The organism is Paenisporosarcina indica (genome assembly GCF_001939075.1).
Taxonomy (GTDB): domain Bacteria; phylum Bacillota; class Bacilli; order Bacillales_A; family Planococcaceae; genus Paenisporosarcina; species Paenisporosarcina indica.
Genome location: NZ_MPTA01000001.1, coordinates 922,742 through 1,038,084 on the forward strand (window position 1 = coordinate 922,742; position 115,343 = coordinate 1,038,084).

Here is a 115,343-nt window from a genome sequence, read left to right on the forward strand (position 1 = left end):
ACCTTCCTCGATGGATCTTGATCGACTAAAGCCACCACCAAAGGCATTTTTGCTATAGCCGATGCTCAGATTGATCGTGCGACCTGCTTTGCCAGCCTCACGTGCTCGCCGGGCAATATCTTCACACATTTCCAGAACCACTGCCATTACTTCTTCTTTTGTTTTGTAATCACGAAATAAAATCTGACCTTTCCCATAGCTTACCTGACCTTCGATAAGTGGGGCTCCCATTTCAGACAAGTCGATTCCCCAGGCGTGGTGATAAAGCTGATTACCCAAGACGCCGAACTTAGTTTCAAGTGTTTTCAAATCCGTGTTCGCTAAATCTCCCACAGAAAAAATGCCCATGGAATTCAAGGTTCTTTCAGTTCTCGATCCGATTCCCCACATCTCGCTGAGAGGGCTAATTGGCCATAGTTTAGTCGGAACGTCTTCGAATCCCCATTTTGCAAACCCTGTTTTTTTTGCTTCTAAATCCAATGCTAATTTACTCATTAACATATTAGGACCTGCACCTACGGCTGAAGGAAGTTGAAACATTTCCAAAAGGTCATCTTGAATACGTTGGATTGTCTTTTCTAAAGGTCCCCAAAGATGCTCCGTTCCCTTTAAATCAAAGAAAACTTCATCGATGGAGTAGACGTGTATGGCTTCTTTTGGGACATATTCACCCAATAAGCGCGCAATTTCCATCGAAATACGAACGAAAAATTCCATTTTCGGCTCAATCAGAACAATGGATGGATGATCAGGTATTTCAAATAATCGCGTACCGGTTTTCACACCGAAATCCTTTTTCATTTTAGGTGACGCTGCCAGAACAATACTCCCTTTACGTTCAAGGTTTCCAATGACAGCAATCGGTGTATTCATAACATCCAATCCATTGTCCACCGCGGCACAACTTGCATAGAAACTTCTCATATCAATACAAGCAATTTGTCTTCTAGGCATGTTCTTATACATTCGAACCTCTCCAATTAGAACGTTTGTTCTTATTATAGGGCTGATTCATGAAAATATACACTGTTAAATTTTAGGTCTATCGTGATTTCTACTATTTTATTAGATCAAATTCGATGATGGATGTCTCAAAATAAATACAGACCCTGTAATCCTTCTATGGAATTATCTACATGTGCTATGCTGAATTTATTATAATGAATTATTCGGGAAGAAAATCTAGTTGAAGGAGGGTCAATCATGTCGTTTCAACCAAAAGAGGTACTACAAAAATTACGAGCAGAGTTTGAAGTTGAAGGAAAAGAAATTGATGATAGGTTGTTTGATTTGCTTGAGGAATTTATCATCAGCGCTAACCCAAAATCCCTTAAAGAATCACAGGATAGAGTAGGGCAGTTCTTAAAGTCCATTTAATTTAAAGAGAGTGCTGAAAGTAGCCCAACTATACTGCTGAAGATAAAAATGCCCTTCACCTTGCCTTGTAAATTGTTGGCTATATTGTTCATATTTAAAGGATAAAGAAAAAGGATCTGTTCACTAATTTAGTATTTTGTGAACAAATATTAAGATTTGTTAAAGCCCATTTTGCATTAGGAGTTTGACGAATGACAAAAAAGAACTACCTCTTGTTAAAAGATCAGAGTAAACACTTACGGTCCTACAAGTGTACTGAACCCCAGAAGTTAGACTGAAGCATTTAAGCAGCTAGTTGACTGGTATGGATACGGTATTCAACCGGGCTCATGCCAGTCAATTTTGCTTTTATCAGTTCATTGTTATAATAAAAAATATACTTAATCACTGCTTGCTTCAGCTCTTCAAAAGAACGATAAACTATCCCATAATACATTTCCTTTTTCATTATGCCGAAGAAGTTTTCCATTGGCGAGTTATCCATACAGTTTCCTTTTCGAGACATACTTTGGAATATCCCATTATCTTTTAGCTTCTTTACATATGATGTAATTTGATACCCCCAGCCCTGGCAGGTTAGGTTTTGTTTCCTTTATCGTACACGTCCTTGAAATATTCCAAAACATATTTGGTATAAACTTCATCTAATTTCACCGAAAATATTTCGCCATATTTTAGAGAATACCACTCATAGCTTGGTTTCTCTTCTAATGCCAATAACATTGATGATAATATTTCTTCTTCAAATGGCGCTATTTTTTGATTTGACAAAAGCTCTTTAATAAACTGATATACTCTGTCATTATTTCTTCTAGATTCATCAAGCATATCATTTACCTCACAACATAAAGCTACAAAGGAACCTTTTTTCACTAACTGAACTTCTCTAGCATATCCATTCATCGATTCATTATCTATCTCTGTTAAGAAAAACTTCTCGTAATTGACTCGTTCAAAGTCAATATTATGACCAAACCCCTTATAACTATGTATCATATCATGATACATCCAAAAAATACTTTTAATCTCTTCTTTAAGTTCATCAAAGTTTTCATTATCTAATATGAAAAAAACGTGTGTCATTTTTCGGTTCCCCCAAACTACCAATAATGCCTATCAACATATTCATCAAGAATATGTTGATAGGTCCCCTTTTATATATATTCTTACAGTGGTTCTCACTGAAACATTTCTCAAATCATATCTCCACTAAAATACAGGATACCCGTGGATGTTACCAGCCGAATCCATATGAACTTTAATTTTAGTCTCTCCACACGGGCCAATTCGTTTACCAAAATCAAAAGTTCTAACACTACCATCTGGTTTTACTGTTGTACCATTAACCCAAGCTTTTTGAGTCAACTCTACACCATTTTCACCAGAATTCCATACAGATTTATTTTTATTAGTATTATTGGGATGCCCTATCACATGCTTTCCTTGCTTTCCTGCATCTACTTTTGGAGCTCCTTTTACATTTCCTACTAAACCTTGAGAGGGTATACCAGCATATGTCTTAGGAGGAGCTTTTGGTGGATTCTTAATAACTTTAGCATTACCAATCCCACCTATTGTAGGATCTCCCACATTTTTTTTCTCTTCCCCTGTTGGGTCTTTGTAAATTAGCGGATTTTGTTCAACATAAGTGTATTTGTTCAATGACAAAGGGGTATCAAAAGTCCCCTCAAAACTATCTTCATTTAAGAAGCGACCTAGACTTGGATCATACCATCTTGATCGAAGATACTGTAACCCTGTACTTTCCTCCCAGACCTCTCCAGAATAATGAAGTGAATTATACACCTCTTCTTCGGTGATAATTGGATTCCCCCACATGTCATATCGGTACTTGTTAACGGATTTTCCAGTTTCATCACGCAGTTCAATGATATTCTCAAGACCATCTGTCGTATAAAAGTACAATTGTTGATGGGCATCAATGAGAAGTTCTTTGTCATTTCCAGTGACATAATGATTTTTCAGTACCGATTGTCCATTATGTACAGCAGCTTCAGCTATTAGGACATCTCCGTCATAGTAGTACCTGGTAATCTGGTTGCCACTTTCTTTTTCATATAACAATCCGTCCCCATTGTAACGGTATTCAATTTGACTTTCATCGGTAGTCACCTTTATCAATCGGTTGTTCGAATCATATTCGTATGTTCGATTTTCAATGGTTGGCAGTTTCTCCGAATCGAGAAGGCTTCGGTTTCCTTTTTTATCGTATTCATACGTTTCGGTTCCTTGGGAATTACTCTCTACGCGATTCAATTGATCATAGGTGAAACTACTGACTTCTTCAGGTGCGGTTATTTCCTCAATATTTTTGTTTAGGTCATATTGATATATTCCGTTATTTAGGACTTCCCCCAGTGAGGAGAGTTGTTTCACTTCCGTCAAATTTGAATGATTAAATGTATAGAAACTGGTCAACCCATTTGCCTGATTCTTATTTTGTAACTGGCCGTTTGCCAAATAATCGTAGGTAACTAAATCAGGATCTTCCTCAACTCCAAGCTTCTTAATTAAATTCTGTTCATTGTATTCATAAACAATCTTTTTATTAAATGGTGAAACAATTTCCTTTTTATTTCCTTTCTTATCATATTGATAGGAAATAGACTTTCCATCCGGGTATACCATATCCAGCATGTTACCTTCCAGATTATAGGCATATTTTGTAAGCCCAGTGGCATCATCCATTGATTTTCGTGCACCATTTAAGTAGTACTCATACTCAACAGTATCAACAATGATATTTTCTTTTAAGGTATCAACCTTCGTTAGCCAATTCCGGTTATTGTATACATACTTATGTTGATTTCCATTTCGGTCTGTCGATTGGATTAGTTGATCATTGTTATCATATTGGTAGGTAGAGCTTTTTTGATTGATATCCGTCTTAGACAGCATTCTTCCACTCTCATCAAACTTCTTTGAAGAAAAGGTATGATCTGGGTAAGTCACTTTCATAACATTTCCTAAGTAATCGTATTCATAACGCGTGATTTCACCGTTTGGCATAGTAACTGACACGAGATTCCCTAACACATCATATTCAAAATACGTGAGACGCCCTTTAGCATCTTTCTCGGTCAACACATTACTCATATTGTCATACGTAAATTCTTTAGTTCGGTTGGAATCAGTGAAAAATTCGGTATCCTTTATAGTTCTTCCTGCAGCATCAAAGTTTTGGGTAACTCGATTCCCTTCTTCATCCGTCAAGGTTTGCAGGTTTAAAATATCGTCGTATTGGGTTGTTCTTGCATTTCCTAAAGGGTTTGTTTCCTTGGTAATTCGATTCATAAAGTCGTACTCGTATTGTGTTTCTTGTCCAAGCGCATTGGATGAACTAATTAAATCTCCTGTTTCGTTATAATGCATAACGGATCTAGCATCGTATATGTCTCCAAGCTTAATGCCTTCTTTGACTTTCCAGCCAATCGGATTCCATTCTTCAAAAGTGATGTTACCTAGTTCATCCTTTGTTTCAATTCGGTTATTCTCGTCATTGTACATATAGACTAAAGTTGAACTATCTGGATGGGTAATCGTGGTTAATCTATCCAATTTATCATATTGATACCCAGTAATATTTCCTTTTCCATCTATAATAGACTTCAAATTCCCTGTTTCGGGATAATAGGACGCTTGCACAGTAAGCTGTTTTTCTTCACTATTTAAGTCTTTAACATATCTTATTTCTTTCGTTAGAAATGCATTGGAGTAGGTTGGTCCGTAATCAAACGTCCTTGTATAGGTTTTACCCGCAGAAGTCGTTACTTCACTTCGGCTATTCCCATACGCATCGTAGTCTCCATAAATGGTGTTGGATAAAACTTTTCCTAGACTGTTGTTTTCATATATGGTCTCTTTCGTGATACTTCCCTTAGCATTTCTTTCGTATTTTGTGTACTTTGCTTTTGTACTTGTTAAAGGTTCTGTAATCCCCGTAAGTAATTGTGTGTTAGGGTCGTATTCATACCTCGATTGGAATCCAAGTTCATTTCTTTCGGATATGATTTGACCGTAATCATTGTATTGTGTCTCAGTTACAAAAAGAATAGATTTCTGCGAATTTGATTTCTTTTCAAAAGTTTTTGTTGTTTTGATAGGATTTGGATTGTGTTTATTTGATTCATAGACAAAATCTAAAACCAACTTTGAATCAGTACTGTCTTCTGAAATTTCATTCAATTTATAGTAATTTGCACTGCCTTGGATGGAGTCATATTTCCGGTTAATTACATAGGAAGTTATTTTATCCTTCTCAGTAATTTTTGTCGTATAAGTGTAGGAATTAGAGTAGTAGCCATTCATGTTTGGATCATAATTAAATGATTTTAAGTTACTCTCTAACTTTTCACCATTATTGTAAGTGATTCCATCATTTCGATTGAGAACTCTATATGTTTCATTAACTGCACTATTTCCTATGTTTTTCTTAAAAGGAATTCCTTCATAGCTATAGTCAGTTTTTAAGCCGGTTGGATGTGTAATTCCCACTAATAATACATATGGATTTACAGCAAAAGGAGTAGTTCCTAGTAAATTAAATTTTGCTTCCTTTATATTGTAATCATAAGTAGTCTTTCTACCCATTTGATCATCTACATGTTTTAATATTTCGACTTTTCCATCTGGGCTCTTTTGTTTTGAATAGATTACTACTTTATCCCCTTGAGTGAGTCTTACTTCCGTTTCCGAATATGCGATAGAGATTTTATTGTTTATACTGTTTTCAATTTCTGAAAGAACCTCTTTATACAAGGGATGAGTACTATATTTAAATTGTATATAATTATCATACGAATCTTTAATTTTTAGTAAATTACCACTTTGACTAAAATAATAAGTTGTTCCTTCTAGTGTCTTTACAGCATATTTAGATGACACCTGATTGACAGTTTGGGTTGCATCTAACGTGAAAGTTAAATCTTTCCAAGGGTAGCCCTTCAATTGATTATTTACTATTTCATAGGATCCTCTATCTCCAAAATGCAATATTGTGGAATTATTTTCATTTTGAATATAAGGAATATCCCAAGTCCAGCCTTTTCCAAGTGGGAATTTGTTATCTATAAAACTCTTACTAGTTTTGTTAGTGTATTCAGGCTCTGTGCCAGCAGCGTAAGATTTAACTGTAGGTGAAGGATTATTTCCAACAACATACAGGTAACGATAACTAGAATCAGTACCGTACCAAATACTGCTGTGAAAATAATTGTCAAAATACTTTCCATTTTTCAAATCATTTTTGACGATCTCAGCTTCAGCTGGATTATCAAAGCCGTCTAATTTGTCTGGGAATATTCGAGATGCAGGACTTTCTAAATTTTGTGATGAATCTTCATATACAGTGTTTGTACCTTTTGCAAATGTTGTATAACGATCATATGTTTTATTACCAGTTTTGGCACATGTAGCATCATCTTTCGCACCACTTCCTAGTTTTGTACCTTGTACCCAATGTTTCACTGCTGCGCTTTTGGTGTAATATGCTCCAGAAAATCTAGGTGTTCCATCTACGTTAAAACTATTTTTTAACGAATTGTCTTTACAACTATGAGTAGTTATTTGATTATAAACTTCACCTTTAGATACATATGCTTGTGTTTCTTTATATACTTCTGTATCAAACTCAACTGAGTATTTATAGGCAGTATAATATTGTTCGTCTATGGTCATATCGTAATATTGAGCTTGATTGGTACTGTATGTTCTTTTCAAATCGAAAGACAAGCCATTCCTACCAACCAAGGTTAAATCTTCTTCCATTATGGACAGTGAACCGTCCAAAGTTGAAATGTTCTCATAGTCATCTCCAATGGAAAATGGAGCCTGGTTTTCACCAGTTTTAATATACCTTAATTTTTTCAGTCCATCTTCACTTGAAGTCCCATTTGACGTGAATTGGGTCAATTCAACATTTGGCATAGATTTAGAAACTTTAATGTCACTGACTGCTTCTTTTGAAATATTTACCGCTGTATGCGGATAAATATTTATTGCTGTTTCTAAAACCAGGCCAGTTAAATTTTTTCTCTTTAACACTTCGGATATTTCTTCCTCTGTAAACCCTTTGTTAATTAATGTTGTTCTTTCTGTGTCATTTAGCGTTCCCTCAATTTCTTCTGCTTTAGACTGTTCTAATGGTATAAGAAACCCTGAAAGCATAATTAAAAGACACATAATCAATTTTAATAGTTTATTTAAATACAAATTTCTTCCCCCTACAATCCTCATGTTTGTATATCGAGCTAATTATAGGTGATAAATTTTGACAATTCTATCAAATTCGACCGACAAATAACGACAAAATAAACGTTTTTTGTCGTTATTTGTCTAAACATTGATACTATTCAAATCTTTCCGAACAATATATAGTTAGTGAGAAAAACTATCTAAGGAGTAAATAAATTGAAAAAGACTTTAGGAACTATCTTTACAGTATTCTTATCTTTAATTTTCTTAACAGCAACAACATCCTATGCAGCGAATTTAGAATATGTTTATGATGCCAGCAACAAATTAATCGAGATAAAGGAAAATGATGAGATTGCCGTTCGATTTGAATATGATCTTAATGGCAATCTTTTAAGTCAGAACGTTCAATCTCTAAAGGCACCCCAAAATCTAAAAGCCATATTTGTTAATGATAAAACCTCAAAAATAAGTTGGGACAAAGTAACTGGTGCCACTACCTACGATGTCCACGTTAATAATGATGCCTCATTTAGTACAAATGAGAATTCAGCAATTATATCTCTTTCACCAACAACTACTACATACGATGTGAAAATAAAGGCTAAGAATAGCTTTACACAAAGTGAGTTCGGCGAAATTCTTTCATTTAAAGCCGCGCCAGCACCTCCAACGGATTTAGCGGTTAGTAATATCCAGGAAACAGCAATAACATTATCTTGGAGCGCTTCTGCTGGTGCTCAGGAGTACCAAGTTTACTACGCTCATCCAAACGGCATCGTTCCGCTGAACGCCGGAAAAACTGCGGAGACAAAATTTACAATAAATGACCTTAACCATGGAACAGGTTATAAATTCCTTGTAGTAGCAATTAGTGGTAACCTCAAGAGTTCTTTTAGTGAGCCAATTATGAGTTACACAGCTATGACCGCTCCTTTTTTGGATAACAGTGAACCGAATGACAGTTTAGAACAAGCATCCTTAATAAAACCTAATATAAGATACGATTCTTATATTAGTTCTGAAACTGATATAGATTACTATAAAATCGAACCTATCGGACTTAATAACTCGTTGTTTGTTCAGATTAATGCTACAAATAGAAACTATGTGTTAGAAGTTATACAAAGTGGCGTGAGTAGATGGACAACAAAGTCAAATCAGAATGGAATAACATTGCCTGTTACTTCTTCCGTGTCATTTAAAGTAAAAGGGGATTTTTCTTATTCCACTAAAGAAAGCTATAACCTAACATACACTCTTCAAAATACAACAACAGTTTGTCCGCCAAGAATGATCTGTAAACCTCCTATAGATCCACCTGTTGCGGCTTCAATTATGATGAAATCACTAGATTTACATGAGGAATTATATGATATTAATATTGTGACTGATATTTATTCTTCGGATTATGATAAACGACTACTCGCTTATCATTTTATTAGTGGCACAGGTACGCCAGAAGATATTGATGCTTTAGAGCAGATTAAAGAGAATAGTACTTTAACCGAAGATAGAGACATTATCGATTGGACAATCGCTAAAATTGCTTATACCCATTATAACGAACAGCCAAATACTGTTTTACGATATCTAGATTCTTTAGTTCTTGTCGAGAACAGTGAAATACAAGCATGGTTAATGCCGGTCCTTCAAGAATTGTTTGGTGATGAGTCTGCCGTTCAAGCATATTTGGATAGTTTTTTAACGCCAGCAACTGAAAATGCCGAAGAAATAGTAGTACCGGGTAATAACTAATCCGATAAAATCCTATACCATAGTTGACAATAAAAAAGGCATTCCAAAGAATACTTTGGTGCCTTTTTTATTTTGCCTGTAAACCTCTTTTATCTTTCAAAAATGGTTTTCAACTGTTAAATGTTTATAGCTTTGTGGTAATTATATGTTTTTACTATGTCATAAGTTTTCTTGAACCATAAAGCAATCATTTTACTTTGGCTTCAACTTGTTCATTCTTCAAGCTTGTGTAACAATACATTCATTTCTAAAGAAAACACTTGTGGTTTGTTCTCAAATAAATCTGTAAATTCAAAAGAAAACCGATATCAACTTATAGTTTTATATTACATATAAATTGAGGAAACCCAGCAACCTTGTATTAACAGGATTGCTGGGTTTCTTTATTGTTGTATAGATTTGGACTGTGGCTGCTACCGATAATCGGTCATATGTAAACCAATTTATTATTATTTCTTCTAAAGCAAGATATATTCTTCTATCCTACCCCTGATAAATCTCTACAGGGTTCCACTTTAAGCTGAGAACCCTCGTCATATGTGCCGGAGATTCTTAAATTTTTAATTATAAAGTATTTAAAATCAATTTTTTCATTTCATTATTATACCTTCTCTTTAGGCGATATCCTTCCGCAGTTCACGCTTCCAGATCTATCCAGCCGAAAATGCAGCAAGTACTGCATTTTCGGCCGGAACCAGTGCTTGCGGAAGCCAAATATTCATGTTCATATGTGCTCTTTTATTAATCTTGCAATCTCTTTCCTTTTCTATAGTAAAGGAAAATAACGAATACAAACATTACAATCAATAGGAATAATACTATATCGGAATAAGTATTTATATATAGAACAATCTTACTCCAGGAAGAACCTACCTTTGCTCCAACAATTACTAATACACTATTCCAGATTAAAGAACCAATTGTCGTAAAAAGTAAAAATACGATAAAGTTCATATGTGCCAAACCCGCGGGAATTTAGATTAAACTTCTAACCAACGGAACAAGTCTCCCGAAAAATACCGCCCAAACTCCAAATTTGTTAAACCAGGCATTTGCTTTATAAATGTCTTTTGAGGTTAATCTCAAAAGACTCCCCCATTTATTAACGACTTTTTCTAGTCTTTTTACATCAACCAGTAAACCTATACCATAAAGCACAATCGCCCCAACCACTGAACCAATTGTTGAAAAAAAAATCACGCCGATAATACTCATATTTGATGTGGTAGTCATAAAGCCACCAAACGTTAAAATCACTTCGGAAGGAATAGGAGGAAAAATGTTTTCTAATGCTATCAAGAATAGAATCCCTATATACCCATACGCATTCATTACTTCAGTTATCCAGTTTTCCATTTTAATACTCCTTGTACCGATAAATTTAACAATCGTAAACATCGAATTGCTATAATAAGTTAATATTTGCCTCCGAATTAATTTTCCCTTGCATTCCGCTTTTCTTTATACCTTCTGAAAAAATAGATAGAAATAGTAAGCCAAAATCCACTAGCAAAATAACCTCCGATAATATCGCTCGGATAGTGCACACCCAGATAAATCCGACTGGTACCAATCATGAAAACGATTATAGTACTAATTATTATCAAAGTAGTGCGACATAAACGTGAAGGAATATGACGCCATAACAGAAATGAAAGAATTCCATAAACTGCAAGAGCATTCATCGCATGTCCACTAGGAAAGCTATATCCTCCTATTTCAATCAAACGATGTAAATCTGGTCTCACACGATGAAAGAATTGTTTTAAGACCTGATTTATGATGGGCGTTCCAATAACAACAGTACCAAACAATAAGAGTTCTGAACGATGCTTTAATACAAAATAAAGAATAAAAGCTACTATAATAAAAATACCAAACACAATAGGAAACGATCCGACGTACGTAAAAAATTTCATTATTGAGGTTAGAGTTGGAGATTCAAAACCTTGAATAAAGGAAATCACATATTGATCTAACTGTACTATTTTTTGTCCACTAATTAAAATAGCCATACAACTAAAACCGATAAGTGAAACTAAACCAATAATAAAAGCAGTCAATAAATACCCAGTTAATCTCATGCTGAAAACTCCTGCCTTCATCTGTTCTTAGAAGATTTTTTCTATTTTTGTCCAATGAGACCCTGCAAATATGGATAAAACAAAGCAAGGTGTGGTTTTTAAATTTCGCTAGTTCACTTCATTGTTTGTGTTTTTTTTTTTGGAATACAAGTTTTACAGAAGTACCTTTACCTAACTGACTTTCAATCCCCAAACTTCCCTTGTATGTTTCCATCAACTTAAATGCAATAGATAATCCGATTCCATACCCGCCCTTTTTCCGATTGCGCGATTTTTCCACTCGATAAAATCGATTTGTAACATGTGGAATATCTTCTTCCAGAATTCCAATCCCAAAATCTTGAACAGTCAATTCTTGGTTCTTATAATATATTTTTATTCTTTTATCATCATTTGAATATTTTATAGCATTATCGATTAATATCGTAAGCAGTTGTTCCAAATGTCCCTCTGTCACTGGAAGTAGAGTCCCTTGAAATAATTGAAGAGAAAACTCAAATTCCGGATGCGTCACTTGAAAATCATTTACGACTTTTTCAATAATTTGTTTTGGATCAATCAATGGAATAATGACATCTAACGTTTTTTCGGAATCGAGTCTGGATAATTCTAATAAATCCTTCACCAATTTGTCCATGCGATTCACTTCTTTCAAAGAAGAAGCCAATGATTTATTTAACACTTCCGGGTCATCTTTCCCCCATCTGTTCAACATCATTAAGTTTCCATTTAATACGGATAAAGGGGTTCTCAATTCATGAGAAGCATCTTCTACAAATTGTTTTTGTTGATTGAAAGAAGTTTCTAATTGATCCATTAGTTCATTAAAATGAATTGCTAATTCAGAGATTTCATCTTTTGCAGGTGGAACTTTCACTCTTTCTTCTAAACCAAATTTTTTGATTCTAGTAAGCGAATGAGAAATAACTTGTATTGGTCTAACTATTTGTTTAGAAAGAAAAAGTGCTCCCACTAAACTCAAAAATACTGCACCAATTCCTGTTAAAAACATAACAAGGCTAAATTGTTCTAATAGTCCATCGAAAATCTCCATATTTCTTACGATTTCAATTGTTCCTACATAATTCGTATCCACTAATGGTTCACGATATACAAGCAATCGGTCATCGCCTGATTTGACTAGCTCAAATTGTTCACTTTGAACTAATTGGGAAGGTACATACAATAATTCTTCTTCACTTACTGCCACGACACTTTTTCCCTCTTTATCTAAGACGCGAATCGTCTCCGATTTCTCGTTAATCGAATTGATAAACGATTCATTTTCCTTAATGAAATGTACAGATAGTTTTTGATTGGAATAATAGTTTTGTATAGTAGTCATTTTCTTTTCAATGGATTGCTCTTCATAATGAATCATCCAGCTGTTCACCACAAAGTATTGCAATATATTATAAGAAACAAATAAACCAATCATAAGCACAGTCGCCCATAATACAATTTTCGATTTTAACTTTAACTTTTGCATCATTTCATCACATAACCAATTCCACGGACGGAGTGGATGTAGTTGTCGTTTTCTTTATTTATCTTGTTTCGCAAATATCGTACATATACATCGACCACATTCGTCTCTACTTCTGTCTCATATCCCCAAATTTTCTCGAGAATCAATTCCCTAGAGAGAACTCGGTTCACATTTTGCAAAAACATTAAGAGTAGTTCATACTCTCTTTTGGTTAAAGGAATCTCTTCTTCCCCTTTCTTAACGGTTCGTGAAATAGTGTCTACTTCAATTTCTTTGAATATTAAATGTTTCACGATGTTTTCTTCATGTCGTTCAATTCTTCGAAAAATTACACGCATCCTTGCCAAAAGTTCTTCTATTGAAAAAGGCTTTGACATATAATCGTCTGCCCCAACATCTAAGCCCATTACACGATCCATCACACTATCTCTAGCGGTAAGCATAATAATTGGTGTTTCTTTAACTACTCGAGTTCTTCTGCAAATTTCTATGCCGTTTAAATGTGGTAGCATTAAATCTAAAAGTATAAGATCAAAATGGTTATTTAGCGCTGCTTCTAATCCATCTCTACCATCATGGTAAACCGTCACATCGAAGCCCTCGTGTTTAAGTTCTAACTCTAGAAATTCTGTAATGCTTTCCTCGTCTTCAATAATTAATATTTTTTTCAACGCGAACCCTCCCACGAATTAAGTTATCACTCATTAATGGACAGTAAGATTCCCACTTCAAGGCTTTTGGAAAATTGGGAAGCGTAAGTGGTAGATCAACTGCCCGTAAAAGCGCCCGAATGGTTCGGGCCAACATGTTATCGCACAATGGTAGAACAGACAAATTTCTTTATTGTTTTTTCCTTCTTTTTACGAAAAATAGTAGTAGGAGTAAAATTATCGGCATCGCAATCGATACAATTTGCACAAAAATCGGATTAATTTTTGTATTTCCTAAAATATGCACAGGTATTGACTCACTTGAATGTATTTGTTGATCGTCGTCACTACTTACTGTTACATATAACTTATACTTACTTGTATACACAAATCGAATTGGTAATTCAACTTTTACAGATTGCCCAGGCTGTAAAGTATCGAGTAAAATAGGCACATCTGCACCATAGTCCTCTAAATTTACGGTCATATGTTTTCCGATATCTGCCATTGTAATATACGCCATTGCATTTTTCAGTTCTATATTTGATAAATTTGTAATTTCAGCTTGCACAGTCGCTTCAAGTCCTGGGTAATTTTCCACTACATCAGGAGAGAGGATCTTAATATCAATCGTATCTTGTGCAAATGTAACCCCACCTGTTTGCGTCATCATCTGAAAGGAGAAGAGAAAAGCAAAAGTAATCCAGACCTTTTTCATCTTATTCTCCTCCTTTAAGTGTAATTTTATTATTTGCAAATAACAATAACGCGATACTTAATATTAAGAAGATAATTACTGGTAGTAAATCTACCATCAGTACTGCGAAGCCAAGCCGATTCACAAAATAATCTTTTAACGTCAGCATGGATCGTGATAATGGGCTAACTGTGTCCACAATATGCGCAAATCCACTTTTTTTCATCGCCGTTGATAAGAACATTGGTATTGCCGTTACTAAAAATAAAATAAAAGATAAAAGTGTAGAACTCTTCGTAGATGAGAGTATTGTGGAAAACCCTAGCGATAACGCTGCAAATCCAATGACTAAAGGAAAACAAATTAGATAAAGAAACACTAGTGCTTTCACAAATATATCCGTACCCATGGAAAGTGCAAAAAAGTAAGGTAGAGATAATAAAGAAATGATGAACCAAAATAAGAGCAAACCTACTAATTTTCCAAATGTAATTTGTGCTTTAGACAAAGGGGATAATAACAGACTTTCGAGTGTTTCTCTTTCCCTTTCCCCCGCATACATATTCGATCCAATAATGATCGTTACTAGAATACTAATCCCTAAAACTACTTTCATGAAGGTCATATTTACTTCTACCTGAGCAAGTAAACTAAGTTCTTTAACGGAGACAAAACTTAACGCAAGACCGCTAAACAATAGAGTCACTGCAAAATATATCCACAAGCTCTTTTTAGAAAAAACGTTTTCTTTTATTTCCTTTCCGATGAGTGCCGCTATCATAGATTCATCTCCTTATCTTCTTGATTTGTAAGATAAAAGAAAACCTCTTCCAACGTAATTGGGACCGTAGTATCTACTTTCAGTGAACCATACTTGTTCAATAGAGATTCTAAATAATCTTCTTCTATTAAGTTTCCTTCTTTTACAATTGCCACTCGATTACATATTTCAGAGATTTCTTTTAGCAAATGAGAAGTGATAAATATCGTAACCCCATGTTTTTTATTTAAATCATGTAAAATCATTTGGATATCTCTTTGTCCTTGAGGATCTAGACCGAGTGTAGGTTCGTCCAAAAAGATAAGTAAGGGTTCATGAATAATCGTCTTTGCAATACCTATTCGTTGTCTCATCCCTCGAGAATATTGTCCAATTGGGATATTTGCTTTACTAGTCATTCCAACTAAACGTAGTACTTCTTCTACTCGTTCTTTTTGTTTGCTTTTACTCACTCCATAAAGTTGTGCAAAGAATAGTAAATACTCAGCTCCTGTCATCCAGTTATAGTAGCCATGTGATTCCGGTAAAACACCGATCATTTTTCTAATTTCTCGTTCGTTTCGTATAACACTTTTACCTTGAATAAGAACTTCCCCAGCTGTTGGTTTTAAAAGACCATCTAACATTCGAATAGTAGTTGTTTTACCCGCACCATTCGGACCTAAAAAACCATAAATATCGCCTTCGTTTACTTGTAAACTTAATTGATTAACAGCAGTGAATCCATTTGGATACTCCATTGTTAAATCCTTCGTTTGGATCATGGTGTACCTCCTCCTAATAATTGATGAAATAATAAAAGGAAAAGATGGGATAACCACCTTTTCCCTTTAGAAACGTCGATTATTCGTTTCCTTCTTGTCCCTCAGCTTCATTGTCCGCTTCAACTTTCACTACTTTTCCAGTGGCAGCATCAATTTTCACGTCTTGTACTCCGTTAGTTGACTGGATTTCAAAGCCGTAAACAACTACACCATCTTCATCTTCTAATTCAGATTCATTTACTGTTCCTGGTACTTCTTTTAATGCAATTGCTTGTGCTTCATCTGAAGTCAATTTTGCTTTTGCTTGAAGTTCCGCAATGTTATCGTCATTTTCTTCACTTTCTTCACTTTCTTCAGTTTCATTTTCATCGTCATCTGCATCATTTTCGACCTTAACAATATCTCCATTTATTGCATTGACTTTCACGTCATTTACATCACCAGAAGCTGTTTGAATTTCAAAGCCGTAAACAACAACGCCATCTTCGTCTTCTAATTCAGATTCATTTACTGTTCCTGGTACTTCGTTTATTGCAATTGCTTGTGCTTCATCTACAGTCAATTTTGCTTTTGCTTGAAGATCGGTAATATTGTCATCGTCTTTTTGATCTTCAGCTTGGTTAGTAGCTGGTGCGCTGTTACTCGCAGAAGCGGTAGAGATTACACTATTCCCTACTACTGCCCCCCCAATTAGTGTTGCAGCTAAAACTGGGATTATTATTTTCTTTTTCATCTGTATTCCTCCTAAAAATTATTGTGAATCTTTCTTACAGTCCCTATTCTGACAGATGGTTATGAAAAGTTAACGAAGCTTTTTTAAGAAGTTGATAAAACTTTAATGAGGATTTTCTCATTTTCTAGCGTGTTCACTAGTGTGCTGTGTTCCTCCCCCCTCACAGAACCATGCTTGCGCTATTTACGCACACGGCTCCTCCAAATCACCATTCACAAAATGTAGCTAATCAACTGCAGGTAAGGCATCAGCCCTCTCGATTTACTAACATTATGGAGCTCAATCCCTTCAACCATTTGGCTTTCGGCCCGCCACCTAACTGTCTACGCTTAAAGGCTAATGTTACCATTCGCCCTCCAAGACTCGAGACGAGTAAATGGCTAGTTCTTTCTCGAAGGGAATCCCAACCGCTATATGATACGACCTAGGCTCGGCCGCACACCTGCTTCGTTATTTTAATAAAATAGAGATCTATAGCTACATTACTCGAGGATTTTCTGATGAATAAGCAGAAAATCATTTTTTTAATACCTTAAATTACTTTTTGTAAACAAATGACTCGGCTGATTTCCAGATCAAGGCCTTTTTTCCGAAAATTGTTTCCCTTATACAAGTTACTTTATTAGTGGGTTTGGACGGGTTACCATCCGACCTTATCCATTATAAATTTCTTTGCACGAATTTATATTATTGAACATTTTGAGTCTTATAATACTTCGTCATAATTAATTCAATGCTAGTTCTTTATGAATTATAATTTTAAAACTGCTTCATTTATAAAGCCTACAATGGACAAAAAATATACCCTGCAGAGTAGACACTTTAAAAAAGTCTTCCCTACAGGGCTCTAGATTAGAATAGTTTATATAAAACCGAACTTATCTTTTATTAGATTTATTTTGAAAACGAAAATCTCTTACCCATAATGGAAATCTTATTGATAAACTCAAAAAGAGTGTAATCAATACTAATAACGCAGCAGTTTTTTCAGCAATTTCGGATGCATCTTCTACAAGTGCTTCTGACTGAACGTACCATAAATGTACAGGTAAAGTACCACCTGGCGATAATAAACTCCAATCCCACATTTCACCGGATGTTCCTGTTCCCCCTACTAGTAGTATTAAGGCCGACTCACCAAATGCCCTACTTGCGGCTAGGCTGACTCCACTAATAATGCCATTTAAAGCTGCAGGGATTACTATTTTCAAAATGGTTTGTGCTTTAGTCGCTCCCATTGCATAAGAAGCTTCTCTTAAGTCCATATGTATCGCTTGAATTGCTTCCTCAGTAACTCGTGTAATAACAGGCAAGTTTAAAAGCGAAAGGGTAATACCTGCACCAATAATCGTTAGACCAACATTAAATATATCCACGAATAGCACATAACCAAATAATCCAATTACAATAGAAGGAACCGATGCTAGACTTTCTACACAAGATCGAATAAACTCTGTCAATTTATTGTTTGGTGCATATTCAGATAAATACACTCCTGATCCAATTCCAATTGGGACTGAAATCAATAGCGAAATGAGTAACACATAAATAGAGTTAAGTAAAAATGGCCCTACTCCTCCACCCACATCAATTTCACTAGGTATTCCTACTAAAAAACTAAAAGAAATTTTGGTTAATCCCTTAGATAAAATATATATGAGTAATAAAAAAATGAGCACTAAGATAAGTGACGTGATTATCCATAAACCTATAGTGAACATTTGATCACTAATTTTTTTTATTTGTTTATATAACTTGTTAGTAGAATTACCATTCATGCTCATGCTCCTTTTACGCGAAGCTTCCTAATAATTATTATCAGTAAGTTTGAAATGAGTAGTAATAAGAACGCCATCATGTATAGCGCATAATTCCAAGTTGAATCGAACTCTACATCAATAATTTGATTTACAATATTACTTGTTAAAACTGAAGTTGGAGTTAATAAATCCGATGGCAGCTGGGGAGTGTTACCTATAACCATGACAACCGCCATTGTCTCACCTATTGAACGTGCCATTCCTAAAATAACTGCCGTGAAAATTCCAGGTGACGCTGCAGGTAAAATCACTTTTATAATTGTCTGCATCCTCGTACTCCCAAGTGCATAGCTTGCTTCTCTTAGCTCTGAAGGTACAGAAGAAATGGCATCATCGCTTATTCTAGAAATAGTAGGTAACACCATGATGTTTAATACTATAGCTGCCGCAAGTAATCCATCACCCATAGTGGCTCCTGTTATATTTCTCAAAAAAGGAATAAGCACTGTTAATCCTAGGTATCCATAAACAATAGATGGAATACCAACTAATAAATCTAGTACTGGACGTAATATACGCTTTAGCCAATTAGGAGCTATTTCAGAAGTAAAGATGGCAATTCCTATAGAAATAGGTGCTGCTAATAATAAAGTTAACCCTGTTAAAGAAAGAGTGCCTAAAATAAAGGTTGCTGCTCCAAACTTGTCATCATACGGTTCCCACGTCGTTGAAAAAAAGAACTCTTGAAAAGAAACATCTTTAAATACTAATAATCCTGTACGACCTACAAAAATAATAATAGATAATAATGAGAGACCTAATATTAATACACTAAAAAAACAAAACAACCTAAACATTCTATTTTGAAAATAGGTGCTCTTTGTAATTCTTTTTTCATATCTATTAGTAAACTGAGATCCCCTTAGCTCTTGCAACATTTTCGCCATAATTTCCTCCAAATACTAACATAATGCCAGCCTATAGAAAGGCTGGCATTTTAACTTATTTAGTAAAGAACTTATTTCATTTTACTAATTGGGATAAACTTTAATTTAGTTAATGAACCATTTTGGAATTTACTGCTTTGGATATACTTAATGAACTCCGCATCAGCACCTTTTGGAACACCTTTCGTTACTAGATAACCGTAACTCCAAATTTTATACTTTCCTTTAATAACATTATCAGTAGTAGCTTCTACCCCATTGAAACTAATTGCTTTAATATTCCCTTTTACATAAGCAAAGTCTACATAACCAATAGCATTCGGATTTGAATTAACAGCTGTTACCATTTCTCCACTTTTTCCAACTTCTTTATAATTTTCACCTTTTGTCATAAAATCTTCTCCAGCTAGAGCTTTCATTTGATAGTTTACTCGTGTACCAGAACCATGTTTTCGGTTTACAACAACAATTTCAGCATCTTTTCCTCCAACTTCTTTCCAGTTGGTAATTTTTCCAGCATAAATATTTTGTAATTGCTTTGTTGATAAGTCTTTAACAGGATTCTCTTTATGAACAATTGTTGCAAATGGAATAACCGCGATTTTGTGCGCTTTTAAATCTGTAAATGCTTTAAATCCAGGAACTTCTTTTGTAGCATCCCAATCCACTGCCCCTATTGTTGCAGCACCTTTTGAAACCGATTGTGGTCCTGCAATTGAGGAAGAACCTGAAACAGATACAGAAACTTTTGGATTAAGCTTTTTGAATTCTTTAGCCGCTTGTTGCGTTAGTGGAAGTAATGCCGTTGATCCAGCTACAACAATCTTTCCTGATGTTGCTGCAGACGCTATACTACTGATTGAGAAACCTAAAGCCAAAACTAATGACAAAGTTAAAATCGTTATACGTTTAAAAATACTCATGATTATAATCCCCTTTTCCTATTTTGTTAATGTTTCTATTTTTCCATTTTTAAGTAAAACCAATATTTCTCCATCTTTTCCAGATGTTGTTGCAACGATGGTTTTTCCATCATTGGAAACTGAGAAAGATGTTAACTCTAATTTTGTTTGGGCAATTTTGTTTAACTTTTTAGTAACAGTGTCCCACTTATAAATAACGGAATACCCATTACTTTCTCTCGTTAAAATCATTAATTTCCCTTCAGAAGTTATTAAGAGATTTTTAATGTCTATATTTGGAATAAGAGTTGAAACAACATTTTCTGTGTTTATCACTTTCACGTCTGGAAGTTTGTCAGTTTCCGTGTCTGCACTAATATATACAATATCCCCATTCTCTAAAAAGCCAGGGAAAACTTTATTATCTTTTGTAGTAGTTACAGAAACCGCCTTTGATTCAGCATCTTTTAAGTTAATAACATAAATTTGTTGCTCCGTGTCTGTTAAGTCAATACTATCTACCTCTGGAATTTCACCCTTAGTAAGTGATGTTGTTCCTTCTTTACCTACCACATAAAGAAGTTTGTTACCGTCAATTGATAAACGTAGATCGGTTTTGTAAATTAATTTATCTTCAAATATTTTTGTAATAGAACCATCTATCACATTAATTGAAGAAACTATTTCACTTTTATCGCCTTGAAGAAAATAGACTTTTTGGCTATCTTTTGACCAAATAAATTCTAATTTAACAGAATCGTCATTTAGGTTTATTCCATTTACTTTTTTAGCTACTAAATCTACTAAATAAACATAGCCATTTTCATCTGAATAGATAGCTTGTTTACCATTAGGAGACACTTTTAACTCAGTTGCATTTACTGTGAATTGTGCCTTTTTAGAAGACGTATTTAAAAGTAAAGATCGACTTTCTGTTTCCGTTTCATTCATTACAAGAACTGAATCATTGCCAACCCATTGCGGATTAAAAGTATCCCCATCTACTAATCCTGTAGTTGAAATAAAGTAACCATTTGTGAGTGGAAGTATATCTCCATCAAATGCTTTAACTAAATCGGAAAGATCAGCAAAGACGACATTTTTAACGATAATAGGATTTTCTTTTAGCATTACAGATTTATTATTCACTACCATATTTTTGTTTGATAATTTCAATTTAATCGTTTTACCTTTTTTCGTAACTAATACTTCATTATTTTTATTAACTGTCGTAGAAGCTGAATATAATTTCGCAATGTCTTGTACAGAATATAATTGCTTTCCGTTAATGCTTAGAGTTTTTACCTTTTTATCATTTCCATCTACAATCAATAATTTTTCCGACAGATTAATAGTCCCATTAACTGTAATTAAAAGATTTTTATCTACTAGTAGATCTCCACCTAATGTTTTTACGAGAGAATCAATTTCTACAAATAATGTTTTCCCTATCATTTTAGTGGGGGTGCTTAACTTGACTTTTTTACCATTAACCACTCCGCTTGCAGAGTTTACTTTATAAACAATTTTTTTAACTTGATTACCACTTTTTTTTGATACTTCATAAGATTTCGTTTTACTATTGTATTTCACAGTAGCAGCCATTATTTGAGATAATTGATCAACTGAATACAGTTTCTTCTTGTTTAAAAGTGTAATTGTGATTACTTTTTCTTGGCCATTTACAATAACAATATCTTTTTGAGAAATTTGCTGTTGTTGAGTAGTTGCTGCACTTACATTATTTATTGCTATTGGAGTAAATGCACTCCCTAAAAACACTGCAGTGGCCAAAGCTAGACTTGTAATTTTTCGCTTCATTTCTCTTCCCCCATTTAGTTTATTTGTTCTAATAGTGAACCTTCTTCGTTCAAGAGCTCTCCCCATGTTTGACATAACATCCCCAAAAAGTACTATACTTTTTAATTGTTAAAATAGTTATATTATTTTGTTAATTATTATTTTCTTATTGTAAAGAATTGTTTTATCCTATAATGAGGTTATGAAATACCAATACGTTGCAGAAACTCTTTTAGAAAGTTATCCACAAGTAAATGTTATTATAGTTCATAAACAAAAAAGCGTGGCGAGTCATATTGAACTCACCACGCTTTTGTATGTAAAGCAATTAAAGATCTTGATAATCTCGTTGATATCTGCCACCATCTTTTACTTCTGTATGGGGTAGCGTCATTTCCTTATTGACCTCACTGTTGCGTTAGCTCAAGTAGAAAACTTAACATTCTAATAATAATTTTAACATAAATATCCATATAAAATTTTGAATATTACATATTTATATTGTTAAGGGATAAAAGGATCTGTAACAAAACTCGTCCTTTTCTGAACACGACCATACTGGTTATAAAAGTTATTATTTTAAATCTATTATATGTAATAAAACTCTGTTCATTATTCTATGTTCAATAACCATTTCTTTGTAGTCTTACGTTACAATTAATATAGGATTAATATGGGAATGAGGAATGAATGTGTTAATTGGATATGCTCGAGTCTCAACAGGTTTACAAAACTTGGATTTGCAAACAGATGCACTAACACAATACGGATGTGTGAAAATTTTTCACGATAAGATGAGTGGGTCAAAAAAACAAAGACCTGGTTTAGAAGAAGCGCTTCAATATACTCGTCAAGGAGACACTATAGTTGTATGGCGATTAGATCGTTTGGGTCGAAACATGCAAGACTTGATTGACCTAGTAAATAACTTAAATGATCAAGGCATTGGATTTCACAGTCTTCAAGAAAACATAACTATGGATAGGAGCAATGCAACGGGTCAACTGATGTTTCATCTCTTTGCGGCATTTGCTGAATTTGAACGAAATCTAATTCAAGAACGATCCGTTGCAGGACGAGTTGCGGCAAGAGCACGAGGTCGTCTTGGTGGTCGTCCAGAGAAATACGGTGAAAAAGATATTGAAATGATGAAAGCACTTATTGATGGCGGGACACCAATCAAAGATGTGGCTGAAAGATGGGGGGTTTCTCGAACAACTATTTATCGATACTTGGAACGTAAATGAATCTGATATATAAGAACCAAGATTCTGCATCCGTGGAACGGACAGACCTTGCATATCTCACTTAATACTTTATAGTTGAAACTCATTTATCATTTACAACTGCTCCATCACAAGATAATTATGAATTAACCATCGGCACGTATATGATGGAGAGAATTACGGATTATTAAAGGTGACCTATGCATAAGTAAAGACGGTTTTTGTAAAAATAAATAAGCCGATTCGAGATTTGTTCTCGAATCGGCTTTTCTTTAGGTTTTTATTAGCTAAAAAAGCCCATCTATATCTATATCATAGCTTAATTGAAAACTCCTCAGTTAGCTTTTCGAACTCTTCAAAGTATTTTTCACTTAGCATTTTACTTGCAATATGGTTTGAATAATCAATATGATTTATTGTTATCATATCACCGTATTTACCTACTTCTTCTGTTTTTAGTGTAGTAGTAAATATGACTTGTATATCTAATTTGGAAAAAAGATCTAAAACGAGTAATTCTTTTTCTGTTGATAAATCTTCTGCACGGAAAGAATCTACAATAACTGGTAAATTATAATTTAATACTTTAGCTAATGAATACAGTTTGACTAAATGATAAACTGTAGCTTCACTACCTGAAAATATTTGATTACTTTTTGTGAAAATAGATTCAAATTTAAGATTACCCGCTGAATCAATGATAAAGTAAGTATTATTCATAAGATCTGTTATATCTTTTAATAAATCTTGTTGTTTTTGTATTATTTCTTCTGAATCATTTTGATTACTAAGTATATCATCTTCTAATTTCATTATTTCAGCGTCTAAATCGTTTATACGTTTTTCAGCATCGGTAGCAATATACATTTCATCTTTATAAGCAACTAACACTTCTAAACTAATCTCTTCTGGCGCAAGTATATTTTTCATTTCTTCTTGACGCTTATTTATTTCAAATGTATAATCCTCAATTTCTTCACTATACGCATTAATTTTTTCAGTAATTGATTCTAGAATTTGATTACGAATTTCAGGTGTTGAAACTTCAAAACTGTAAGAATGTTTACCCTCACTATAAAAACTAATATGTGTTGAGTTGCAATCCATACATCTTAATTCACCAGAATCAATGTTTCTGTTTAATGATTTTAGCTCTTTAATTGTTATTTCACATTTACTTTTTCTAGATAAAGCAGAATTCCTGGATTTACTAAGTTCTAAAATTTGATCTTTTACTTTCTCAATTTTTTCTATAATTGACTTAAAATTCAACTTATCATTAACGCTACTTAAGTAACTGGCTGCCGCATTTGTTGACTTTAATATTTTATATTGTTTTAGTAGGGTTTTTCTTTCATCCTTTAAATTACTAATCTTTCTCTTAACAAGGTCGACATTTTCAAGGGGTTTAGCATTAGTTTTAATATTAGCAGATGAGAACAACATATTATAAAAGTCGGTTTTATTATAAAAACCTTTGTTTGCGATATTGGATGTATCCTTTTTATCTTGTCCTACAAAATTTAATTGATAATATAGCTCTGGATCTACAATTCTTTCAATGCCGTTTTTTGTAATTGTCGGAAGCTTAAATATGCTTTTTGTCCAATATCTTTTTAATTCAGATATACTATGGAATACCATTAAACTATGATTGTTTTTTAATATAAATGAATTGGCTTTTCTACAAAGTGTATATTGTTTATCTTCTACTGAAAAAACAATTATATGATAATAATCCATATAATTAAAAGTAGATGGAAAAGCCGGAACATTACCTAAACAAAACATAAGACTTTGAATTAATATAGTTTTGCCACGATTATTATCATCGCTTGAAATAATATTTATAGTTTTTGAAAACGATGATTCAATATATGCTTCTTTAGAATTACCTATCGCTACCTTTTGAATAATCATTCTTGCACGCCATCCTTTACTATAGAAATAAAATACTTTAATGAAATAACATCAAAATCAAAACTTTGTTCAACCAATAAAGGATTTAGTTTTTGAAAAACTATATTAATATCATCATTAGGATTTGAAGAAATTGTTGAGTAAACATTTTCAAACAAGGCCCAAAATTTCTCTGCACGGTTTTTATTAAAGAGTGCCCTAGATAAAACGAACTGACAATCTTCTAAAACAATTTTTCTTTTTTCAACTGGGGCTCTATTTAAAGTTGAAATAAATGAAAATGGCACGCCCTTATCAAATGGATTTCTATTAATTATTCTCCCTAAAACTAATAATTTTATTTCACTACTAGTCATATGATGATAGTAATCAAGGGCTTCAAAACTCATTTCAATAGTTATATTTTCAACTACGCCTATATTTTTTTTGCTGGACTGTTGATCCCTTATTTCATTAAAAATTGCATTAAGAATTTCTTCATTCGGGATTATGCCTGGATGAATTTTAACGATTGATTTAACGTATTCACTTGGTTTTTTATCATCAACAATGAATTGTACTTTATCTAAAAATGCATCAATTTCTTCATCAGTTATAGAATCATAATCAATATATGTTTTTTCTTTAGACTCCTCAAGAAGGCCTTCTTTAATCTTATTAAGTGACTCAGGTTTTATATTGCTAATATCAAATATATTTAGAGAACTATCAATACGGACTGTGTTTGATACACCCCCAAGAAAAAGAAGATAATAACTAAATTCTATCTCACTGCGGAAATTTTTAAATAAAGTAACTAACTCTTTACCTATGGCTTTTGGAGATGAAGTTTTAGCACCTTTGGATTGTATATCCCAAAGTTTTTTCCCCATTTTATCCATACCTGTTAAATCATTAAAAAAATCAACTACAAAGAAATATATATTATTACTGTCACTTCTAAAATTCATTAAATACAATAAAGCTTTGGTTTCATATTCAGCACCTGAAGGTCTTAGTCTTTCTGAAGATGTCACTTTATAACTCATATTTATTTATACTCCTTTTTACCTATAATCAGCTTTATAATTTTACCCATAAATTTCTTTTTATTAAATATCGCGAACCAAAAATAAATATCCTTGCAAAAAGAGCTTGCTTAAAGAAGCTTCGTTTCTTTTTTCTTAATTCAGTTATAGCAGTATTCATTAAGGAACAATGCATGCGACAAGTATTCTATAAGTAAAGAAGAAGCCGAAGAAACCCTGCGTGGTAATTAATATTACTAGGCAGGGTTTCAATTATTTTGTTACAGATAAATTTTCAAAAGAATTTTTAAAAAGTGAATCGTAATCTTCTTCAGAATCAATTATTTTGAAGTTACCTAGAAATACTGCATTTGAATTATTAATATTTTCAAATAAATTTTCTAAGTATAGTTTAGCATGTCTATGTTCAGGCTCTTGTTCAGTTACTATATTGTATATATTTTTAGTTTTTTGACCATTAGAGATATTATCCAATCCTAAAGCATTCTCAAAATTTGATAGAGAAGCTATTATAGTTATATTTTTTGAATCTAGGCTTGTACACTTTTGTTTATAAATATTTTTACATTTTGTGAGTTGAGTTTTTAATTTTTGAACCGTGTCTTTGTCGTTATCTATATCGTGTATGACCGAATAGTCACTTTTAAACTGGTTAAGTATTTTCATTAAAGTTACAATGGTATCTTTTCCTCTAGCTCTTATAATATGATAGTTTGAAATATTATTGTTTTTCATAAGAGTTTTAAGTGCAATATATTCTGTGTCACCTTCAACAATAATTATATTGTCTGCAAAGAAAAATTCGTTTACGAAGGAATCAACATAATTGAGAATTTTCATGTTTTTAAAATCATCGGAATCAAACTTCTCTTTATCTGAGGTATATAGTTCAATAGCTTCATTAGAGTGAATTCTAAATATTTGTAGGCTAGTATGAGTTTCCGACAAATTTATTAAGATAGGTGAATGTGTAGAAATTATTAAGGGCATTTCTTCACCAATTTTATATAACGCATCACTTAATCCTCTAATTGCTTCTGGATGTAGAAAGGCTTCGGGCTCATCGATTAATAATAATTTATTTTCTATATTTCCAAGTAAATTTGCTTGAATCATATTTTGGATTAAAAAAATAAGACTCATTCTTTGTAGCCCTGTTCCTTGATCTTGCAAATGCATTGAACGTTCCTTATAATGAACAAAAACATTTGAATCTGTGTATTTTAGCATATCCTTGTAGGTGAAGTTTGTACTTTCTGCTCCTACAACTTCAATTGATAAATCTGGATTAGAAAACAATTTTTTTAAATTATTGCTAGCTTTTTCATTGATTAATGACAGTGATTTATCAGTATCCTCTTTTAATCTTTTTATAAATTCTGGTAAAGAATTAATTAATTCTCGATATTGATTAGTGAGTGCATCTCCATCCTCTAGAGAACCCTTGACTATTTTCAATAAATCATTTTCCATTGCATTTTGGTAAATATTCTGAACTTGTTTATTTACATCCTCAATTGTCATATATGGAGTTATATAATATGGAGGATTAGAATGAATCCAGCTAATTATTTCGTGATTTAGGGACTTATTTGTCATTACTTTATCTTTAAAATAGTATTTAGGAGCAGTCTCTATTGAATAAACTTTTTTAATTGATATTTCTTCAATTTGTTTGGAACCTTCTTCTCCTTCAATTTCTCTTTCAAACGTTGCTATTAGTTCAATTTCTCGTTCCTGATTATAGAAACAATTCCTTGGAATTGTTTTTGCTTTATTTTCATTCATAAAAAAACTATTAATTGCTTCTAAGAAGGTTGACTTACCTGTATTATTCCTTCCTGTTAATATAGCGATAGAATCAGTCCGAAAATTAATAGAGAAATTGTTTTTGAAAATTTTATAATTCTGTACAGAGAATTTTATTAATTTCATATTCGCACCTCAAATCTAATTTATTTTAAAAATGGAAGGTAGAGTAGAAATAACATAGTCTCATTCAAGGTCATTTGCCAGGACTTGAATGGACCTCCTCTACTTCTTTTCTAAAATGCATATGTTGGTAGTTCTATTTCTAACTAGATGGAAATTCAGTTAAAACAACGATAACTCTTGTTGTATTTTAGGACTTTGGTTAATTTCATGTTTTTCCTGATATGGATTCACATAAAAAATACAATCCTCGTGATTCGACGATTCATCAATAATTAGATTCCCATTATCAACTTGCTGCCTCAAAGCAACGAGCACATCAAAATAAATATACGGTCTTCCTAAAGTACTTATGGAAATACGTTTATCAACGTCAAAATTATTCACCATAATCCAACTAATCTCTACCGCACTATGTACACCATTCAACACAAATGCATAAGCAATATCCTCTAATTTTGCCCCATAACCAACCATTTCTTTGGAAGATTTAATAAGATTTGCCTCTTGATTTTTCTTTTTTTGCAGAAGTTTTTCCTTGTACTCATTTTCTAGCTGTATCCTTTTGATTTCCGCTTCACGATGAGCCTTTCTTTCAGCTTCCAACAAATCCTCGATCTGTTTCTTTTCTCGTAGTAGATTTTCAATTCGATCGTTTTCCTGTCGTCGTTTTTCGAGTTCAATTTCAACTTGAATTTTTCGTTTTTCCTCCATAATAGCTTCCATTTGTTTTTCAAAATACTTATTTAACCGATTGATTTGGCGGTCTAGTAAAGGGACATTAACCTCGATATGCTTTACTATTATTTTAGGAACTACTGTATTATCAGGTATTTTTTTATAATATTCATGACCATAATAGTCATGCTCTATTTTCCAAAGTAGTTCATCAAGTTCATGGTCCACCTTGTCTAACTCATTGATGACACCATCAATATCTTTCACATCAATATTCAGGAAGGTACTCAAGTGATCTCTCCCATATTGAATCGTTCTTCCTGTTTTCTGATGCTCTACAGTAAACTGGTAGCGTAACCCTCGACCACATGCACATTGACCACCGAGATTACCTAATCCAAAATCAAAAAAATCAATTATCATCCAATCCACGACATTCTTTTCATCTTCTTCAAGTGCAGTGTCTACAGACTTGATTGCTGAGATTTTTTCGTCCCTCATTGCATTTTCAAAGATAGTACGCCTACCACGCTTTACCTCGTTCTCTAAAAAATCACGTTGCTCAATAGTAACTAATGACAGCAGTTGTTCCCTTTCTTTTATAGAAAGCCTATTATACATGAGCATTCCCCTCTCAAAACATCTCTACTATGTACAGAAAATTATAATTAAATTCTACTATGGATAATCATACCATTTATTACTAAATTACTATATCCTAATTTAAGTAATACACCCATTAGTTCATGAAAGATATGTTTTGCCCTACCTCGATTTGCAGAAAAGAATCCAGAACCACAAATACCTCTAATTCTGTTTTGTTTTTTGGTCATTAGTTACAGATAAAAATTCGTTATAATACTTTTTTACATGACTCCCCTATAAACAAAAATTCTTTATCTACACCCATAGATAATGCTTTAGATTAATAAAAAAATGCAGCAAAAAAGAAGGAGATTCTCATCTCCTTCTTCGCTATCTCTAATACCATCGTTTTTGATAGCACATTTTATAAAAGTTTTTTATGGAAATCTTCACGAAATTCTTGTTTGAGTGTACTATCGTCAGTATAAAATTTCAGACCGATTAATCGGACTTGATCATTTTCGCTCAAAACTTCAATATCTTCTCTGGTAGTTAATGACAACAAGAATTTTTGTTTCCACTCGTCATGTACCAGTAGGTTACCTCCTTTCGGCTCAATGAACACCTGATACGTATAATCCATATCCTTTAGATACAATAAGAAGTCCGGCATAAACCCTCTCACACCGTCAATCTCGACAATCTTCACTTTCCGTTCATTTCGAATCAGATACACTTCCTCATATCGATCTCTTAAAGCTTCGACATAGTCATTCACAAAATCAATCAAGTTGCTTTCTAAACCGTTCACAATGGCTTGATCGTAAATATACCAATCATGGTCACGCATATTTCGAGTACGAATTACTTGAGTTACGTTAATCCGACGATTCACTTTATTCAGCTCAACCACATAATCATCAATTAACTGAGAAATAGCCACCCCTTCAAAGACAGGCGTTCCTCGTTCCTTCATGTAATTGGCACGAATATTTTTTTCTGCATATGCAAGGAATCGTTCGACAATTGACAAGCGCTCTTTTGGTGACAGTTCTTCGACTGTCATTCCTTGAGGAAGCGATAAGTTGATTTTTAATTCGCCTAAGAATAATGAATCTTCGATGAATTGCTTTATGCTGTAATGCTTGGCATGTAGGCTTTCAAGTTATGAAACCTAAAAAATATATTTTCAGAAAAATTAAAGTATTTAGTTACTTCATTTTTCATTTTTTATTCCATTGACTAATCCCTTCGTATGCGAATGTAACGTTTTCCTACAAGTGTTACTTTCGATAAATGCAAAACTTTTAATCCGGTTCTAGCGTAAATGTAGCTTTTGTTGACATACCCCTTGAATCTAAACTTCACTTTATTCTAAAAAAAGAAAAAGCTGCCCTGTAAAGGCAGTCGGATCTTCGACTAAAGCATTCCTTAGTTAAAGATTACCAAATTAATTTATTTCACTTTAAGTCGCACATTAAAAAGGAAAGACGGAAAAAGCACTTAAACTTTCTTCCGTCTTCTTATAGCAAATGATTAAATATCTTTAGTCAATCTAAATTCATTCTATGTTTAACCATTTCTCTTCAAAATCACTTTTGTCTTCTTCAAAGTATTCATTTAAGAAGTCAGCAAATGTCTTACTGTCAACGTACTTAAACTTATATGCTTTGAAATACTCAGATAAGAATTGAAGTGCTTCCTCTTGCCCTCCATGGTCTTTAAAGAAATCCCTTAACAAAATCGGAGTTTTCCCATAGACAGTAGGCACATATTCAGCCTTTTCAAATTCGTCTAAAGCAAGATTTACAATTCCATTGATTGAACTAATCTGCGACAAATTATTTGCAAACTCATAACCAACTACTTCATTATATTTTTCTGTTAAGTACATAGACGTTACAAATTCAGTTAAGCCTTCATCTAACCACGCATCTTTATGTGGATCATTTGATACCATGTAATAAAACCATTGATGTGCAATTTCATGAACAAGTGTATGTTCAAAATTTTGTTGATCATTCGAAACTTCAATCACATTTGGATATTCCATTTGACCATTGTTTCCGATAATGTCTAATTCATGAAAAGGATTTTCTCCCAGGTTCGATTCTAAATAAGCATAAGCTTCTATCGCTGATTTAGACATTTCTTCTGAGAAGTCAGGTTTATCTGATGGTAAAAATACTCTTAAATTTGTATCATTCACTATTGCAGATTTACTCGTCCATTCTTTTGGATTTAACAGACCTAAGTAGAAATCCTTAATATTAGTTCCTTCTATCTTTCCTGAAGAAGCTGGAACAATGAGACCATCCTGTCCTGAACTTACAACTAAATAATCTTTTGGAAGTTCATAATTCACTACATAATCCCCATAACTCGTATGATAGGATTCTCCTTTTATATCAAAGTCTTTAATGTTCCAGCCTTTTTGGTAATGTCCCAGCATTGGATACCACTGTGCCAAGTGAAAATTATCATTTACTTTAGATAAGCGAGTACCGTTTTCAGGTAATTCCAAAGTATAATTTATTTTCACATTTTTCGTTTCACCTGGTAATAATTCGTTTGTAAGCTTTAGTAAAAGTTTATTGTTCGTTAAATCGTAAGGAATTTCTTCATCGCCCAAAGTAATCTGATTGATAGAAAAGTCTGCAGTATCATTGATGGATTCTGGTTTATTTTCCGCTGTAAACGCATTCGGAATAAAATAAAATCCGATGTCTTTCCAGGCATCTTGAGATTCATTCCTCACGGCAATTTCAGCACTGATATGGAATCTATTTTCCTCATCTAATTTAACATCTAGAAGATATGCCCCACTTGCCCCTGGGTTAATTGTTTCTTTTTTTGTGAGTTTTTTGGAATATGGATTTCAGCAACGTAATCTCCTGCCAGTGCTGCCACTCGAGCTAACAAGACAAAGTGAGATTCTGCTTTTGGTACTTCATATGTTAAAATCACGCTGGTTTTACCCGGCGATCTAAAATTGAAATTATTCTTCCAATTACCTTTTTCGGTTACTTTCATATTGATAATAGAGTATTCTTTTCCAGTTTTATCAATTACCTTAAAGCCTTGAGGTTTATAGGTAAAGCCACCCACATCTTTCGACTCCATGGTAATCGGAATTGAAATTAATTGATTATTTTCGTTTGGTAAGACAATGTTGGTTGGGGTTTCAACCAATTCACCAAACTTAAACTCTCTATCTATATCTTCTCCTAACACAAAAGAGCGATGGGCATTTTCTTTTAGCTCTTCAAACACTGCATTGCTAGGTTCATCTTTTTCCTTCACTTCCTCGATTACATCATTACTCTTAGATGAAACAGGTAACAAAGTTCCTTTTGTTCCTTCTGATACTGATGTTCCAACTACTTTTCCAGAGGATGTACTATCGTTATCAGGTATGGCATAAATGAACAAGGATAGTATTCCCACAATTAATCCTACCCCCGCTGTACCGATAGCCCACTTAAATTGTTTCTCAACTTTTTTTGAATTTTGGAGTACCCCACTTATAGCTTGGTATGGTAAAATGCGTGCTGCTTTTCCAGCAGGCAATACAGCACCTATTACCCCAGTTGTGATCGGAATAAGGATGGTTGAGAATAAGAAGACAAATTCTTCGGTAGGCATTTCACCATACATGCGATAAATAATAATCAACGCAATTCCTAGACCAAATATCCCCGCTAAAAGACCACTCATAGCACCTTCCAACAACACAAGAAGGCGAATTCCTTTATTATGCCAACCCGTAGCTTTCAAAACAGCTATCTGCGGTTGCCGTTCAGCAACATTTTGCCACATGATTTCGGTTGTGGTTAATACAGCTATGAGAAGTGCAACCCCCATCGCCACGTAATGCATCATACCAACTTCAAGTGCGACAAATTCACCTAGCCAAGTAGCATATAGAACACCCTTCAATCTAAATGTCACGAAGAGAAAGAAGATAAAAAGGCTCGTAGGGACAGCGATAGCGATAATGGACAGCAAACTCCGTTGCCATTGTGTAAACAAGTTATTCATACTCATTCCAAGTACCGATTCGGCTCTGACAATTCGGTTGGTCCGTTTTGATACTTCCCCAGACCTCATTGACTCGTAAGGTTTGATTCGTTTAATTAACCATATTGGAATGAGCGAACCTAGCCAGTAAATCGCTAAACCACTCACACCAATTAAGAAAACCCTCACTAGTGTGGTGTCTATGCTTCCTGAAACAAGAAACGCTCCAAGAATTAACCAACTGATTAGCGCAACAAGCCCCCCTAATATGGTTGACTCTAAAAAGAGTAGTTTAGAAAGTTGTGAAGGTCTCCATCCTAAAGATAGCAAAACTGCGAATTCTTTCTTCCTAGCAAATAACATGATAATGTTCGATGCAAACACATAAACAATTGCCACTAAAATCACACTAGCAATGACTCCTGACATGCCGATTTTTGCTTCTTGGAAAATTGAGATGGATGATCCAAGTTTAATCCAAGGTTGCTGAACCCATCCAAGTGCTTTTTCACCGGCTAGACCAGGTAAGTGAGTCAAAGCATACTGAGGTGAAGATCCCAGTGTAATGTCTGTTATTAGACCCGTTTTCTCCTCGATTTCATTGGCAACCTTTTGTAAAAGAACTTCACTATCCTCATTCATCGTTTCTACACCTTTAACATTTACGCGAATTGCCGAAATCGGGGTATCCCCTAAGACACGCGCCGCTGCATCTAAGGTTGTTAAAACGAGAGGTGGTTTCGTTAAAAATCCATATGCATCATTTGTTGGTTTCATATCTTTAGGCGGATTGACTGGATTATTAGATGAATCCATTACCCACTGAGCTTTTGCGGGAAAGTACGTCTCCATTGGCAATTCCGTTAGTGGATCTTTTGATACCTGCAAGTTCTGAGGATCAAAGACTCCAATAAAATTCATGCGTAACTTTGGCCATTTGGAACTATCCTCGCTATAAGGATTAAATTGTCTATACATATTTTTTGTGTAAAAAAGTGAATCTTCAGGGAGCTTAAATGGCTCTACTTCATACGTATATGGCCATCTTTCTCCGTAAGGGCTCGTCACGGGATTATATTTGACCGTTGAGGGCTTTAGAGCGACCCAGACGGAATCGGGGAGTCTCAGAATGCCAGCATCGGAAGGATTTAAAATCTTTTCTATTAGCATGCCATGAACGTCAGTTGTATTATAGGAATATTGTTTTACTTGTGTTCCTTTGATTGTATCTAAGTAGCTTTCTTTTCCTTTTTTTTGAATATCTACAATTGTTTCATGTTGATTAGTATCAAAAGGAATATCCATCTTTTCGATTGTATAAGTAATGTCAGAATCAACAAAATCTTGATTACTTATAATTACTGGAATCTGAATTTCCTCAAGCCCTTCAACAATTTCAAAATTAGTAAAGGAATCATCCTCACTAAAATATCGACTGTTATCGCTTGTAACGATTGCCTGATCAATGCCAACTAAAGCTGCTTCAGCTTCTGGATCTATACCTGCAATCATTACTTCTGTGCCGTAGGACAACGTGTACATTCCTGGAGTAACACCATAATCACTAGCATCCGGTGGGAACCAAGGACCAACAGTTACATAATTGTTGTATTCCTCTGTTTCTATTTTTGCACCTGTATTCGTTTTCTCTACGATTTTTACCCGATAAATTCCGGGTTCTTTAATATCTGGATCTTCCATTTCTACATGGTTAGTGCTAGAACCAATCATTGCGATTGGGGCTGCAATGTCCACACCCGAAATTTGTTTTATCTTCTCATATTGCTCAAGGCTTATTCCACCTTCCATTCCACTTAAGTAGTTAGGCTCTAAAAGGTTCAAATCCTCAGTAACGCTTCTACTCCCTTGTGGACGAACGACTAGGTGATAGGATGCCTTCCACCTCTTTTGAAGTTCATCAACTACAGTCCCGTTATTTGCTTGAGTAATGCCAATTAGATAACTAAGCCCTGTACTTAATATCAAGACCCCCACCAGTAACAATATAAATCGTTCTTTATTTCGCCACCATGAATTCCAGATGAATTTAAGCATATTGATTTACCATAGTATCAGAAACAATGACTCCGTCTCGCATTTCTATTTTTCGATTAGCACGATTGGCAAGTTCAGGATCATGTGTAACAAATAGAACGCCACACCCCTTGTCTCGATTCAAAGAAAACAATAATTGAAAGATAATTTCTCCTGTTTCCGTATCTAAGTTACCTGTTGGTTCATCTGCAAGTAACCAATTTGGCTCGTGCACTAAGGCACGTGCGATTGCTACACGTTGTTGTTGGCCCCCAGATAATTGAGAAGGTAAGGAATTGGATTTGTCTTTTAGTCCAACCATTTCAAGGAGCTCTAGTGCACGTTGTTTTTTATCGTAAGGGACTTTACGTCCAAATAATGGAGCCATAATATTTTCAATAGCAGTAAGTGTTGGAATAAGATGAAATTGTTGAAAGATAAAGCCAATGTTTTCAAAACGAAAATCTGCCATGTGTTTATTGCTCAATTTATTAGTAGGTTTGTTTTCATATAACATTTCTCCACTTGAAGGGATATCGAGTGTTCCCAGAATGCTTAATAACGTGGATTTTCCTGACCCAGATGGCCCAATAATGGATACAAACTCCCCTTCTTGCAACATCAAGTCGATGTCTTTTAATGCGTAGGTTTCAATCCCATCACCTTTAAAAATCTTCTCTATCTTTTTACACTCCATAGTGTTTTTCAAATTAATCCCCCTTAAAGAATTATTTGTAAATTCTGTATGTTACAAATATAACAGAGAGGGAACTGAGTGTAACTATAGTAAATTCAGAAATATGTATCTCTAATAGAAATAAGAGAAACATTCTTTAATATCACGATGAGTGTCTTTTCTATTAATTGAACCCTGATTTTGTTTATTAAACTAATCTGTCCTTTACCTTTAATATTTATTTTGAAACGCTAAAGTATCGACTATTAATGTTCTAGTGTGAGATAGTCATGACGCGAATGTAACGTTTTCCTATAAGTGTTACATTCGCATCTTTTACAAAGTAATCAATCTAAACGCCTTCTATCAGGATTCCAGCGAGTAACTCGTCGAATTTTCTTTATCAATTCCAGTTTATAGGCTATCGTTATACCATAATGAAACAGGAGTTCTATTCGTATCGAGGTGGAGATGCATGGATGAATGCTCATTAACTGTAGGTGACGTGAAATACGATTTGATTGGCAATGGCAATTACCATGATTTATTAAGAAAAGGGAACATGCGTAGACAAATTCCATTGAAGGAAAAGGCCTATAATACATTCGTATTTTTCGATATGTAAGAGGGTTAGCGAGTTTAGAAGATTCGTTGCAGGATGCTCCCTTGTTTACGACCAATACAGGCAAGGCTTACACCCCTTCTTATTTATCACAATACTTAACCGAACAAATTGAGAAGAGTGACTTACCATTCATAAAGAATTGTGACAATAAAATCGGACCATACATTTCGTCATGCACCTTTGCGATTATTTCAAAAATCAACAAAGCTGATCTATACGATATTACGAGGTCGCTTGGGCATGAGAAGATTGTAACGACGATGATCTACTTGGAGAAAATCTTTGAGATGGAACGTCATGCGATTCATTCTTGGAGTTCCGAGATGTTAGGAGAATATATATAAATAAAAGGGAGCATATATTTTAGTAACGGGTTATCTTGAGAGGTGCAAAATTTCAAATATCCCTGTAAATAGCTATTAAAAACTAAATGGGATTAGCATCGCAATAAAGCTGTAGCTGTACACTTTTGTCATTTTTTGATAAAAAAAGATATAAAAAACACTGAGATTATATACTCAGTGTTTTTTTCGTTATAATTTTTAGTCAGCTGAATTTTCTATTCCCTTCTTAAACTAAATCACCCGTTAGTGCAATAAGAGATATTAGTTTTGGTAACAAGTCTCATATTCGTCTTTCATTAACAAACTTTTACAAGTCACTTTAGTATAATGTTTTTTCTTTATCGTCACTTATATTTTTATATGAGTTAATCATTTCCAGTGTTAGTACCGCTATTATAAATCCAGTAATTCCTCCAACAATATTGATCAACAAGTTGATTATTGTCAGAGCGTTGAAGCCTCCTAAAACTAAACCAAACTCATCAAATAGCAAGCGGAATATTTCAATTCCTACACAACTTAGTACAACAATAGAGATTGCTTTCTTGTTACTTTTTAACTTGAATAGAATAAATAGATAAATACCTAATGGTACTAATAATATTACGTTGTAAAGTACTGCTGAATAACTCCAAATAGAAATATTGAAGTTCAATTCATCAAATATTCCAAACCAGTCATTAGTTGATATAAAAGTTCTACTATTGTCTGTTGGATTTTGAGGATGTGTAAATCCACCGATTTTCATTTGAATTAAGCACATTAAATAAAAGATAAAGCTGTATAATATAACTCGTTTTAAATTACTCTTTTTTACTTTTCTAAAGAAATCAAGAAGTACATCTATAAAAATATATACCAGCAAAATTAAGAAACCTAAAGGAACAATATTAAAAAGAATGTAAGTTGAGTGCAAATTTACACCTCCCATTTTTTAGTCAAGGTTTATTTTACTTGATTTAACAAAATTAAGGAAATACCATTATTGAACTAAACTGTTGCTTTAGTTTAAGAAGGAAATTAACCTTCAAAATGAAATACTAATACAACTACGTCTTCAGAAAGGCACAATTTGGCTACAAGATATTTTATATGTGTCCTCGTCACTCTTATTAGCATCGCATGAGTGATCCGCAACATCATCCCAATCATTCCACAAGACATAATATTCATCTTTTTTATTACTAGCCCCATTTATTTCTATCACCGCGAAAAAGCTTTGATAAGGATGCCCAGCATTTTGTATATAATTTCTTATTGCACTTCTTGGAGAATCGTCATTGTGCAATATTGGAGCTAAAATTGGAGGCGAAATAATAAAGAATATTAAGACAATAAAAAGAATGAAAATAGTGTTCCACTTAGAGATAACCAAACCAACCACAATTCCCATAATACACGCTATTACAACTTTAATTAGAAAATTATCAAGAGGTACGTCAATTATATGTACTTTAAACTTTTGAAATAAAGTTGCATCTGGAACATAATCTTGCGAATAACCTATACCTAAAGCTATAGCTAAACTAATCAATGTATAAACAAAAACAAAAGTAATCAAAAATGATTTTAGATTCATTAAATGCCCTCTCAACTCTTAGATTTCATCCATCACTACATAATTGTTGTTAAACTAATCTGTCGCTTTAGTACAATAAGTTCAACAAAAAAAGGCTTTAATCCTTCCTTGATCAAATCCTCTTTCAATTTATTTCAGCTCTACAATCTATTTTATCTTAATGTTTCGGATAATCGTATTTCATTAAAAATGGAAGAATCATCGTAATAAGCAGACTATATATAAGCGCCACTGTAATAAAAAACGGAATAGTAAATGATTGGTTTTTTGCATGTGGAGTTAAAAGAACTAATATTGGTAGAAATATTAATAAAGCTGGTAAATACCTGGAAGAATAAGTTATCTTATACTTCGTGCCACAATGATTGCAACTAATAGGTCTATAACTTAAAATGAGCGATTTTAAAATTTGACTCCATTTAAATCTTTTTTTACATTCACAACATTTTTGTATTCCCATAATCTCCATTTCCCCTTTCTCTAATTAACTTTAATACGTTTAAAACAAAATCAAGTTCCAAATATGATTATATTTTCCATTTATCATAAAATATTTCGATATCTATTTAATTAAACTAACCTGCTTCTTTAGTTAAAGTATTCAAAAAAAAGTGACGTTAATCCTTTAATGGATCAACGCCCCCGTAGGTTTAATAACTTATTTAATTCGAACTTAAATAATTGAGGACTATATTCATTCTTTTTACCGTATAATCTCCTTCTATCCTTAATATTGGGCAAACTAAGTCCGACATCCAATGTTCGTGTAACGCTTTACTTCTAACTTCCATTCTTCCTTCAAGATGGCACAAATCCTTCAAACAGGAATGCTGCCCCTTTAGTTTAATAAGAAAAAAGCTTTACCCCTTCTTGAAGTAAAGCACCCGTTAGTGAAACAAGAATAACTAATTTTCACTATTATTTTTATGCAATTCTTCTCTTAGTTTTTTTAGTTCTTCTGCTTGTTTTAGTACATTATTATTTACTCGTCTAATCGAATCATATATTGCAATCAATACTGCTAATAGCAATATTACAAATAACAAATCCATTCAAAATCCCCCTATACATAACCTTGAAAATTATTACCATGTTGTTGCACTAACCTGCTGCGTTAGTTCAATAAGGATAAAGATTGAAAAAGAGATATCCCTATGTTTATTGTAGAATAAGCTAATTTTTTTTCGAAAAATATTTCCATAATACGAATTCTATTACCGCAATATGACCTAGAAATACTACTCCCATAGGGAAGAATAAAAAAGTATAATACAACCAAAAAGAGTCATCGACTACATCAATTATTAGATAGAAAAAATATAATATAACTATTATTGAAATGCAGTAACTTACAAATAAGTTACTTTTCCAGAGAACTAAAGAAACTACAGTTAGTGTAAGAAATATTAATAAAAAATGGATTAAGTAGTAAATCTCAATATCTTTATTAATAGTAGTCCAGATAAATAAGCTAACCCCTATTAGAGCTAGGATAACTTTAAACATAATTATAAATTTATTCATTATTCCACCCCTAATTGGCTTTAGCAGATCACTGATCTTCAACTAAAGCACCCGTTAGTTGAATAAGAAAAAGGCTATACTCCTTCTTGAAATAAAAGCAACCGTTAATCATATACAAGTGCTTTATTTAAGTTTTACTTTTACCTGTAAATATAATAACCGCACCAACAACAATGACAAATATAAACGCCATTAAAGCAAGACCGAAAACAGACTGTTTTAAGAAGATGCTAAAAATAACGATAGGTGTCCCAATCATAGCGACAATTGATGCAAATTTCATATAACGGACAACATTTGGAGAAACCTCGGGTTCCTCTTGGTACATCCAACGTTTTCCAAATAAAAAGCTATCTTCAGGAAAACTATAAGTCCAAATAAAGAATGCATAAAGTGGAATCATAAAAATTACTGCTATAAAAATTTCGCCAATCATATTTCTCCCCCCCGAAAATTTGATAACATAACACTCCTAAAGTAAAATGCGGCTTTACTTTAATACGAATAAAACGAATAGATGTTTCAAACTTAATTGAATTTTCCATTTATATTTATCTAACCCTGCTTTTCTTATTGAAGTAAAGCACCAAGGACATTCATATTGAATGACAATGAAAACAAATACTTTATTCTACTCAAGAGAAAGTTGGTGGAATCCTTCTTCAACTATCCTGCCTCGTTAGTTCAATAAGAAAAAAGATTTTCCTAAACAACCTATGATCTTTAACTAAAGCACCCGTTAGCATAATAAGATACCTATTCTTTCTCCGTTAGAAAGGACTCCTAATGAAAAAATGACTATAATAATTACTAAGAAATAAGACTTTTTTAATTGAGTTTTCTTCCATAAAAATATGTTGTATTTATACGCGATTTTTTTATTGAATGGAGTGATGATTCCTTGATCATAGGCATATTGAGTAAGCCCGTAGCATAGTCATTGATTTTCTGCGCCAAAGAGAGGCTGTCCTTAAAAGTCATTTAATTGACTTTTGGGCCAGCCTCTCATAGATTAAAAAAAATTTTTTCTATTTCATTGTCATAATTAGTTACAAAGAGCTTGTTGGAAGACTTCAACTAAGTATTTACTTTACTGTACTTTGTTCAATCGGCCAATGATTTCCAATTTTCATCTCTTTTTTCATATTTTAATGGTTTTCTTACCTTAGATATAAACCTCTCTTCCATTGCTCCAAAACTAAAATAGTTTTTCTGTGCATCTCTTAAAGATGGTTCATTAGGTCCTCCCCAATAATCAGGGTCTTCAAACTGAATATCACAATCGTGCCAAAAACAAATTTCACAAATTTCTTCTGAGTCTTTTTCATTTAATGTTTTATACCCACAACAATCACATGTATACTTCTCCAAAGAAAAAATCATTCCTTTCTATTAAATTTTATAATAATTCTCCATTTCAATATAAAAAATATTTTATGGACCATCTACCGCTTTCTTCATCTCCTACTTTTCACAGACTTTTTCCGCTTTTCAATAACCTTTTTCGGTTAATCCTCTTGTTCTTTCATTTCCTTCTTTTGGCGACTCACCGTGTCTCACCATATAAACAAATGTACTCATAATATTTTTTCCCCCAAAGTGTATCTCTTATTTACCCACAGCCCAGTTCTACTAAAGCACCCTTTAGTTGAAGAAGGATTTTCTAATTAAAAAGCTTCTTTTACTGACCATCCTATTAAGTAAATTCTGAATAATATCCAGTCTGCTTGTAAATTCGATATCTCCTTATAGGTTCCTTCTTCAACTAACCTGCTGCGTTAGTTTAATAAGAATAAGAGTTGTTTAAGCATCCCGACGATCTTTAACTAAAGCACCCGTTAGCACAATAACCTTTTTAGTTGGAACTTAAATAATTGAAGACTATATTCACTCGCTCTTTTACCGTATAGTCACCTTCTATTCTCAATATCGGGCAAACTAAGTCCGACATCCAATATTCGTGTAACATTTTACTTCTAACTTCCATTCCTGCTTCATCATATAAGGAAGCCCACTCCAAAAAAGCCTTTGATTCGTCGTATTTACTACCACCATCTAATATCTCATTCCCATACCTTTGAAATTCCCTTTGTTGCAATCTCTCGAGTCTTACATTTTGGGGAATCCCTAAAAATATTACTAAGTCAAAATAAGTTTTAAATTCGTCACCCCAACCACATATTGCCCCCGAAACAATACAGTTTTGATATATTGATAAGTCATGTTTTAGCATTTCTCTTCTTTCAGGTAATGGTCTTTGTTCTGTGAACTTAGTTATCCAAAAATAGTCGTCTATATCAAGATGAGTATAAGGAAGTTCCTGTGATAACGCAGTTCCGAGTGTCGAAGTTCCTGAACCAGCAGCACCAAATATATGTATTTTTTTAATCGAAATTTCCTCCTCTAAAATGCCATTTCTATCGTTTTCGATTATACAGATAAAACTCACTTTAGAAATTCCCTTCTTAAACTAACCTGCCGCGTTAGTTCAATAAGAAAAAGCTACCCTAACAGACAGCCACTTGCCTAACTAAAGCACCCGTTAGTTTAAATACAATACTTCACAATCTTTTTTACTCCTTGTTCAAAATGCTTCCAAACCTTTGTTGTATCTTACTTACAAAGAACTTGCATAAAAACTAAAAACGTGTATAAATAATTTTCATAGGAAAAGCCACAAAATGTTGATTCAACAATATTTTGTGGTCTTTAATGTACTCCCAAGCCTTTATTTGGAAACGTTTTATTAGGGTATTTTGTGTATTTATAATTACATTAAAATCCTTTAATATTCTGGTCATTTCAGGGTGAAAAGTTATTGAAGTATTATTTTTTATTAATTGTAATTTGAGTAGTTTCTAGTCCTAATCGCTTTTTTAATTCTTCGGATACAGTAAATGAAATAGTTGAACCCTTTTCTACATCTACAAATTACATAGTTTCCAAAGCGTCGTTTGGTAACATTTCTTTACTTAGCGTTGTAAATCTGACGATAATCCTTGCTGCACTAAACTGCTACGTTAGTTCAATAAGAAAAAGAGCTGATCAAGCAGCTCGATGAACTTCAACTAAAGCACCGATAGTTGAAGAAGGCAGTTTTATCTTTCTCTACTTACTCTACTCTTTTATATTTATCGATATTATCAAAAGGGACATAATGCTTTAATTTTGTTTCATCAATACCTTTTTCAATTCCCTCATATGTGAGAGAATATTCAATTTGTTTAACTCCATTATGTGCATAATAGATATATTGAACAAAAGGTTCATCTTCGAAAACTACAACGGTATAAAATGCTGGTAATTTGAATCTCCATATCCCTTCAACAGATTTTATTTCATTCTTTTCATAACCTTGTTCATGCAGTAGATAATTAGTCACACTCTTTTCATATGTATTTTTAATGTCTTGTATTTTTACAAAGGTAACGATAACCACGAATAGAACTATCACTAAAAATGTCACCATAATTTTTTTCAACCTACTCAATAATCAAAGCCCCTCTTATTCAATTCTTTGGAATTCTTATTGAACTAAACTACCCCGTTAGTTGAATAAGGCGGATCCATTCTAAAACCCACCTCTAATCGATACACCTGAATTATACCATAATTTGGTTATTCAGAAAAGTTAAAGTATTTTGTTTTTTATTTTTTTATTCCATTGAATTATCCCTTAGTACGCAAATGTAACGAAATACTATAAGTGTTACATTCGCTTTTTTTAACAAAGTCAACAATTTAAACGTCTTCTATCAGGATTCCAACGATTAACTCGTCGAATTTCCTTTATCAATTCCAGTTTATTGGCTATCGTTATACCATAATGAAACAGGAGTTCTATTCGTAAAAGGAGGAGATGCACGGATGAATGCTTTACGACATACGACCGTCCAGCCGATCTGAAGCAAAAACAAACCAGACAAAAGAGCTTGCTTTAGAAACTAAAGCAAGCTCTTTTCATAACTTATTTGATCATCATATCGTATAAATATAACTCGAATTGTTCTGTACTTTTAGGGAAATCTTTTCTGATTACTTCACCCTGGTAAATTGTGTCTGATGTTTTCAAATCAATAACAGTGATGTTAGCCTTTGTTTTTAAATTCGTTACATGGGTTGTCACATATAGCTTACCATCTTTCATGATTATAATTGGTGGTTCTTCATTACTTGTTTCGTTTGATTGCTGTATAGTAAATTCATTATCAGCTTGATCGTTCTCTAAGCTATAAGGAGTTACAACCAAGTTTTCCCCACTAAATTTCGAGAAATAAATCGTTGAACCATCAAAAAAACTGATTTGATTCTCTTTCAAACTGTCTGGCAATTCAATCGTCTCTTTTTCTTTCGTTATTAAATTGTAAGAGATTAATTCCCGATTTTTTTCTTCTAGCCTATACGATTCTTCTTCTTGTATCATTTTTTCTTGAGTTTTTATGAATAAGAGATTTTCATCCCCTTGTTTATGGCTTGTTTGGATTAGTTCTGCATAGATTTGTTCATTGCCTTGTGGTTCAGGGATGGATAAAATCGTTTCATTACTGTTTATTTTTCCAGTAGATATGTCGATAGAGTAGATATGTTTTTCATTAAAGTATTTCTCATTCTTGCTAGTCCTATTTTGGGTAATCACTTTTAGTTCGTTATCAACCACCTGGACATCGTCAACAAATATATGTTCAATTACTGACCTGTCTGGAACTTTAATAGAGAAGGAAATTGTATTGCCATCGTCTTTATCTAATATAGATATAGCGAATTTGAAATCTCTATTTGTAAATGTACCCATTTTATATTTCACGTCTGCATAAGCTAGCAACTTAGCGTTCTCAAAAAACGATCCTAAGTTATGATTTTTTCCTCTCATAAAATTATGATGCTCCTCTTGTAACTCCTGAATCATTGGCGCAGGGCGTCCTACAACTAAGTCTATTAGCGAACTGCCATTTATATATTCAGACCCATTTGAGGTGATTTGCAATTGATTGTTCGTATAATTCATAGAATTCCCTTCATGATAGGCTCCTTCCAACACCATTGATTTTATTTCTTTAGCGTTTCCGACCTTCTTATTTATCACAAACTCTGGGTATTGTGTTGCCGAAGTAGCAGAGTTAACATAAAATGTTCCAATGCTAAGCACAATTACAGCGATAATTGAAGTAAACTTCCAATACTTTTTCATTTCTCCACACTCCCTATACAGTTATCTTGTTCTTTAATAAGAACCCACTCGTCCCAATGGATCCTGCCAGTACGATTACACCCATTACTATTTCAAGTACAAATAATTCTAGTGGATAGAAAAAGTCATTTAGTACAAATTCTTGCAAAAGTAGAGGTGACATAAATACAGCAACAGCAACTAAGCTGAATAAAATCCCAACAAAAATACCCTTCCACCTAAAACTTCTTTCAAATAAAATTGCAGTAAATAGAATGGACACAACCATAAACCCTGCTCCATAATACAATATACATTCAAGAAAACTATTTGGAAAAAGTATGTTTAATTCAGGCATGCTGCTAACAATCTCTTTGACATTCATATCCACTCGGAATTCCTTCGGCAACATCCATCTAAAAACCGTTGACTCTATTGGAATCAAAATAAGTTGAAATCCCACAAAGCCAAACGTAGCTAATAGAATATTTGTTATTTTTGCGTAAAAAACATTCAATCTCGTTGTTGGTAGCATTAACAATCGGTAAATAAATGTATTTTTCCCAAACCAATCGCGATACCAGATCAAGAAAATATAGAACCCAACACCTGCTATACATAAGGCGATTGGACCAAGGAACCATACGCTTCTGGTTATCGACAGAAAACTCATTTGGCCAAAGTTTGATAAGAATTCTGCCTTGGGCATTAACTCTTCATAAATTTTTTCATTGGCCATGTTTAGGTACATTTTCGACAACACAATGACTCCAGCAATTTGTACAACTAGTGTAATGCCTAGTAGGACTGCAAATATTTTTGCAAAACGATTGAATTCAAAATTGACTAGCTTCAAGTAGCTTTTCATTTCTGATACACCTCTCTCATAACATCCACCACAGATTTCCCTTCGTTTTCACGAGCTTCTTCTGCATTGAACTCCTTGATAACAATCCCTTCATCTAATAGCACAACCTTATCGATTAAATGTTCGATATCACCTATTTCATGTGTTGTTATGATAACGCCTCTATTTTCAATTAAATGACTCGTGAACACTTTAGCAATTTCCTCTCTACTAAACATGTCAATTCCAGAAAATGGTTCATCCATCAATATATAATCAACATCCATTGCTAAACCCAGTAACAAATTGACCTTTGCCGTATTTCCTTTTGATAAGGAAGATATTCTATCCTGTTCATTTAATTAAAAAAAACCAAGCAGTTCTGTTGCACGTAATTGGTTCCAACATGTATAAAAATCATTCATGAACTCCATTGCCTCAGAGATTTTCATCTGTGGCAGCATCGTTATTGCATCAGGAATAAAGGTGATTTTTTCAAACATGTTTTTATTAATGGTTTCTCCGTTTATTAAAATTTGTCCTTTGTTAATCGGGGTAAGTGCCATAATCGCATTTAAAATGGTTGTCTTGCCAACTCCGTTGATTCCAATTAAACAAGTTATTTCGCCTTTGTTAGCTGTAAAAGACACACCTTTCAATATTTTTTTTCGACCATAGTTCTTTGTAACCTCTTTTACTTCAATCATTTTTATGCCCCCTTATCATCTGTGTATTTTGTTCTTACCAAGTTCAATAATTCCTCAACTGGAACATTAATAGACCGAACGGATGTTACAAACGTTTCAACTGCCTCAACTAGCAAAGCTTCTCTTACCTTACTTAGTATCTTTTCATCGGTTGTTATTTTGCTCGGATGATTCCGTTCGGTATGGATCAAGCCCTGTTCCTCCATTTCCTTATACGCTCGTTGTGCGGTATTAGGGTTTATCTTAATCCTGTTTGCCAACTCCCGTCTCGATGGTATTTCTTCTCCAGGTACTAATTCTCCAATTGCAATTTGTTCTTTAAAATACCGAACAACCTGCAAATAGACCGGGTCGCGATTATTAAAATTTACATTCATCGAAACAACTCCTATATGTTCTTGGATTTGTACACATGATTTTTTTCAGTGTATGTATTAAGTAGTTCATACAGTATTAAGTGTATTATATGAATAATACAAAAATTTGTCAATCCTATTTTAGAAATGTGCTACCCTTACCCTAGTTTGCTACACTTTTCGGGAGATCACTAGTGTTGGTAGAGCGCTTCGAGTTGACATAACATCCGAATTAGGGAGTCATTGACTTCATTAATTAATAAAAAAGGCTGCCCTGTTAAGGCAGCGGTTCTTCAACAATTTCTAGCCATTTCTTTATTTTAAGAGAATTTGTTGTCTTATTGTTAATATAAGGGATGTGTCGTGATGATAGCGCAATATAATCCTTGATAAAACCACCAGCACAACCTATTTGAATCCAGTTGTTCATAAAGGATTCAAATGATTTTCCCAGCCTCCAACCGTGAAAATCTTTATCATTTGTTAAATAGATAACTTCCCCTATATTGTATTTTCGATCTATTCCAAAGTAATTCCCCATCCCATCCCCGGAAAAAATAAATGAATTTGACCAAAAGTGAAATTCTTCATTCTTTTCATCAAGGTAATCATAGTCTATCCTAATGGCGTTTAAAAGGATTAGATTATCGAGATTCCATAGCCCTAAATCAAATATGCCCCCATTCAATATATTCCTGTTCGTATATGGTTCGCCTTGTGTTGAATAGATAGTAGGATCATCCAATACACATGTTGAATTTTCTTGTGTATTCCAATAAAAATCACATTGACGCGAATAATCTATCACTACCTTTTTAAAAGATTCTGGGAGTTTAAACCCAATAGTGCTTTCAATCTGCAGCACATCACTTTCTGATGCAGGTTGATCAATAAATAGATCCCCTATGCCACCTTTGTTTTTAATGGAATTAAGTGTTGAATGTAGAATTTCACTCCAATGAAAATATTCAATGGTTTCTGGTTCGTACCTATTCTGTTCCGGCTCTGATTTTTTGTTTTTTGGTGTATAAACTTCCCCCTCGAACCGGACCCATTGAGGCAGCTCTTTAGGATCATTTGGAATCTCCCTATTAAATCGCCTATTAGAATTAAGGAATTCTAATCCTTTTTCTGTAGGAGCATATGTATTTTCTATACGACCCTTTAGGACAGAAATATAATCCCTCTTTATAGTCATATGCAGATAATCCCGAAACTCAGATTCATTAATATTGTATGTTTTGTGTGAAAAAGACTCTTTTTCCAGTATTTTTCTTAATACACTAAATAGTAATCTCACTCTAAACACCTCTTATTATTTTTAGACAAAATTAAATCAAAGTTAACATACTTTTCATTAATTAATTGCACTAACCTAGTCAATTCTCTATCGCTAATATTTCTATAATCATCTATACACCTATTGAATAAAACATCTAACTCTTCTTGCTCTCTTATAGGTTCCTCTGGAATTGTTTATATTTCTTTATTTACGAAATGGAAAGTAATAAGTTTCAATAAAAAATGGTAGCCCTAAGCTACCATCTCAAACTAAATATATATTAACCTGAACGATTAAGAGGAAAACTAAATCATCATGTGCGTTTTAAGAATTGAAGCATTGATAGAGTTGACATTTCCGGAGTAGGCAGTCATTTACTTCATTGCACCATTTGTTTAAGTACAATTAAATAAGACTAAAAATCGTACCATTCAATCTCCTCTTAATCATAATATTCTTCTGCAAATATCATGGCACGCTTAACAGTGTCATGAAGAGTATCTCCTAACACGTTAAGTTGTTCATCACAAGCAAACAAATAATAACGTTCTTCCCCGTCATAATTACAAATAGCTAAATCCTTATTCCTACATTTTCACTATCATCAAATTCCACAAAACTAAAATTATTGTTTTTTGTATATTTGCGCAAGCTCCCACGATTTCAGGTTGGTATCATATAAGAAGAGAATGTTATTTGTGTGGCGATCCTCATTGTTTTGTTCCCCTGAAATCCAGTGAATAGCAGCCTTGCACTAAATCCCATTTTGGCAAATCTTGAAAAATCAATATGCACTTTTTTGCTCCTGATTTTCTCTAATTATATTCAATATTTTTCACCAATATTATTGGAGCATGTTTCTGGCAATTAATTGATGTATGTTTTGGAAGTATATTTATTAACCTTTATAAATCCTTACTCAATAAAAATGAATGAATACTAATATTTATTCATTTTTATGAAGTTATGCTTACTTCACTACCGAGCAGGATAGTTCAAATGAAGACCGATTAAAATATAATTTACTTATTTATAAATTTTTGCGTCTTGTTAATACATTTATTAACAATAAAACATGATAAAATATATTAGTAGCGAGTACGCCTAGTCCCAAAAAATAGAGAATGTCGAGAATGTAAAATGTCCCTGGAGGGAATAAAACAACTCCTACGATTAAACCGAATAATGAGTACATCAATAGACCAAAGACATATGTTTTTTGGGGATTCACTTTGTTTGTTATCCAAATGTTCAAATAAGAAAACAAGATGCCCACCGTGATATAGAATGGAAAACTAAAAAGGCTTCCCATAGTAAATCCTCCTACAAGATTATCAAAAGCACTAATTTCATAATAATTTTCAATTACGATAAGTATTCCGAAACAGACACCAAACAAAAGAGCTGACAGGAATGCTGTAGCAAATAATTTCAAAAATAATTTCAAGTTGATCCTCCTAATTTATTTATTGATCTCAGTAAGTTCATAGTTTGCAACTTCAATTTATTAACGTTCGGAAGAATTATTGACCAGCTGAAACCAGTCCGAAATGATTTTTATATCATCCAGTTTATCCGTAATTGAACGAGCAACTAATTGGTAGAACTTTAAAAATATTCAATTCTCGGACTTTAGTCTTTTCGAGTCCAAGATATCATCTTGAGCTAGCTCGTTTAAACGAATGAACGCTCCTTCATCTTCAAATGAACTATACCACCGATAATTTTTTCCATCGAGAATCCGATAATGTTGGCTGATTAGATTTTGCTGCAATCGATAATTCCCTTTTGTCTCAATTTCTTTCCACCACACTCTTCCACCCATTGATTTATCTTTAGGTCTTTCAATACCGTTATGTGCAATCGTTTCGATTATTTCCAATGGCTCGTCCCCTAAAACAGACTGCAGTATTTCACTATCCCTGAATAATGCACAGACTGCTATTACATTCGTCCATCCCGACAACGTTCTGCCTTTTTCAATTTGGATCAGTGTTTTCTTGGAAATTCCCATTATGTCAGCCATCTTGTCTTGGGAATATTTTTTTTCTAACCGAATCAGTCTCATTTTACTGGAAATTAATTGGATTAATTGTTCTCTATTTATAACTACCACACCTCCTGTATAACATCTCAAATTGTCCGTCAGTGTAATTTTACACTTTTTGTGTATAATTAACAACATTTTTCAAAATATGCCTTGCCCTTTTGAAACGTTGAAAAAAAGAATTTATCAATGGCCTTGTTATTGGATTCTTTATTGACTAGATACTTAACTTATAATGCAACACTCTCTTGCAATCATAAAATTAATCTCTTCTTCATCTCTCATGAAAATTAAAAAACATTCAAAATCAGTAATTGTGCAGAACAAAAAGACCCCGAACAAATCTCTTTAAAATAAGGCTGAGCTTACTAACCCACGCTTCCCATTTTTTATGGCTTCTGTTGATACCTTCCCCCATACCGCATACACATGCCTGTAAATGTATCGATTCTACAGTGTATGATCCGTTCCTAATTATAGATTTTGGTTCGGACGGGAAAATTAAGCATGTAGAAAAAAGGCCGTTTAAACGCCTGAAAAGTGATCCTTAAGTTCCATTATCGCTCCTTTAACAGTAAACCGGTATTAAGCATTCTCGGATAAACATTGCAAACCAATGTAACACACTGTTGTGTTGATGAATAATCTGTTGAGCAGTTAATTCCTCCGAAGCTCACGTACTATGGAATCACTTCGTTGAGTACTATGATAAATTTAAAACGCAACTCTACAAAAGGATGATTAATACAACATGATCACTTCTATATAATGACGTTAATAAAAAAGACCATTTGGTGCGTTAACACCAAGTGGTCAATGTAATAGCAGTTCCCTTTGGGGGGACTTGCTGGCTGATAATAATGGTCCGTCTCGTTTTAAAACTTAATTCAATGCTTCCCAGTTTAATTAAATTATGGATTGGAAATCAAATTATATTATTACAAATCAGAAATCATGCCGCCATCTACAACAAATTGTGCTCCTGTTGAATAGCTAGAATCGTCTGAAGCTAGATAGATAACTAAGTTTGATACTTCTTCTGTTTTTGCTCTTCTTCTTAAAGGAATGTCTTGTTCAAGTTTTTTAATGAAGTCTGCAACATCACCCTGTTCCGCCATTGGAGATTCAATAACGCCAGGGTGTACTGAGTTTACTCGAATATTGAATTGACCAAGCTCTGCAGCAGCACCTTTTGTCATACCAGTCACTGCATGTTTTGATGCACTATAAGCGATTGCAGTTGGTGCACTAACTAAACCGTCAACGGATGAAATATTTACAATCGAACCGCCTTTTGCTTTTTTCATGGATGGCACAACTGTTTTCATTCCTAGAAATACACCTAATTCATCAATTTCAAATGTTTTTCTAAAATCCTCTTCAGTCAGATCTTCTAAAAGCTTGAAAATACCAATTCCAGCATTATTCACTAATACGGTAACAGGTCCGAATTTTTCTTCTGTTTTTTCTACAACTTCTTTCCAGTTTACAGCACTTGAAACATTAAGTTTCAATGCAATTGAATTTTCTCCTACTTCATCTGCCAATTTTTGAGCAGCCTCAAGATTAATATCAGTGATAACAACTTTTGCGCCTTCCTCAACGAACTTACGTACATGCATTGCACCCATACCTTGTGCGGCACCAGTAATAATTGCGACTTTGTTTTGTAATTTCATGCTTGAATTCCTCCTTAATTAAAAAGTCTCGAATTCGAGACTTTTTAATTTTCATTTTAGTATCACTTATATTTCATGTCAAATAATAGGTTCTAAAACAACATGCGGAAAAGCATCTATCCTTCTCGTAACACTGTATCTTTGTTTTTTCTTCATCTCTATAGAAGTGTTCTCTTTTCATTAAAAACCTACACCTTAATTTATAAATTATTTAATGTTCTATTTGTACTAAACTGCAGCGTTAGTTGAAAAATAATTCACATTTTCCAAAAATGCTCTATCCTTCATTGTTTCGGCGTCAAATGGTAAGTTTTTTTCTAACAATATCCATCCAACGTATTGAATCGATATTGGCAGTTCAACAAGTCCTGTAATTCTATCCCAAAAAAGCACCATTATTTGATACAAATCCTAGAACAGATTTGCTACCAATTACGGTGCTTTTAATAATACATTTTTATTGGTATTTTGCAGTTTTGTACTTTGTAACAGAACTCCTTACAATATCCATGGTCCTTTTTTTGCTTATCCCCTTGTCAAAGGTTATTTAGTTACCTCTAGTCATGTTTTTAGCGTAAAAAATTTCGTCCATTTCCACTTTTAACTTCTCAGTAATTAATTTTTTTTCTTCTTCCGATAACTCATCTTCTGTATAACCAAATAAATAATTATTTAAATCAAATTTCTTCAGCTTACATTTTGTATGAAAAATATTTTCTTGATATACGTTCACATCAATCATTTGATAATACTCTTGCAAACCTTCAGGAATGTAATTTTGAATTGAATTGATGTCATGGTCAATAAATAACTTATGCCCCTTTACATCTCTAGTAAATCCTCGAACACGATAATCCATTACCATAACATCTGTTTCGAATGAGTGAATTAAGTAATTCAATGCTTTTAATGGAGAAATTTCTCCGCAAGTAGAAATATCGATATCAGCTCGGAATGTACTAATTCCCTCATCGGGGTGATATTCTGGGTAGGTATGTACAGTAATATGACTCTTGTCCAAATGACCAACGACTGTTTCAGGAAGTGGTCCCGGTGATTCTTTAAATGATTCCACTTGCGACTCATCGACGGGTCCTTCTGATACTAAAATCGTCACACTTGCCCCCTGAGGTTCATAATCTTGCTTAGCAATGTTTAAAATGTTGGCTTCAATTATATCTGACACTTTGGTTAATATGTTGGTTAACCGATCTGCATTATATTGCTCATCGATATAATTGATATATGACTCTCGTTCTTCCTTCGTTCTTGTATAACAAATATCATACATATTAAAGCTTAATGACTTAGTCAAGTTATTAAAGCCGTGTAATTCAATTCTTTGCTTTGGCGTTAAACTCATTGTTGGATATCCCCTTTTCCAGCTGATTTATAGGACAAATATAGTATAGACAGTATACGGTTAATAACCCAATCGCATTCCCCTACAGATTTTATTTTTCCACAAAAACGTTGATATGAAACATCTAGTGAAACAATTAGAACTAATCAATACTATTTACTATTCATCTTTTTCCAAACATTTCAGGTTTTAGGAAAGAAAAAAGCAAAAGACTGCATAAAAATCATTATCAATATACAAGCTGATTTTATATACAAAAATTATTTTGAGGAGTTCTTTAGATGTTTGATTTGGTTGCTGCTGTTGTTTGGGGTGCTGTTGTGTTTGTCATGTTAATGTATAAATTTGCACGTAGGGATGAAAATTAATCTAGTTGATTTCGCTTCAATCAATAATTAAAAAAGTTGAGGATCAATCTAAATTGATTTCAACTTTTAACTTGTATCATTAAAAATAATCCTCTATTTTAATAAGTTTAGTCAAAAGTCACACTAGTCGATAACCATAAAAATGTATCCTTGTTTATGAAAACCCCATTGTTCAATTCCATGCAATTATCATTTTCGATGTGTAACAATCAAATGCTCTCCAAATCCACTTTCGCCCAATTCAATTGACTCTCTTTCTTTCCCAACAATTGCTGAGTCCACATAAATTAACCTCTTATATAATGTTAGTTCAACCATTTATGTTTAGTTTTCTTTATCAAAAGACCCAGAACCTTCTTTATTGCTTTTAGTGAATTTCTCCGTTATTAAATCAGTTTTGATTGATCGACTAAATAATCATATTCGTCTTGTATTGATTTTGTGTCGATTCTGTCAAACAATGGTTCGATTTTTGGCAATTGACTCTTACTTATCGTAATAGGTGTCCAAGTAAATTCTTTAATGCGCAATATTTTACGAATCTCCTCACTAGAAAAAGGGAGAAACGGGGAAAGCAATTGCGACGCATTCCCAATGATGTAAACACAAGTAGATAGGGTTTCTCCACATGCCGCTAAGTCCCCTTTAATTTGAATCCAAGGTTTTTGTTCATCAAAGTATTTATTCGCACTGCGAACATAACCAAAAATCGTCTCCAAAGATAATTTGAAATGTCCTTCTTCAATTAAACGACCGACTTCACTGTATAATTTCTCTGTAGTATATTTAATTTCCTTATTAACCTCATATTCTGGAAGGTTGCCTTCAAAGGATTTCTCAATGAATTTTAAAGTTCGATTAATAAAATTCCCGTATGCACCGAGCAACTCAGAATTATGACTATAAATAAATTCTCTCCATGAAAAGTCCGTATCCCGATTTTCGGGTGCATTCATAGTCAAAAAATATCGTAGAGAGTCTGGATGATATTTATCCAATACATAGGGTAGCCAGACAGCCCAATTATGGCTTGTCGAGAGTTTTCTTTTTTCAAGCGTCAAATATTCATTCGAAATAATATGAGTAGGAAGGGACTTGTTTCCAATTCCCATTAAGATAGCAGGCCAAATTAGTGTATGAAATGGAATATTATCTTTCCCATGTACATAATAGGATGTAGTTTGATCAGACCAAAACTCTTCATCACTTAAATTATGCTCATATGCCCACTGTTTGCTGGCGGAATAATATCCAGAAACGGCCTCTATCCAAACATACACTTTCTTCTCTTCATAACCTTTTACAGGAATACTTACTCCATTTGGAAGATCTCTTGAAGCCGAACGGTCTTGAAGACCCTCTTTTAGATAACGTTGCGATAATTGAATCGCATTGTCACGCCAAAGCGTATTTATTTTCGCATGAGTAACATATGCTTCTACTTGTTTTTGAAATGTACTTAATGAAAAATAAAAGTGCTCTGTTTTACGTAAAGAAGGCTCATTTCCACAGAGTCTACACATGCGATTAGTTAAGTCGAGAGGATCTAGGATTGTTGAACATGCATCACATTGATCACCTCTTGAGCGATTGCCACAATTAGGGCAGTTCCCCTCAACAAATCTGTCTGGAAGGAACTGTTGGTCGTATTCACAGTACGCTTGTTCAATTTCTTTTTTATAAATATAGCCGTTTTGTAATAATTCCAGAAAAATTTGCTGTACAACTTTGTGATGATTTGGATTATCCGTCCTTGTATATAGATCGTAAGAGAATCCCAATCCTTTAAAGGAATCTACAAATTCAGCGTGATAGCGATCTGCTACTTCTTTTGTCGAAATACCTTCTGAGTTTGCCCGTATTGAAATAGGTGTACCATTACAATCACTACCTGAAACATACAATACATTTTCCCCTTTAAGCCTGAAATACCTGGCCAATATATCTCCGGGCAAAAGTGCCGCAATATGACCTAAATGTAATGAACCATTCGCGTATGGCCATGCTCCCCCAATAAAAATACTCATGTTAAACCCTCCCTTTATCAAAATAAACACAAAAAACCTCGTCCATATCGAAAATCCGATAAGGACGAGGTCTAAATGACTCGTGGTACCACCCTAGTTCTCAAACGATTCACACCGTTTGACTTCATAAGTACATAGCAAAAATGCCTTTATACTTTGACATTGATAACAAGTGCCAAATCTTGTCGTAGCCTACTAATCATAAATGTTCAGTACGAAGCTCAGAGATCATGTTCAAATGACTTGTTTGCTTCATTTCCACCGTCAGAAGCTCTCTATATAACATCCTCATTTTACTTTTCCTCTTCATAGCTTTTTAATTTAATTATACTCAATCATACTCAATTTTCAGAAATTATCAAGTGTATGTAATAAATCTTTTTCTGAGATAAAATCAATATTTATGTAAAGTTTTGTACGATACGATTATCCAAAACCTACAGCTAGTTGACGCGAATTCCCCTTTCTTATTGGTCCCACATGTACATGAGCAGCATATTCAACGCTGTTAGTAATGCAAAGAACAGTGCTAGAGTTGGCTGTCCTGCAATATACAATGCCCAGGTTGCTAATCCGTAAATGATTATCTCAAGCAATAACCGCTTAATTCCATGGACACGTAACGGAGCTGCGGGAGAACCAAAAGTTCCCCAGATAAATGCAATTAAAAGAGGAGTACCAATTCCTAAAAGAAATTTATACAAATATCCGTCACCAGAGGTAAATCCCCAGTAGCTATACGATATTAATGCACATATTTCTAAAATGAATCGGAGTGCTATATTTATGATCATTAAGTTTCCCCTTTATATTTCATCCACATATTCCAGTTGCTCCTATTTGTTCACGATTTCATCAACATTGAATGAGCCCTGATTTAGCAATAAAACGATTAATGGATTGGACACGAGATGAATTTTCAGTAATGTAACATATCCTTCGAATTCTTTAGGATCAACCTAGGTTTGCGTGTATTCCCGTTTGATTACTCGTTTCCATTCTGATCGATCACCATATTTTCTTTTTAACAAATCGCCACTCCTCGTATCCAATCAATCATGTGTTTGTTTAAGATGGGAATTTATAGTTTGTCAATCTTTTGTAGAAACACATCTAATACTTTTGTATATATTTCTGGCTGTTCAGAATGTACAAGATGCGATGCAAAAGGGATGATGGACACATGAACATTCTCTTTCATTTGCGGGTACAGAATAGCCCCTATTGTTTCACCTTTATTCCCCTCGCCTACCATATACAGAATCGGTGAAAGAATGCCATCCAAATTCTTTGTTTCATTGAAAGGATACCAATCCTCATCCCTTCCTATATAAAGGAACTGTCTCCAATCAGACGAATGTAACTGATTAAAGTAATTTATTGCATCATCATTTTGTAGTAATTGAGACTGACTTGCTACATCTTCATTGTGCAGATCGAGCCAGTTCTCTGGTTTTTCCGCCAAGACGCCAGAAATCGTTAAGCTTTTTACTTTATGCGGGTACTTCTTTGCCAAGAATAATCCAGCTAGTGCACCTAACGAACATCCTACTATATGTGCAGATTCCACGCCTAAAAGATCAAAAGTTTCAACGAGATCGTTTGCAGAGTCCTCAAAAAAATTCGTGAAATTACTCTCAATTGATTTACCGTGTCCTCTTAAATCTGGAAGAATGACTTTATATGTACTTTGAAAATATTCTCGCTGATATTCAAAATCAGTTAATCCTGTTTGCAAGCCCGTATGTAAAAATACAATGGGTTCCCCGCTCCCAAAAACTTCAGTATTTAATAACAAAACAATCCCACTTTTCTATGTTAGATTTCTGGATTAGTCTTTTACTCCGCGATAAATGTAAATGTAGACATAGGCTTTATCCCGGTATTATCAACTGCTGCCTTTAAAATATTTATTTCAGATTCGATGAGGGCAGTGAATTTAGGCGGCATTTCATCAATTGATTTAAGTTCAGCTTTATACTCAGCTAATGTGTATTGAACTTCCCATTTTCCATCCTGTAAATCTGGTGAATCAAATGATGTATCAGCCATAATCCGCCAACCAGTAGTTTCTGCTACATGTTTAACATCCATGGGAGTGAACAACGTACGAACATTTGAAAGACTTTCTTTCTTGAAACATTCGTATTGAGCTTGAATAAGCACCGCTAAAAAATGCGGATATTGTTCCACCGTTTTGATTGTCGTGTCCCATTCAGCAAAACATAATGTTTTTCCCCATTTTTTGGACTTCTTCAGGATATCTTGAAGTTCATCAACTGATTTCATATACCAGGAACAATGAGACAAAACAATGACGTCAAAATAACTTTCCGGAAAATCCACTTTCGGAGACAATACATCGAATCCAAAATCGACTTTGATTCGATCGCCAATAGGCGATTTCTTCAAATAATCTATAGAATCACCTACTGTTATAGGACTTCCATAATCAGGTGATGCAATGTCGACACCATGTACAAACCCTTTGTCCCCTACCAAATAAGCCAAAACCGCAGTTGTGTCGCCCTGTCCACAGCCAATCTCCAACACTTTGCTTCCTTCTTTGATATTCCAAAACTCAGCTAGTTTCAATCGATGCTCGGTTTGTATTCTTTGTATAGTTGAATCCACACTATTTGGTGCCATGTAATTAACAATTATATTTACACGATTATGACTCATTATTTCACTCCTACATGTAGCATTCATTTAATAGACATCATGGAGCAAAGTTAATTTGTGATGTTCAAACAAACAATCACTCTCTTAATAGTTCTATAAAGATTGATGGAACACCTTCATCACACAAGCGAAAAGGAAATAAACACCTTTGCCGTAAGTCTATTACCTGAAAATGTTTTGTATCTTATCCGAAATTTCTTTTGGTTTAACATCAATTGCATCTAAGGTATGAATATCCACCCACATCGGTTCATAGGTACCTTTATCACTCGCATTCTGTAGGAACTCTTCACCTTGACCAGTACCAAATACTCCATCCACTATATCGGCAAGAAAAAAATATTGTGAACCATTAAAGCAAAAGCTATCACGACTCTCGTTAATTTTTATGTGAACGCCTAATTCTTCATAGGTTTCTCTAATGGTTGCTTCTTCTGGAGTTTCCCCTACTTCTATTCCCCCACCCGGAAAGACATAATAAACGGAATCCGCTTGAACTCTCTTGATTAAAGCAACTTTTTTATTATTAATGAGAACTGCAGAACCTCTACGTCTCACATGCAACCCCCTCACCCTTCATACTGGATGTAGAATTAAAAGGCTATTTTTTGGAAGTATCATTGTTAATTCCTAAACTGCAATTATTCACATCACGATTAAAAGTTCTTCATTTGCTCAGAAAGGATTCTCTCCTGTTACGAAAGGAATAGTTACCGTATATATAGCCACAATTAACAGTGCCCAAAAAACAATGGATTTCACGCGTCCATTGATCAAATAGTTGTTTTTATTTCTACTAAGCTTGTAAATAATCGTATTGAGTGAGAACAGAATATACGAGACTCCAAACCAATTAATCCAAACATTTCCCGTAAAACGTATGTCAAAACTTTCGTAAATCACAGCAAGAATATTTACTGTGAAAATATAACCAATAAATAGGAACACAATGATTTCGAATAATAAAATGAGAAACTCTTTCTGATTGGACATACTTCCCCTCCTTAGGAGGATATTCGGTGACACTAAATAAAAGTATTTAATGAAGATCTCCCTATCCTTCATCTTTTTCAATCAGGATCTTCTCAACTTCAGTCATAACTCCAAACGCCCCAGACGATGCATTTGAACAGACCACTAAAATTGTATTTATCCCAGGGTAATAGGCAGAATGGAAACTTACGCCGGGATCATAACCCATAATATGATATTTGGATATTTCACCACCAGTTTTATCAATCCACAATCCATATCCGTAATACCTTTCACCGTTTCCAACGACATGCGGCGTCAGTAATTTGTTGGTCATAGATTCATTTAACAATTGATGATTTAGTAAAGAGTCCCATAAAAGCATCATGTCTTTGACAGTTATATAAGCTCCCCCGTCAGATCCTCCTCTTACAGGAAGTGAATAAATATTTGTCCTCCAGCTTCCATCTTCAAAGTCAATGTAACCTTGAGCCGTTTTGCTTGGTAATGAATCGAAGGCAAAATAACCAGAGTCCTCGATTCCGGCTTTTTTAAAGATGTTCTTCTCTATATAATCAGTAAACCGCATCCCGCTAAACTTCTCTACAATCAAACCTAATATTATAAATCCACTATTATTATAGGAAAACTGTTTTCCAGGTGTGAATTTCATGGGTTCGTTTTGGAAAAGTGGTAAAAAATCTTCAAGATTTCGCATCGAGTACATCGGAAGACCTTTCCATAAATCTTCGAAGTCCGCCATCACTTCTTCATCAAAATAATCTGGAACTCCTGAAGTATGGGTTAATAAGTGGTGGATGGTAATGTTTTCCGAAAAATCAGGAAAGACATAGTCGACACACTCAAGTAATTTTGTCTCAAGCGAAATTTTCCCTTGCTCGACAAGTTGGCAAATCGCAATCGCAGTGAATAGTTTACACCCTGAGGCGATACCAAATCTTGTTTCCGTTTCATTTGGTAATTGTTCTGCTCGATTAGCAAAACTTCTGCTGGATATGACCGGTACTTCTCCATTTTGTTTAATAAGTGTAGTTCCTGAAAATTCTTTTGATTGTTGTATATCTAGTACGACCAAATTGTTTAACATGATTAATCCCCTTATGTATGTTTATTTCCCCTTATACGACTTACTTCGATAAGAATCTTAATAATCCTGTTTTTGCTGCAAAAAATTACAAAGAAAAAGACCGACTTGAAGATTTAGTCGGTCAATTTCCATTCATTTATTGATCAGTCTTTGAATTAATTACCTTCGCTTCACTTTCTACTTCATTCTCAAGCATATATTTAAGCAAAGACAATTTGTTAGTCCAAAACTGTTCATAATACGAAAGCCAGTGTTGAAGTTCTTCCAACGGCTCAGGTTGCAGTCGATATATTTTTTCCCTACCTACTTTTCTTCCACTGACTAATTGAGCTTCAGACAGGATATGGAGATGTTTGGCAATGGCCGTACGGCTCATGGGAAAATGAGCAGTAATTTTGGAAATGGGTAATTCCTCTTTGGTTAGCATATGCAGCACCGCTCTACGTGTTGGATCAGCAATTGCTTGGAATACATCATATTTTGCTGAGGAAGTCACTTATCCCTCAACAACTTTTTTCAGACGTTCATTCACAATACCAACCCAGCCTTGTCCCATGTGTTCACGAATTACCGAACTCTTCTCATTAGCTTTTGGAATAATTGAATCAGGTGTATTCCATCCACCATGAACTAGAGTAAATTCTGTTTGATCACCCAACTCTTTTAAAATAAATGATACAAACCAGCCATCTGTATCCCAAGTAAATGAAAGTCGATTTGGAGCATCAATTTCCGTTACTTTACAAGGAGATGGACCGAATGGTGATTGCACATGGAATTCATGTCCTTCTTTTAATTGGAAATCATTTGGCATAAACCATGAGGCGATTCCTTCTGAAGTTGACACGATATCCCAAACTTTTTGAATGGGTGCTTTGAGCATAACTGTTTGATTGATGTCTTGTAGTTTATCTTGACTATTTGTTCCCATCATAATTCTCCTTTTGACCATGAATATAAAACCTTTTGGTTACGTTTCTTACTATATAACGCCATATGGTTTCGCGTCAAACTTAAAATTGAAGTTGAAAGAACTCGTAAAAGAAAAAAGCATAGCATTTGCTACACTTAAAAATGCTTCATATCGTGAATGATGTTTTTTAATACATCAATGGATTCAACAGGGTTATTATCATATTCCAAACTATGATTAACTTTGTCAAACAATCTTGATACGATATTTGGATTGCTTGTCACTTGATTATATCTCTCTTCCGAATAACAACGATCATTGTCACCGATGAAACACAATCCTTTATGGTTACTGGCAACCATTGCTTTAAGCACATCTTCCCTATGAATCAACGGTGTTAACCATACTATTTTCGCATCTTTAAACATATCCCTGCTTAACTCTGTACTCAAAGCAATTGTCCCAAGCGATTTTCCGATCAGATAGAAATTTTTATATGAAGTATCCATTAATACCTGATCCAGTACCGTTCTTACATCATATTTGATCGCTTCACTTAACTCTTCCTTACTGAAGTCATCGTAGATTTTGTCATTGTATTGGTAATTAACCTGTAGTACATCAAAGGATTTGTTCAGATATAGATCTTCTGAATAATGAAAGACCGGGCTTTTTACGGTATATCCCGCTCCAGGAAGGAAAATGGCTAAATTATCCGAGTTCTCTTTTATACTCAATAGAGTAAATGGAACACTCATTCCCTTATATCCGATAGCTTGGTCGGTAAACGTTTTCAATACTGGAACCCCCATTTTTTCTTCATTATACAGAATATTCCACGAAGTGCCAGGGATTTTTTAAATTAAGTCGACCTTCCAAGTGATTAACCAATTCAAACAAAAAATCCAGACAGAAGTAGTCTGGATCAGTTCACCCTAATAAGAACTTTCTTATTTCATTTAGCGACATTAGTCAGTGTAAATAGCCAAGTTAGATTTGTTAACAACAAGGTGTTACAAAGAATAACCACTCTGCTTATTTGATGCTCAACCACACCTAATTATCCACCACAACCAACTCACCATTCTTCAATTCATACTCAGAAAAATCCGCAGCCACAGTAATTGAAGGAAAGACCGATAACCCTTGCACTCGTAGCTCTTCTGCCTGGCTAGGTAAAAAACGGGCGCTGATATGTTGCACGATCAGGTGTTTTGCCCGACTTTCTTTCGCGACCATCGCAGCTTGTGTGATCGTCGAGTGACCATATGGTTTTGCTAACTCTTCCGTACCAGCGTCAAATGTCGCTTCGTGAATGACGATATCGACATCCTGGCTTAGATCGATGGATGCTTGGCAATAGCGTGTGTCCCCTAATATGGCCAGTGAAAAACCTTTGCTCGATTCAGCCGTAACATCTTTGCTATAAACGGTCTGGGCGTTTTCCAATACCACATCCTGGCCTTTCTTCAACTGAGCTAATAACGGGCCTTTCGGAACCCCTAATCTCAGTGCTTCTTCAATTAACAGTTGAGGCGGAAGTGGTTTTTGTATCACCCTGTAACCGAAACAAGGAATGACATGATCCAGCAGTTTAGCTTCAACTATGAATTGATCATCCTCAAAGATGATGCCTTCTTCGATCTCGATAATGTTCACTTTATACTGCAGATAGGTTCGTGATAAGCGAAGTGTGGTAAGTACCCACTCCTTTATGCCGGTTGGACCATAAATGGTCAACGGTTCTTTTCCATCCAGGAAGGAGCGTGAACCTAGTAGACCCGGCAAGCCGAAGATATGATCTCCATGCATATGTGTAATGAATATATTTTCGATTTTTCGCGGCTTAATGGTCGTATGCAAAATTTGATGTTGTGTTGCTTCTCCGCAATCAAACAACCAAACCGTGCCTCTTTCCTGTAATAGTTTTACGACAAGTGCACTGGTATTGCGTTGTTTCGAAGGCATACCAGCCCCTGTACCTAGAAATTGAAGTTCCATATTACTTGTTCTCCCTGTCTTTGTGATCATCTAAAAAATCTTTACTAAAACTTGTTGCGGATTCGTAAGTGGTTTTTTTTGTTTGAGTAACGCCCCTGGTAATCTTATCTTTTCCGAACTTTGTTTGTAGGGCATCGACCAATTTCAAAATTGGTTCTTCTTTTGCATGCTCTTCAAAATTGTAAATTGATAATTGTTCCGTGAAATCGATTCGATCAACTACACCACTGACGGTTACACCAAGTAAGCGAATAGGTTGTCCATCCCAATTTCTCTCAAATAGTGACCACGCTACTTCAAGGATCTTAGCTTGATCATAAACTAAGTTTCGAAATGTTTTGCTCCTTGAAGAGTTTCGCCAATCCGTGTCACGTATTTGTATGGAAACGGTTGGGCCTGCTAATCGCTTTGCTTCCAATCGATTGGCCACTTTTGTACTTAGGTGTTTAAATACTTTCTTAAGTTCCAACGGATCGGTTTCATCAATTGGCAACGTCGTTGAACTCCCAACACTTTTCGTATCGTAAACGGAATCAGGATCTACCGCTCGCACATCAATTCCATTTGCCCGGTTTTTCAATCTGACACCATTCTTGCCGAGCTTTTCTTTTAAAATCCCATCTTCCACTTTTGCAATATCACCAATTGTGGTCAATCCGATGCCATTTAATTTCTTAGCGGTACTTTCTCCTACCCCATGCATGTCAATGACGGGAAGGGGCCATAACAATTTATCGATGTCTCGTTTGCGTAAGACAGTTACTCCCATTGGTTTTTTCATATTTGAAGCAGTTTTTGCTAGAAATTTATTGGGAGCAATTCCGATTGAACTTGGCAAATCTAGTTCTGTTAACAATCTTTGCTGTATTTCCTGAGCGACTTCTATTGCAGTCATTGGCCGATCAATATCGGTTACATCCATATAGCCCTCATCAATCGACACAGGTTCGACAAGATGTGTATAGGTTCGCAGTAAATCAAACATTGCACGTGAAGCGATTCGATAGCGTTCAAAATTTGGTGGCAACAATATCAGCTCGGGACATTTGCGTTTCGCTTCCCATACGCTCATCGTCGTGTATACCCCTCTCGCACGTGCTTCGTACGAACATGTGACGAGAATACCGCGACGTTCTTTCGGATTTCCCGCGATGGCAATCGCTTTTCCTTTTAAGCTCGGATCATAGGATTGCTCAACAGACGCATAGAAACTATTCATATCAATATGAAAAATAATACGAGCAGCGTTTTTTATACTAGTCATGTTGTCATCGCCTTTTCAATCAATTCTTTCCCCTATCATAACAAAAAACGAGACATCAGGGCATCCTGACATCTCATTAACATAATGATGATATTATTGAGCAGAAACTTTAACGATTTCTACTAGTAATTCTGCTAATTTTTCTAATTCTTCAACAGGCATGCGTTCATTTTTCGTATGAATTTCTTCATACCCAACAGATAAATTAACTGTTGGAATGCCAAATCCTGCAATGATGTTTGCATCACTACCGCCACCACTTGTTCCTAGGTTTGGTGTACGACCGATATTTTCCACCGCTTGTATCGCAACTTTTGTCACATGCTCATCTGGACCAAAACGGAAACCAGGGTACATCAACTGAACCTCTACTTTCGCTTCTCCTCCCATTGCCAAGGCCGTTTCTTCAAATACTGATTTCATGTGTTCGGTTTGTCTATCTAATTTATCTGGAACAATTGATCGTGCTTCTGCTAATATGTTGACTTCATCGCATACAATGTTAGTAGCTTGTCCACCTTCAAAACGACCAATATTTGCTGTCGTTTCAGAATCTAGGCGTCCAAGATTCATTTTTGAAATCGATTTAGCTGCAATGTTTATAGCAGATATCCCTTTTTCAGGTGCTACGCCAGCATGTGCCGTTTTACCAAGAATTGTTGCGTTAATTTTCGCTTGGTATGGAGCAGCAGTTACAATACCGCCAACTTTACCATCTGAATCGACTGCGAAGCCATATTTTGCGGTAATAAGAGAAGCATCCAAATGTTTAGCTCCAGCTAATCCACTTTCTTCACCTGCTGTTATGATGAATTGAATGTCACCATGCTCGATGTTTTGTTCTTTCAGTTGTTTAGCCATTTCAAACAATGCAGCAATACCCGCTTTGTCATCTGCACCCAAAATTGTCGTTCCATCCGAATAAATATAGCCATCTTCTCGAAGTTCAGGTTTGATTCCTACACCAGGTACGACGGTATCCATATGGCATGTGAAATAAATAGGATCGACATTTGATTTATTTCCCGGTAATGTGGCAATTAAATTTCCCGCTCCGTGACCGCTTCTTGATGCGGAATCATCTTCAAAGACATCAAAACCTAATGCTTCTAGTTTGCCTTTTAAGATTGGGGCAATAACTTGTTCATTTTTTGTTTCAGAATCAATTTGTACAAGCTCTAAAAATTCATTGATTAAACGTTGGTTAGTCAAGTGAAAAACTCCTTTATAATGGGATGTTGCCGTGTTTTTTAGTTGGTCGCGTCTCTTTCTTATTACGCATCATATCTAGTGCTTGTATGAGCTTGATTCGTGTTTCACGAGGGTCGATGACATCGTCAACCATCCCACGTGCAGCAGCTACATAGGGGTTCGCAAACTTCTCGCGATATTCCTCGATTTTTGTCGAACGCGTTTGTTCAGGATTGTCGCTTTGCGCGATTTCCCGGGAAAAGATTACGTTGGCAGCACCTTGTGGGCCCATAACTGCGATCTCTGCATTTGGCCATGCGAACACGAGATCCGCACCAATTGACTTCGAGTTAAGTGCCACGTACGCTCCGCCATATGCTTTTCGCAGAATGACCGTCATCTTCGGTACAGTTGCTTCGGAATAAGCATAAAGGATTTTGGCACCGTGACGAATTATTCCCCCATGTTCTTGTTTGATACCTGGGAAGAAACCTGTTACGTCTTCAAAAGTAATAATAGGAATATTAAATGAATCACAGAATCGAATGAATCGAGCTGCCTTATCAGAAGAATTAATATCAAGTCCACCGGCCATTACTTTAGGTTGGTTACAAACTAGTCCGACTACCTCACCTTTTATTCGAGCAAGTCCAATTACTACATTGCGAGCGAATTCTTTTTGTACTTCCATAAATGACTCTTTGTCCACTACCTGATCGATTACTTTACGAATGTCATAAGGGCGAATGGCGTCATAAGGAACGACATCCGTTAATTCTGGACGATAGTCATCTTGAAGGTCCGCTTCTAGTCGTGGTGGTTTCTCTTCATTATTTTGAGGTAAGAAACTTAATAAATCTCTCACTTGTTGCAATATTTCTTGTTCCGTTTCAGCACGGAAGTGAGCATTCCCACTGATTGCATTATGTACTTTCGATCCACCTAAATCTTCTGAAGATATTTTTTCACCCGTTACAGTTTCAATTACCTTCGGTCCGGTAATAAACATCTGACTCGTTTTGTCGACCATAAAAACAAAATCGGTTATCGCTGGTGAATACACTGCTCCACCGGCACAAGGTCCCATAATTACTGAGATTTGAGGGATTACACCTGAATAGATGGCATTACGATAGAAAATATGACCATAGCCGTCAAGAGAAACAACACCTTCTTGAATTCGAGCGCCGCCCGAATCATTTAACCCAATAAAAGGTGCTCCATTTTTCGCAGCTAAATCCATGACATTTGCAATTTTCATCGCATGCATTTCTCCAAGTGCGCCACCAAATACCGTGAAATCTTGCGAGAAAAGGTAAATCGCTCGACCATTTACTTTCCCGTATCCTGTCACTACACCGTCGCCAGGACCTTTTTGAGTATCCATACCAAAATCAACGGTACGATGTTCAACAAATGGGTTTAATTCAACAAACGTCCCTCGATCCACCAATAAGTCAATACGTTCTCGAGCCGTTAATTTTCCTTTTGCATGTTGTTTTTCAATTCGTTCGTCTCCGCCCCCAAGCTCAATTTCACGCTTGCGATCGTATAAGTCATTGATTCTCTCATAAATATCCATGTTTTTTACCCCTTTATACCGGACTTATCACATAATTCATAGAGCACTCCGTACGAAGACTTGGGATGTAAAAACGCCACTTGTGCACCACCCGCTCCAATTTTCGGCTGTTCAGTTAAAATACGAATACCTTTAGTACGCAGATCATTCATACGTTCTTCTATACCTTCCACCCCAAAAGCAATGTGGTGAATGCCTTCACCTTTTTTCTCAATAAATGACTGGATCGCACTTGTTTCTGACAATGGTTCGAGTAACTCGAGTTTAACATTGCCCGCATCAATAAACGCAACTCTCACTGACTCACTAGCGACTTCTTCTATCTTCAACAACGTCAAGCCAAGTGTTTCTGTATAATAAGGGATTGTTTCGTCTAAGTTTTTCACTGCGATGCCGATATGATCAACCTTATTCAAAATATCCACACCTTTCTGTTATCTCCACTCTCTATTGTACCGATTTCTATTTGAAAACTCTACCTCTTGAGAATTTTTTCAGTTTCTACTAAACTAAATAATAGCTAGTTAAAGGAGTTGTATCTTATGCGTAATGCAGGTTTCCGAAAGTTTGTTGTTTATATGATGATTTTAATGATGTTATTGTCAAGCGTACTATTTGGATTAAGTTTATTCTTTTAACAAAAAACAGCCATGACGGAATGGTTATTCCCTCGTAGCTGTCTTTTTTTTGGTGTTAAAACCAACAAATTTGCGTTTAATTCGTAAATATTGTTCCATTTCTTCGATAAATTGATACAATGCGGCCATCGCTAAAAACTTTTCGTGATCGGTCGGCAATGGCATGGCTGCAAACTCTTCTTTTACTTCATCTAATTTTGAAATAAAATGATGTGCGGTATTCCCAGAATGGACATGGTTTGCTAAATCTTCCACAAAGTCCGCTACCAAATGGGAATGAGAAGAAATTACAGGTAATGCAGTAATCTTAGGGAGCACTCTTTCAATTATTTCGAACTGTTGTTCGCGCATCTCGAAATAGAGGTAATGGAGATTTTGTCTACGATTTAAATGATTCTCTACGTCGTTATATGCTAATGCTTTCCCTTTTTCAATTACTTCTGAAACTTGGACGATTTCTTTCCCATTCCAAGAGCTATCCCCATCACGTAAATACAAAGCAATTTCATGGAATATTTTCGAATATAAAATCTCGAGTTCCAAACGATATTTCTTTAAATCTTTCCCGATATCCGGCATGTACATGTTAACGATTAACGCAACGCCAAAACCGACAACCATCAATTGAGCTTCATTCCACAATAATGGCCATGAAAAGTTTTTCGAATCAAATAAGTGCAAAAGAATAACCACACTTGAAACAAAACCATCTTGAAATCTTAATGATACAAGTGTTGGGATAAAAAGGATTAATATAAGTCCAAAAACAAGTGGATGATAGGCAATTCCTTCAAAAAACACAAAAGCAAAGCCAACACCGATAATACTTGCGATTATTCGTGAATATACGGCTCTAACCGATTTTCTCTTCGTGGGCTGGATACATAATACCGTCAAAATAAAGGCAGAGCTATAATAATCCAAGTTTAAAAACATCGCAATAAGCATTGCAATACTCGCACCTACTGCTGTTTTTATTGTGCGATATCCAATGCGATATCTTCTCAGATTCATTCTTCCACCAACTTTCTAAATGCTTTGTTAAACTATACTGTTGATCTCCGTTCCAACGCACTTTCATGTTTCGAAGCTAGTGCAGCGATGCAGAAACAGGCGGACGCTTTCCACTACAATTCATTAAATAAATCAACAATAATAGATAACACAGCTTTCTAATTAAAAAAGAGCACTATATCAGTGCCCCTTCATCCATTCTTATAGTTCTTCGCAGTGTTCTTCAAATAGGGCTTGAATATGTGTAATAACAGACATTGGGTCATGACCTTCAATTTCATGTCTACCAACTTCAGCAACTGCTTGTCCATCTTTCATTAAAACAAAAGAGGGCGATGATGGTAAATGGTCATCTCCAAAAATCATTCGTGCCTGTGCTGTCGCTTCTTTATCTTGACCTGCAAATACAGTTAGTAAATGATCTGGACGTTTATCGTAATGAACAGCGTTAGCCGCTGCCGGACGAGCAATACCACCTGCACAACCACATACTGAGTTAACCATTACAAGTGAAGTACCTTTACGTGCAAGTGCTTGTTCCACTTCTTCAGGAGAAGTTAACTGCTCATAACCGCTTGCTTCCATTTCACTACGTGCTTGTCGTACTATATCATTCATAAATAAATTAAAATCCATGTTCATCTTCATTACCCCCTTCAAACTTATCTATTAATAATAGCAAGTCGCTTCTAGACACGCAAACTCTATGAATCATAGTTGTGAAAATAAATTTTCGATTGCTTGAGAAACTGTTAGCTTGCCATTTAATATTTCCTGTTCAAATTGCTTTACCTGCGATTTCCGATCAGCTTTCCCATAAAAATCATCGATTAAGCGATCTGAAATCATTGTATGGAACCAATCTTTTGTTTGTGACTGTCGACGTTTGTCAAAAGTACCTGATGTTATTAAAGTTTCTCTAAACATCCGAATAACATCCCATACTTCATGTATGCCAATGTTTTCAATAGAAGAGACCGGCATCGCTTTCGTGGTCCAACCACTAGTAGCCGGCTGTAAAAAATGCAGAATTTGCATATATTCAGCAGCTGTTTTCTTGGCCATTTTCGCATTATCACCATCGGCTTTATGCACGACTAATAAATCAGCTAACTCCATAATACCTTTTTTCATCCCTTGCAGTTCATCACCAGCCCCAGTAAGCACCAATAACATAAAGAAATCCACCATTCCTCTTACAATGGTCTCGCTTTGACCAACACCAACCGTTTCAATCAAAATTACATCGTATCCAGCAGCTTCACATAATAACATGGTCTCTCGTGTTTTTTTGTGTACACCACCTAGTGTCCCTGCTGTTGGGGATGGACGAATGAAAGCATTTGGGTGTTTTACTAGTTCTTCCATTCTAGTTTTATCACCTAAAATACTGCCACCCGATATACTTGAACTCGGATCAATCGCAAGAACAGCGACTTTAAATCCTTGTTCACATAAATATTTCCCAAAGATTTCGATGAACGTGCTTTTCCCTGCACCCGGAACGCCGGTGATGCCAATTCGTATACTGTTCCCAGTGTACGAAAGCAATTCTTGCAATAAACATTGGCCTGTTTTTTTATCTTGTGCAACAGTACTCTCAAGTAAGGTGATGGCTTTAGCCAAATGGAGTCTTGAACCTTGACGAATTTCACGTGAAAATTCATCAATAGAAATTTCATTTTTGTGAGGTCGACGAAATTGCTTTCGAGACGTTTGTCCCATTCCGTCATGAGTAGATTTCAGTCCACCCATCACATGCATGGCACTGTTCGGCTGGTTCTCTTGACCATCCATTATTCCGTCACTTCCTCGTAGCCGAGACGTCGGTAAATTTCTTCAATTACTTTTGCTGCTGCAACAGGAATCACTGTTCCTGGTCCGAATATAGCCGAAGCTCCATTTTCGCGTAAAAAGGCATAATCTTGTGCCGGTATTACTCCACCGACGACAATAAGAATGTCTTCTCGGCCAATTTTCTTCAATTCACTCAACAATTCTGGCACTAACGTCATATGTCCAGCTGCTAATGAACTGACACCTATTACGTGAACATCATTTTCTGCAGCTTGTCTTGCTGTTTCTTCTGGTGTTTGGAACAATGGGCCAATATCTACATCAAAGCCTAAATCTGCAAAAGCTGTGGCAATGACTTTTGCCCCTCGATCATGTCCATCCTGTCCCATTTTAGCAATTAGAATTCTCGGTCGACGTCCTTCATTTTCTTTAAAATCTTCAGTCATATCTTTTACTGTTTGAATTTCTTCTTCATTTGAGAAGTTTGCACTGTAAACGCCACTCACGGAACGAATCACCGCCTTATGTCGACCCGATACTTTTTCAATCGCATCTGATATTTCACCAAGTGTAGCACGCACTCTAGCTGCTTGAACTGCACATGCCAGCAGGTTTTCTTCACCTGATTCAGCCGCTTTTGTAAGTGCTGATAATGCCAGCTGTACAGCTTCTTCATTGCGCATGTTTTTCATTGTTTCAATGCGTTCAATCTGTTTCTGACGTACAACCGAATTATCAATATTTAAGATATCTATTGGCTCTTCTTCTTGAAGTCGGAATTTATTTACACCGATAATAATTTCTTTTCCAGAATCGATTTGTGCTTGTTTTTTAGCTGCGGCCTCTTCGATTTTCATTTTCGGTAGCCCGGTTTCAATCGCTTTTGCCATTCCACCAAGCTCTTCAATTTCCTCAATTAATGCCCACGCTTTTTTCATTAGTTCATCGGTTAACTTCTCTACTGCATATGAACCGCCCCACGGGTCAATCACTTTCGTCATCATAGTTTCTTCTTGTAGGAACAGTTGTGTATTCCGTGCAATACGAGCAGAGAAATCCGTAGGAAGAGCAATTGCTTCATCAAGTGCATTTGTGTGTAGAGATTGCGTGTGACCCATAGTTGCTGCATTTGCTTCGATTAGTGTCCGCGTGACATTATTAAACGGATCTTGTTCCGTTAAGCTCCAACCCGACGTTTGAGAATGCGTTCGAAGCGCTAAAGATTTTGGGTTTTTCGGGTCAAATGTTTGCATCATCTGTGCCCAAATTCGACGAGCTGCTCTCATTTTCGCTACTTCCATGAAGTAGTTCATCCCAATAGCCCAGAAAAATGATAAGCGTGGAGCAAATGAATCGATATCAATGCCAGCTTGTAAACCTGTCCGGACGTACTCAAGACCGTCGGCAAGAGTATAAGCGAGTTCAATATCAGCTGTTGCACCCGCTTCTTGCATATGATAGCCCGAAATGGATATGGAGTTAAATTTCGGCATGTGATTGGATGTGTACTCGAAAATGTCGGCTATAATTTTCATCGACATTTTTGGCGGGTAAATATATGTGTTACGCACCATATATTCTTTTAAAATATCATTTTGAATCGTTCCAGCAAGTTTCTCCAGTGATACGCCTTGTTCTTCAGCTGTCACAATATAAAATGCCAAAATTGGCAATACAGCACCGTTCATCGTCATAGAAACAGACATTTGATCCAGAGGTATCCCATCAAACAAGATTTTCATATCTTCGATTGAATCAATCGCTACTCCCGCTTTTCCGACATCTCCGGTAACGCGAGGATGATCTGAGTCGTACCCCCGATGTGTAGCTAAGTCAAAAGCTACTGATAAGCCTTTTTGACCCATTGCTAAGTTTCGACGGTAAAATGCGTTGCTTTCTTCCGCTGTTGAGAAACCAGCATATTGTCGAACTGTCCAGGGACGCGATACATACATCGTTGGATACGGTCCACGGGTATTTGGTGCAATTCCTGGCAAATCGGACATATGATTAAGGGACTCAGCATCTTCTTTTCCATATCTAGATGATACATGAATGCCTTCATTTGTTAAGAAAGAATCTCGCGTTGACGTAGAAGCAACTTCTTGAAAAACAAAGTCATCTATTTGAATCGCTTTAAAATTAGGCTTCATATCCTCACTTTCCTTTCTTTTGGATTTCTATGAGATGCTCCATCTTTTCAACCAAGTTTTGGCCTGCATAGATCGTACCGTTTAGTCCTAACTCTTTCCAAACGTTTTCATCTTGGAATTTCCCTGCAACATCAATAATCGTCTTGTGATCTGCTTGACGTAAAAAGTCTGGGAAGACGTCGTTTACGACTTCGTCTTTGGCAGCGAATACCACGTATTCAATTTTGTTTGTTTTTACCCAATGCCATGCATCGACAGCCGTTGTAAACACTGGACTCAATTTTGGATTCAAACCACCTGCTTGCAAGAAACCTTTAATGAAATCTGCACGTGGTTTGACATCTTTTAAGATACCAAAAGAAACGACAGCAGTTTTTAGTGGGTTATCCGTAAAATGCTTGCGAAGTTGTTCATATGGCTGAGCAAGCCGTTCTATGTTACTTCCATTGATAGTTTCAGAAACTTCGTCTACAGGATTTGCATATATATTTGTACCTATTAACGAGGCTTTGCGATTCGCAAGCTCTTGTTCACGCTTTACTTGAACTTCTTTCGCTAAAGTTAAAATATAGTTGGTCTGCTCATCCGGGTTAAGTTCTAAAACCGTTAAAAATAATGTCCATGCTTGCTCAATTAACTCCGCAGTTAATGATTCTACATAATAAGAACCAGCAGCAGGATCCATTATTTTGTTAACCATTGTTTCTTCTCGTATGACAAGTTGAACATTTCGTGCAATGCGTTCAGAAATAGCTGTACTCCCAGTCAACACATCGTGTGGATGCACTGTGATGATATCGGCTCCGCCTAGAACTGCCGAAAACGCCGCGTTTCCTGCACGCAACAAGTTAACATTGCTATCCAGTTTTGAATAAGACCTTAACGAATTTTCCGCTAAAATAACAATTGGTACTGGCGGTGCATCATACGCTTTAGAAAATGCCTTCCATAATACGCGGAATGCTCGTAATTTTGCAATTTCCATGAAGAAATTCGTATCAACTGAAAACTTCACGGCTACTTTTGACGTGAAATCAGCTTGCGAATTGGCGATTTTCGACAATTCGATTAATGCATAGGTTAATTCATGAACTGCGGAACCCCCAGCGTGATGTAGCTCACTTGTGGAAACTACAGTCCTTCCAATTGAGGGTGATGTCCCGACAAAATAACCGTACAATCCTTCTAGTTCTTGCATTGAAAACAATGAAAAAACGCGCGTTATTTCATCGTTAGAATTTGCAGTTGTAAAATAAAATGGATGTTCTTTCAATAATGCAGCAAGTTCTTGAAGTTCGTCTTCTGACCATGTAAATGATGTCGAAGATCCGACATAAACAATCATTTCATTGCCAAGCTTTAATTGCTCTTTGGCTTTATGTAAAAACTCTCGTGCAGAATTCCCATATGTACGTTGCGCAAGTAACCACCTTGTCTGTTGTTTTGCATTCGACACAACCATTGAAAAATTCATTGTTTTTTGTAGATGTTCAGCGGTATATAAAGGTTGAAGGTCAATTCCTTCAAAAGTAGGGGTGATTAATTTCTCAAAAGGTTTTCCCTTTAACGTGCTCACTGCAATTGATTTCCAAGTCTCAAAACTGACTTTTTGAAAAATGGCACTTTTCATTTCATTAATTGACATAAGTTCGCTTGCGCTTCCCTCCCAAAAATCATTCCTATGTCTAGTCTAACTGAGGAACCGCTTACAATAAAGTAGAAAAATGCCCGATGTCCGAGAGTTTCGGCATCGGGCTTTATTTTTGTTCAGTTCCGAAGGCCAAACCGCAACCTTCTTACATTTCACTTAATACACAGATGTATTTTCTTTCGACATGTTTTCTAGGATTTCTTTCACTCGTGCTAAGAAACGGCCACAAACCAATCCGTCTAATACACGGTGATCTAGAGATAAACATAAGTTAACCATATCTCGAGCTGCAATCATTCCACCAGCCATGATAACTGGTCGTTTTACGATTGATTCTACTTGGAGTATCGCTGCTTGTGGATAATTAATGATTCCCATGGATTGAATCGACCCAAATGATCCAGTGTTGTTGACGGTGAATGTTCCACCTTGCATTTCGTCTGACTTCAATTTGCCAGCACGAACTTTCCCTGCCAATTCATTGATTTCACGACCGATACCTTTAATTGTTTTCTCATCAGCATTTTTGATGACAGGAACATACAATGCATCTTCTGTTGCCACTGCAATTGAAATGTTGATGTCTTTCTTCTGAACGATTTTATCGCCAGCCCACATCGAATTCATCATTGGGAATTCTTTTAATGCTTGAGATACTGCTTTGACGAAGAACGCGAAATATGTGACGTTAAAGCCTTCTTTTTTCTTGAATTCGTTCTTGATCGAGTCACGGTATTGAACAAGACTTGTCACATCTACCTCGATCATTGTCCAAGCGTGAGGTGCTTCATGTTTACTACGCAACATATTAGCAGCAATTGCTTTACGAATACCTGTTACTGGAATTTCGATATCACCAACAGCTACTGGGACATTCACCGGTGCTGTTGCAGCTTTTGGAGCTGGAGCAGAAGTTTGTACCGCTGCAGCTTGTGCAATTGGAGCTTGTGCTTCAGTTTTCGCAGTAGGAATATTTCCGCTTGCAATAATCGCCAATAAATCTTTACGTGTAATACGTCCTTCATTACCTGAACCATCAACAAGCGTGAGATCGATATCGTTTTCTTGTGATAATTTCAATACCGCAGGCGAATAACGTGCTTTCGAGCCTTTTTCTCGTGTTATTGGGGCAGAAACTGCTTTTGATTCAGCAGCAGGCATTTCAGAAGCAGCCTCTTTTGAAGAAGGTGAATTTTCAGGTGCACTATCCTCTTCAGAACCGCCACCATCAATTTCGATTGTACAAACAACTGCGCCAACTTCTAAAGTTTCTCCTTCAATTGCAATTAACTCTTTTATCACACCTGTAAATGAAGAAGGGACTTCTGCAGTCACTTTATCCGTATTCACTTCAGCCAGAGGGTCATATTTATTAACTTTATCACCTACCTGTACTAACCATTTTTCGATTGTACCTTCGGTAACAGATTCGCCAAGTTGAGGCATTTTTATTTGTTCGATCGCCAAGTGTAACTCCTCCTTCCAGGTTAAAATTCTGCAAGATCACGCATTGCTTTTTCAACTTTGTCTGGGTTAATCATAAAGAATTTTTCCATTGTCGGTGCATATGGCATTGCCGGGATATCCGGACCAGCTAACCGTTTAATCGGCGCATCTAAATCAAATAGACAGTTTTCTGCAATGATTGCTGCAACTTCCCCCATAATGCTTCCTTCCATATTATCTTCAGTAACAAGAAGAACTTTCCCTGTTTTTGAAGCCGCTTCAATGATTCCTTCTTTATCTAATGGATAAATTGTACGTAAATCAAGGATGTGAGCAGAAATTCCATCTTGCTCAAGTCGCTCAGCTGCTTGAAGGGCAAAGTGAACCGCAAGACCGTACGTGATCACCGTAATGTCTTCCCCTTCACGTTTTACGTCCGCTTTACCGATTTCAATTGTATAGTCATCTTCAGGAACTTCACCTTTAATTAATCGGTATGCACGCTTATGCTCGAAGAACATAACTGGATCCTCATCACGAATTGCAGCTTTTAATAAACCTTTTGCATCGTATGGTGTTGAAGGAATCACAATTTTCAAACCTGGTTGGTTAGCAAAAATAGCTTCCACTGATTGTGAATGATAAAGAGCTCCGTGAATGCCTCCACCAAAAGGTGCGCGGAAAACGATTGGACAAGACCAGTCATTATTTGAACGGTAACGAATACGAGAAGCTTCAGAAATGATTTGGTTCACGGCTGGCATGATAAAGTCAGCGAATTGCATTTCTGCAATTGGACGCATCCCATACATCGCTGCACCGATTCCGACACCAGCAATTGCAGATTCAGCTAAAGGAGTATCCATTACACGGTCTTCCCCAAATTGATCGTATAATCCTTGAGTAGCTTTGAATACGCCGCCTTTACGCCCTACATCTTCCCCAAGGACGAATACGTTTTCATCACGTTCCATCTCTTCTTTCATTGCAAGTGTAATCGCGTCAATATAAGACATAACTGCCATTATGCGTTCCCCCCGTCTTTTTCAGCATAGACGTATTTTAAAGCATCTTCTGGTGCAGCATATGGAGCATTTTCTGCATAATCCGTTGCTTCGTTAACTTCTTTCATAATACGGTCATTCAAATCTTTCTCGATTTCTTCTGTTAAAATATTTAATTCTGTTAAATAAGCAGCGAACTTACCGATTGGATCAGCAGCTTGGCCTTCTGCAAGATCTTCCGCTGTACGGTATTGACGGTGATCATCATCAGATGAGTGAGCTGTCAAACGGTGTGATACAGCTTCGATAAGACTTGGGCCTTCTCCGTTACGTGCACGGTCAGCTGCTTCTTTCACCACTTTATAAACTTCTAAAGGGTCTGTTCCATCAACTGTTACACCAGGCATACCGTAACCAATTGCACGGTCAGAAACATTTTTACTTGCTACTTGTCTGTCGTAAGGTACAGAAATCGCATATTTATTGTTCTCTACCAATGTAATACATGGTAACTTATGAACTCCTGCAAAGTTTAATCCTTCGTGGAAATCTCCTTGGTTAGATGAACCTTCACCAAGTGTCACAAAGGTAATGAAATCTTTTTTCTGAATTTTCGCAGCAAGTGCAACACCTACAGCATGTGGTAATTGCGTTGTTACAGGTGAAGAACCAGTTAATATACGGTTTTTCTTTTGACCGAAGTGACCTGGCATTTGACGTCCACCAGAGTTTGGATCTTCTGCTTTTGCAAATGCAGAAAGCATTAATTCACGAGCTGTCATCCCAAAATGTAAAACTACACCCATATCACGGTAATAAGGAGCGATATAATCTTTCGTATTATCAAGAGCGTAAGCAGCTCCTACTTGAGTTGCTTCTTGACCTTGACAAGAAATAACAAACGGAATTTTACCAGCACGGTTTAATAACCACATACGCTCATCTATGCGACGAGCCATAAGCATTGTTTCAAAAATTTTCAATGCGTCATCATTAGATAACCCTTGTTCTTCATGACGGTTTTTTGCCATCGGAACATCCCCCTTTTAATCTGTGACTGTTACATGTGAATTGCTTTACCGTCAACAGCCAGTGCTGCTTCACCCATTACTTCTGAAAGTGTTGGATGTGGATGAATCGTGTTTGCAATTTCCCACGGTGTAGCATCTAATACCATGGCTAAACCAGCTTCAGAAATCATATCCGTTACGTGTGGTCCAATCATGTGTACCCCTAAAATATCATTGGTTTTTTTATCCGCAATAATTTTCACAAAGCCATCTGATTCACCATAAACAAGTGCTTTTCCGATTGCTTTAAATGAAAACTTGCCCACTTTCACATCGAAGCCTTGGTCTTTAGCTTGTTGCTGTGTAATACCAACACTAGCAGCTTCAGGGTTTGAATAAATACAACGTGACACGAGGTTATAGTCAATTGCATGTGTTTTCTGACCAGCAATGTGTTCAATAGCCGTGATTCCTTCATGTGAAGCAACATGAGCCAGTTGTAAACCGCCAATTACATCCCCAATGGCATAGATATGAGATTCTTTTGTTTGGAACGTATCTTTGACCTTAATAAATCCGTTATCAACTACAATATCCGTATTTTCAATACCGATTCCTTCAACATTTGCTTGACGTCCAACAGAGACCAGCATTTTTTCAGCTGTAAACGTTTTTGTTTCTCCTTTTAATTCGGCAGAAATTGAAACTAATCCTTCTGCTGTTTCAAGCGTCTCAGGTAAAACTTTTGCACTTGTAGCGAAAATAATGCCTTTTTTCGAAAGAAGTTTCTGCATTTCTTTTGAAACTTCAGCGTCTTCAGTTGGAATAATACGATCTGCATATTCAACAATCGTAACTTCGACACCGAAGTCATTCAACATGGATGCCCACTCGATACCGATTACACCACCACCAACGATGATGATTGATTTAGGTAACTCAGTCATTGCAAGAGCTTCATCAGAGGTCATTACGTATGTTCCATCAATCGTTAATCCTGGAAGTGAACGTGGACGAGAACCTGTTGCAATAATTACGTTTTTAGGGATAAGCATTTCATTCTCTTCGCCATTATTCATTTCTACAGAGATTGTTCCACCAGGAGATGGAGAAAAGATAGAAGGTCCTAACATACGACCAGTTCCTTCATATACATCGATTTTCCCTTTTTTCATTAATCCTTGAACCCCTTGATGCAACTGAGAAACAATGCCTTCTTTACGTGATTGAACACGTGAAAAGTCTAAAGATACTTCACCTGTGTTCACACCAAAATCCGCTGCATGATTTTTTGTAGTCGCATATATTTCCGCACTACGTAGTAAGGCCTTGCTTGGAATACAGCCTTTATGTAAACAAGTCCCACCTAATTTTCCTTTTTCAACGATTGCTGTTTTTAGTCCCAACTGAGCCGATCGGATTGCCGCGACATATCCACCCGTTCCGCCACCTATAATGACAACATCATATTCTTGAGCCATACTTCCAGCCTCCTGTTATATGTCATACAAAAAGTTGGGCCAACAGCAGTTGAGCACTCAAGTTCTACCATTTTGCTTGATATGGTTTACTTAACCTGAGTTCCTGGGAAATTACTGTCGGCTCTTATTTTTGTGCCTTTTGAAGACATATGTTTATTGTATGTTCGGGTATTCTTTTGCTTGTTCTTCCCCATTTAATACACGAATTGCACCTTCTGCTAACGCTTGTAATTCATTTTCACCTGGTTGGACAATCACATCTGCCATCCAGTTAATTCGTCTAGAAATTGATTCAACGAAGTCTTTACCATAGGCAAGTCCACCTGTCAGAATAATTCCATCGATCTGGCCTTCTAAAACAACACTTGCGGATCCAATTTCACGTGCCACTTGGTATGCCATAGCTTCATACACGAGTTCAGCTTCCTTGTCGCCTTTTGCAATACGTTTTTCAACGGCTACTGCATCGTTCGTTCCAAGGTAACTTACAAGCCCACCATACCCTACTAGTTTTTTCATTATTTCATGTCTGTAGTATTCCCCTGAGAAACAAAGATCAATTAAATCTCCAGCAGGTACTGTACCTGCTCGTTCAGGACTAAAAGGTCCATCTCCATGGAGTCCGTTATTGACTTCGATCACACGTCCATTTTGGTGAACGCCAACCGTAATACCGCCACCCATATGAGTAACGATTAGTCTCATGTCTTCATAGGCTTTGCCACATTTTTTAGCATATCGTCGTGCAACAGCTTTTTGATTCAAAGCATGAAAAATTGATTTACGTTCAATTAATGAAAACCCAGAAACACGTGCAATCGGTGCCAACTCATCAACGACCACTGGATCGACAATAAAAGAAGGAATATTTAAACCTGTTGCAATTTCAAATGCCAAAATCCCACCTAAGTTTGATGCGTGTTGACCTGAATAACCTTTTCTTAAATCTGCTAGCATTGCGTCATTTACCGCATAAGTTCCACCTTCAATTGGACGAAGGAGACCGCCCCTACCACAGACGGCCGATAACTTCGAAATATTAATTCCTTCTTCATCCAATGCAAGTAAAATGGTTTCCTTACGAAATCCATATTGATCATTGATAGAAGAAAACTCTCCGATTTCCTCAGCTGAGTGTCGAATTGTTTTCTCCATCACTAAAACATCGTTTTTAAAAACACCAATTTTAGTTGATGTGGAACCAGGGTTGATGACAAGAATGCGATATGGTTGTTCTTGCACAATGATTCCTCCTCAAAACTCTTAATTAACGTCCGTTTAAGATGTTTTTCCCGTTTTGTAAGAATTGACCACGTGATTTACCCACGCGAGCAATACGCTCTTCAGCTAAACGGTCTGCTGCTACGTAAGTAGGAACTCCTTCACGTTTAGAAATAGCGAATATTTTTTCGATTGTATCGTAAATTCCATCTACACGTTTCATCGCACGTTCATGGTTATAGCCGTATAACTCGTCAGCTACATTGATAACACCACCAGAATTGATTACATAATCCGGTGCATACGCGATGCCCATTTCATGAATAATATCCCCGTGTTTCGGATCTTTTAGTTGGTTATTTGCTGATCCAGCAATTACTTTTACTTTAAGTTGTGGAATTGTATTGTCGTTAATGATTGCACCCATTGCACATGGAGCGAAGATATCTGCATCTTGTGAATAGATTTCATCTACTCCCACTGCGATTGCCCCAAAATCATTCACTGCACGATTTACCGATTGTTGGTTAATATCAGCAACGATTAAGTTCGCGCCTTCTTCATGTAAATGCTTGCAAAGTGTATAGGCAACGTTACCCACGCCTTGTACTGCAACCGTTTTGCCTTTTAATGAATCATCACCATATGCCTCTTTGGCAGCAGCTTTCATCCCTACATAAACACCATAAGCTGTCACTGGAGAAGGATTGCCTGAAGAACCGAATGCAGGAGAAATCCCTGTAACGTAGTTTGTTTCTTCATAAATCAAATCCATATCCTCAACTGTCGTGCCTACATCTTCAGCTGTAATGTAACGACCGTTCAATCCTTGGATGAATCGACCGAAAGCACGGAACATTTCTTCATTTTTATCTTTTAATGGATCGCCGATAATAACTGTTTTACCGCCACCCAGATTTAATCCAGCAGCAGCATTTTTGTATGTCATTCCTTTTGCTAAACGAAGAGCATCTTCAATCGCTTCCTCTTCTGTAGCATAATTCCACATGCGTGTACCGCCTAGTGCAGGTCCTAAAGTTGTGTCATGAATAGCTATTATTGCTTTTAATCCTGAAGTTTTGTCTTGGCAAAACACCAATTGTTCATAATCATAAGTCTCCATATATTTGAAAATTTCCATTGTAAATTCCTCCTTAGATGTGGTCATTCTTTATTTTTAGATGAACAAATTGCTAAAGCAAGTGAATTCAATTTACTCTCTGCACTATCCGAACGAGAAGTTAAGACAATCGGAGCTTTTGCACCGACAATAACCGCTCCCACTTTTGCTCTTGCAAAGTAAACAAGTGATTTGTATAAAATATTTCCTGATTCAATATTCGGCACCAGCAATATATTAGCTTGTCCAGCATGTTTGCCCGTGATCCCCTTATGACGCGCTGCTTCAACCGAAATCGCATTATCAAGAGCCAGCGGACCGTCAATGATGCACCCTTTTATTTGTCCCCTTACATTCATTGCAACTAGAGCTGCAGCATCAAGAGTGGGTTGCATATTTGGATTTACTGTCTCAACTGCTGCCAAGGGGGCAACAACAGGATTCTCAACACCAACAGCATGAGCTACCTTCACAGCATTTTGCACAATTTGTGCTTTTTGAGCTAAATCAGGTGCAATATTCATAGCTGCATCCGTCACAAATATCAAACGGTCGAATCCGGCAATTTCAAATGCCGCAACATGTGATAGAACACTACCTGTGCGAAGCCCAAAATCGGGATTCAAAACAGCTTTTAAGATCAATGCTGTGGGGATATGTCCTTTCATCAACACGTTCGCTTCATTCAGATGAACGGATTTGACTGCAGCAATTGCTGCTTGCTGACCATCTTTTACATGTTGTGTATAGATTTTCGGATGATTCAACAATTTTGGGAAGTGCCTGACAATCATTTCTTTCAACTTAGGTTCATCGTCGTATAAGCGAAAACTTGCCATATCATATTCAATAGCCATATTCACAGCTTCCAGTACTTCTAAATCAGCAGCACTTGCTACAGCAACCACATTATCGTCTGCCGCTGAAGCTTGATGAATTAAATCTTCTAATTTCATTTGTCATCACCCCAACATTCATAATTTAAGCACAAAATGTGGCAAAAAAACAATAATGAAAACGCTTTATTTGTCAATTAGTACGTAATATCTGTATGCAAATTATCGCAAACCATGCAAAAAATTGCATGCACTGTTATTGTAGATTATATTTTTCCAATTTGTAATACAATGTCCGAAGCGATATTCCTAAATATTTGGCCGTCTTAGATTTATTCCCCTTTGCTTTTTTCAAAGTAGAAGATAGAATTTCTTTTTCCATTCTGTCCATCTGGTCAGCAAGTGGTAATATTTCTTGTGCAGGTAGACTTGATTCGGGTTCTTGATTTTCCATCATTGACAATGGGAGATGATGATCTTCTAAAATCGATTCAGTTGGGCGCATAAAGATCATCCCTCGACTAATGATGTTCTCAAGTTCCCTCACATTACCAGGCCATGGATAGTTTCGAAGCCGCTGTAATGCAACTTCTGATATTCCTTCAACATTACGTCCATATTCTTGGTTCAGCTTCATAAGTAGCCGATCTCCAATCGCAGCAATATCTTGCTTATGATTTCGCAGAGGCGGTATTTGAATGGGCATTCGATTCAAACGATAATAAAGATCTTCTCGAAATTTCCCCTCTAACATTGCTTTTTCCATATGAATATTTGTTGCTGCAATTACTCGCACGTCAATCGGAATTGGTTTTGTGCCTCCAACGCGAATGATTTCATTTTCTTGTAGAACGTGTAGCAATTTAGCCTGAGTGTTACCCGAAAGTTCACCAATTTCATCTAAAAAGATACTTCCGTGGTTAGCTACTTCAAATAACCCTTTTTTGCCGCCTTGCTTGGCTCCAGTAAAAGAACCTTCTTCATATCCAAAAAGTTCACTTTCAAGTAAATGCTCAGCAATAGCTGCACAATTAACACGGATGAACTTATTGAACTTTCGCTCACTTGCACTATGAATGGCATGTGCAAAAAGTTCTTTCCCAGTGCCCGATTCCCCCCGTAACAATACAGTTACTGGCGTTTTTGCGGCTAATTTTGCTTGTTCAACTGACAGCTGCATTTCATGTGAATTGCCGATAATATCATCAAATGTATATTTCGACTCAAGTGTCCGAATGATGCTTCGCGCACGATCTAGATCTTTCATGAGTGTACGAATTTCCGTGATATCATGAATGACTCCAACACTGCCTTTTAGTCGATTATTAACAATAATTGGTGCAACATTTACAATAACTTCTCGTTTAAGAGGTCCTACTCGCATATTGACTCCGCGAATGGGTTTACGCATTTGCAATACCTTTAGATGTATACTTTCACCTTCACTTATATCTGCTGTGGCTGGTTTCCCGATAATATCCTCTGTTTCAAGACCTGTAATTCGTGTATATGCTGGGTTAATTAATATTCCTTTACCATCTTCGTCTACAACAGAAATGGCATCATCGCTTGATTGAATAATGGCTTGCAACATCGTTTGAACTTCTTTTAAATTTGTAATTTCACCTGCTAAATTCACGACTTCCGTGATATCCTTGAAAACTGCGAATGCACCAATTCGCTCACCCTTTTCATCAATAATCGGAAATCTAGATGTGACAATCTTTGTACCATTACTTAAAGTCAGTTCTCGATTTATTTCAGTTCTTCCAGTTTCAAAAATCCGAGGCAGTTCACTTGTAGGAATAACTTCATAAATATGTTGACCTTTTGCCTCGCTAACCGAGACTTCAGTCATGCGCTCTGCACTTTTATTGAAAAAATTAACCATTCCATTTGAATCGATGCCAACCATACCTTCATCAATGGAATTAAAAATAAATTGTTGTTTATGCGATTCGTCTCGAATCATTTGAATAAATTGATCTTTGTCATTTAACAGACTTACGAGCATGTTTGCGATACTTCCAGGAATGAGTACTGTATGCTCCGGTCTAGCTTTTAGCAGGTCCCTGAATACATCTTCTTGCCCGGTAAGGTCGAAAATCACATGTAAGTCTTTTGTTAAGTAGGGTTCCCACTCCTGACTTACAGGAATACTATATTGTTTCGCAATTTGTAGAGCAGGGGCGTCTTCATCAATATCAACAACCCGTTGTACGTGGAAAAATTCTGTGGAAAGTAACAACCTTAGAATCGTTGTGCCTCCAACCCCGCCACCAATGATTAATACATTTTGCAAAGACATTCAAACTCCTCGCTTACTATATGCAATCTATTGCAAATTCTACTTTTATGATAGCTTAAAATGAGAGTCTTGACAATGATTTAGAGGATAGTAAAATGAGAGATGGTAAGAGGAGTTGAATTAATTTGGCAAGATTATTAGCGTTTATAGTACTACTCATTCCCGGCATAATGGCTGCTGGGGGGATTAAACTTATACGTGATACAATATTTGGTAAACTTATTGGCCCGATTCCTTATTTGTGGCTGCAATTACTGATTGGATTGCTTTTGGTAGTAGTAGGAATTGGTTTTTTTGCAGGATTTTTACTGAACAGAGATCGAAAAAACGGCAAAGTACAACCCAAATTCGTAAAAAAAAAGGAATCCTGAGAACGTCTTCAGGGTTCCCTTTGTAATTGTTTTAATAAAACTCGATCTGGATAATCTGTAATCCAACCTAACACGACAGGATGTGGATTCTCTAAAAACCTCTCATTTCCGTCAATTCCATAAAAACGCAAAGGCATATTGGATTTGAAAGCTAAATCTAATTTCATTGGATGATAATGTCTCTTATGCATATGAAGAGCATCAGCCGCGCTTAATCGACCTAATTCTTCCCAATTGGTTCTTTTAGTACCGATATAAGCGGTTTGCAACATGGGATTACATTTTTTTATTCTCTCTAAAACATCATAATGGAATGAAGAAAAATGGATGTTCAATTGCGAGTAGGATTTTTTAAACAATTGATCGATTTTTGCAGGAGCATTCACAAATGTTTCTTTTAACTCCACATTAAGGGCCAATTCATTTTTTTTTGCGAATGCTAACACCTCATCAAAGCTTTGTATTGTACTACCATTTATTAATCTCCAAAAAGAAGTGCCTAACTTTAACTTTTTCACCTCTTCGTAGTACATCGATGAAACACTTCTTCTATTTCTTCCCAACCTCCAAAAATCAGGGTCATGTGTGACAATCGGCACTAGATCTTTAGTTAATTGCAAATCGATTTCCAACCCATCTGCTCCCAATTCAATCGCTTTATAAAAGGCTTCAGACGAATTTTCAACCTCATACGCAGAAGCTCCTCGATGTGCATATATCGGAACTCTTATCATTTTCGTTTAACACCTCATTTATATGTATATTTGTTATTTACCCTCTCTCCTTCAATATATGCATCCTTTTCATTTGAACTGGGTATAAAATGTAGCGGAATAATCGGGGTATATGGAAGACTCATATGCCCTCTCTTGTTTTTATTCAACAACAACAGCATTCTTTAACATAGCCAAAATAATAATGGGTAGTGCATATTGAGGGTGGTTAGATAAAAAAACCCAAAATCCATAATTTCTAGTGTATCATTAAGACTTAATTAATGTAGGAGGAGGTTTGTAATGGACAATTTATTTTTAATTTTATCACTTATATCATTCATCGCATTTTTTGCTTTTGGAATACGCGCACTAATGTCCTATGTAAAAAAAGAAAAATCGAAAGGTTTAAAGCTGATTAAATTAACGGGACTTTCACTTGTGATTTTGATTATATCGTTTATTGGACAACAGACAAACAGCTGAGATAAAAAAATGCTTGACTCCTTAATCTTTTTTGAATTAAGAAGTCAAGAAAATGCGCATTAAAATAAAGCTTGATTTTCTTATGAACAGATTGAATGTATTTGACCTTTATCTAGAAAGCTTATCTAGATGTTTCTTCGAATTCGATATTAACCACTTTTTCCGTTTCGGTCGTGTATTCGATTCTTACAAAAACACCGAATTCCTTGTCACCATCTTTTAACCATAACTTGAACTTTTGAATTGTTGAATCCCCTTTGACCTCGCTTCCTTCATATAGGTAGTCAATAATACTTACATTGGGATATTTTGATTGTGTTTCTTTCATTGCAAGATTTCCCCATTTAGCGTAGGTCGGGATTTCTTGTTGAGCATGTGCACTAATTGAGTGATGTATTGGTACTGAATTAAATGCAAGCATAATTCCAAGCACAAAAACTGTCTTTCGCATAATTTGATCTCATCTCCTTTTAGATAGGATGAGTCACATACTTAAAACCATTCCAACAATCGAATGAAAACCAATAAGTATATAAAATCCTTTGGTCTTGTTGGTCATAGACTTCACGCCGTTGCGGCAGGGAAAGCGCCGATCCAAAATACACTCTCTTTTTACATAAAACACAAAAAACCAACGAATATATATTCATTGGTTTTTATAATGTCAATATAAGGCAAGGAATCAGGATAATATAAAAGTCACACCAATATTAACTCGCCATATTTTCCAATCGGATTTTATCAGCAATCATGGCAATGAACTCCGAATTCGTTGGTTTACTCTTTAAGTGATGGACCGTATAGCCAAATGTCTTCGAAATAGATTCGTAGTTTCCTCTGTTCCATGCAACTTCGATCGCATGACGGATTGCCCGTTCAACACGTGAAGAAGTGGTATTAAACTTCGTTGCAATTTCAGGGTATAATACTTTCGTAATTGACCCTAATAATTCGATGTCATCATAGACCATGTGAATGGCTTCGCGTAAATAGGAATAACCTTTAATATGTGCAGGAACTCCAATTTCTTTTATTGCTGCGGTAATGGTTGTATCGATTATTTTTTGATTTACCTTTGGTTGTGGCTGACTTTGTAAAACACTTGTCCGTCCCGATGTTTCTTGCTTGTGTCCCGCTACCTGTAGAATCTGATTCACTAACCGATCAAACTCGAATGGTTTTAGCATGAAGTATGAAGCACCAAGTTCCACAGCTTGTTTCATGACATCTTCTTGACCAAAAGCTGTTAACATGATTACTTGGATTTTTGATAATTTCTCATTCGCCTGTAACATCTCTAGTACTGCAAGCCCATCTAAGTGAGGCATAATAATATCAAGTAACAATACATCTGGTATGTCATTTTCTAGCTGACTAAGGATTACCTTGCCGTTTGGTGCTGTTGTAATGACGTCAATTTGTGGATGATTTGATAAATAAGTTTCGAGCGTTTTCACTAATTCTTTGTTATCGTCTGCAATGGCAACTTTAATTTTTTCCACTGGTATTCCCCCTTAAATCTGATCCTGCGAACATGGATGTTTGTTAATTCGGTACATTCTCCCAATTTCACACTGCAAGCTTATTTCGACATTTTTGTATCAAATCCTTTATTGTATTGAAAAATGAGTCAAGAGTTGGAATATTTAGAGTAATTTCGACGAATAGTAAGGATTACCGCAATTTTGTCGAATTATCGTTATGTATATATTATCAGAAATATAAAAAAATACCACACTTTTTCAAGTGTGGTTATATAAAATTTTATGGTCGTTGCTTAATCATTTCTTGAATGGAGATGGCAGCACCTTTTACAGGATTGTCAACCACCATATGCGTAATGGCACCAGCAAATTTACCGTTTTGAATAATCGGGCTTCCACTCATCCCTTGTAGAATTCCGCCCGTTTTTTCAATTAATTCTTCATCAGTTACAATAAATTCAAAAGTGGTTTCTTCCACTTTAATAATGTCAATTTGAAATGGTCGCACATCATTTCCTTCAATGGCTGTATATAACTCAGCTTTCCCTTTTTTTATGTTGCTTGCTTTAAGCACAGGAATCGCATCTTTGCTTTGTATAGGAGAATCATTCAGTTTCCCAAATACACCATACACAGTATTTGCTTTGACACTGCCTGCACGTAAATTCATTGATGTTTGTTTGGCTATTTTATAACCAGGACTTCCAGGGATACTTTTATGAATCCTTGCAATTTCAGATAAATATATGGTTCCACCTAAAAATGGGGGTGTTTGTGAAATTTGATGATCAATAATTTGATGTCCCAATGCACCATATTCTTTGGTTTTTGGGTTGACGTAAGTTATTGTTCCGATTCCTTCTGTATGATCACGAATAAAAGGAAGCATACTTTCTAATTGTTCTGTTGATACTAATACCGCTTGACGTTTATTTTCACGTAAAAATTCAACTGATACTTTTTTCTCTTTTGTTTCTTTGCTGTTTTCTTTCCAATCAGCAATAGATGCAATCGGCTTTTCATCTAATGATACAATTTGATCACCATTTTTAAACCACCATTTATCATCAATTAATACATCATGTACAAATGTTGGTTTGTCTAATTTTAATTGCACACCAATGGAATTACCAAGTGGAACTAAAGCATCCGTATTTTTTTCTGCCCAAGAATGGGTTGGAAAGACAACCATCAGACCCAAAAGGATAGCAACAAACTTTTTATTTGCTACACATCGCATATTTCACCTCCATTTATCAGGATACACTTACTATGTGTTTCATTGGTTTTGTTATGAAAGGTAAATTTTCGAAATAAAAAGCACATGCCTATTACAGCAGTGCTTGACGATTTCATACATGAAATATTTTTTTTCGTTGTTCAGCAATTGATAGTAATTCAGTTGCATGTTGTAAGGTTAATGTCGTTATTTCTGCACCTGACATCATACGACTCACTTCTTGTACTCGCTCATCACCAGTTACTTCAGTAAGTTTCGTCTTTGTTCGTTTACCCATGACTTCTTTTTCAATCAATAATTGTTGATCTGCCATCGCAGCCACTTGCGGTAAATGTGTGATACATAAAACTTGGGAAGAACGTGAAATATTGGCGATTTTTTCAGCAATCGCTTGTGCAACTCGTCCACTAACACCTGTATCCACTTCGTCAAAAATAATGGAAGTAATGCCTTGATGCTTAGAAAAAATACTTTTAAGTGCAAGCATCATTCGAGACAATTCTCCACCTGAAGCAATCTTAGATATAGATTTTGCTGGCTCACCCACATTTGTCGACATATAAAAGGATACATCGTCTTTTCCATTTTTATCATACATCGCAGATTCTTTAAAAACCACTTCGAACGTGGCTTTAGCCATAAACAATTCACGCAACTGAATGACGATTGCTTCGCTTAATTTTTTTGCAGCTTTTTTTCGATAAATTGTTAATTCTTTTGCTTCAATTTCTAAATCTTTTTCAACTTGATCGAGTGCTTTTTGTCGTTGTTGAATACGTTCTTCACGATTTACAAGCCCATCCAATTCATCACCAATTTTTTCGCGGAATAACAGAATTTCTTCGATTGAATTTCCGTATTTACGTTTTAATAATTGAATGGATGCCAGTCTTTCTTCAATGACGTTTAAACGCTCTTCATCAAATTCCGATTCGTCCATTACACTTTTTAGTTGGTATGATAATTCTTGTAATGAATAAAATGAATTCGACATTAGTTCAGCATGATCTTTATATGTGTCATCAAACGATGCAATATCTTCAAGTTCACTCATTGCATTGCCAATCCAATCTAATCCTTTGGACTCCCCATTTAATGCTTCATGAGCTGCAGAAAGCCGTTCAAACGTTTTATGGAAATTCTGGAATTTCTTCCGTTCTAATTGAAGTTCTTCATCTTCTCCTTCAATTAAGTTTGTTGAATCAATCTCATTAATTTGATATTGATACAAATCGATTCTTTGTGCGATTTGCTGTTCATTATCACTCACTTTTGCCAGTTCCCTTTTTAGCTTACTGTATTTGCCAAAAAGACCAAAATAACTTTCTTTGGCTCGATGTAACTTGTGACCAGCAAATTGATCTAACAAAGATATATGTAATCGATCATCCATTAATTCTTGGCTTTCATGTTGGCCATGGATATCAATCAAAGAACCACCAATTTCTCTTAAAATGGCAATGGTTACAAGTTTGCCATTAACACGGCAAACACTTTTCCCGTGATCATTTATGTCCCTTCGCAGAATTATTGAGTCATCATCCGCATCAATGCCTACATCTAAGAGTTTTTGGAACACGGGATGCTGGGCATCTTGTATGAAGAACAACCCTTCCAATTCTGCTTTTTTAGCTCCATGTCGAATAAATTCTTGTGAACCTCTTCCACCTGCCAGTAAATGCACAGCATCAATAATAATGGATTTACCAGCACCTGTTTCTCCGGTTAATACTGTTAGTCCATCCGAAAAGCTTACTGACACTTCTTCTATAATGGCAAAGTTTTTAATGGATAATTCTTTCAGCACAAAGTATCACCTCTTTTAAAGCATTTCGAGTAGACGTGTTTTTATGATTTCTCGTTCGGTTGTGTCTTTACAAATGATTAAACACGTATCATCACCGCAAATTGTACCTAGTATTTCTTTCCAATCCAAGTGATCAATTAATGAACCAATGGCATGTGCATTACCAGGTAAAGTTTTCATGATTAAAAAATGACTAGCACCATCAATGCTTACAAAAGCATCTGTTAAAGCTCGATGTAATTTTTGCATGGGGTTAAAACGTTGATCAGCAGGTAAGCTATATTTATAGTTTCCATTTTGTAAGGGAACTTTGACCAAATGTAACTCTTTAATATCTCGAGAAACAGTTGCTTGAGTTACATTATATCCTGCATTTTTTAGGATATCGACTAAATCATCTTGTGTTTCAATTTCATGATTAGCGATAATATCACGAATTCGTATATGTCGTTGACCTTTGTTCATTTTGCCACTCCTAATACTGAATAATTATACTTAATTATTCATATCGTACCACCTACAGTCTATCCGCACAATAAAAAAAGCGCAAAGCACTCTCTAGCCCGACACCAGTGCTAGCAGACCGAATCGAAGCCTGGTTTCGCATGAGGGACTGAAACTTAGGTGCGTGCTGGTGTTTGGAGCTAGATGAGAAAAACTTAGATGTTAATCAATATGACTAGGCATAACCAGCGTAGGCGCATTTCAAGTGGTAGCATGGCTTATTGCGGGAGGCATCCATAAAACGCAGAAACATTATTATAAGGAATACTTAGTTCAGTCTATAATTGTGATTTTCTTCAGTGTCCTCTATTTAAGGTGGGGAGAAGTTTTAAACACTGGATTCGTAGTAGTCCCCATTTTATACTTTCTGGAATTTCAAAAAAACGACCCACACTGTGGGCCGCCATCATGTTAATTGCTGATGTGCATCGAGCACAATTTGTTTTAATTGTTCTTCTCCAAAAGTTGTTTCATTCACATCTGTTGCGGTTAAGTGGAATAAAAATTCGATATTCCCTTCTCCACCAGTTATAGGAGAAAAAGATGCATTTTGCAGGGTAAAGCCTTCTTGTTGTGCAAATTTCGCAATGGTGTCCAATACCTTGATATGAACTTTCGCATCACGCACCACACCTTTTTTACCCACATTGTCTTTTCCTGCTTCGAACTGAGGTTTCACAAGTGCTATTACATGACTACCAGGTACTAGTAATGTTTTTAACACAGGTAAAATAAGTTTTAAGGAAATAAAGGACACATCAATGGTCGCAAATTCAGGTAAACCTTCAGATAAATCGGCAACTGTGACATAACGGAAGTTTGTCTTTTCCATCACGGTCACTCTTTCATCTTGACGAATTTTCCATGCCAGTTGATTGGAACCGACATCCAATGCGTAACAATGGCGAGCCCCATTTTGAAGTGCACAATCTGTGAATCCTCCAGTTGATGCGCCAATATCAAGCATCAACTTATCTTTTACATCCACCTGGAAATAATTTAAAGCCTTCTCAAGTTTAAGGCCACCACGACTTACATATGGCATTTCCTTCCCTTTCACTTGTAAAGGGACATCGATCGGGATTTTTTCACCAGGCTTGTCTAAACGAAGTTCATTTGTATAAACGATACCAGCCATAATAGATCGTTTTGCCTTTTCTCGCGTTTCACAAAGTCCACGTTCTACAAGTAAAACATCGACTCTTTCTTTTGGCGTTTTTGTCATAATACGTGTGTACCAGCCTGACCGATTTTAGTCATCTTTTTTTGGATTCTCAAGAATAATTCATCTGCATTTAAATGAATTTCATCCAACAACTCATCAACACTTCCATGTTCAATAAAATGATCAGGGATTCCCATTCGATTGACTGTAATTCCCGTATAGTCATGATCTTGCATAAATTCGAGTACGCTGCTACCAAATCCACCTTGCAATACCGCTTCTTCAACTGTAAATAGTGGAAGATTACGGTTAACCAGTTGATGAAGCATTTCTTCGTCAAGCGGTTTAATAAAGCGGGCGTTGATTACCTCAGCTTGAATGCCTTGCTTCGCAAGTCGCTCAGCTGCTTCAATAGCCATTGGAATGGTTGTTCCAAAAGTTAATATAGCAGCATCCGTTCCTTTTCGGAGCACTTCCCAAGAACCAATTGGAATGGTGTGCAGTTCCGAATCCATCGGTACTCCAAGACCATTACCTCTTGGATAGCGTAATGCAATCGGGCCATCGTTATATTCAATCGCTGTTTTCACCATATGTTGACCTTCATTTTCATCTTTTGGCATCATTAGGACCATGTTTGGCAAGTGACGTAAAAATGCAATATCAAACACACCTTGATGTGTTTCGCCATCTGCACCAACCAGACCAGCACGATCAATTCCAATAAAGACATTTAAGTTTTGTCGGCAAATATCGTGGACAACTTGATCATATGCACGTTGCAAGAAAGTAGAGTAAATCGCTAAGAACGGTTTCATTCCTTGTGTAGCAAGTCCAGCTGCCATTGTAGTAGCGTGCTGTTCGGCAATCCCTACGTCAAACATACGACTTGGAAATTCTGTAGCAAAACCTTCTAGTTTAGACCCAACAGGCATTGCAGGCGTTATTGCCACAATACGCTCATCTTCACGAGCAAGTGTACGCACAGTTTCAGCAACTAAACCACTCCATGATGGGGCCTTAGTTGATGACTTTACAAAAGCTCCGGTTTCCATTTTATATGGACCAGTACCATGCCATGTGCCAATTTTATCTTGTTCGGCAGGACTATATCCCTTACCTTTTTTCGTTAAGACATGAACCAATACAGGTCCCTTCATCTTTTTGGCATATATTAATGTTTCTTGGAGGGAGTCGTAATTATGTCCATCAATAGGGCCTAAATACGTGAAGCCGAGCTCTTCGAAAAACACTCCGGATACAAGCAAATATTTCAAACTATCTTTTACTCGTTCGGCAGTTGCTGCTAATTTCCCGCCGACTGCCGGGATTTTTTTCAATAGGTATTCAAGTTCTTCTTTTGCTTTATTGTATTTTCCTGCAGTTCGCAGTTTACCTAAAATGTTGTGAAGTGCACCGACGTTTGGTGCAATTGACATTTCATTATCATTTAGTATGACAATCATATCTGTTTTTTCATGACCGATATGATTTAACGCTTCGAGTGCCATACCACCTGTTAATGCACCATCGCCAATAATTGGAATGATGTGGTTCTTATCATTTTTTATATCTCTTGCTGCGGCCATACCCATTGCTGCTGACAGCGAAGTAGAACTATGTCCGGTCTCCCAAACATCATGTTCGCTTTCGATTCTTTTAGGAAATCCACATAACCCTTTATATTGACGGAGTGTATCAAACTGATTTGCTCGTCCAGTTAATATTTTATGGACATATGCTTGATGTCCCACATCCCAAATAAACTTATCATCAGGACTATTAAAAATACGGTGAAGAGCTACTGTTAATTCGACCACGCCTAGGTTTGGACCAATATGTCCACCTGTGACCGATAATTTTTCAATTAGAAACGCACGTATATCTTCACTTAATTGTAATAATTCACCCTGTGATAAATCTTTAATAAAGGATGGACTTGTAATTGAATTTAAATCCATCGACATCACACACCTTTACACATTACTTGCTATTTGAATTCATTATCTTTCATTATATCAATGTCAATGGAATGTACAAATATTAACCTACATACTATTTGTTTCGATTAACAATATAAGCTGCCAGTTCATCCAATAATACAGGTTCACTTGATATGTATCTGAGTGACTTAACTGCTTGATTATAATGCCATTCTTTCTTGTTTTTTGCACCTTCGAGTGTCAACAGTGCAGGATAAGTATTTTTTTCACTTGCAACATCTTTCCCAGCTGTTTTTCCAAGTGTTTCAGTGGTGCCTTCAATATCCAATATGTCGTCTTGTATTTGAAATGCAAGACCAATGTGATAACCGAACTCCTTTAATGCTTTCCGTGTCTTTGAATCTGCTGAAGAAAGAATAGCACCAGCTTCAATGCTAAATGTTAACAATGCACCCGTTTTATTTAAATGGATCAATTCCAATTCATCAACCGTTACAATTTTCCGTTCACTTTCAATGTCGAGAACTTGTCCCCCAACCATTCCTTCAGCTCCAGCTGCACTACTCAAAAGATTGATGAGTTCCAGTTTCTGTTCTGCTGGTACGTCCTCTAATCTAGCGAGTACGCCAAAACTAAATGTTAGCAAGCCGTCTCCTGCTAAGATTGCTAATGCTTCACCAAACACTTTGTGGTTTGTTAATTGGCCACGACGATAATCATCATTGTCCATAGCAGGTAGATCATCATGAATAAGGGAATACGTATGAATCATTTCAATCACTGATCCAACTGTAAATGATTCTGGGTGTTTCACCTCTAACAGATCCAATACGGCAAGTAAAAATAACGGTCGTACTCGTTTACCACCTGCAATTAGCGAATAATTCATCGCTTCTTTTAATATAGCCGGTGCTTCAATTGACTGTATGAGTTCAGAAAGTTTCCCATCAATTTTCAAAACATGTTTCTCTGTAAAACTCTGTAATATGGTCATTTTGATGCATCCTCTTTTTCACTAGTGTTAAATGGAACCTTTTCTCCATTGTCGTCAATGATAGAAATTAGTTGCTTTTCAGCATGTTGCAATTTGTCGTGACAAACTGACGATAATTCCATGCCATTTTTATAAAGTGAAATAGCGTCTTCTAGTGGTACATCCCCTTGTTCGAGCTTTCGAACAATTTCTTCAAGTTGTTGAATCGCTTGATCAAAAGTTACAGGTTTCTTTGTCATGATGATTCTCCTTTAGACTGTTTGTGTACAGAGTCTATAGAGGCAAGTAAGACTCCATCTTGTAATTTGATTTTTAGAGGTTTCTTTACATCAACATCTTTGATTGATTTGACCACTTGCTCGTTTTGGTACGTGATGCTGTATCCACGGTCCATAATTTTCAACGGATTTAATGCTTCAAGTAATTGAATCATACTTGTAAATGAACGACCCTTACTTTGAACGTTTTTTTGAGTTGCTACATGCAGACGATTTTGGTATGCATAAATATCTTTTTGATGTTGTTGAACCATTCGATGTGGGTTATGTAGGGATAACCGCATGTTTTGCTGCTTCAAATGATCTTGTTTTTGATTGACAATGGACCGTCCACTTTTCTCAAATTGTTCTGAAAGTCGAGTCAATTTTTCAACAAAAGGTCGGTACAATCTTTCTGGATATGCTAGTGGATAGGCAGAGACGACACGAGATAATCTTTTTCGTTCATGAGTCAGATTCGAAGTGACTATCGACACGATTTGTGATTTCCTATTCGCAATTCGTTCAAGTAATTCAAGTTGATTTGGGACGGCAAGTTCAGCTGCAGCTGTAGGTGTTGGAGCGCGCAAATCAGACACATAATCAGCGATTGTAGTGTCTGTTTCATGACCAACTGCACTGATGATAGGAATGCTACTATTTGCGATTTCCCTTGCCACTATTTCTTCATTGAAAGCCCATAGATCTTCGATCGAACCGCCACCTCTACCAACAATACATACATCAATATTCGGATGAGAATGGGCACGTTTAAGAGCTTGCACAATACTAGGTGCTGCTCCTGCTCCTTGTACAAGTGCAGGGAATATCAACACTTCTGCCAATGGATATCGACGACTAAGAGTCGTTACGATATCTCGAATTGCTGCTCCAGTGGTGGCGGTAATGACGGCAATCTTTTGTGGGAACTTAGGAATCTGTTTTTTTCTAGCAGGATGAAAAAGTCCTTCATTGGCCAACTTTTCCTTCAATTGTTCAAATGCAATAAAAAGTTCTCCGATTCCATCGGGTTGCATGGCTTGAGCATATAATTGATATTGGCCAGATCCTTCATAAACGTTTACATCGCCTTGCAAAAGAACATTCATGCCACTTTCGGGTATGAATTTCAGCTTCTTGGCTTGTGCAGCAAACATAACAGCTGGCATTCTTGTTTGTTCATCTTTAATCGTGAAATAGATATGACCACTCGTATGTATTTTGACATTCGAAAGTTCCCCTTTGACATAAACATTACGTAAATGGGGATCGGCATCAAATTTTCTTTTTATATATTTCGTTAATGCTTTAACTGTTAAATATGAAGTTGACGTCACGTGTTTTCAAACTCCTCACGACGAAGAAATAGAAAAGCTGTCTTTCTAAAAGAAAAACAGCTTCTTCTCTCTATTTTACCTGTTTTCGCTTCTTTTGTCTTGACGCAATTCATTTTCTGCTGATTGTACAGTATTTTCCATTAACATCGTAATGGTCATTGGGCCAACTCCACCTGGAACAGGCGTTATGTAAGATGCTTTTTCTTTTACTGACTCAAAGTCTACGTCACCACATAAGCGATTGTTTTCATCGCGATTCATTCCGACATCGATGACGACAGCTCCATCTTTTATATAGTCACTTGTAATTAATTTTGCTTTACCTACAGCAACAACTAAGACATCTGCTTGGAGTGTAATTTCTTTGAGGTTTGGCGTTTTAGAATGCACATACGTCACGGTTGCATCTTTTTGCAATAATAACTGTCCCATTGGTTTACCGACGATATGGCTACGTCCAATGACAACCGCATGCTTACCTGAAAGTTCGACTTCGGAGTATTCCAAAAGTTTCATTACGCCATACGGGGTACAAGGAAGAAATGTATCTTGACCAAGCATCATTTTCCCTATATTAATTGGATGAAAGCCATCCACATCTTTTGATGGTAAAATTGCAGAAAGTACGTTTGATTCATCAATCTGTTTAGGTAAAGGCAATTGCACTAAAATACCGTCTATCGCTGGATCTGCATTTAACGATTCAATCGTAGTGATTAATTCATGCTCACTTAAATTCGCATCAAACGTAATTAACTGTGAATAAATGCCAAGTTCTTCGCACGTTTTTTGTTTATTTGAAACATAAACTTTAGAAGCCGCATTGTCACCAACTAAAATGACGGCTAATCCTGGGGAAATACCTTGCTCATTTAAGTATTCAATTCGTTTTGTTAAGTCATTACGTATCGATTGTCCAATTTCTTTACCGTTTATTAGTGCACTTGGCATACCAATTCCCCCTGTTTTCAGCTAGAAGATTCAGATTCGGTTGTATACTTGGATAAAACTCCATTGACAAATTTACTTGATTTTTCATCTCCAAAAGTTTTACATAATTCTATTGCTTCATTCATGACAACTCTTGAAGGTGCATCTTGCATAAATAACAATTCATAAACAGCTAAACGTAATACTGTGCGTTCAATTTTTGGTAAACGATCTAAAGACCAATTTTCCAATTTCGTTTTTAACGATTCATCTATTTGCGTTAATTGTTCAGTCGTACCACGAACGAGTTTTTCATAGAAAGCATCATGATTGCCATCAAGTACATGGCTCATTGCTTCTTCTATTGTTAACTGTGTGTTTTCTAACTGAAACAAAGTTTGCAACGCTTTTTCACGAGCTTCTCTACGTTTCATGGGACAGTCTCCTTTTATATGCATTCGAACACATCATAGCATATTTTGTACCTACAAGACACTTTCCAATGGAAGTTCGAATGTTCAGAAAAAAACATCGTTCGGATGTACCGAACGATGTGAGGGGTTATTCAATTGTTGATTCTTTTGGCTGTTCAAATTGAACGCCTGTAATATGGACATTTACTTCTTTAGTTTCAAGAGATGTCATATTAAGAATTGCTTGGCGCACTTGATTCTGAACTTCTTTTGCCACTGTTGGAATGGATGAACCATATTTGACCGTACAATAAATTTCAACAAACAGACCTTCATCTGTTAATTCAGTTTTAATGCCTTTACCGTGCACTTTTTTACCAAAGCGTTCTGCCACTCCAGAAACGAAACTACCACGCGTACCGGCAATTCCCTTAACATCAGTAGTTGCAATTCCTGCAATTACTTCTAATACTTCGGGTGCAACTTCAATATTCCCTAAATCTTCTTTACCTGAAGGAGACATTTGTACATATGCCGTAGTTGTTGTTTTTTCAGCCATTTACTATTCATCCTTTCTTAGGAATTCATTACGTCGTATTTCTCTAGAAACTTCGTATCAAAATCACCGGATTTAAATACTTCATGATCCATTAATTTTGCATGGAAAGGAATCGTTGTATGCACACCCTCAACCACAAATTCGCTAAGTGCACGCTTCATTTTAGCAACTGCTTCTTCACGAGTATCTGCAAATGTAATTAATTTCGCGACCATTGAATCATAGTAAGGTGGAATGCTATAACCAGAATACATAGCAGAATCCACACGCACACCATATCCACCCGGTGCTAAATACATTTCGACTTTACCCGCTGATGGCATGAAGTTTTTGGACGGGTTTTCCGCATTTATGCGGCATTCAATCGCCCACCCTTTTATTTGCACATCATCTTGTGTATAGGCTAATTTCTCACCATTTGCAACTTTTAATTGCTGTTGGATTAAGTCAATACCCGTTACCATTTCTGTAACAGGGTGTTCAACTTGAATTCGAGTATTCATCTCCATAAAGTAGAATTTTTGATTGATATGATCAAAGATAAATTCTACTGTTCCTGCACTGCGATAGTTTACAGCAAGCGCTGCTTTAACCGCTGCATCTCCCATTTGTTTTCGAATCTCAGGTGAAAGTGCTGGAGAAGGAGCTTCTTCTACAAGTTTTTGCATGCGACGTTGAATTGAACAATCCCGCTCACCGAGATGAATGGCATTGCCATGACTATCTGCAAGCACTTGAATCTCAACATGGCGGAAAATTTCAATAAACTTTTCAAGATATACTCCAGGATTGCCAAATGCTGCAGCTGCCTCTTTTTGAGTAATTTGAATGCCTTTAACAAGTTCTTCTTCAGTTCGGGCAACACGAATCCCTTTACCACCACCACCAGCAGTAGCCTTAATGATGACAGGGAATCCAATTTCACGAGCGATTTCTAAACCTTCTTTTTCGTCTGCAACAATCCCAGTGGAACCAGGAACAACTGGTACACCTGCTTTACGCATCGTTTCGCGTGCCACGTCTTTTGTACCCATTTTTGAAATTGCATCAGAAGTTGGGCCAATGAATGTAATGTTGCATTGTTCACATAACTCGGCGAAACTAGCATTTTCAGCTAAGAAACCATACCCAGGATGTATACCATCACACCCTGTTAAATTAGCTACACTAATAATATTGCTAAAGTTTAAGTAACTATCTTTCGATTGTTTAGGGCCGATACAATAAGATTCATCCGCCATTTGAACGTGTAAAGCCTCACGGTCAGCTTCCGAATAAACCGCAACCGTTTCAATATTCAACTCTTTACACGCACGAATAATACGAACCGCGATCTCCCCACGATTTGCAATTAAGACTTTTTTCATCATATGTTCCTCCTCAGTTCGCTTTTACTAAGAACAGAGGTTGGCCGTACTCTACGAGTTGTCCATCATTTACTAAAATTTCCACAATCTCGCCAGACACTTCTGCTTCGATTTCGTTGAATAATTTCATTGCTTCAACAATACACACGACGCCATCCACACTAACTTTATCGCCAACTTGAACATATGCTGGTGATTCCGGAGATGAAGATTTGTAGAATGTCCCTACCATTGGTGACGTGATTTTATGAAGTGTTTCATCGTTTATTGCTGATGCTTTTTGCTCTTCTTTTGCAACTGTTTCATTAACTGGTTTTGCTGGTGATTCCACAACAACTGGTGCTGGAGTAATTGGTGCAGCAACTGGTGCTGGTTGTGCCAAAACTGCAGTTGTGTTTTGTGTGCTGTTCTTTTTAAGTTTTACTTTAGTGCCTTCTGACTCGTAAGTAAATTCATCAATTGATGAGTGATCGATTAATTTAATAATTTCACGTATTTCTTGTACTTTTAGCATCTCGAACTCCCCTTACCATGTATCGGATTACGTTCCTCTTCTATTTTAGACGTTTTTAAGAAAATTTGAAATAGATAACATGAAATTCTTTATGGGTTGGTCCTATTAATAGGTTTAATGTCTGATCGAAGTAGGACAAAATTCACTATTTCCTTACGAATGGTGGAAGAAAAAATCAGAAATTCATTTCCGCATGAGTTTTTTAAACAAAGGTGCGGGCTGGCTCCTTGAACTGGACATGAAAAAAAGGACCTTTTAGGCCCTTTCGTTCATTATGAAGCTGGTTGGAATGATACTTGTACCTTTTTTGCATCTCCCCATTGTTTCATTACGATGTGAATAATTTCATTTGCTTGTGTTTTTCCAAGTTCATCAGCGATCACTATTACATCTACTTTCCCTGCTTCAGTTTGTACAAGGGCATCTGAGTAACCTAGTGAACGAATGAGCATTTCAAGCATTCCTTCAGTCGCATTACGGACTGTTAAATCATCCATTGCAGTATAAGCCTCATTAATCTCATCGGCCGACATATCATTTGAAGCAATTCTTGATTCAAGGTCTGCTCTTTGTTCACTGCGCTTGTTTAAGACTTCCATTCTCAATTCCTCAAATAACGCACTTTCAGCGTATACTGGTGTAACTGATTCATCGGATGTAGTTTCTTCGGTCAACATTGAATCATTTGTTTCATCTGAGAAAATAGTTAACCCATCAAAGGGCATATTGTTTGGCTCGTTCACATAATACACCGAAATTACTGCTACTAGACTTAATAAAGTCAGCATCCACACTGTACGTTTTTTGACCTTCATTTTGAAACCCCTTTCTCATCCATCGGGACGACGACAATTCGATGTTCTGGCAGTAATAAAACTGCCGATAAGTATTCTGTTAACATTGCTCTAATTTGAACACGGTTTGCACCTTCTGCCACAACCAATATTGATTGAATGGTAGTTTGTTGATTGGTCTGTTGATCAAACAAAGCAAAACTAGGTTGTTCCGAAACTGCTTTTTTTGTTTCTTTCATGCCTGTGTAAAAAAATAATTCGACTTCACCTACCCCAGCCATTTTTTCAAGTGCAGACTTTAATGATTGTTCTTGCGTCAATGAATCTTGTGTCTGACTGGTTGTGCCTTTTTGACCTGTGAAAAGTGAACCATTAAGCAAAACAAACACCATGAATACCAAGAGACATGCTAGCAAAATACCACTCTTCATACGATTCGGTTTAATGGATAGAAACACGCTCCTCTCTTAAGTGAGACAGGCATTTGATAAACTATATGACAAGCATTCGTCAACTATTCATAGAAAAACGAAGAGAATAATAATAGCATGTACATCGCGAGTCCAAGCTTGGTATACTGCTCCAAACTTTCTTTGGAGTCCACTTCCTCAAAAACCGCTTGAAGTATTTCACTCACCAGAATAATAAACACCAACCCTTTTAACCACTCAGACATCAAGCACCCCTCATTAGCAGTGAAAATTTCACTAGGATCACAACGAAAATAGCAGTATAGAAAAAGGCAAATGCGATGAGAAATGACAAGATACTAAGAACGAAAATGGACCGTCCTATATCGTCTAAAAATCCAGCTAAGTCTTCCGGACCAAAAGGCTCGATGATGGCAGCAACTAGGCGATAGCAAAATGCCACGCTAATCGTTTTCAATGTCGGTATTAAGACAACCAGCAAAATGGAAAAAGCAATCCCCCCTCCAGTAATGGAGGTGATGGACGATGAAAACCGGGAAAATGTACTAAGACTTTCAGAGAAAAATGACCCTACAAAAGGAATGTTTTGTTGAATGATTTTCTTAATTGGTTCGGTTACAGCACTTGAAATATTCCATGAAATCAATCCTTGAACGGAAATAAAGAAACTATAAATGACAACTACTGCCGAAACAATACTTAGAAGAGACGTCCGAATAATATCGGTCAGTTTTGAAAACGGTGTTGCTGGGTGAAAACGACTAATGAAATCAAGTAATATCGTAGTCATTAAAAGTGGAATTAAAATTTTCTCTGTTAATACCACTGTAAATTGAATGAAGACATATAACGCTGGATTCCATATGGAAAAAGCCATTGTCCCACTGTTCATTAGCAATCCTGCGGTTAATACCGGATAGACACTCATAAAAACCGTAATCATTTGTTTGGCAAACTGTTGCATATCGTTCATTGCTTGGACTGCAGGCGTGAGTGTATATAAAACAGCTATGCAAAATAGAGATAGTCTTGTCCATCGTTTAACATTAGGAAATAAAATATCGACAATCATCGCGAAAATGATCGCCATTATAAGAACGATAAAGTATCTAGTAACTCCAAATATATAGGCATATAAGGGTTCAAGCATGAACCTTCTCCCCCCCTTTCATACCTGAATTATTCAATCAACAACCGCGTCAGTGTACTAAACATTTGCTTAATGAGTGGTAGCCAATACGTAAGAATTAATAAATTTGAACTAACGTAAATGAGTGGGACAAATGCATCTAATTTCAAGTTTTTGCACCATTCGGATAAAGCTTCACCTAAAAATGTTAAAAAAACAGAGAGCAGAAGTACGCGTGCAATTGGCAGTGATTCTTTAGGTGCTTGCTCGAGTACTGTACGTACTACTGGAAAGAGCAAATTAAATAAAATATGTGATAATAAGATAAAAAAGAAGAAACTAATTAGTAACGGTGTGTATTTGGGAAGAATTTGTTGAAAAAGTAATAACAGGAAAATCATAACAATTGTTATAAGAATAGTCTGCATGGTCTACCCCGAAAAAGTGAGCCATTGAAAAAAAGTCGTAATTTCTTCAAAAAAATAACGCAAGAACCGTAACATTTCGACTGTCATATATAAATAACCAAACACAAATAAAAAAAATGTAAATTCTTTCTTCCCAGTTTGTTCAAAGAAAAGGTGCAACAATGCAAGAATTAATCCAATCCCCGCCACCCGAATTACATCCATAAATTCCGACTTGTCCCCTCCTTTGTCTACTATCGTATGCACAAAATAGCTCAGACATGAAAAAAGAGTTGCCGATTGCAATAAATGCAATCGGCAACTCTTTTCAATTAGTGCTTATTATGCTCTTGAAACGTAAGCAGCTTCTGTCGTGTTAATGATTAATTTATCCCCTTCATTAATGAAGAATGGAACTTGTACGGATAAACCAGTTTCTAAAATTGCCGGCTTGGTACCACCACTAGCTGTATCGCCTTTAATTCCTGGCTCCGTTTCTGTTACTTCTAATACAACTGAGTTAGGTAATTCAACACCTAACATTTCACCTTGGTACTGCATAATATGAACTTCCATATTTTCACGCAGGAATTTTAATTCATATTCGATTTGTTTTGTTTCAAGTTCAATTTGCTCGTAAGATTCAGTATCCATGAAGTTGTGTGTATCACCGTTAGCATATAAATATTGCATTTTACGATTATCAATCTGTGCTTTCGCAACTTTTTCACCAGCACGGAAAGTTTTTTCATTTACTGCGCCCGTGCGGATATTACGAAGTTTTGATCGTACAAATGCTGCACCTTTTCCAGGTTTTACGTGTTGGAAATCAAGAACGCGCCAAATACCGCCGTCCACTTCAATTGTTAAACCTGTTTTAAAATCATTTACTGAAATCATCTATGTTCCTCCAAAATTATAGGATTAGTAACTCTTTTGTAGAATGTGTTAATTTTTCATTTCCTGTCGCTGTCATTACGATATCATCTTCAATTCGAACACCACCGACTCCAGGAACGTAGATACCAGGCTCGATTGTGACAACCATGTTTTCCTTAAGAACCGTTTCCGAACGGAATGATAACCCTGGGCCTTCATGTACCTCTAAGCCAATCCCATGACCCAAAGAATGTCCAAAAGCTTCGCCATAACCTTTTGATTTGATGTAATCACGGGCAACAGCATCGGCTTCAATGCCCGTCATGCCTGGTTTCACTTTCTCTAATGACAATAATTGTGAATCCAAGACAATCTGGTATATTTCTTTTAATTGTTCGCTAGGTTCACCAACAGCAACTGTTCTAGTAATGTCTGAGATGTATCCATTATACAATGCACCAAAATCTAATGTAACAAAATCACCTTTTTCAATCACTTTATCACTTGCCACGCCATGTGGAAGTGCAGACCGCAGTCCTGATGCTACAATAATATCGAATGAAGATGATGATGCGCCCTGTTTGCGCATAAAGAATTCAAGTTCATTGGAAACTTCTAATTCTGTTTTTCCAGGTGCGATAAAAGAAATGATATGTTCAAAAGCCGCATCCGCAATGTCTGCGGCAGCCTTAATAATTCTAATCTCTTGTGGCGTCTTAATCAAGCGGATTTTTTCCACTAAACCCGAAACCGGAATAAGTTCAGGATTTACAGCCTTTTTATAACTTTCATACATCGCATATGTCATATCATCTTTTTCAAAACCAACATTTTTTACACCCATTTTTTCTAACTGTACGCCAACTTCTTCAATTAATGGTTTGGTATGTTGAACAATTTCAAATCCCGAAATCTGCTTTGCGGCTTGTTCGGTATATCGGAAATCCGTGATGAATACCGCTTGATCTTTCGACACGACTGCAACTCCAGCGGTTCCCGTGAAATCAGTTATGTATCTGCGATTGTACCCACTTGTAATAAGTAAAGCATCAATTTGGTGTTCTTCTAAAGCTTGGCGTAATTTGGCTAGTTTCTCCATTTAAGATTCCCCTTTTCTTCTATGTAAAAATGTTTCTAGTGCCAGAGTATAGCCATATGTTCCTAGTCCACAAATTTGACCTAAACAAACAGCGGACAAAATGGTTTGATGACGGAAACTTTCACGGCTATGGATGTTAGAGATATGAACTTCAATGACTGGGATGGAAATGGCCGAAATTGCATCACGTATCGCGTAACTCGTATGCGAATAAGCACCTGGGTTAAAAATGATGCCATCGAATTGATCATCTTCTGCAAGATGAATCCAATCTATTAATTCGCCTTCATGATTGGATTGCTTGCAGTCAATTTGAACATTCGAGCGTTCACCATGAGCGATAAGCGATTGTGTTAAGTCTTCTAACGTTTCTGATCCATAAATAGCAGGTTCACGTTTTCCTAAACGGTTTAGGTTCGGACCATTTAGACATAGAATCTTCATCATCTTTCCTCCAATTCCATTGTGCTCCCTTCATTTTATCATAACAAGCCAACGCAGCAACTACTTTCGTTTGTCATCGTAAACTGTTCGATCATAGTAGACAATCGTTTCTGCAAGTGCACGTGTTATTAATAGTATAACTGTTAATATTGGAATCGAATGCCAACCAACATGCTTGAAATCCATATATATCAGCCACTCAAGAAGTACCCACAATGCAAAACCCGATACAATCGACGTGTAAATGGCAGGAAACTTTTTGACGATCAATAAAATGCACATAAAGACTGATATTGCTATAAAAATCAGCACAAATGTAAAAACCCACTTTAACTCTTTGGGTGCTGTAGGATAAAAGAGCAATCTTTTTGTCCAATTTAATGGGTGCCACGAAATAAAATTAAAAACATGCAGAAAACCGATCATACAAGTTAGTACGAATGCATGAGCTGAAGAAATCCATAAAAAGTGTGTTCCTTTCATTCTAATCACAATCCTTTCTACCCCTCAATTTTGACTTAAGCTGCACACTCTATTCAGCTTGATAGTGATTTACCCAAATAATTTAGTGAATTTATCCTTATTCTTATTGTTTATGCTAACTGAATTCAAAAACGGGCTGTCTAATAAGTCCCTAATCTTCCATAACCCGCATCGGCGATCACCGTTTTTGGCATCGCTAAACTAGACGCTGCTAGTTTCTCTAAGTAATTTCATGTTGTTGTCTATATTTATCCAGGCGAGGTAAGAAGTTATCGCGAATCTTATTTTTATTGCTAGGTTGTATATAACGTTGATTTTTAAACACTTTATAGATTGTAGTGGAAGGCGGCGACTCCTGCGGGATCAGCGGGACAGGTGAGACCCCGCAGTGGAGCGAAGCGACCGAGGAGGCTCACAGCCCGCCCCGCGGAAAACGTCCGCCTGTTTCTGCATCGCTACGCTAGCTTCGAAACATGAAAGTACGTTGTAACGGAAATCAACAGCATCATTTTTATATAAAAAGAGGGCTGCCCTTAAAAGTCATTTTCTATGACTTTTGGGACAGCCCCTTTTTGATTTTCGATTAAGAGTGGTTCCTATGCTTTTCTTTCTACAATCCACATTTTAATTGTGCACCACAGTTCGTACAAGTATTACACCCACCCATTTCCTCTACCGTACCTTGACGGCAAACTGGACAGGTATTCCCTACTTCTGATCCGATGTTCACATTTGTTGAACGCAAGGCTTGAATCGTATCAACCAAAACAATTGGACGTTTTTGAATCACTTGTTCTTCTTGATGATGGTCATCCATTACGTTTTCTTCAGCCTTAAGGGTTAATACTTGCGCATCACGGCTTCCATCCACGTAAACTGTTCCACCTTTTGCTCCACCTCGATAAAGACGCTCATAGACACCTTGAACTTGTTCAACCGTATAGCCACGAGGTGCATTTACGGTTTTAGATATCGAACTATCAATCCAACGTTGAATAATACATTGAACATCCGCATGAGCTTCTGGTGCCAACTCCATTGAAGCGACAAACCACTCTGGTAAGTTTTGTTCATCTACACTTGGATTCTTTGCTAAATATTCTTGTACGATATCCGCTTTCACTTCAATGAATTTACCTAGACGTCCACTACGGTAATATGTGAAGGAGAAATAAGGTTCTAACCCCGTAGCAACGCCGACCATAGTCCCAGTAGACCCAGTTGGTGCGACCGTCAATAAATGAGAATTTCGGATGCCGCTCGCACTGATTTTCTCACGAATATGTTGTGGCATTTTTTTCATAAATCCTGTATTCGTGAATGCTTCACGCAAACGTCTTGTTTCGTCTTCGTTTTCACCTTGTAAAAATGGAAAACTGCCTCGTTCAATTGCAAGATCTGCAGAGGTTTCATATGCCGTAACGGCAATTGTTTCAAATATTTGATCGACCAATATGTTACCTTCAGCCGAACCGTATTCTTTTTCACAATATATGAGAAGATCAGCTAGGCCCATGACTCCAAGACCTACTCGTCGTTCACCTAGCGCTTGTACTTTATTTTGTTCCAAGAAATAAGGCGTGGCATCGATCACGTTGTCTTGCATGCGAACACCAACACGTACTGTTTCTTTTAAACTCTCAAAATCTACAGTTTTAGTTTCTTTATTTGCAAATTGCGCTAAGTTCACTGCTGCTAAGTTACAAACAGAGTATGGTGCTAAAGGTTGTTCGCCACATGGATTCGTTGCAACAACTTGTTGTCCATATGCTTTTGCATTCGTCATGTCATTTGCATTGTCAATAAAGAAAATTCCTGGTTCTGCAGAATACGTTGCACAAACATTTATTAAGTTCCATAATTCTTTCGCTTTCATGGTACGGTAAGTACGCACTTCATATCCAAGTTTTTCCCATTCTCTTACGTCGCCAATTTCATGCCATTTTTCATTGTAGTCTGCCATTTCATCCGGCGTATACGATTCGACAGCCGGGAATCGTAGATCATAATCTGAATCTTCTTCAACTGCTCTCATAAAATCATCGGTTAATGTAACTGAAATATTGGCACCAGTTAGAAACTCTGAGTTGTGAACACTGAATGTTCCACCATCCTCTAATTTTGTCTCTGCATCTCGAATAATGGCGTTATTAAATCCACCTTGACCAGGAATGGTTTTGTAATTAACAATCCCTTGATACATGGCTTCTTCTTGTTGCGACAAAGCTTTAAATTTAAGTTTGTCTTTTGCCAATTGTTTAATGGTTTCATCGCTTGTGTTTTCAATTAAGAAACGGAGAATTCTTGGGTTCTGCATTTTCGAGATAATAAATTCTGCAATATCAGGATGCCAATCCGCTAACATAATCATTTGGGCACCTCTACGACTGCCACCTTGCTCGACTAAGTGTGTTAATTTCGCAATATCATCCAACCATGACACCGATCCAGACGATTTTCCGTTAACGCCACGTGCAAGTGTATTTCTTGGACGAAGTGTTGAACCATTGGTACCAACACCACCACCACGACTCATGATTTCCATTACTTGCTTACGGTGATCTGAAATCCCTTCACGTGAATCGGGGACGAAAGGCATTACGTAACAGTTAAAATATGTTACATCCGTCTCTGCTCCCGCTCCATAAATTACGCGACCAGCAGGAATGAATTTTAACGAAACCAGCTGTTGATAAAACTTTTCAAACCATACTCTCCGTTTTTCTTCTGTCTTTTCAACAGAAGCAAGCCCTGTAGCATTTCGTTTAGCGATTTGTTCGTAAAAAACTTCAAGTGGCTTTTCAATAACATGAACTGAACGAGTAACGATTCCTAATTCTTGTTCATCAGGGTCATCAATCGCACTTCTATAACTCTCTTCAATTAATACTTGTGCCTTGTTCGTAGTTCGATCAATCGATACAATATAACCTAGTCCACGGGCTGGGAATTTCGGGTCTTCTTTTACCGTCAATACGACAAAATCTCCTACTTTTAACGTCTTTTTCTCCGTGTCTTTAAATGAATAGCGGTCAATCATGACTAATCGAGAAACACCCTTGTGAGTTAATGTCATGTCAGTGGTTATTGGATATACTTGTGGAAATAATGCGATGTCTTTGTTTAAAGATTCAACGTTTAACTTATTATGGTTTTGATTTGATAATAGTACCATTTTATTCCTCCTCATTTGATAGAGCAGCACCTATAAAGTGAAAAAACACTATATATAGTATAACTTATGAAATAAGGGTACTACATATTGAATTCTTCTGCAAATAATAGATTCTTCTCCCAACCTATACAAATCACCGTCTATAGGTTTTTGGGCTTAATTTCTCGATTAAATTAGTCCAAATAGACTAGTTAAATAGATTGCATTAATCTGTATGATTAATAGATTTTTAATAGATTAGGTACCGATTTATTACGACATTATTTTCGATATGTCCATTCATCATTCGCATATCGTTTTGTTTCTAAAGCATGAACATATTCTAGCTGATCAATAGTAAGTGAATAAGGTTGCAAATCAATATCTAATCCTGCTTTAAATCCTTCTTTAAAAGCTTTAACACACTCTTCAATGGTTACAGGCGTATCCCGTAAACGATTGATTGCTACTGCTTTACTTGGCAAACCTTTACAGACACGGTCCTTGACAGCATCCGAAGAGTATTTAAAAAGTGATACTAACTTATCTTCATCTAAATCCAGTAAAATAGCACCGTGTTGGAGAATTACGCCTTTTTGTCGTGTTTGTGCACTCCCGGCTACTTTTTTACCTTCAACTACTAATTCATACCATGAAGGTGCATCAAAACAAACAGCACTTTTTGGATTTTTCAAATCATTCTTTTTTTCCGCTGTGTCAGGCACCGAAAAATAAGCATCTAACCCAAGGTTTTGGAAACCGATTAATAACCCCTCACTTAGTACCCGATACGCTTCGGTCACTGTAACTGGCATGTTTGGGTAATTTTCACTAACAATAATGCTATATGTTAATTCATGTTCGTGTAAAACGCCACGTCCACCAGTAGGTCGACGAACAAATCCTAAATTGTGTTTTTTAACTTCTTCCATATTAATTTCTTTATCCACATTTTGAAAATAGCCAATTGATAAGGTCGGCGGATTCCATCCATAAAAACGTAGAATTGGTGGAAGGATACCTTCACTATGCCAATCAAGCAATGTTTCATCTAAAGCCATATTAAAGGATGGACTACAAGCACCTGAATTAATAAAGTACCAGGTTGGTTTTGTCATGTAACTACCTCCTTGCAATGTTATCCATATTAACAAACAGATTGTATTGTGGCTATACTTTCTTTTATAATAGATATAGAGATAGAAAGGGGAAAGTTGTTGTGGAAATTTTATATGTCATCGCTGCCGCTCTTGTCGGGATATTGGTCTATTTTTTAGTGTCATCATTCCGACTGAAAAAAGCAGTTACAGGTTTAACACAAGAACAGTTTATTGAAGGATATCGTAAAGCTCAACTAGTAGATGTTCGTGAACCAAAAGAATTTGAAGGTGGACACATTCTAGGGGCTAGAAACATTCCTTCATCACAATTGCGACAACGCTACAAAGAAATACGCCCTGACAAACCCGTGTATTTATACTGTCAAAACAGCGCAAGAAGTGCAAGAACAGCTTTATTGTTAAAGAAAAAAGGCTATAATCAAATTTTTCAGTTACAAGGCGGTTTCCGTCAGTGGACTGGTAAAATAAAAACAAAATAATACAGGACAAGTTCTTCCTTTAGGAGGAACTTTTTTTAAACTGAATCGTTTAATTTTTTGAGTCATATCCTTAGGAGGCTAACTTGAAACCAACCACACTATTTCCTCACAATGAAGATACTAGACATTCACTACCGCACTATGCGGATGCTGCAATAGTCTCTAATCGAATAATTGAAACGCTTGAAAATAAATTGCCAGGTCCATGGCAACATATTTACATTCATGAAACGATTTCACAACTAGATACCAATGTCCTTGAAATGATGGAAAAAGGACTGTTGAATTTCGAATCGCTTTGTCATATATATGAATCTCGCACGCTTGGTAAAGTAGCAACTACTTCAGATGATACTAACGATAGCCAATTGCAGATTGTCAATACATTTGAAAACCAACTCATTTATTTTCCTGAACATGAAATTGCTTTAGCAGGTATTTATTTCTACACATCCGACCATAGCTGGCCAGAATTGCAATGCTTTGCACAGTCCACTGAGAAAGCACTAGCATTTTTACAAGATGTCAATGAAAAACTGCGCCAAATGTTGATGCAGTCAGTTACTTACTTGGTGGATACAGAAGAGGGTGTGAAACGGAGAAACTACGGCGAACACTCTGGAGTTAGTCGTGAAGAGGTTATGTTAGAGGATACGATTAAACAAGACATCTTTCGTTCCATCGACCAATTCTTCACTGCAGATGGACAATTCTTTAAGGAGTACGGTTTACCATATAAGCGAGGGATTTTGCTTTATGGCTCACCTGGAAACGGAAAAACTACATTAGTTAAGTCTATCACTGGTACTACGAATGCACCTGTTGTGTATTGGCAAATAACTGAATTTACAGGAAGTCATTCCATACAAGAAGTATTTGGTATTGTCACAAGACTAGCTCCAGCAATCCTAGTAATCGAGGATATTGACTCGATGCCGGATTATACACGTTCTGTCTTTTTAAACACACTGGATGGCACTCAATCACGAGAAGGACTGTTTATAATCGGCACGACAAACTACCCTCAAAAAATCGATCCAGCATTGATCAATCGTGCCGGTAGATTTGACCGAGCATACGAAATACCATCACCATCTGTTCAAGTTCGTGAATATTATTTGAAGAAATTAGATTTAAAGAATATTTTTTCTGCAGATCAATTGGTTGATATGGCAAAGCTTACAAAAGGATTATCCATTTCACAATTAAATGAATTATATATGTCTGTTGCTTTAAATTGGCATTATGATGGAGAACTTGCTTATCAGGATCGGATACAAGAATTACAAAAGCAAAATAAACGTTCGAAAAAAAATGATTGGGAAAACGCAGAAACAGCGATTGGATTTTAACTAAGAAAACCTGCCAAAATGACGCCAGCTCCTTTAGTGTAATTGAAAACTGAAAAGGATTACTTTCACACCCAGATTCTCTGGTTCTCCGATCGAGATGGATGGCTGAGTGTTGCACCATGACCTAAAGAGGTTTTATCATTTCACTGACACTCACAGAATTCCAGGTGCTTTGGACGCCGCTTTACTACTACACCATGTTCTAAAAAAGAGGGATAGGCGGTGACTTCGTCACTCTGCCACCCCTCTTTTTACAGACCACCTTCTGTCCGATATGTATCCGTCGCCCCCATGCGTTCTGTTAAGTCACAGTGTCTTTGAATTGGGCAACTAGTGAATAGTTGCTTCCTTAAGTAAACGATCGGCAAAGATGAAATTTCGACCTCCCTCTACCTTCTTTAATTTCATAAAACTCCTGTATTCATGATCTACCCGTACCAGTAGATGTAAACGTAATAATAACCTACTCAAAAAAGAAATACTAACAGTGCCAAAATTCATCTTTTGAATTAGATGCAATAAACCATCTATGGAGAACCAGCGCATGCGCCTTTCAGGTGGTAGCCGAAGCGGTATTATAGGAAATATTTAGTCCACTATAATTGCGAAATTTTCCAGTGACATCTTTGATAGGGTAGGAAAAGCTTGAACACTCGGTTCGGGGTAGTTCCCTATTTTATACTTTCATACATTTAAACAAAAGAGAGCTCACAGTATGTGGGCTCTCCTTGTATATGCTTGAAAAAATAATCAGGCTTTTTTATAGCGTAAAACTGGTGTACGTGCAGCTTTTGTCTCATCCAAACGTTTAATTACTGTCGTATGAGGAGCTTCTTGAACGATTTCTGGTGTTTCTATTACTTCTTTTGCAATTTGAATCATTGCATCAATGAAAGCATCTAGCGTTTCTTTTGATTCCGTTTCCGTTGGTTCAATCATCATGCCCTCTTCCACGTTTAATGGGAAGTAAATGGTTGGTGGATGGTAACCAAAGTCAAGTAATCGTTTTGCCATATCAAGTGTACGTACGCCAAGTTTCTTTTGACGACGGCCGCTTAATACAAATTCGTGTTTACAATGACGGTCATAAGGTAAATCAAAATGGGGTTGGAGACGACGCATCATATAGTTTGCATTCAATACAGCGTATTCAGTTACAGCTTTCAAACCATCCGGACCCATTGAACGAATATAGGTATATGCACGCACATTGATTCCAAAGTTTCCATAGAATGGTTTCACTCGGCCAATTGACTGTGGACGGTTGCTATCGAAATGATAGCCTTCTTCCGTTTTCACTAACACCGGTTTTGGCAAGAATGGAATCAAATCAGCTTTCACACCAACAGGACCTGAACCTGGGCCACCTCCACCATGTGGACCAGTAAATGTTTTATGCAAGTTTAAATGAACACAGTCAAAGCCCATGTCTCCTGGACGTGCTTTTGACATTACCGCGTTCAAGTTGGCACCGTCATAATACAATTTACCACCAACACCATGGACAATTGCAGCCATTTCCAATATGTTTTCTTCAAATAAACCAAGTGTATTCGGGTTTGTCAACATTAAGGCAGCTGTATCGTCGCCTACTACGCGTTTTAAGTCCTCTAAATCAACTAACCCATGTTCATTGGATTTTACCGTGATCGTATCGAACCCAGCAACCGTTGCTGATGCGGGATTCGTGCCATGAGCAGAATCTGGAACGATAACTTTAGTTCGTTGTGTATCCCCATTTGCTAAATGGAATGCACGAATCATCATTAGCGCAGTCCATTCACCATGTGCACCAGCAGCAGGTTGAAGCGTTACTTCGTCCATACCTGTGATCTCAATTAAATGCTCTTGAAGGTCGTACAATAATTCCATTGCCCCCTGGACAGTTTCTTCATCTTGTAATGGATGAATATTAGCGAAACCAGGGAATCGTGCAACCGATTCATTGATTTTCGGGTTATATTTCATCGTACAAGATCCTAGTGGGTAGAATCCAGAATCAACCCCGTGATTTCTTTTTGAAAGTGCGGTGTAATGACGCATGATGTCTAGTTCTGATACTTCCGGAAGTTCCGCTGGTTCTTCGCGTAGCAACCCGTCAGGTAATAACGAAGATAAATCTA

At 36.1% G+C, this 115,343-nt stretch carries 105 protein-coding genes, 5 pseudogenes and 1 other annotated feature (2 of these 111 running past the window's edge); of the genes and pseudogenes, 10 read left to right on the plus strand and 100 right to left on the minus strand.

Annotated elements, in window-relative coordinates:
* Nucleotides 1–966: the 5' portion of a Y-family DNA polymerase gene (locus tag GY23_RS04470; RefSeq protein ID WP_075617978.1), read on the minus strand. 291 nt of this gene lie to the left of the window's left edge; 966 of the gene's 1,257 nt are visible here — the first part of the coding sequence; the start codon lies at nt 964–966; its stop codon lies off the left edge, out of view.
* Between the two features lie 237 nt (nt 967–1,203).
* On the opposite strand from GY23_RS04470, the gene GY23_RS18200 reads away from it, so the two are divergent.
* Complete coding sequence (locus GY23_RS18200; RefSeq protein ID WP_161487568.1) at nt 1,204–1,377, plus strand: hypothetical protein; 174 nt, start codon at nt 1,204–1,206, stop codon at nt 1,375–1,377.
* A gap of 283 nt (nt 1,378–1,660) precedes the next feature.
* Here GY23_RS18200 and GY23_RS04475 read toward each other — a convergent pair.
* From GY23_RS04475 to GY23_RS04485, 3 genes and pseudogenes are all read right to left on the minus strand, one after another.
* Nucleotides 1,661–1,948, minus strand: a pseudogene (locus tag GY23_RS04475) (IS3 family transposase); the annotation flags it as partial.
* Nucleotides 1,949–1,953: 5 nt separating this feature from the next.
* Nucleotides 1,954–2,460, minus strand: coding sequence for a hypothetical protein (locus GY23_RS04480; protein WP_075617980.1), 507 nt, complete (start codon nt 2,458–2,460; stop codon nt 1,954–1,956).
* Nucleotides 2,461–2,586: 126 nt separating this feature from the next.
* A complete protein-coding gene (locus GY23_RS04485; protein WP_075617981.1) occupies nt 2,587–7,608 on the minus strand; it encodes an RHS repeat-associated core domain-containing protein in 5,022 nt (1,673 codons plus the stop codon).
* A 198-nt stretch (nt 7,609–7,806) separates the two neighbouring features.
* On the opposite strand from GY23_RS04485, the gene GY23_RS04490 reads away from it, so the two are divergent.
* Entirely contained in the window at nt 7,807–9,348 is a 1,542-nt protein-coding gene (locus tag GY23_RS04490) for a fibronectin type III domain-containing protein (RefSeq protein ID WP_075617982.1), read from the plus strand.
* 741 nt (nt 9,349–10,089) lie between these two features.
* Here the strand turns inward: GY23_RS04490 and GY23_RS04495 are convergent.
* The 12 genes and pseudogenes from GY23_RS04495 to GY23_RS04550 all read right to left on the minus strand — a co-directional run bounded on the left by GY23_RS04495 (nt 10,090) and on the right by GY23_RS04550 (nt 21,976).
* Nucleotides 10,090–10,704: pseudogene (locus tag GY23_RS04495) on the minus strand (DedA family protein).
* A 77-nt stretch (nt 10,705–10,781) separates the two neighbouring features.
* On the minus strand, nt 10,782–11,432 hold the full coding sequence (locus tag GY23_RS04500; RefSeq protein ID WP_075617983.1) for a phosphatase PAP2 family protein: 651 nt from the start codon (nt 11,430–11,432) through the stop codon (nt 10,782–10,784).
* Nucleotides 11,433–11,550: 118 nt separating this feature from the next.
* On the minus strand, nt 11,551–12,921 hold the full coding sequence (locus GY23_RS04505) for a sensor histidine kinase (RefSeq protein ID WP_161487569.1): 1,371 nt from the start codon (nt 12,919–12,921) through the stop codon (nt 11,551–11,553).
* Nucleotides 12,921–13,592, minus strand: coding sequence for a response regulator transcription factor (locus GY23_RS04510; RefSeq protein ID WP_075617985.1), 672 nt, complete (start codon nt 13,590–13,592; stop codon nt 12,921–12,923). The genes GY23_RS04505 and GY23_RS04510 overlap by 1 nt, the downstream gene beginning before the upstream one ends.
* Nucleotides 13,593–13,761: 169 nt before the next feature.
* Entirely contained in the window at nt 13,762–14,289 is a 528-nt protein-coding gene (locus GY23_RS04515) for a hypothetical protein (RefSeq protein ID WP_075617986.1), read from the minus strand.
* Between the two features lies 1 nt (nt 14,290).
* Nucleotides 14,291–15,049, minus strand: a complete 759-nt coding sequence (locus GY23_RS04520) for an ABC transporter permease subunit (RefSeq protein ID WP_075617987.1) — start codon at nt 15,047–15,049, stop codon at nt 14,291–14,293.
* Nucleotides 15,046–15,813, minus strand: coding sequence for an ABC transporter ATP-binding protein (locus GY23_RS04525; RefSeq protein ID WP_084543975.1), 768 nt, complete (start codon nt 15,811–15,813; stop codon nt 15,046–15,048). Before GY23_RS04525 ends, GY23_RS04520 begins: the two co-directional genes overlap by 4 nt.
* Nucleotides 15,814–15,892: 79 nt before the next feature.
* A complete protein-coding gene (locus GY23_RS04530) occupies nt 15,893–16,546 on the minus strand; it encodes a PepSY domain-containing protein (protein WP_075617988.1) in 654 nt (217 codons plus the stop codon).
* 878 nt (nt 16,547–17,424) lie between these two features.
* Nucleotides 17,425–18,324, minus strand: coding sequence for a phosphate ABC transporter permease PstA (gene pstA, locus GY23_RS04535; protein ID WP_075617989.1), 900 nt, complete (start codon nt 18,322–18,324; stop codon nt 17,425–17,427).
* Nucleotides 18,325–18,326: 2 nt separating this feature from the next.
* A complete protein-coding gene (gene pstC, locus GY23_RS04540; protein WP_425434963.1) occupies nt 18,327–19,244 on the minus strand; it encodes a phosphate ABC transporter permease subunit PstC in 918 nt (305 codons plus the stop codon).
* An 80-nt stretch (nt 19,245–19,324) separates the two neighbouring features.
* Nucleotides 19,325–20,176, minus strand: a complete 852-nt coding sequence (locus tag GY23_RS04545; protein WP_075617991.1) for a phosphate ABC transporter substrate-binding protein — start codon at nt 20,174–20,176, stop codon at nt 19,325–19,327.
* 18 nt (nt 20,177–20,194) lie between these two features.
* Complete coding sequence (locus tag GY23_RS04550) at nt 20,195–21,976, minus strand: stalk domain-containing protein (RefSeq protein WP_161487570.1); 1,782 nt, start codon at nt 21,974–21,976, stop codon at nt 20,195–20,197.
* Nucleotides 21,977–22,647: 671 nt separating this feature from the next.
* Here GY23_RS04550 and GY23_RS04555 point away from each other — a divergent pair.
* A complete protein-coding gene (locus tag GY23_RS04555) occupies nt 22,648–23,202 on the plus strand; it encodes a recombinase family protein (RefSeq protein WP_075617992.1) in 555 nt (184 codons plus the stop codon).
* Nucleotides 23,203–23,493: 291 nt separating this feature from the next.
* Here GY23_RS04555 and GY23_RS04560 read toward each other — a convergent pair whose 3' ends face one another.
* The 8 genes from GY23_RS04560 to GY23_RS04595 all read right to left on the minus strand — a co-directional run bounded on the left by GY23_RS04560 (nt 23,494) and on the right by GY23_RS04595 (nt 36,087).
* The gene (locus GY23_RS04560) at nt 23,494–25,101 is read right to left on the minus strand and encodes a coiled-coil domain-containing protein (protein ID WP_075617993.1); all 1,608 of its coding nucleotides are present in this window, start codon (nt 25,099–25,101) and stop codon (nt 23,494–23,496) included.
* Nucleotides 25,098–26,129, minus strand: a complete 1,032-nt coding sequence (locus tag GY23_RS04565) for a hypothetical protein (protein ID WP_075617994.1) — start codon at nt 26,127–26,129, stop codon at nt 25,098–25,100. Before GY23_RS04565 ends, GY23_RS04560 begins: the two co-directional genes overlap by 4 nt.
* Before the next feature lie 252 nt (nt 26,130–26,381).
* Nucleotides 26,382–28,064, minus strand: coding sequence for an ATP-dependent nuclease (locus tag GY23_RS04570; RefSeq protein WP_075617995.1), 1,683 nt, complete (start codon nt 28,062–28,064; stop codon nt 26,382–26,384).
* A 159-nt stretch (nt 28,065–28,223) separates the two neighbouring features.
* The gene (locus GY23_RS04575) at nt 28,224–29,360 is read right to left on the minus strand and encodes a hypothetical protein (protein WP_245827569.1); all 1,137 of its coding nucleotides are present in this window, start codon (nt 29,358–29,360) and stop codon (nt 28,224–28,226) included.
* Nucleotides 29,361–29,748: 388 nt separating this feature from the next.
* Nucleotides 29,749–30,390: a hypothetical protein gene (locus GY23_RS04580; protein ID WP_075617997.1), complete on the minus strand. Its 642-nt coding sequence runs from the start codon at nt 30,388–30,390 to the stop codon at nt 29,749–29,751.
* Nucleotides 30,391–30,885: 495 nt separating this feature from the next.
* Nucleotides 30,886–32,082, minus strand: a complete 1,197-nt coding sequence (locus GY23_RS04585; protein WP_075617998.1) for a M1 family aminopeptidase — start codon at nt 32,080–32,082, stop codon at nt 30,886–30,888.
* A 50-nt stretch (nt 32,083–32,132) separates the two neighbouring features.
* A complete protein-coding gene (locus tag GY23_RS04590; protein ID WP_075617999.1) occupies nt 32,133–35,399 on the minus strand; it encodes an ABC transporter permease in 3,267 nt (1,088 codons plus the stop codon).
* Complete coding sequence (locus GY23_RS04595) at nt 35,392–36,087, minus strand: ABC transporter ATP-binding protein (protein WP_084543980.1); 696 nt, start codon at nt 36,085–36,087, stop codon at nt 35,392–35,394. The genes GY23_RS04590 and GY23_RS04595 overlap by 8 nt, the downstream gene beginning before the upstream one ends.
* A gap of 442 nt (nt 36,088–36,529) precedes the next feature.
* On the opposite strand from GY23_RS04595, the gene GY23_RS18205 reads away from it, so the two are divergent.
* Together GY23_RS18205 and GY23_RS04600 are read left to right on the plus strand one after the other, a co-directional pair.
* The gene (locus GY23_RS18205) at nt 36,530–36,679 is read left to right on the plus strand and encodes a hypothetical protein (protein ID WP_161487571.1); all 150 of its coding nucleotides are present in this window, start codon (nt 36,530–36,532) and stop codon (nt 36,677–36,679) included.
* Nucleotides 36,680–36,720: 41 nt separating this feature from the next.
* Nucleotides 36,721–37,023 (plus strand): site-specific integrase, encoded by a 303-nt coding sequence (locus GY23_RS04600; protein ID WP_075618000.1) that lies wholly within the window; start codon nt 36,721–36,723, stop codon nt 37,021–37,023.
* Between the two features lie 319 nt (nt 37,024–37,342).
* Here GY23_RS04600 and GY23_RS04605 read toward each other — a convergent pair whose 3' ends face one another.
* The 34 genes and pseudogenes from GY23_RS04605 to mce all read right to left on the minus strand — a co-directional run bounded on the left by GY23_RS04605 (nt 37,343) and on the right by mce (nt 68,101).
* A complete protein-coding gene (locus tag GY23_RS04605; protein ID WP_075618001.1) occupies nt 37,343–37,939 on the minus strand; it encodes a VanZ family protein in 597 nt (198 codons plus the stop codon).
* Between the two features lie 141 nt (nt 37,940–38,080).
* Nucleotides 38,081–38,602, minus strand: a complete 522-nt coding sequence (locus tag GY23_RS18685) for a hypothetical protein (RefSeq protein ID WP_245827570.1) — start codon at nt 38,600–38,602, stop codon at nt 38,081–38,083.
* A 157-nt stretch (nt 38,603–38,759) separates the two neighbouring features.
* Complete coding sequence (locus GY23_RS19020; protein ID WP_084543982.1) at nt 38,760–39,071, minus strand: TIGR04104 family putative zinc finger protein; 312 nt, start codon at nt 39,069–39,071, stop codon at nt 38,760–38,762.
* A gap of 193 nt (nt 39,072–39,264) precedes the next feature.
* Nucleotides 39,265–39,393: pseudogene (locus tag GY23_RS18690) on the minus strand (hypothetical protein); the annotation flags it as partial.
* 114 nt (nt 39,394–39,507) lie between these two features.
* Nucleotides 39,508–39,654 (minus strand): hypothetical protein, encoded by a 147-nt coding sequence (locus tag GY23_RS18405; protein WP_169834547.1) that lies wholly within the window; start codon nt 39,652–39,654, stop codon nt 39,508–39,510.
* 599 nt (nt 39,655–40,253) lie between these two features.
* The gene (locus tag GY23_RS04625; protein WP_075618004.1) at nt 40,254–40,562 is read right to left on the minus strand and encodes a hypothetical protein; all 309 of its coding nucleotides are present in this window, start codon (nt 40,560–40,562) and stop codon (nt 40,254–40,256) included.
* Between the two features lie 668 nt (nt 40,563–41,230).
* The gene (locus GY23_RS04630) at nt 41,231–41,497 is read right to left on the minus strand and encodes a CPCC family cysteine-rich protein (RefSeq protein ID WP_245827571.1); all 267 of its coding nucleotides are present in this window, start codon (nt 41,495–41,497) and stop codon (nt 41,231–41,233) included.
* A gap of 126 nt (nt 41,498–41,623) precedes the next feature.
* Nucleotides 41,624–41,707: pseudogene (locus GY23_RS19025) on the minus strand (histidine phosphatase family protein); the annotation flags it as partial.
* A 274-nt stretch (nt 41,708–41,981) separates the two neighbouring features.
* Nucleotides 41,982–42,515: an ATP-binding protein gene (locus GY23_RS04635; protein WP_075618242.1), complete on the minus strand. Its 534-nt coding sequence runs from the start codon at nt 42,513–42,515 to the stop codon at nt 41,982–41,984.
* 723 nt (nt 42,516–43,238) lie between these two features.
* A complete protein-coding gene (locus GY23_RS04640) occupies nt 43,239–43,616 on the minus strand; it encodes a DUF3139 domain-containing protein (RefSeq protein ID WP_245827572.1) in 378 nt (125 codons plus the stop codon).
* A gap of 477 nt (nt 43,617–44,093) precedes the next feature.
* On the minus strand, nt 44,094–45,314 hold the full coding sequence (locus tag GY23_RS04645; protein WP_075618006.1) for a hypothetical protein: 1,221 nt from the start codon (nt 45,312–45,314) through the stop codon (nt 44,094–44,096).
* A 13-nt stretch (nt 45,315–45,327) separates the two neighbouring features.
* On the minus strand, nt 45,328–46,161 hold the full coding sequence (locus tag GY23_RS04650; protein ID WP_075618007.1) for a hypothetical protein: 834 nt from the start codon (nt 46,159–46,161) through the stop codon (nt 45,328–45,330).
* A pseudogene (locus tag GY23_RS04655) lies at nt 46,158–46,847 on the minus strand (ATP-binding cassette domain-containing protein). Before GY23_RS04655 ends, GY23_RS04650 begins: the two are co-directional and overlap by 4 nt.
* Before the next feature lie 2 nt (nt 46,848–46,849).
* Nucleotides 46,850–47,224 (minus strand): GntR family transcriptional regulator, encoded by a 375-nt coding sequence (locus tag GY23_RS04660; RefSeq protein WP_075618008.1) that lies wholly within the window; start codon nt 47,222–47,224, stop codon nt 46,850–46,852.
* Between the two features lie 256 nt (nt 47,225–47,480).
* Nucleotides 47,481–48,503 carry an SMI1/KNR4 family protein gene (locus GY23_RS04665; protein ID WP_075618009.1) on the minus strand — a complete coding sequence of 341 codons (1,023 nt, stop codon included), beginning with the start codon at nt 48,501–48,503 and terminating at the stop codon, nt 47,481–47,483.
* A 1,012-nt stretch (nt 48,504–49,515) separates the two neighbouring features.
* Nucleotides 49,516–49,932 carry a hypothetical protein gene (locus GY23_RS04670; RefSeq protein WP_075618010.1) on the minus strand — a complete coding sequence of 139 codons (417 nt, stop codon included), beginning with the start codon at nt 49,930–49,932 and terminating at the stop codon, nt 49,516–49,518.
* A 171-nt stretch (nt 49,933–50,103) separates the two neighbouring features.
* Nucleotides 50,104–50,592 (minus strand): helix-turn-helix transcriptional regulator, encoded by a 489-nt coding sequence (locus GY23_RS04675; RefSeq protein ID WP_075618244.1) that lies wholly within the window; start codon nt 50,590–50,592, stop codon nt 50,104–50,106.
* Nucleotides 50,593–51,470: 878 nt separating this feature from the next.
* Nucleotides 51,471–52,211: an SDR family NAD(P)-dependent oxidoreductase gene (locus GY23_RS04680; RefSeq protein WP_075618011.1), complete on the minus strand. Its 741-nt coding sequence runs from the start codon at nt 52,209–52,211 to the stop codon at nt 51,471–51,473.
* 547 nt (nt 52,212–52,758) lie between these two features.
* Entirely contained in the window at nt 52,759–53,574 is an 816-nt protein-coding gene (gene speD, locus GY23_RS04685; RefSeq protein WP_075618012.1) for an adenosylmethionine decarboxylase, read from the minus strand.
* A gap of 754 nt (nt 53,575–54,328) precedes the next feature.
* The gene (gene metG / locus GY23_RS04690; RefSeq protein WP_075618013.1) at nt 54,329–55,969 is read right to left on the minus strand and encodes a methionine--tRNA ligase; all 1,641 of its coding nucleotides are present in this window, start codon (nt 55,967–55,969) and stop codon (nt 54,329–54,331) included.
* A 57-nt stretch (nt 55,970–56,026) separates the two neighbouring features.
* Nucleotides 56,027–56,288 (minus strand) — a binding site (T-box leader).
* 148 nt (nt 56,289–56,436) lie between these two features.
* Complete coding sequence (locus GY23_RS04695; protein ID WP_075618014.1) at nt 56,437–56,763, minus strand: YrdB family protein; 327 nt, start codon at nt 56,761–56,763, stop codon at nt 56,437–56,439.
* A gap of 287 nt (nt 56,764–57,050) precedes the next feature.
* Nucleotides 57,051–57,767 carry an alpha/beta fold hydrolase gene (locus GY23_RS04700; RefSeq protein ID WP_075618015.1) on the minus strand — a complete coding sequence of 239 codons (717 nt, stop codon included), beginning with the start codon at nt 57,765–57,767 and terminating at the stop codon, nt 57,051–57,053.
* A 41-nt stretch (nt 57,768–57,808) separates the two neighbouring features.
* A complete protein-coding gene (locus GY23_RS04705; protein WP_075618016.1) occupies nt 57,809–58,654 on the minus strand; it encodes a methyltransferase domain-containing protein in 846 nt (281 codons plus the stop codon).
* Between the two features lie 162 nt (nt 58,655–58,816).
* On the minus strand, nt 58,817–59,212 hold the full coding sequence (locus tag GY23_RS04710; RefSeq protein WP_075618017.1) for an NUDIX hydrolase: 396 nt from the start codon (nt 59,210–59,212) through the stop codon (nt 58,817–58,819).
* A gap of 117 nt (nt 59,213–59,329) precedes the next feature.
* A complete protein-coding gene (locus GY23_RS04715) occupies nt 59,330–59,647 on the minus strand; it encodes a hypothetical protein (RefSeq protein ID WP_075618018.1) in 318 nt (105 codons plus the stop codon).
* A 61-nt stretch (nt 59,648–59,708) separates the two neighbouring features.
* On the minus strand, nt 59,709–60,734 hold the full coding sequence (locus GY23_RS04720) for a serine hydrolase domain-containing protein (RefSeq protein ID WP_075618019.1): 1,026 nt from the start codon (nt 60,732–60,734) through the stop codon (nt 59,709–59,711).
* Nucleotides 60,735–60,870: 136 nt separating this feature from the next.
* Nucleotides 60,871–61,230 carry an ArsR/SmtB family transcription factor gene (locus GY23_RS04725; RefSeq protein ID WP_075618020.1) on the minus strand — a complete coding sequence of 120 codons (360 nt, stop codon included), beginning with the start codon at nt 61,228–61,230 and terminating at the stop codon, nt 60,871–60,873.
* On the minus strand, nt 61,231–61,665 hold the full coding sequence (locus GY23_RS04730; protein ID WP_075618021.1) for an SRPBCC family protein: 435 nt from the start codon (nt 61,663–61,665) through the stop codon (nt 61,231–61,233).
* Between the two features lie 137 nt (nt 61,666–61,802).
* Nucleotides 61,803–62,444, minus strand: a complete 642-nt coding sequence (locus tag GY23_RS04735; RefSeq protein WP_245827573.1) for an alpha/beta hydrolase — start codon at nt 62,442–62,444, stop codon at nt 61,803–61,805.
* Nucleotides 62,445–62,703: 259 nt separating this feature from the next.
* A complete protein-coding gene (gene rnz / locus GY23_RS04740; RefSeq protein ID WP_075618023.1) occupies nt 62,704–63,648 on the minus strand; it encodes a ribonuclease Z in 945 nt (314 codons plus the stop codon).
* 1 nt (nt 63,649) lies between these two features.
* Nucleotides 63,650–64,912 (minus strand): DNA polymerase IV, encoded by a 1,263-nt coding sequence (locus tag GY23_RS04745; protein WP_075618024.1) that lies wholly within the window; start codon nt 64,910–64,912, stop codon nt 63,650–63,652.
* A 93-nt stretch (nt 64,913–65,005) separates the two neighbouring features.
* A complete protein-coding gene (locus GY23_RS04750) occupies nt 65,006–66,124 on the minus strand; it encodes a M20/M25/M40 family metallo-hydrolase (protein ID WP_075618025.1) in 1,119 nt (372 codons plus the stop codon).
* Between the two features lie 13 nt (nt 66,125–66,137).
* The gene (locus GY23_RS04755) at nt 66,138–67,685 is read right to left on the minus strand and encodes an acyl-CoA carboxylase subunit beta (RefSeq protein ID WP_075618026.1); all 1,548 of its coding nucleotides are present in this window, start codon (nt 67,683–67,685) and stop codon (nt 66,138–66,140) included.
* Between the two features lie 5 nt (nt 67,686–67,690).
* On the minus strand, nt 67,691–68,101 hold the full coding sequence (mce, locus tag GY23_RS04760) for a methylmalonyl-CoA epimerase (protein ID WP_075618245.1): 411 nt from the start codon (nt 68,099–68,101) through the stop codon (nt 67,691–67,693).
* A 126-nt stretch (nt 68,102–68,227) separates the two neighbouring features.
* Here mce and prli42 point away from each other — a divergent pair, with 126 nt between their 5' ends.
* Nucleotides 68,228–68,323 carry a stressosome-associated protein Prli42 gene (prli42, locus tag GY23_RS18110; protein ID WP_149917095.1) on the plus strand — a complete coding sequence of 32 codons (96 nt, stop codon included), beginning with the start codon at nt 68,228–68,230 and terminating at the stop codon, nt 68,321–68,323.
* Nucleotides 68,324–68,347: 24 nt separating this feature from the next.
* Here prli42 and GY23_RS04765 read toward each other — a convergent pair whose 3' ends face one another.
* The 13 genes from GY23_RS04765 to GY23_RS04825 all read right to left on the minus strand — a co-directional run bounded on the left by GY23_RS04765 (nt 68,348) and on the right by GY23_RS04825 (nt 85,364).
* Nucleotides 68,348–69,337, minus strand: a complete 990-nt coding sequence (locus tag GY23_RS04765; RefSeq protein WP_075618027.1) for an aromatic acid exporter family protein — start codon at nt 69,335–69,337, stop codon at nt 68,348–68,350.
* Between the two features lie 201 nt (nt 69,338–69,538).
* Nucleotides 69,539–69,979 (minus strand): BrxA/BrxB family bacilliredoxin, encoded by a 441-nt coding sequence (locus GY23_RS04770; RefSeq protein WP_075618028.1) that lies wholly within the window; start codon nt 69,977–69,979, stop codon nt 69,539–69,541.
* A 69-nt stretch (nt 69,980–70,048) separates the two neighbouring features.
* Entirely contained in the window at nt 70,049–71,134 is a 1,086-nt protein-coding gene (meaB, locus tag GY23_RS04775; RefSeq protein ID WP_075618029.1) for a methylmalonyl Co-A mutase-associated GTPase MeaB, read from the minus strand.
* Nucleotides 71,134–73,287, minus strand: coding sequence for a methylmalonyl-CoA mutase (gene scpA, locus GY23_RS04780; RefSeq protein ID WP_075618030.1), 2,154 nt, complete (start codon nt 73,285–73,287; stop codon nt 71,134–71,136). The genes meaB and scpA overlap by 1 nt, the downstream gene beginning before the upstream one ends.
* A 4-nt stretch (nt 73,288–73,291) precedes the next feature.
* Nucleotides 73,292–74,932, minus strand: a complete 1,641-nt coding sequence (locus GY23_RS04785; RefSeq protein WP_075618031.1) for a methylmalonyl-CoA mutase family protein — start codon at nt 74,930–74,932, stop codon at nt 73,292–73,294.
* A 162-nt stretch (nt 74,933–75,094) separates the two neighbouring features.
* Nucleotides 75,095–76,405 carry a dihydrolipoamide acetyltransferase family protein gene (locus tag GY23_RS04790; RefSeq protein WP_075618032.1) on the minus strand — a complete coding sequence of 437 codons (1,311 nt, stop codon included), beginning with the start codon at nt 76,403–76,405 and terminating at the stop codon, nt 75,095–75,097.
* A 20-nt stretch (nt 76,406–76,425) separates the two neighbouring features.
* Nucleotides 76,426–77,409: an alpha-ketoacid dehydrogenase subunit beta gene (locus GY23_RS04795; protein WP_075618033.1), complete on the minus strand. Its 984-nt coding sequence runs from the start codon at nt 77,407–77,409 to the stop codon at nt 76,426–76,428.
* Complete coding sequence (locus GY23_RS04800) at nt 77,409–78,419, minus strand: thiamine pyrophosphate-dependent dehydrogenase E1 component subunit alpha (protein ID WP_075618034.1); 1,011 nt, start codon at nt 78,417–78,419, stop codon at nt 77,409–77,411. Before GY23_RS04800 ends, GY23_RS04795 begins: the two co-directional genes overlap by 1 nt.
* A gap of 29 nt (nt 78,420–78,448) precedes the next feature.
* Nucleotides 78,449–79,879: a dihydrolipoyl dehydrogenase gene (gene lpdA, locus GY23_RS04805; RefSeq protein ID WP_075618035.1), complete on the minus strand. Its 1,431-nt coding sequence runs from the start codon at nt 79,877–79,879 to the stop codon at nt 78,449–78,451.
* Nucleotides 79,880–80,032: 153 nt separating this feature from the next.
* Nucleotides 80,033–81,121 carry a butyrate kinase gene (gene buk, locus GY23_RS04810; RefSeq protein ID WP_075618036.1) on the minus strand — a complete coding sequence of 363 codons (1,089 nt, stop codon included), beginning with the start codon at nt 81,119–81,121 and terminating at the stop codon, nt 80,033–80,035.
* Nucleotides 81,122–81,146: 25 nt separating this feature from the next.
* On the minus strand, nt 81,147–82,241 hold the full coding sequence (bcd, locus tag GY23_RS04815; RefSeq protein WP_075618037.1) for a branched-chain amino acid dehydrogenase: 1,095 nt from the start codon (nt 82,239–82,241) through the stop codon (nt 81,147–81,149).
* Nucleotides 82,242–82,264: 23 nt separating this feature from the next.
* Nucleotides 82,265–83,176, minus strand: coding sequence for a phosphate butyryltransferase (gene yqiS, locus GY23_RS04820; protein ID WP_075618038.1), 912 nt, complete (start codon nt 83,174–83,176; stop codon nt 82,265–82,267).
* A gap of 136 nt (nt 83,177–83,312) precedes the next feature.
* Nucleotides 83,313–85,364 (minus strand): sigma-54 interaction domain-containing protein, encoded by a 2,052-nt coding sequence (locus GY23_RS04825; protein WP_245827574.1) that lies wholly within the window; start codon nt 85,362–85,364, stop codon nt 83,313–83,315.
* 125 nt (nt 85,365–85,489) lie between these two features.
* Here GY23_RS04825 and GY23_RS04830 point away from each other — a divergent pair, with 125 nt between their 5' ends.
* Nucleotides 85,490–85,735: a DUF2627 domain-containing protein gene (locus tag GY23_RS04830; RefSeq protein WP_075618039.1), complete on the plus strand. Its 246-nt coding sequence runs from the start codon at nt 85,490–85,492 to the stop codon at nt 85,733–85,735.
* An 8-nt stretch (nt 85,736–85,743) separates the two neighbouring features.
* Here GY23_RS04830 and GY23_RS04835 read toward each other — a convergent pair whose 3' ends face one another.
* Nucleotides 85,744–86,469 (minus strand): glycerophosphodiester phosphodiesterase, encoded by a 726-nt coding sequence (locus GY23_RS04835; RefSeq protein ID WP_075618040.1) that lies wholly within the window; start codon nt 86,467–86,469, stop codon nt 85,744–85,746.
* A 282-nt stretch (nt 86,470–86,751) separates the two neighbouring features.
* Between GY23_RS04835 and GY23_RS04840 the strand changes: the two genes are divergently transcribed.
* Complete coding sequence (locus tag GY23_RS04840; protein WP_075618041.1) at nt 86,752–86,934, plus strand: hypothetical protein; 183 nt, start codon at nt 86,752–86,754, stop codon at nt 86,932–86,934.
* Between the two features lie 121 nt (nt 86,935–87,055).
* Here GY23_RS04840 and GY23_RS04845 read toward each other — a convergent pair whose 3' ends face one another.
* The 27 genes from GY23_RS04845 to GY23_RS04970 all read right to left on the minus strand — a co-directional run bounded on the left by GY23_RS04845 (nt 87,056) and on the right by GY23_RS04970 (nt 111,386).
* Nucleotides 87,056–87,385 carry a DUF3889 domain-containing protein gene (locus GY23_RS04845; protein ID WP_075618042.1) on the minus strand — a complete coding sequence of 110 codons (330 nt, stop codon included), beginning with the start codon at nt 87,383–87,385 and terminating at the stop codon, nt 87,056–87,058.
* A gap of 259 nt (nt 87,386–87,644) precedes the next feature.
* Complete coding sequence (gene spo0A / locus GY23_RS04850) at nt 87,645–88,436, minus strand: sporulation transcription factor Spo0A (RefSeq protein WP_075618043.1); 792 nt, start codon at nt 88,434–88,436, stop codon at nt 87,645–87,647.
* Nucleotides 88,437–88,698: 262 nt separating this feature from the next.
* Nucleotides 88,699–89,658, minus strand: a complete 960-nt coding sequence (locus tag GY23_RS04855; protein ID WP_075618044.1) for a SpoIVB peptidase S55 domain-containing protein — start codon at nt 89,656–89,658, stop codon at nt 88,699–88,701.
* Nucleotides 89,659–89,770: 112 nt separating this feature from the next.
* Nucleotides 89,771–91,465, minus strand: a complete 1,695-nt coding sequence (gene recN / locus GY23_RS04860) for a DNA repair protein RecN (RefSeq protein ID WP_075618045.1) — start codon at nt 91,463–91,465, stop codon at nt 89,771–89,773.
* 15 nt (nt 91,466–91,480) lie between these two features.
* Nucleotides 91,481–91,930: a transcriptional regulator AhrC/ArgR gene (gene ahrC / locus GY23_RS04865; RefSeq protein ID WP_075618046.1), complete on the minus strand. Its 450-nt coding sequence runs from the start codon at nt 91,928–91,930 to the stop codon at nt 91,481–91,483.
* Between the two features lie 445 nt (nt 91,931–92,375).
* On the minus strand, nt 92,376–93,194 hold the full coding sequence (locus GY23_RS04870; protein ID WP_075618047.1) for a TlyA family RNA methyltransferase: 819 nt from the start codon (nt 93,192–93,194) through the stop codon (nt 92,376–92,378).
* A complete protein-coding gene (gene dxs / locus GY23_RS04875) occupies nt 93,191–95,095 on the minus strand; it encodes a 1-deoxy-D-xylulose-5-phosphate synthase (protein WP_075618048.1) in 1,905 nt (634 codons plus the stop codon). The genes GY23_RS04870 and dxs overlap by 4 nt, the downstream gene beginning before the upstream one ends.
* A gap of 94 nt (nt 95,096–95,189) precedes the next feature.
* Nucleotides 95,190–96,071, minus strand: a complete 882-nt coding sequence (locus GY23_RS04880; RefSeq protein ID WP_075618049.1) for a polyprenyl synthetase family protein — start codon at nt 96,069–96,071, stop codon at nt 95,190–95,192.
* Entirely contained in the window at nt 96,068–96,310 is a 243-nt protein-coding gene (locus GY23_RS04885) for an exodeoxyribonuclease VII small subunit (protein ID WP_075618050.1), read from the minus strand. Before GY23_RS04885 ends, GY23_RS04880 begins: the two co-directional genes overlap by 4 nt.
* Entirely contained in the window at nt 96,307–97,665 is a 1,359-nt protein-coding gene (gene xseA / locus GY23_RS04890) for an exodeoxyribonuclease VII large subunit (protein WP_075618051.1), read from the minus strand. Before xseA ends, GY23_RS04885 begins: the two co-directional genes overlap by 4 nt.
* A 75-nt stretch (nt 97,666–97,740) precedes the next feature.
* The gene (folD, locus tag GY23_RS04895) at nt 97,741–98,616 is read right to left on the minus strand and encodes a bifunctional methylenetetrahydrofolate dehydrogenase/methenyltetrahydrofolate cyclohydrolase FolD (protein ID WP_075618052.1); all 876 of its coding nucleotides are present in this window, start codon (nt 98,614–98,616) and stop codon (nt 97,741–97,743) included.
* Between the two features lie 17 nt (nt 98,617–98,633).
* Nucleotides 98,634–99,029, minus strand: coding sequence for a transcription antitermination factor NusB (gene nusB, locus GY23_RS04900; RefSeq protein WP_075618053.1), 396 nt, complete (start codon nt 99,027–99,029; stop codon nt 98,634–98,636).
* A 127-nt stretch (nt 99,030–99,156) separates the two neighbouring features.
* A complete protein-coding gene (locus tag GY23_RS04905) occupies nt 99,157–99,567 on the minus strand; it encodes an Asp23/Gls24 family envelope stress response protein (protein WP_075618054.1) in 411 nt (136 codons plus the stop codon).
* 17 nt (nt 99,568–99,584) lie between these two features.
* Nucleotides 99,585–100,937, minus strand: a complete 1,353-nt coding sequence (gene accC, locus GY23_RS04910) for an acetyl-CoA carboxylase biotin carboxylase subunit (RefSeq protein WP_075618055.1) — start codon at nt 100,935–100,937, stop codon at nt 99,585–99,587.
* Between the two features lie 10 nt (nt 100,938–100,947).
* Entirely contained in the window at nt 100,948–101,448 is a 501-nt protein-coding gene (accB, locus tag GY23_RS04915) for an acetyl-CoA carboxylase biotin carboxyl carrier protein (protein WP_075618056.1), read from the minus strand.
* A gap of 272 nt (nt 101,449–101,720) precedes the next feature.
* Nucleotides 101,721–102,263, minus strand: a complete 543-nt coding sequence (locus tag GY23_RS04920) for a SpoIIIAH-like family protein (protein ID WP_075618057.1) — start codon at nt 102,261–102,263, stop codon at nt 101,721–101,723.
* Nucleotides 102,260–102,673: a hypothetical protein gene (locus GY23_RS04925; protein ID WP_075618247.1), complete on the minus strand. Its 414-nt coding sequence runs from the start codon at nt 102,671–102,673 to the stop codon at nt 102,260–102,262. Before GY23_RS04925 ends, GY23_RS04920 begins: the two co-directional genes overlap by 4 nt.
* An 83-nt stretch (nt 102,674–102,756) precedes the next feature.
* The gene (locus GY23_RS18410; RefSeq protein WP_169834548.1) at nt 102,757–102,918 is read right to left on the minus strand and encodes a hypothetical protein; all 162 of its coding nucleotides are present in this window, start codon (nt 102,916–102,918) and stop codon (nt 102,757–102,759) included.
* On the minus strand, nt 102,918–103,823 hold the full coding sequence (locus GY23_RS04930) for a stage III sporulation protein AE (RefSeq protein ID WP_075618058.1): 906 nt from the start codon (nt 103,821–103,823) through the stop codon (nt 102,918–102,920). Before GY23_RS04930 ends, GY23_RS18410 begins: the two co-directional genes overlap by 1 nt.
* A gap of 29 nt (nt 103,824–103,852) precedes the next feature.
* Entirely contained in the window at nt 103,853–104,230 is a 378-nt protein-coding gene (locus GY23_RS04935; RefSeq protein WP_075618059.1) for a hypothetical protein, read from the minus strand.
* 3 nt (nt 104,231–104,233) lie between these two features.
* Nucleotides 104,234–104,434: a SpoIIIAC/SpoIIIAD family protein gene (locus GY23_RS04940; protein ID WP_075618060.1), complete on the minus strand. Its 201-nt coding sequence runs from the start codon at nt 104,432–104,434 to the stop codon at nt 104,234–104,236.
* 117 nt (nt 104,435–104,551) lie between these two features.
* Nucleotides 104,552–105,109 (minus strand): elongation factor P, encoded by a 558-nt coding sequence (efp, locus tag GY23_RS04945; RefSeq protein ID WP_075618061.1) that lies wholly within the window; start codon nt 105,107–105,109, stop codon nt 104,552–104,554.
* 16 nt (nt 105,110–105,125) lie between these two features.
* Nucleotides 105,126–106,187: a M24 family metallopeptidase gene (locus GY23_RS04950; protein ID WP_075618062.1), complete on the minus strand. Its 1,062-nt coding sequence runs from the start codon at nt 106,185–106,187 to the stop codon at nt 105,126–105,128.
* Nucleotides 106,188–106,631 (minus strand): type II 3-dehydroquinate dehydratase, encoded by a 444-nt coding sequence (gene aroQ / locus GY23_RS04955; protein WP_075618063.1) that lies wholly within the window; start codon nt 106,629–106,631, stop codon nt 106,188–106,190. It lies immediately after the preceding gene.
* A 60-nt stretch (nt 106,632–106,691) separates the two neighbouring features.
* Entirely contained in the window at nt 106,692–107,114 is a 423-nt protein-coding gene (locus GY23_RS04960) for a hypothetical protein (RefSeq protein ID WP_075618248.1), read from the minus strand.
* Between the two features lie 610 nt (nt 107,115–107,724).
* Nucleotides 107,725–110,289, minus strand: coding sequence for a vitamin B12-dependent ribonucleotide reductase (locus GY23_RS04965; RefSeq protein ID WP_075618064.1), 2,565 nt, complete (start codon nt 110,287–110,289; stop codon nt 107,725–107,727).
* 260 nt (nt 110,290–110,549) lie between these two features.
* Nucleotides 110,550–111,386, minus strand: coding sequence for a lipoate--protein ligase family protein (locus tag GY23_RS04970; protein WP_075618065.1), 837 nt, complete (start codon nt 111,384–111,386; stop codon nt 110,550–110,552).
* A gap of 101 nt (nt 111,387–111,487) precedes the next feature.
* On the opposite strand from GY23_RS04970, the gene GY23_RS04975 reads away from it, so the two are divergent.
* Together GY23_RS04975 and GY23_RS04980 are read left to right on the plus strand one after the other, a co-directional pair.
* Nucleotides 111,488–111,868 carry a rhodanese-like domain-containing protein gene (locus tag GY23_RS04975; protein ID WP_075618066.1) on the plus strand — a complete coding sequence of 127 codons (381 nt, stop codon included), beginning with the start codon at nt 111,488–111,490 and terminating at the stop codon, nt 111,866–111,868.
* Between the two features lie 83 nt (nt 111,869–111,951).
* Nucleotides 111,952–113,220: an ATP-binding protein gene (locus tag GY23_RS04980; RefSeq protein WP_075618067.1), complete on the plus strand. Its 1,269-nt coding sequence runs from the start codon at nt 111,952–111,954 to the stop codon at nt 113,218–113,220.
* A gap of 750 nt (nt 113,221–113,970) precedes the next feature.
* On the opposite strand, the gene gcvPB is transcribed toward GY23_RS04980, so the two are convergent.
* Nucleotides 113,971–115,343, minus strand: the 3' portion of a protein-coding gene (gene gcvPB, locus GY23_RS04985) for an aminomethyl-transferring glycine dehydrogenase subunit GcvPB (protein WP_425434957.1). 118 nt of this gene lie beyond the right edge of the window; only the last 1,373 of its 1,491 coding nucleotides appear in the window; its start codon lies beyond the right edge, outside the window; its stop codon occupies nt 113,971–113,973.

Coding starts and splice junctions, on each gene's coding strand:
- GY23_RS18200 (WP_161487568.1), top strand. CDS start 1,204: ATGTCGTTTCAACCAAAAGAGGTACTACAAAAATTACGAGCAGAGTTT.
- GY23_RS04480 (WP_075617980.1), bottom strand. CDS start 2,460: ATGACACACGTTTTTTTCATATTAGATAATGAAAACTTTGATGAACTT.
- GY23_RS04500 (WP_075617983.1), bottom strand. CDS start 11,432: ATGAGATTAACTGGGTATTTATTGACTGCTTTTATTATTGGTTTAGTT.
- GY23_RS04505 (WP_161487569.1), bottom strand. CDS start 12,921: ATGCAAAAGTTAAAGTTAAAATCGAAAATTGTATTATGGGCGACTGTG.
- GY23_RS04515 (WP_075617986.1), bottom strand. CDS start 14,289: ATGAAAAAGGTCTGGATTACTTTTGCTTTTCTCTTCTCCTTTCAGATG.
- GY23_RS04520 (WP_075617987.1), bottom strand. CDS start 15,049: ATGATAGCGGCACTCATCGGAAAGGAAATAAAAGAAAACGTTTTTTCT.
- GY23_RS04525 (WP_084543975.1), bottom strand. CDS start 15,813: ATGATCCAAACGAAGGATTTAACAATGGAGTATCCAAATGGATTCACT.
- GY23_RS04530 (WP_075617988.1), bottom strand. CDS start 16,546: ATGAAAAAGAAAATAATAATCCCAGTTTTAGCTGCAACACTAATTGGG.
- pstA (WP_075617989.1), bottom strand. CDS start 18,324: ATGAATGGTAATTCTACTAACAAGTTATATAAACAAATAAAAAAAATT.
- pstC (WP_425434963.1), bottom strand. CDS start 19,244: ATGTTGCAAGAGCTAAGGGGATCTCAGTTTACTAATAGATATGAAAAA.
- GY23_RS04545 (WP_075617991.1), bottom strand. CDS start 20,176: ATGAGTATTTTTAAACGTATAACGATTTTAACTTTGTCATTAGTTTTG.
- GY23_RS04550 (WP_161487570.1), bottom strand. CDS start 21,976: ATGAAGCGAAAAATTACAAGTCTAGCTTTGGCCACTGCAGTGTTTTTA.
- GY23_RS04560 (WP_075617993.1), bottom strand. CDS start 25,101: ATGATTATTCAAAAGGTAGCGATAGGTAATTCTAAAGAAGCATATATT.
- GY23_RS04565 (WP_075617994.1), bottom strand. CDS start 26,129: ATGAGTTATAAAGTGACATCTTCAGAAAGACTAAGACCTTCAGGTGCT.
- GY23_RS04570 (WP_075617995.1), bottom strand. CDS start 28,064: ATGAAATTAATAAAATTCTCTGTACAGAATTATAAAATTTTCAAAAAC.
- GY23_RS04575 (WP_245827569.1), bottom strand. CDS start 29,360: ATGTATAATAGGCTTTCTATAAAAGAAAGGGAACAACTGCTGTCATTA.
- GY23_RS04580 (WP_075617997.1), bottom strand. CDS start 30,390: ATGACAGTCGAAGAACTGTCACCAAAAGAGCGCTTGTCAATTGTCGAA.
- GY23_RS04590 (WP_075617999.1), bottom strand. CDS start 35,399: ATGCTTAAATTCATCTGGAATTCATGGTGGCGAAATAAAGAACGATTT.
- GY23_RS18205 (WP_161487571.1), top strand. CDS start 36,530: ATGGATGAATGCTCATTAACTGTAGGTGACGTGAAATACGATTTGATT.
- GY23_RS18685 (WP_245827570.1), bottom strand. CDS start 38,602: ATGAATCTAAAATCATTTTTGATTACTTTTGTTTTTGTTTATACATTG.
- GY23_RS19020 (WP_084543982.1), bottom strand. CDS start 39,071: ATGGAGATTATGGGAATACAAAAATGTTGTGAATGTAAAAAAAGATTT.
- GY23_RS18405 (WP_169834547.1), bottom strand. CDS start 39,654: ATGGATTTGTTATTTGTAATATTGCTATTAGCAGTATTGATTGCAATA.
- GY23_RS04625 (WP_075618004.1), bottom strand. CDS start 40,562: ATGATTGGCGAAATTTTTATAGCAGTAATTTTTATGATTCCACTTTAT.
- GY23_RS04645 (WP_075618006.1), bottom strand. CDS start 45,314: ATGAAAAAGTATTGGAAGTTTACTTCAATTATCGCTGTAATTGTGCTT.
- GY23_RS04650 (WP_075618007.1), bottom strand. CDS start 46,161: ATGAAAAGCTACTTGAAGCTAGTCAATTTTGAATTCAATCGTTTTGCA.
- GY23_RS04660 (WP_075618008.1), bottom strand. CDS start 47,224: ATGAATGTAAATTTTAATAATCGCGACCCGGTCTATTTGCAGGTTGTT.
- GY23_RS04680 (WP_075618011.1), bottom strand. CDS start 52,211: ATGAAATTACAAAACAAAGTCGCAATTATTACTGGTGCCGCACAAGGT.
- speD (WP_075618012.1), bottom strand. CDS start 53,574: ATGAGTTTAACGCCAAAGCAAAGAATTGAATTACACGGCTTTAATAAC.
- metG (WP_075618013.1), bottom strand. CDS start 55,969: ATGAGTATTTTTATTGGGGGAGCATGGCCATACGCGAATGGTTCATTA.
- GY23_RS04695 (WP_075618014.1), bottom strand. CDS start 56,763: ATGATCATAAATATAGCACTCCGATTCATTTTAGAAATATGTGCATTA.
- GY23_RS04705 (WP_075618016.1), bottom strand. CDS start 58,654: ATGAGTCATAATCGTGTAAATATAATTGTTAATTACATGGCACCAAAT.
- GY23_RS04715 (WP_075618018.1), bottom strand. CDS start 59,647: ATGTCCAATCAGAAAGAGTTTCTCATTTTATTATTCGAAATCATTGTG.
- GY23_RS04720 (WP_075618019.1), bottom strand. CDS start 60,734: ATGTTAAACAATTTGGTCGTACTAGATATACAACAATCAAAAGAATTT.
- GY23_RS04730 (WP_075618021.1), bottom strand. CDS start 61,665: ATGGGAACAAATAGTCAAGATAAACTACAAGACATCAATCAAACAGTT.
- rnz (WP_075618023.1), bottom strand. CDS start 63,648: ATGGAACTTCAATTTCTAGGTACAGGGGCTGGTATGCCTTCGAAACAA.
- GY23_RS04745 (WP_075618024.1), bottom strand. CDS start 64,912: ATGACTAGTATAAAAAACGCTGCTCGTATTATTTTTCATATTGATATG.
- GY23_RS04755 (WP_075618026.1), bottom strand. CDS start 67,685: ATGGATATTTATGAGAGAATCAATGACTTATACGATCGCAAGCGTGAA.
- prli42 (WP_149917095.1), top strand. CDS start 68,228: ATGCGTAATGCAGGTTTCCGAAAGTTTGTTGTTTATATGATGATTTTA.
- GY23_RS04765 (WP_075618027.1), bottom strand. CDS start 69,337: ATGAATCTGAGAAGATATCGCATTGGATATCGCACAATAAAAACAGCA.
- GY23_RS04770 (WP_075618028.1), bottom strand. CDS start 69,979: ATGAACATGGATTTTAATTTATTTATGAATGATATAGTACGACAAGCA.
- meaB (WP_075618029.1), bottom strand. CDS start 71,134: ATGGATGGTCAAGAGAACCAGCCGAACAGTGCCATGCATGTGATGGGT.
- scpA (WP_075618030.1), bottom strand. CDS start 73,287: ATGAAGCCTAATTTTAAAGCGATTCAAATAGATGACTTTGTTTTTCAA.
- GY23_RS04785 (WP_075618031.1), bottom strand. CDS start 74,932: ATGTCAATTAATGAAATGAAAAGTGCCATTTTTCAAAAAGTCAGTTTT.
- GY23_RS04795 (WP_075618033.1), bottom strand. CDS start 77,409: ATGGCAGTTATGTCTTATATTGACGCGATTACACTTGCAATGAAAGAA.
- GY23_RS04800 (WP_075618034.1), bottom strand. CDS start 78,419: ATGGCAAAAAACCGTCATGAAGAACAAGGGTTATCTAATGATGACGCA.
- lpdA (WP_075618035.1), bottom strand. CDS start 79,879: ATGGCTCAAGAATATGATGTTGTCATTATAGGTGGCGGAACGGGTGGA.
- bcd (WP_075618037.1), bottom strand. CDS start 82,241: ATGGAAATTTTCAAATATATGGAGACTTATGATTATGAACAATTGGTG.
- yqiS (WP_075618038.1), bottom strand. CDS start 83,176: ATGAAATTAGAAGATTTAATTCATCAAGCTTCAGCGGCAGACGATAAT.
- GY23_RS04825 (WP_245827574.1), bottom strand. CDS start 85,364: ATGTCTTTGCAAAATGTATTAATCATTGGTGGCGGGGTTGGAGGCACA.
- GY23_RS04835 (WP_075618040.1), bottom strand. CDS start 86,469: ATGATAAGAGTTCCGATATATGCACATCGAGGAGCTTCTGCGTATGAG.
- GY23_RS04840 (WP_075618041.1), top strand. CDS start 86,752: ATGGACAATTTATTTTTAATTTTATCACTTATATCATTCATCGCATTT.
- GY23_RS04845 (WP_075618042.1), bottom strand. CDS start 87,385: ATGCGAAAGACAGTTTTTGTGCTTGGAATTATGCTTGCATTTAATTCA.
- GY23_RS04855 (WP_075618044.1), bottom strand. CDS start 89,658: ATGCGATGTGTAGCAAATAAAAAGTTTGTTGCTATCCTTTTGGGTCTG.
- ahrC (WP_075618046.1), bottom strand. CDS start 91,930: ATGAACAAAGGTCAACGACATATACGAATTCGTGATATTATCGCTAAT.
- GY23_RS04870 (WP_075618047.1), bottom strand. CDS start 93,194: ATGACAAAAACGCCAAAAGAAAGAGTCGATGTTTTACTTGTAGAACGT.
- dxs (WP_075618048.1), bottom strand. CDS start 95,095: ATGGATTTAAATTCAATTACAAGTCCATCCTTTATTAAAGATTTATCA.
- GY23_RS04880 (WP_075618049.1), bottom strand. CDS start 96,071: ATGACCATATTACAGAGTTTTACAGAGAAACATGTTTTGAAAATTGAT.
- GY23_RS04885 (WP_075618050.1), bottom strand. CDS start 96,310: ATGACAAAGAAACCTGTAACTTTTGATCAAGCGATTCAACAACTTGAA.
- folD (WP_075618052.1), bottom strand. CDS start 98,616: ATGCCAAGTGCACTAATAAACGGTAAAGAAATTGGACAATCGATACGT.
- nusB (WP_075618053.1), bottom strand. CDS start 99,029: ATGAAACGTAGAGAAGCTCGTGAAAAAGCGTTGCAAACTTTGTTTCAG.
- GY23_RS04905 (WP_075618054.1), bottom strand. CDS start 99,567: ATGGCTGAAAAAACAACAACTACGGCATATGTACAAATGTCTCCTTCA.
- accC (WP_075618055.1), bottom strand. CDS start 100,937: ATGATGAAAAAAGTCTTAATTGCAAATCGTGGGGAGATCGCGGTTCGT.
- accB (WP_075618056.1), bottom strand. CDS start 101,448: ATGCTAAAAGTACAAGAAATACGTGAAATTATTAAATTAATCGATCAC.
- GY23_RS04920 (WP_075618057.1), bottom strand. CDS start 102,263: ATGAAGGTCAAAAAACGTACAGTGTGGATGCTGACTTTATTAAGTCTA.
- GY23_RS04925 (WP_075618247.1), bottom strand. CDS start 102,673: ATGAAGAGTGGTATTTTGCTAGCATGTCTCTTGGTATTCATGGTGTTT.
- GY23_RS18410 (WP_169834548.1), bottom strand. CDS start 102,918: ATGTCTGAGTGGTTAAAAGGGTTGGTGTTTATTATTCTGGTGAGTGAA.
- GY23_RS04930 (WP_075618058.1), bottom strand. CDS start 103,823: ATGCTTGAACCCTTATATGCCTATATATTTGGAGTTACTAGATACTTT.
- GY23_RS04935 (WP_075618059.1), bottom strand. CDS start 104,230: ATGCAGACTATTCTTATAACAATTGTTATGATTTTCCTGTTATTACTT.
- GY23_RS04940 (WP_075618060.1), bottom strand. CDS start 104,434: ATGGATGTAATTCGGGTGGCGGGGATTGGATTAATTCTTGCATTGTTG.
- efp (WP_075618061.1), bottom strand. CDS start 105,109: ATGATTTCAGTAAATGATTTTAAAACAGGTTTAACAATTGAAGTGGAC.
- GY23_RS04950 (WP_075618062.1), bottom strand. CDS start 106,187: ATGGAGAAACTAGCCAAATTACGCCAAGCTTTAGAAGAACACCAAATT.
- aroQ (WP_075618063.1), bottom strand. CDS start 106,631: ATGAAGATTCTATGTCTAAATGGTCCGAACCTAAACCGTTTAGGAAAA.
- GY23_RS04960 (WP_075618248.1), bottom strand. CDS start 107,114: ATGAAAGGAACACACTTTTTATGGATTTCTTCAGCTCATGCATTCGTA.
- GY23_RS04965 (WP_075618064.1), bottom strand. CDS start 110,289: ATGGTACTATTATCAAATCAAAACCATAATAAGTTAAACGTTGAATCT.
- GY23_RS04970 (WP_075618065.1), bottom strand. CDS start 111,386: ATGACAAAACCAACCTGGTACTTTATTAATTCAGGTGCTTGTAGTCCA.